General features: G+C 47.1%; 99 protein-coding genes, 1 other RNA gene and 1 other annotated feature (1 of these 101 only partly in view). Of the genes, 90 read left to right on the top strand and 10 right to left on the bottom strand.

Annotated features, from left to right (window positions below; all coding sequences use genetic code 11):
• Window positions 1-598: 598 nt before the first annotated feature.
• Both ACFTRD_RS20020 and leuS read left to right on the top strand, forming a co-directional pair.
• The gene (locus ACFTRD_RS20020) at window positions 599-1,555 is read left to right on the top strand and encodes a phosphotransferase family protein (RefSeq protein ID WP_379382967.1); all 957 of its coding nucleotides are present in this window, start codon (window positions 599-601) and stop codon (window positions 1,553-1,555) included.
• A gap of 95 nt (window positions 1,556-1,650) precedes the next feature.
• Window positions 1,651-1,918 (top strand) — a binding site (T-box leader).
• 71 nt (window positions 1,919-1,989) lie between these two features.
• On the top strand, window positions 1,990-4,434 hold the full coding sequence (gene leuS / locus ACFTRD_RS20015) for a leucine--tRNA ligase (protein ID WP_379382965.1): 2,445 nt from the start codon (window positions 1,990-1,992) through the stop codon (window positions 4,432-4,434).
• On the opposite strand, the gene comER is transcribed toward leuS, so the two are convergent.
• Window positions 4,415-5,260: a late competence protein ComER gene (gene comER, locus ACFTRD_RS20010; RefSeq protein ID WP_379382963.1), complete on the bottom strand. Its 846-nt coding sequence runs from the start codon at window positions 5,258-5,260 to the stop codon at window positions 4,415-4,417. The two genes, leuS and comER, sit on opposite strands and share 20 nt — an antisense overlap.
• Window positions 5,261-5,443: 183 nt before the next feature.
• Here comER and ACFTRD_RS20005 point away from each other — a divergent pair, with 183 nt between their 5' ends.
• The 8 genes from ACFTRD_RS20005 to ACFTRD_RS19970 all read left to right on the top strand — a co-directional run bounded on the left by ACFTRD_RS20005 (window position 5,444) and on the right by ACFTRD_RS19970 (window position 16,424).
• The gene (locus ACFTRD_RS20005) at window positions 5,444-6,037 is read left to right on the top strand and encodes a ComEA family DNA-binding protein (RefSeq protein WP_379382961.1); all 594 of its coding nucleotides are present in this window, start codon (window positions 5,444-5,446) and stop codon (window positions 6,035-6,037) included.
• A gap of 125 nt (window positions 6,038-6,162) precedes the next feature.
• A complete protein-coding gene (locus ACFTRD_RS20000; RefSeq protein ID WP_379382959.1) occupies window positions 6,163-6,684 on the top strand; it encodes a deoxycytidylate deaminase in 522 nt (173 codons plus the stop codon).
• Between the two features lie 106 nt (window positions 6,685-6,790).
• A complete protein-coding gene (locus tag ACFTRD_RS19995) occupies window positions 6,791-9,664 on the top strand; it encodes a ComEC/Rec2 family competence protein (RefSeq protein WP_379382957.1) in 2,874 nt (957 codons plus the stop codon).
• A gap of 697 nt (window positions 9,665-10,361) precedes the next feature.
• Window positions 10,362-10,943, top strand: coding sequence for a TetR/AcrR family transcriptional regulator (locus ACFTRD_RS19990; protein ID WP_379382955.1), 582 nt, complete (start codon window positions 10,362-10,364; stop codon window positions 10,941-10,943).
• A 163-nt stretch (window positions 10,944-11,106) separates the two neighbouring features.
• The gene (locus ACFTRD_RS19985) at window positions 11,107-11,976 is read left to right on the top strand and encodes an NAD(P)-dependent oxidoreductase (protein ID WP_379382953.1); all 870 of its coding nucleotides are present in this window, start codon (window positions 11,107-11,109) and stop codon (window positions 11,974-11,976) included.
• A gap of 68 nt (window positions 11,977-12,044) precedes the next feature.
• Window positions 12,045-13,097, top strand: coding sequence for an LLM class flavin-dependent oxidoreductase (locus tag ACFTRD_RS19980; RefSeq protein WP_379382951.1), 1,053 nt, complete (start codon window positions 12,045-12,047; stop codon window positions 13,095-13,097).
• 53 nt (window positions 13,098-13,150) lie between these two features.
• Window positions 13,151-14,092, top strand: coding sequence for an alpha/beta hydrolase (locus ACFTRD_RS19975; RefSeq protein ID WP_379382949.1), 942 nt, complete (start codon window positions 13,151-13,153; stop codon window positions 14,090-14,092).
• A 319-nt stretch (window positions 14,093-14,411) separates the two neighbouring features.
• The gene (locus tag ACFTRD_RS19970; RefSeq protein ID WP_379382947.1) at window positions 14,412-16,424 is read left to right on the top strand and encodes a stalk domain-containing protein; all 2,013 of its coding nucleotides are present in this window, start codon (window positions 14,412-14,414) and stop codon (window positions 16,422-16,424) included.
• A 130-nt stretch (window positions 16,425-16,554) separates the two neighbouring features.
• Here ACFTRD_RS19970 and ACFTRD_RS19965 read toward each other — a convergent pair whose 3' ends face one another.
• Entirely contained in the window at window positions 16,555-16,857 is a 303-nt protein-coding gene (locus ACFTRD_RS19965) for a hypothetical protein (RefSeq protein ID WP_053781298.1), read from the bottom strand.
• Window positions 16,858-17,209: 352 nt separating this feature from the next.
• Between ACFTRD_RS19965 and ACFTRD_RS19960 the strand changes: the two genes are divergently transcribed.
• From ACFTRD_RS19960 to holA, 3 genes are all read left to right on the top strand, one after another.
• Complete coding sequence (locus ACFTRD_RS19960) at window positions 17,210-17,758, top strand: RNA polymerase sigma factor (RefSeq protein ID WP_379382944.1); 549 nt, start codon at window positions 17,210-17,212, stop codon at window positions 17,756-17,758.
• Window positions 17,755-19,011 carry an anti-sigma factor family protein gene (locus ACFTRD_RS19955; RefSeq protein ID WP_379382942.1) on the top strand — a complete coding sequence of 419 codons (1,257 nt, stop codon included), beginning with the start codon at window positions 17,755-17,757 and terminating at the stop codon, window positions 19,009-19,011. Before ACFTRD_RS19960 ends, ACFTRD_RS19955 begins: the two co-directional genes overlap by 4 nt.
• Before the next feature lie 258 nt (window positions 19,012-19,269).
• A complete protein-coding gene (gene holA / locus ACFTRD_RS19950; RefSeq protein ID WP_192269091.1) occupies window positions 19,270-20,286 on the top strand; it encodes a DNA polymerase III subunit delta in 1,017 nt (338 codons plus the stop codon).
• A gap of 158 nt (window positions 20,287-20,444) precedes the next feature.
• On the opposite strand, the gene rpsT is transcribed toward holA, so the two are convergent.
• Window positions 20,445-20,717: a 30S ribosomal protein S20 gene (gene rpsT / locus ACFTRD_RS19945; RefSeq protein ID WP_024628504.1), complete on the bottom strand. Its 273-nt coding sequence runs from the start codon at window positions 20,715-20,717 to the stop codon at window positions 20,445-20,447.
• Between the two features lie 175 nt (window positions 20,718-20,892).
• Between rpsT and gpr the strand changes: the two genes are divergently transcribed.
• The 18 genes from gpr (at window position 20,893) to ACFTRD_RS19855 (ending at window position 38,847) form a co-directional block, all read left to right on the top strand.
• Window positions 20,893-21,894, top strand: a complete 1,002-nt coding sequence (gpr, locus tag ACFTRD_RS19940) for a GPR endopeptidase (RefSeq protein WP_379382939.1) — start codon at window positions 20,893-20,895, stop codon at window positions 21,892-21,894.
• A gap of 169 nt (window positions 21,895-22,063) precedes the next feature.
• Entirely contained in the window at window positions 22,064-23,359 is a 1,296-nt protein-coding gene (locus ACFTRD_RS19935) for a stage II sporulation protein P (protein ID WP_379382938.1), read from the top strand.
• Between the two features lie 45 nt (window positions 23,360-23,404).
• Window positions 23,405-23,764, top strand: a complete 360-nt coding sequence (locus ACFTRD_RS19930) for a hypothetical protein (RefSeq protein WP_192269085.1) — start codon at window positions 23,405-23,407, stop codon at window positions 23,762-23,764.
• Between the two features lie 145 nt (window positions 23,765-23,909).
• Window positions 23,910-25,724: a translation elongation factor 4 gene (gene lepA / locus ACFTRD_RS19925; protein ID WP_192269082.1), complete on the top strand. Its 1,815-nt coding sequence runs from the start codon at window positions 23,910-23,912 to the stop codon at window positions 25,722-25,724.
• 277 nt (window positions 25,725-26,001) lie between these two features.
• Window positions 26,002-27,186 carry a radical SAM family heme chaperone HemW gene (hemW, locus tag ACFTRD_RS19920; RefSeq protein WP_379382935.1) on the top strand — a complete coding sequence of 395 codons (1,185 nt, stop codon included), beginning with the start codon at window positions 26,002-26,004 and terminating at the stop codon, window positions 27,184-27,186.
• A 118-nt stretch (window positions 27,187-27,304) separates the two neighbouring features.
• Window positions 27,305-27,775 (top strand): N-acetyltransferase, encoded by a 471-nt coding sequence (locus tag ACFTRD_RS19915; RefSeq protein ID WP_379382933.1) that lies wholly within the window; start codon window positions 27,305-27,307, stop codon window positions 27,773-27,775.
• A gap of 248 nt (window positions 27,776-28,023) precedes the next feature.
• A complete protein-coding gene (hrcA, locus tag ACFTRD_RS19910) occupies window positions 28,024-29,055 on the top strand; it encodes a heat-inducible transcriptional repressor HrcA (protein ID WP_062328691.1) in 1,032 nt (343 codons plus the stop codon).
• Window positions 29,056-29,101: 46 nt separating this feature from the next.
• Window positions 29,102-29,677, top strand: coding sequence for a nucleotide exchange factor GrpE (gene grpE / locus ACFTRD_RS19905; protein ID WP_379382931.1), 576 nt, complete (start codon window positions 29,102-29,104; stop codon window positions 29,675-29,677).
• A 154-nt stretch (window positions 29,678-29,831) separates the two neighbouring features.
• On the top strand, window positions 29,832-31,676 hold the full coding sequence (gene dnaK / locus ACFTRD_RS19900) for a molecular chaperone DnaK (RefSeq protein WP_079349668.1): 1,845 nt from the start codon (window positions 29,832-29,834) through the stop codon (window positions 31,674-31,676).
• Window positions 31,677-31,805: 129 nt separating this feature from the next.
• The gene (dnaJ, locus tag ACFTRD_RS19895; RefSeq protein WP_379382928.1) at window positions 31,806-32,930 is read left to right on the top strand and encodes a molecular chaperone DnaJ; all 1,125 of its coding nucleotides are present in this window, start codon (window positions 31,806-31,808) and stop codon (window positions 32,928-32,930) included.
• A 148-nt stretch (window positions 32,931-33,078) separates the two neighbouring features.
• Window positions 33,079-33,447 carry a hypothetical protein gene (locus ACFTRD_RS19890; protein ID WP_379382926.1) on the top strand — a complete coding sequence of 123 codons (369 nt, stop codon included), beginning with the start codon at window positions 33,079-33,081 and terminating at the stop codon, window positions 33,445-33,447.
• Window positions 33,448-33,672: 225 nt separating this feature from the next.
• Window positions 33,673-33,852, top strand: coding sequence for a YfhD family protein (locus tag ACFTRD_RS19885; RefSeq protein WP_017687220.1), 180 nt, complete (start codon window positions 33,673-33,675; stop codon window positions 33,850-33,852).
• Window positions 33,845-34,237 (top strand): hypothetical protein, encoded by a 393-nt coding sequence (locus ACFTRD_RS19880; protein ID WP_379382924.1) that lies wholly within the window; start codon window positions 33,845-33,847, stop codon window positions 34,235-34,237. The genes ACFTRD_RS19885 and ACFTRD_RS19880 overlap by 8 nt, the downstream gene beginning before the upstream one ends.
• Before the next feature lie 165 nt (window positions 34,238-34,402).
• A complete protein-coding gene (prmA, locus tag ACFTRD_RS19875) occupies window positions 34,403-35,368 on the top strand; it encodes a 50S ribosomal protein L11 methyltransferase (protein ID WP_379382922.1) in 966 nt (321 codons plus the stop codon).
• Between the two features lie 3 nt (window positions 35,369-35,371).
• Window positions 35,372-36,049: a site-2 protease family protein gene (locus ACFTRD_RS19870; protein WP_192269064.1), complete on the top strand. Its 678-nt coding sequence runs from the start codon at window positions 35,372-35,374 to the stop codon at window positions 36,047-36,049.
• 138 nt (window positions 36,050-36,187) lie between these two features.
• Window positions 36,188-36,952, top strand: a complete 765-nt coding sequence (locus tag ACFTRD_RS19865; RefSeq protein ID WP_192269062.1) for a 16S rRNA (uracil(1498)-N(3))-methyltransferase — start codon at window positions 36,188-36,190, stop codon at window positions 36,950-36,952.
• 2 nt (window positions 36,953-36,954) lie between these two features.
• Entirely contained in the window at window positions 36,955-38,301 is a 1,347-nt protein-coding gene (mtaB, locus tag ACFTRD_RS19860) for a tRNA (N(6)-L-threonylcarbamoyladenosine(37)-C(2))-methylthiotransferase MtaB (protein ID WP_379382919.1), read from the top strand.
• Between the two features lie 111 nt (window positions 38,302-38,412).
• Window positions 38,413-38,847: an NUDIX hydrolase gene (locus ACFTRD_RS19855; protein ID WP_379382917.1), complete on the top strand. Its 435-nt coding sequence runs from the start codon at window positions 38,413-38,415 to the stop codon at window positions 38,845-38,847.
• 71 nt (window positions 38,848-38,918) lie between these two features.
• On the opposite strand, the gene ACFTRD_RS19850 is transcribed toward ACFTRD_RS19855, so the two are convergent.
• Window positions 38,919-39,920 carry a Na/Pi cotransporter family protein gene (locus ACFTRD_RS19850; RefSeq protein WP_379383138.1) on the bottom strand — a complete coding sequence of 334 codons (1,002 nt, stop codon included), beginning with the start codon at window positions 39,918-39,920 and terminating at the stop codon, window positions 38,919-38,921.
• Between the two features lie 506 nt (window positions 39,921-40,426).
• Here ACFTRD_RS19850 and ACFTRD_RS19845 point away from each other — a divergent pair.
• From ACFTRD_RS19845 to rnpB, 30 genes are all read left to right on the top strand, one after another.
• On the top strand, window positions 40,427-41,803 hold the full coding sequence (locus tag ACFTRD_RS19845) for a class I SAM-dependent rRNA methyltransferase (protein ID WP_379382915.1): 1,377 nt from the start codon (window positions 40,427-40,429) through the stop codon (window positions 41,801-41,803).
• A 202-nt stretch (window positions 41,804-42,005) separates the two neighbouring features.
• Window positions 42,006-45,512: a helicase-exonuclease AddAB subunit AddB gene (addB, locus tag ACFTRD_RS19840; protein WP_379382913.1), complete on the top strand. Its 3,507-nt coding sequence runs from the start codon at window positions 42,006-42,008 to the stop codon at window positions 45,510-45,512.
• Complete coding sequence (gene addA / locus ACFTRD_RS19835; protein ID WP_379382911.1) at window positions 45,509-49,924, top strand: helicase-exonuclease AddAB subunit AddA; 4,416 nt, start codon at window positions 45,509-45,511, stop codon at window positions 49,922-49,924. Before addB ends, addA begins: the two co-directional genes overlap by 4 nt.
• A 70-nt stretch (window positions 49,925-49,994) precedes the next feature.
• A complete protein-coding gene (locus tag ACFTRD_RS19830) occupies window positions 49,995-51,179 on the top strand; it encodes an exonuclease SbcCD subunit D (RefSeq protein ID WP_379382909.1) in 1,185 nt (394 codons plus the stop codon).
• On the top strand, window positions 51,176-54,595 hold the full coding sequence (locus tag ACFTRD_RS19825) for an AAA family ATPase (protein ID WP_379382907.1): 3,420 nt from the start codon (window positions 51,176-51,178) through the stop codon (window positions 54,593-54,595). Before ACFTRD_RS19830 ends, ACFTRD_RS19825 begins: the two co-directional genes overlap by 4 nt.
• 484 nt (window positions 54,596-55,079) lie before the next feature.
• A complete protein-coding gene (locus tag ACFTRD_RS19820) occupies window positions 55,080-55,403 on the top strand; it encodes a hypothetical protein (protein WP_192272756.1) in 324 nt (107 codons plus the stop codon).
• A 212-nt stretch (window positions 55,404-55,615) separates the two neighbouring features.
• Window positions 55,616-55,975, top strand: coding sequence for a histidine triad nucleotide-binding protein (locus ACFTRD_RS19815; RefSeq protein ID WP_192269047.1), 360 nt, complete (start codon window positions 55,616-55,618; stop codon window positions 55,973-55,975).
• Window positions 55,976-56,164: 189 nt separating this feature from the next.
• Window positions 56,165-56,338, top strand: coding sequence for a 30S ribosomal protein S21 (gene rpsU / locus ACFTRD_RS19810; RefSeq protein WP_005547957.1), 174 nt, complete (start codon window positions 56,165-56,167; stop codon window positions 56,336-56,338).
• A gap of 15 nt (window positions 56,339-56,353) precedes the next feature.
• Window positions 56,354-56,797 (top strand): GatB/YqeY domain-containing protein, encoded by a 444-nt coding sequence (locus tag ACFTRD_RS19805; protein ID WP_062326501.1) that lies wholly within the window; start codon window positions 56,354-56,356, stop codon window positions 56,795-56,797.
• Window positions 56,798-57,157: 360 nt separating this feature from the next.
• Window positions 57,158-58,471 (top strand): NfeD family protein, encoded by a 1,314-nt coding sequence (locus ACFTRD_RS19800; RefSeq protein WP_379383136.1) that lies wholly within the window; start codon window positions 57,158-57,160, stop codon window positions 58,469-58,471.
• 166 nt (window positions 58,472-58,637) lie between these two features.
• Window positions 58,638-59,648, top strand: coding sequence for a flotillin-like protein FloA (gene floA, locus ACFTRD_RS19795; protein WP_192269045.1), 1,011 nt, complete (start codon window positions 58,638-58,640; stop codon window positions 59,646-59,648).
• A gap of 13 nt (window positions 59,649-59,661) precedes the next feature.
• Window positions 59,662-60,270, top strand: coding sequence for a hypothetical protein (locus ACFTRD_RS19790; RefSeq protein ID WP_379382904.1), 609 nt, complete (start codon window positions 59,662-59,664; stop codon window positions 60,268-60,270).
• A 171-nt stretch (window positions 60,271-60,441) separates the two neighbouring features.
• A complete protein-coding gene (yqfC, locus tag ACFTRD_RS19785; protein ID WP_379382902.1) occupies window positions 60,442-60,735 on the top strand; it encodes a sporulation protein YqfC in 294 nt (97 codons plus the stop codon).
• On the top strand, window positions 60,732-61,925 hold the full coding sequence (yqfD, locus tag ACFTRD_RS19780) for a sporulation protein YqfD (protein WP_379382900.1): 1,194 nt from the start codon (window positions 60,732-60,734) through the stop codon (window positions 61,923-61,925). The genes yqfC and yqfD overlap by 4 nt, the downstream gene beginning before the upstream one ends.
• A gap of 6 nt (window positions 61,926-61,931) precedes the next feature.
• The gene (locus ACFTRD_RS19775; protein ID WP_379382898.1) at window positions 61,932-62,903 is read left to right on the top strand and encodes a PhoH family protein; all 972 of its coding nucleotides are present in this window, start codon (window positions 61,932-61,934) and stop codon (window positions 62,901-62,903) included.
• Window positions 62,904-62,918: 15 nt separating this feature from the next.
• On the top strand, window positions 62,919-65,168 hold the full coding sequence (locus ACFTRD_RS19770; RefSeq protein ID WP_192269035.1) for an HD family phosphohydrolase: 2,250 nt from the start codon (window positions 62,919-62,921) through the stop codon (window positions 65,166-65,168).
• 33 nt (window positions 65,169-65,201) lie between these two features.
• The gene (gene ybeY / locus ACFTRD_RS19765) at window positions 65,202-65,699 is read left to right on the top strand and encodes an rRNA maturation RNase YbeY (protein WP_379382895.1); all 498 of its coding nucleotides are present in this window, start codon (window positions 65,202-65,204) and stop codon (window positions 65,697-65,699) included.
• Window positions 65,699-66,070: a diacylglycerol kinase family protein gene (locus ACFTRD_RS19760; protein WP_379382893.1), complete on the top strand. Its 372-nt coding sequence runs from the start codon at window positions 65,699-65,701 to the stop codon at window positions 66,068-66,070. The genes ybeY and ACFTRD_RS19760 overlap by 1 nt, the downstream gene beginning before the upstream one ends.
• Window positions 66,071-66,308: 238 nt before the next feature.
• Entirely contained in the window at window positions 66,309-66,722 is a 414-nt protein-coding gene (locus ACFTRD_RS19755; RefSeq protein ID WP_192269030.1) for a cytidine deaminase, read from the top strand.
• A gap of 41 nt (window positions 66,723-66,763) precedes the next feature.
• Complete coding sequence (gene era / locus ACFTRD_RS19750; protein ID WP_062326484.1) at window positions 66,764-67,663, top strand: GTPase Era; 900 nt, start codon at window positions 66,764-66,766, stop codon at window positions 67,661-67,663.
• A 101-nt stretch (window positions 67,664-67,764) separates the two neighbouring features.
• A complete protein-coding gene (locus tag ACFTRD_RS19745) occupies window positions 67,765-67,905 on the top strand; it encodes a YqzL family protein (protein WP_379382890.1) in 141 nt (46 codons plus the stop codon).
• Window positions 67,906-67,938: 33 nt separating this feature from the next.
• Entirely contained in the window at window positions 67,939-68,691 is a 753-nt protein-coding gene (recO, locus tag ACFTRD_RS19740) for a DNA repair protein RecO (protein ID WP_024628464.1), read from the top strand.
• A 408-nt stretch (window positions 68,692-69,099) separates the two neighbouring features.
• Window positions 69,100-69,987 carry a glycine--tRNA ligase subunit alpha gene (gene glyQ, locus ACFTRD_RS19735; RefSeq protein ID WP_024628463.1) on the top strand — a complete coding sequence of 296 codons (888 nt, stop codon included), beginning with the start codon at window positions 69,100-69,102 and terminating at the stop codon, window positions 69,985-69,987.
• Window positions 69,980-72,055: a glycine--tRNA ligase subunit beta gene (gene glyS, locus ACFTRD_RS19730; RefSeq protein ID WP_379382887.1), complete on the top strand. Its 2,076-nt coding sequence runs from the start codon at window positions 69,980-69,982 to the stop codon at window positions 72,053-72,055. Before glyQ ends, glyS begins: the two co-directional genes overlap by 8 nt.
• A 231-nt stretch (window positions 72,056-72,286) precedes the next feature.
• Window positions 72,287-72,754 carry a YaiI/YqxD family protein gene (locus ACFTRD_RS19725; RefSeq protein ID WP_379382885.1) on the top strand — a complete coding sequence of 156 codons (468 nt, stop codon included), beginning with the start codon at window positions 72,287-72,289 and terminating at the stop codon, window positions 72,752-72,754.
• 46 nt (window positions 72,755-72,800) lie between these two features.
• Complete coding sequence (gene dnaG / locus ACFTRD_RS19720) at window positions 72,801-74,621, top strand: DNA primase (protein ID WP_379382883.1); 1,821 nt, start codon at window positions 72,801-72,803, stop codon at window positions 74,619-74,621.
• A gap of 43 nt (window positions 74,622-74,664) precedes the next feature.
• The gene (rpoD, locus tag ACFTRD_RS19715; protein WP_024628459.1) at window positions 74,665-75,804 is read left to right on the top strand and encodes an RNA polymerase sigma factor RpoD; all 1,140 of its coding nucleotides are present in this window, start codon (window positions 74,665-74,667) and stop codon (window positions 75,802-75,804) included.
• A gap of 184 nt (window positions 75,805-75,988) precedes the next feature.
• Window positions 75,989-76,747, top strand: a complete 759-nt coding sequence (locus tag ACFTRD_RS19710; protein ID WP_379382880.1) for a tRNA (adenine(22)-N(1))-methyltransferase — start codon at window positions 75,989-75,991, stop codon at window positions 76,745-76,747.
• Window positions 76,723-77,838, top strand: a complete 1,116-nt coding sequence (locus tag ACFTRD_RS19705) for a Nif3-like dinuclear metal center hexameric protein (RefSeq protein WP_379382878.1) — start codon at window positions 76,723-76,725, stop codon at window positions 77,836-77,838. The genes ACFTRD_RS19710 and ACFTRD_RS19705 overlap by 25 nt, the downstream gene beginning before the upstream one ends.
• Before the next feature lie 85 nt (window positions 77,839-77,923).
• An RNA gene (gene rnpB / locus ACFTRD_RS19700) (RNase P RNA component class A) lies at window positions 77,924-78,334 on the top strand.
• A gap of 238 nt (window positions 78,335-78,572) precedes the next feature.
• Here the strand turns inward: rnpB and ACFTRD_RS19695 are convergent.
• Complete coding sequence (locus ACFTRD_RS19695; protein ID WP_379382876.1) at window positions 78,573-79,802, bottom strand: aminotransferase-like domain-containing protein; 1,230 nt, start codon at window positions 79,800-79,802, stop codon at window positions 78,573-78,575.
• Window positions 79,803-79,910: 108 nt separating this feature from the next.
• On the opposite strand from ACFTRD_RS19695, the gene pdxR reads away from it, so the two are divergent.
• Window positions 79,911-81,431, top strand: a complete 1,521-nt coding sequence (gene pdxR, locus ACFTRD_RS19690; protein WP_379382874.1) for a MocR-like pyridoxine biosynthesis transcription factor PdxR — start codon at window positions 79,911-79,913, stop codon at window positions 81,429-81,431.
• Between the two features lie 84 nt (window positions 81,432-81,515).
• Window positions 81,516-81,773 (top strand): hypothetical protein, encoded by a 258-nt coding sequence (locus ACFTRD_RS19685; protein ID WP_082704289.1) that lies wholly within the window; start codon window positions 81,516-81,518, stop codon window positions 81,771-81,773.
• 98 nt (window positions 81,774-81,871) lie between these two features.
• Here the strand turns inward: ACFTRD_RS19685 and ACFTRD_RS19680 are convergent, their stop codons facing one another.
• The gene (locus ACFTRD_RS19680) at window positions 81,872-83,746 is read right to left on the bottom strand and encodes a S8 family peptidase (protein ID WP_379382872.1); all 1,875 of its coding nucleotides are present in this window, start codon (window positions 83,744-83,746) and stop codon (window positions 81,872-81,874) included.
• A gap of 289 nt (window positions 83,747-84,035) precedes the next feature.
• On the opposite strand from ACFTRD_RS19680, the gene ACFTRD_RS19675 reads away from it, so the two are divergent.
• The 6 genes from ACFTRD_RS19675 (at window position 84,036) to thiI (ending at window position 88,937) form a co-directional block, all read left to right on the top strand.
• Entirely contained in the window at window positions 84,036-84,542 is a 507-nt protein-coding gene (locus ACFTRD_RS19675) for a YpuI family protein (RefSeq protein ID WP_062326464.1), read from the top strand.
• Window positions 84,543-84,708: 166 nt separating this feature from the next.
• The gene (locus tag ACFTRD_RS19670) at window positions 84,709-84,927 is read left to right on the top strand and encodes a DUF1540 domain-containing protein (RefSeq protein ID WP_082704288.1); all 219 of its coding nucleotides are present in this window, start codon (window positions 84,709-84,711) and stop codon (window positions 84,925-84,927) included.
• A 34-nt stretch (window positions 84,928-84,961) separates the two neighbouring features.
• A complete protein-coding gene (locus ACFTRD_RS19665) occupies window positions 84,962-85,378 on the top strand; it encodes a hypothetical protein (protein WP_379382869.1) in 417 nt (138 codons plus the stop codon).
• Window positions 85,379-85,618: 240 nt separating this feature from the next.
• Entirely contained in the window at window positions 85,619-86,374 is a 756-nt protein-coding gene (locus ACFTRD_RS19660; protein ID WP_379382867.1) for a lytic transglycosylase domain-containing protein, read from the top strand.
• Window positions 86,375-86,537: 163 nt separating this feature from the next.
• Window positions 86,538-87,686 carry a cysteine desulfurase family protein gene (locus tag ACFTRD_RS19655; protein WP_379382865.1) on the top strand — a complete coding sequence of 383 codons (1,149 nt, stop codon included), beginning with the start codon at window positions 86,538-86,540 and terminating at the stop codon, window positions 87,684-87,686.
• 6 nt (window positions 87,687-87,692) lie between these two features.
• The gene (thiI, locus tag ACFTRD_RS19650; protein ID WP_379382863.1) at window positions 87,693-88,937 is read left to right on the top strand and encodes a tRNA uracil 4-sulfurtransferase ThiI; all 1,245 of its coding nucleotides are present in this window, start codon (window positions 87,693-87,695) and stop codon (window positions 88,935-88,937) included.
• A gap of 128 nt (window positions 88,938-89,065) precedes the next feature.
• On the opposite strand, the gene ACFTRD_RS19645 is transcribed toward thiI, so the two are convergent.
• Complete coding sequence (locus ACFTRD_RS19645; RefSeq protein WP_379382861.1) at window positions 89,066-89,767, bottom strand: TerC family protein; 702 nt, start codon at window positions 89,765-89,767, stop codon at window positions 89,066-89,068.
• A 105-nt stretch (window positions 89,768-89,872) separates the two neighbouring features.
• Here ACFTRD_RS19645 and ACFTRD_RS19640 point away from each other — a divergent pair, with 105 nt between their 5' ends.
• From ACFTRD_RS19640 to ACFTRD_RS19615, 6 genes are all read left to right on the top strand, one after another.
• The gene (locus ACFTRD_RS19640) at window positions 89,873-90,532 is read left to right on the top strand and encodes a TerC family protein (RefSeq protein WP_379382860.1); all 660 of its coding nucleotides are present in this window, start codon (window positions 89,873-89,875) and stop codon (window positions 90,530-90,532) included.
• A gap of 299 nt (window positions 90,533-90,831) precedes the next feature.
• Window positions 90,832-91,326 (top strand): hypothetical protein, encoded by a 495-nt coding sequence (locus ACFTRD_RS19635; protein WP_379382859.1) that lies wholly within the window; start codon window positions 90,832-90,834, stop codon window positions 91,324-91,326.
• Window positions 91,327-91,503: 177 nt separating this feature from the next.
• Entirely contained in the window at window positions 91,504-93,345 is a 1,842-nt protein-coding gene (typA, locus tag ACFTRD_RS19630; protein WP_379382857.1) for a translational GTPase TypA, read from the top strand.
• Between the two features lie 307 nt (window positions 93,346-93,652).
• A complete protein-coding gene (locus ACFTRD_RS19625; RefSeq protein WP_062326448.1) occupies window positions 93,653-93,949 on the top strand; it encodes a YlaH-like family protein in 297 nt (98 codons plus the stop codon).
• Between the two features lie 91 nt (window positions 93,950-94,040).
• Window positions 94,041-95,102 carry an LCP family protein gene (locus ACFTRD_RS19620; RefSeq protein ID WP_192268994.1) on the top strand — a complete coding sequence of 354 codons (1,062 nt, stop codon included), beginning with the start codon at window positions 94,041-94,043 and terminating at the stop codon, window positions 95,100-95,102.
• 101 nt (window positions 95,103-95,203) lie between these two features.
• Window positions 95,204-95,656 carry a pyridoxamine 5'-phosphate oxidase family protein gene (locus tag ACFTRD_RS19615; protein WP_379382854.1) on the top strand — a complete coding sequence of 151 codons (453 nt, stop codon included), beginning with the start codon at window positions 95,204-95,206 and terminating at the stop codon, window positions 95,654-95,656.
• 7 nt (window positions 95,657-95,663) lie between these two features.
• Here the strand turns inward: ACFTRD_RS19615 and ACFTRD_RS19610 are convergent, their stop codons facing one another.
• Window positions 95,664-96,347, bottom strand: coding sequence for a YhcN/YlaJ family sporulation lipoprotein (locus ACFTRD_RS19610; RefSeq protein WP_379382852.1), 684 nt, complete (start codon window positions 96,345-96,347; stop codon window positions 95,664-95,666).
• Window positions 96,348-96,585: 238 nt separating this feature from the next.
• Between ACFTRD_RS19610 and ACFTRD_RS19605 the strand changes: the two genes are divergently transcribed.
• Window positions 96,586-97,920 carry a PhoH family protein gene (locus ACFTRD_RS19605; RefSeq protein ID WP_192268990.1) on the top strand — a complete coding sequence of 445 codons (1,335 nt, stop codon included), beginning with the start codon at window positions 96,586-96,588 and terminating at the stop codon, window positions 97,918-97,920.
• A 222-nt stretch (window positions 97,921-98,142) separates the two neighbouring features.
• The gene (locus ACFTRD_RS19600) at window positions 98,143-99,423 is read left to right on the top strand and encodes an extracellular solute-binding protein (RefSeq protein WP_379382850.1); all 1,281 of its coding nucleotides are present in this window, start codon (window positions 98,143-98,145) and stop codon (window positions 99,421-99,423) included.
• Here ACFTRD_RS19600 and ACFTRD_RS19595 read toward each other — a convergent pair.
• Window positions 99,415-100,494, bottom strand: coding sequence for a coiled-coil domain-containing protein (locus ACFTRD_RS19595; protein WP_379382848.1), 1,080 nt, complete (start codon window positions 100,492-100,494; stop codon window positions 99,415-99,417). The genes ACFTRD_RS19600 and ACFTRD_RS19595 overlap by 9 nt on opposite strands.
• A gap of 176 nt (window positions 100,495-100,670) precedes the next feature.
• A complete protein-coding gene (locus ACFTRD_RS19590) occupies window positions 100,671-100,907 on the bottom strand; it encodes a DUF2626 domain-containing protein (RefSeq protein ID WP_053781237.1) in 237 nt (78 codons plus the stop codon).
• 313 nt (window positions 100,908-101,220) lie between these two features.
• Here ACFTRD_RS19590 and ACFTRD_RS19585 point away from each other — a divergent pair, with 313 nt between their 5' ends.
• The 13 genes from ACFTRD_RS19585 to ACFTRD_RS19525 all read left to right on the top strand — a co-directional run.
• Complete coding sequence (locus tag ACFTRD_RS19585; RefSeq protein WP_379382846.1) at window positions 101,221-101,871, top strand: RsfA family transcriptional regulator; 651 nt, start codon at window positions 101,221-101,223, stop codon at window positions 101,869-101,871.
• A gap of 141 nt (window positions 101,872-102,012) precedes the next feature.
• Window positions 102,013-102,984: a ketopantoate reductase family protein gene (locus ACFTRD_RS19580; RefSeq protein ID WP_379382844.1), complete on the top strand. Its 972-nt coding sequence runs from the start codon at window positions 102,013-102,015 to the stop codon at window positions 102,982-102,984.
• Window positions 102,984-103,358 carry a DUF3397 domain-containing protein gene (locus ACFTRD_RS19575; protein ID WP_379382842.1) on the top strand — a complete coding sequence of 125 codons (375 nt, stop codon included), beginning with the start codon at window positions 102,984-102,986 and terminating at the stop codon, window positions 103,356-103,358. The genes ACFTRD_RS19580 and ACFTRD_RS19575 overlap by 1 nt, the downstream gene beginning before the upstream one ends.
• A 151-nt stretch (window positions 103,359-103,509) precedes the next feature.
• On the top strand, window positions 103,510-105,207 hold the full coding sequence (locus ACFTRD_RS19570) for a peptide ABC transporter substrate-binding protein (protein ID WP_379382840.1): 1,698 nt from the start codon (window positions 103,510-103,512) through the stop codon (window positions 105,205-105,207).
• Between the two features lie 190 nt (window positions 105,208-105,397).
• Entirely contained in the window at window positions 105,398-106,330 is a 933-nt protein-coding gene (locus ACFTRD_RS19565; RefSeq protein WP_379382838.1) for an ABC transporter permease, read from the top strand.
• A gap of 65 nt (window positions 106,331-106,395) precedes the next feature.
• Window positions 106,396-107,259: an ABC transporter permease gene (locus tag ACFTRD_RS19560; protein WP_379383134.1), complete on the top strand. Its 864-nt coding sequence runs from the start codon at window positions 106,396-106,398 to the stop codon at window positions 107,257-107,259.
• Window positions 107,260-107,276: 17 nt separating this feature from the next.
• The gene (locus ACFTRD_RS19555) at window positions 107,277-109,040 is read left to right on the top strand and encodes an ABC transporter ATP-binding protein (protein ID WP_379382836.1); all 1,764 of its coding nucleotides are present in this window, start codon (window positions 107,277-107,279) and stop codon (window positions 109,038-109,040) included.
• 155 nt (window positions 109,041-109,195) lie between these two features.
• Window positions 109,196-110,827, top strand: a complete 1,632-nt coding sequence (gene bshC, locus ACFTRD_RS19550) for a bacillithiol biosynthesis cysteine-adding enzyme BshC (RefSeq protein WP_379382834.1) — start codon at window positions 109,196-109,198, stop codon at window positions 110,825-110,827.
• Between the two features lie 41 nt (window positions 110,828-110,868).
• Complete coding sequence (locus tag ACFTRD_RS19545) at window positions 110,869-112,134, top strand: adenosylhomocysteinase (RefSeq protein WP_379382832.1); 1,266 nt, start codon at window positions 110,869-110,871, stop codon at window positions 112,132-112,134.
• Between the two features lie 272 nt (window positions 112,135-112,406).
• Window positions 112,407-112,844, top strand: coding sequence for a division/cell wall cluster transcriptional repressor MraZ (mraZ, locus tag ACFTRD_RS19540; protein ID WP_017687291.1), 438 nt, complete (start codon window positions 112,407-112,409; stop codon window positions 112,842-112,844).
• 18 nt (window positions 112,845-112,862) lie between these two features.
• Window positions 112,863-113,813, top strand: a complete 951-nt coding sequence (rsmH, locus tag ACFTRD_RS19535) for a 16S rRNA (cytosine(1402)-N(4))-methyltransferase RsmH (RefSeq protein ID WP_379382830.1) — start codon at window positions 112,863-112,865, stop codon at window positions 113,811-113,813.
• A 23-nt stretch (window positions 113,814-113,836) separates the two neighbouring features.
• Window positions 113,837-114,265: a hypothetical protein gene (locus ACFTRD_RS19530; protein ID WP_379382828.1), complete on the top strand. Its 429-nt coding sequence runs from the start codon at window positions 113,837-113,839 to the stop codon at window positions 114,263-114,265.
• A 50-nt stretch (window positions 114,266-114,315) separates the two neighbouring features.
• On the top strand, window positions 114,316-115,343 hold the beginning of the coding sequence (locus ACFTRD_RS19525; protein WP_379382826.1) for a penicillin-binding transpeptidase domain-containing protein. The gene runs 1,303 nt beyond the window's last position; only the first 1,028 of its 2,331 coding nucleotides appear in the window; it begins with the start codon at window positions 114,316-114,318; its stop codon lies beyond the right edge, outside the window.

The raw sequence follows: 115,343 nt of genomic DNA, 5'->3' as shown, positions 1-115,343 counted from the left end.
GCGTTAACACTGTAAGAAAAATAAAAGTTTTTTGTAACAATGGGTATTGTCAGTCTAGGTAAATGGAAGCCATAATAGTTGAATGGAAAGAGTTCTCTAAAATGTATCCTCAAACCTAGGCCTAAACGGGCAAGCAAACGATCAAGATACCGTCAAAGCAGGTTAGCCCTTCTCCTTGAGGTCCTTCGTATCAGCGCTATCTGTGGTCATGTTCCTAGTTACGAAGGGTTTAACTTTGACGCAGAGGGTGGAGCGCTAACGAATCTGAGACGTCTTATTTAGGGGGTTGAAGCTCCTTCCGAAAGCTAAGGAACCTGAGACACGTTATAACAAAATTAGGGTCCTTTTGTAGCGTTTTTTAAAAGGTTTTTAGAAAATAACGCGTCTGGAGTTCCTTACGATTGAAAAGGAAGGTCTGGTGGCCAAATAGGACATCCTCGGTTCCTTAGAAAAACGTTTGGCCACTTGCTAGGATAAGTTATGGGTACTTCAAGGCTTTTTGGAAGCGGGCAGCCATACTGGGTTTGCCATATTTGAGTTTGAAGATTACGCCCTGGTAAAATTAATCCGAAAATTAAAAGTTCAGGTGAGGTGCAAAATGGAAAGTACATACAAAACGAGGCTGACTGCCGACCAGCTAGACAAGATTGTGAAGCATCACTTTAACACCGTTATCAAAGCTTATAAGGAAATGGTCGACGGCTGGGCAAACCACGCTTACTTTATTACACTGAATGACGGACAGAAGGTAGTACTCAAAATAGCTCCTTCTAATGGCATTAAGCTGATGCGCTGTGAGCAGCATGTCATGGTTGCTGAGGTAGAGGCACTTCGACTCGCGGAAAAGCTTCAGGATGTACCCGTTCCCCGGGTATTGGCCTATGATCCTTCCCTGAGCCTGGTGCCGGCCGAATATTTTATTATGGAATATATGCCTGGAACGCCCTATAACAAAGTCAAGGATCAATACCGTGTGGATGAACAGGAATCTATTGAGCAGCAGCTGGGTGCATACAACCGCCGAATGAATGAGATTAAAGGCGAGAAGTTTGGTTACTTTTCCGTAAAGAAACCGAAGTATGCCACATGGAAAGAAGCTTTTCTAAGCCTGATGGATGACATGCTTGCAGATGGCAAAGAAGCGGGTGTGGAATTGTCGATTCGTTATGAAGAATTGGAGCGTTTGATTCAGGAGAAATCGGATGTGCTGGATGATGTCAAAGAGCCTGTGCTTGTGCATTGGGATTTGTGGGATGGAAATGTATTTGTGGAGGCGGGAAAAATCACGGCCATAATCGACTTCGAACGTTCTCTCTGGGCAGATCCTCTCATGGAGCACTATTTCAGTCATTTTAATAATACACCGGGATTCCTCAAAGGCTATGGAAGAGCAGCTACAACAAATAGCGAACGAAAAAGAAGAAGTTTATATGATCTGTACTTTGATCTGGCGCTGAGAATCGAGTGTCCGTATCGTCAATATGATAACAAGGAACACATTCAGTGGACGATTGATAACCTAGAAGAAGGAATTAAGCGATTCCAGTCGTCATGATGTGTAAACTGATGAATAGCGCCATTTATAGGCAAAAGACAGTGTAATATTGACTTTAATGCTGTTTTTTTATATAATGGTCCCGATATTGTATACATATTTCGATGATAAGGATCAGTAGTGAGTCCTGTACATGACAGAGAGCCGGCGGTTGGTGCAAGTCGGTTGACAGTATTTCACGAACTCGCCTTGGAGAAATGCGGTGATTACACCATCCTGTGACCGACCGGAGCAACACTCGGGTTCAGGAATGGAAATCCGCATCGGTTAACCGCCGTTACAGGTCCAAAGGGAGTGGATGACGAAGAACGTTCGTCCGCTAACTAGGGTGGTACCACGGGAATTCAACCTCTCGTCCCTAGCGCTGCAAACGCTACGGGATGCTGAGGTTTTTTTGTTGCAATAAAAGTGAATAACCAGAGGAGGAACAATAGATGAGTGAGAATCAACAGCCAAAACACGGCTATCAGCCACAAGTCATGGAGAAAAGCTGGCAGCAGTACTGGGATGCGAATAAAACGTTTAAAACGGGTGAGGACCCGGCTAAACCGAAGTTTTATGCATTGGATATGTTTCCATATCCATCCGGTTCCGGTCTGCACGTAGGTCACCCGGAAGGGTACACGGCAACGGATATCGTTTCACGCTTCAAACGTATGAGAGGATACAATGTGTTGCATCCGATGGGTTGGGACGCCTTTGGTTTGCCTGCCGAGCAGCACGCCCTGGATACGGGCGAACATCCGCGAGAGATTACATTCCGCAACATTGACAATTTCCGTCGTCAAATCAAATCCCTCGGATTCTCGTATGACTGGGATCGGGAGATCAGCACGACTGACCCAGACTACTACAAATGGACGCAATGGATCTTCATCCAGCTGTACAATAAAGGCCTGGCTTATGTAGATGAAGTACCTGTTAACTGGTGCGAGGCTTTGGGTACAGTCCTGGCGAATGAAGAGGTTATCGACGGCAAGAGTGAGCGCGGTGGACATCCGGTCGTTCGTAAACCGATGCGCCAATGGGTATTGAGAATTACGGAATATGCAGAACGTTTGCTGGAAGACCTGGAAGAGCTGGACTGGTCGGAAAGCATCAAGGATATGCAGCGCAACTGGATCGGCAAATCGACCGGGGCGGAAGTTACTTTTTCCATTGAGGGTCATGAAGAAGTGATCAAAGTGTTTACGACACGTGCAGATACGTTGTTCGGCGCAAGTTATGCTGTATTGGCACCTGAGCATGAGCTGGTGGAAGTCATTACAACGGCAGAACAGCATGAAGCAGTCAAAGCATATCAGGAACAGGCTTCTCGCAAGAGCGATCTGGAACGCACCGATTTGGCTAAAGATAAAACGGGTGTGTTTACAGGAACTTATGCAATCAATCCGGTAAACGGAGCGAAGGTGCCTATCTGGATTGCCGATTATGTACTGGCTGGCTATGGCACAGGGGCGATCATGGCCGTTCCGGGACATGATGCTCGTGACTGGGAATTTGCAAAACAGTTTGGTCTGGACATCATCGAGGTGGTACAGGGTGGCGACGTGACACAAGAAGCGTATTCCGGAGACGGACCGCATGTGAACTCCGATTTCCTGAACGGATTGAACAACGAAGAAGCGATTGCGAAGATGATTGCCTGGTTGGAAGAGAACGGCAAGGGACAAGGCAAAACAACGTACCGTCTGCGCGATTGGTTGTTCAGCCGTCAGCGTTATTGGGGTGAGCCAATCCCGATTCTGCATCTGGAAGATGGGACGATGAAGACAGTGCCGGAGGATCAACTTCCTTTGCTGCTGCCTGATATCGATCAGATCAAACCTTCGGGTACTGGAGAGTCGCCACTGGCAAACGTTACGGAATGGGTTAATACGGTAGATCCGGAAACGGGAATGAAAGCACGCCGTGAGACAAACACGATGCCGCAATGGGCGGGCAGCTGCTGGTATTACCTGCGCTTTATCGATCCGCACAATGACAAGGAACTGATCTCTCAAGAGAAACAGCAGCAGTGGCTGCCAGTTGATCTGTACATTGGGGGAGCAGAGCATGCGGTGCTTCACTTGCTGTACGCTCGTTTCTGGCATAAAGTGCTGTATGATCTGGGTGTGGTGCATACCAAAGAGCCTTTCCACAAACTGGTGAATCAAGGTATGATCCTCGGAACCAATAATGAGAAAATGAGTAAATCCCGTGGTAATGTCATTAACCCGGATGAGATCGTCAATGAATTTGGTGCAGATACATTGCGTTTGTATGAAATGTTCATGGGACCATTGGAAGCGACAAAACCGTGGAACGCTAACGGGGTTGAAGGCATGCACCGCTTCCTGTCACGTGTATGGCGTCTGTTCATCAATGAAGATACAGGTGCGGTCAATGACAAGATTACAGCAGATGGTGGTACGGATGAGTTCAAGCGGACTGCACACAAAACGATTAAAAAGGTTACCGATGATCTGGAACATTTGCGCTTCAACACAGCCATCAGTCAGCTGATGATCTTCATCAACGATGCGTACAAAGCAGATACGCTGCCGCGTGAAGCCATGGAGAATTTTGTACAGCTGTTGTCACCGCTGGCACCACATATGGCGGAGGAACTGTGGAGCCGTCTCGGTCATGAAGGTGGAATCTCTTACGTAGCTTGGCCTGAGTATGACGAGTCCATGACAGTGGATGCAGAAGTCGAAATTGTTGTTCAGGTGAATGGCAAAATTGTAACCCGTGCTACGATCGCGAAGGATCTGGATGCACAGGGCATGCAGGACTTTACGATGGAACTGGCACCTGTGAAACAGGCACTGGAAGGCAAGACCATTCGCAAGGTCATTGCCGTTCCAGGCAAACTCGTTAATATTGTTGCCGGTTAATCTCACCGGCTTTGAATAGTTCATCCAGCTTCAACAAATCTTCATCATATTTGTCATGCGTCGTATGGATCAGGTTGTCAAAAACACCATTCAGACTAACCTTCAGCAGGGCAAGTGCCTGTGCGGTGATGCCGCCAGGTACAGCCACACGAGCTTGAAGCTCTTGCGGGCTGTATCCGCCTTCGGTGAGCAGCTTGCCTGTTCCCAGAAGCATTTCGCCAGCAAGAGCGCAGGCATCAGCTCGTTTGATACCTGTTAGCTTGACGGCACTTTCAATCCATTGCTCCAGAAAGAACGATATGAATGCAGGTCCGCAGCTGGAGAAGTCGGATGTGATTCGGGTACAAGCTTCATCCACTTGAAAGGGTCTACCGATATGACTTAGCAGCCCCTCCAGTACAGCGCGGTCTTGGGTGGTCATTCGTTCACCGTGTATACACAGGGATGCTCCGCTGCCGACCTGGTGCGTAACACTCGGGATAACTTTGGAGACTTTGCAAGGAAGTGAAGATTCCAGATGTCGCAGCTGCACGGGACTGGTGATCGAGACGACCATATGATTGGGATTTACGACAGGCAGGATGTCGTCGATAACATGTTTGAATTCAAGTGGCTTCACGCACAGGAAGATGATATTGCTTCGGATGACGGTTTCCCGGTTGCTCTGTGATTCATGCAGACCAGGGTAACGGAGGGATAGCTGCCGTACTTTGGAAGGTGTTCGATTGCTTGCGCTGATCTGCCGAGGCTCGAGTGCACCGGATTGAATCAAGGCATAGATCAGCAGGCTGCCCATGCTGCCGGTTCCGATAAATCCAACCTTCATTGTTCAGGCCTCCTTTCATGCTTTACGGTAATGGCGCAATTCTTTCCCTCTAGTGTATGCGTCAGGACCTGTGTGACATGACATGAAAAATGTACTGCTTGGTCTATAAGGCAAGTCCAACGGTTCGGAAGCACCGCCCGTGTTCAGAATAGATTATTTTGAATTAGGGAGAGGTGTGGAAGGATGAGATGGAATAAGGGGCTGACCATTGCTGCTGCGGTGGTTGGAAGCATACTGATATTATGGTCGGGCAAAAGTGAACAGCCACCTTCTGGCTGGGAACCTATACAGCTCGCCGCCGAGAAGCCGACGATAGAGCAGCAAACCGCTGCTGTACAGTCGGCTACTTCGGTTCAGAAACAAACGAACAGCACAGCCGATACAAACCAGCAACAGTCACCAGCAGCTGCGACTTCCGTAGAGCAAAATCAGGTTGATGCTGCAATGGGGAAAGAGGCTGATCAGGCCGTTGCAAGCAACCCAACGAATGCTTCTACTGCGGGGACAGAGGTGATATCGGATGCATCCGCCGCTCCGCATGACAATAATCAAGCATTAGTGAGCAGTGAAGCTACAGACAATGGCAAAATTGATGTCAATACTGCACCTGCTGCCAAGCTCATGGAACTTCCCGGAATTGGGGAGAAAAAGGCACAAGCTATTATTGACTATCGTAATTCGCATGGACCTTTTACCAAAGTCAGCGATCTGACCAAAGTGAAAGGAATCGGTATGAAGATGCTGGAGAAAATGGCTCCTTATGTGCAGATCAGATAATAATAAATATGATGATAGAAGTTGAACTTGAAAATGACATAACCGCAATCGGAAGGTTTTCTGTACGCAGGGAGTCTAGATGTTCATTTTTAATTCAGCTTGTATCGGACGGGAGGGAAACGGACATGAGTACTGCAGACGTACGCAAAGACTGGGATACGTATTTTATGGACATCGCCTATATGGTCTCAACCCGTTCCCGCTGTTCACGCCGTCATGTTGGCGCCGTGCTAGTCCAGGGGAAAAAGCTGCTTGGAACAGCTTACAACGGTGCACCCATGGGAGTTCCGGATTGCTCTGAAGCAGGATGCATGATCTCCGAAGAGTATGAACTCGTGGTAACCGACGGTCAGGAGGAAATGGTCAAAAAGCAGCGCTGCATTCGAACCATTCATGCAGAGCAAAATCTCCTTTTGTTCACGGACCGGATTGACCGCGAAGGCTCTTCTGTATATGTAACGGATGAACCTTGCTGGACTTGCTCCAATATGCTTGCAAATAGCGGCATTACAGAAATTGTCTTTCATCGCCCATATCCCAAGGATACAGGCAAGGTCACCAATATGATGAAGCAAAAAGGCATCACGTTCCGCAGACTGGAAAGTTATCAGCCTCCCCGTGAGACGATGATGACGGTAAGTGACTAGAACACTCAACATAATATTAAAATTCGCGGGGAAGAACCTCCGGTTGCTGTCACAGCTGCCGGGGGTTTTTCTGCGTTCTTACGGATGACTCGAAGGAGGAGAGAGAATGAAAGGCAGACCTTTGCTGGTATTTACAGTCTGCTGGTTATGCGGTAGCGGGATAGCATGTGCGTTATCTGGTTGGTCCCTGATCGTGGGAATGATCGGCGCGCTCGTCTGTCTGCAGTTGTTGCTGCGAATGATTGATATACGAGGTTGGTCCACCTTGTTGCTGATTGGGGCACTCCTTGGCGGCGTCATGCACTGGGAATGGAATGATGCAAGGAATCGGAGCAGTCTGCCCGAGATTATACATACAACTGTGGAGGACTTGGACGGTTTAGCAGCTACATTTGAAGGAAAGCTTATGTCGGATGTACGCATAGACGGGGACCGGGCAGACTTTGAGATGCAGATCATGTTCATGCACCCATCATCCGATACACTGCCCTCATCAGTTTCAGAAGGGCGATCTACGTCTGAGTTGAAAGAACGTTTGATGGTCCAGGTCCGCTTGGTTGAGGAAGAGGAACAGCAAGTAGCGGCAGGCTGGAAACGAGGAGATTCAGTGAAGCTGACCGGTTCGCTTTCCCTTCCCGGCGAAGCCCGAAACTTTGGTGGTTTTGATTATCGAAATTACTTAAGAACTCTTCACATCCACTGGTTGTTTAAAGTGAAGGGTGCCAGCTCGGTAACAACCATCTCACCCGAAGGCTGGGAGAAATTCAATATACTGCGGTGGAATGACATCATCAGGCATAAGCTTGGTACGGCGGTTGATCAGATATTTCCTGAGCCACATGGGGGCTATATGAAAGGTCTGATTATCGGCATGGCAAGTGATATCGATCCGGATACCTACGGTCAATTTTCGCAGCTGGGCTTAACTCATATATTGGCGATTTCAGGTACACATGTCGCGGTGTATGTGGCATCACTGCTGCTCCTTTTATCCTGGCTCAGGTTAACCCGGGAAACATCGCTCACCATTGTGTTGCTGTTAATCCCTGCATATGTACTGTTGTCCGGCGGTTCGCCATCGGTCATTCGTGCCGGCATCATGTCCATGATTGGTTTGTACATGGCGCGGCGCGGCCTAGCCAGGGACGGATTGCAGATGATCAGTGCAGCGGCATTGTTAATGATGTGGTGGAATCCCTACTTTTTGCTAAGTGTCAGCTTCCAGCTATCTTTTCTTGTAACAGCCGGACTGATGATTTACATGCCATTGATTAATCGGTTATTTAGCAGTTGGCCCAAAGCGCTTGCAGCAACAGCCTCCGTAACGGTGACGGCACAACTCATTTCTTTTCCGGTAACGATTCTGTATTTCAACCAGTTCTCGCTGCTTTCTTTTGTCGCAAACTTCCTGCTTGTATCCTTAATCAGCGCTATTGTTCTGCCGCTTGGGACGATTGCCCTGATTGTATCGTTTCTCTGGTTACCTTTGGCTAAACCCTTGGCGTGGATTGCCATTCTGCTAAATAAACTGACTTTTGCAAGTGTGGAGTGGATGAACAGTTTGCCTGGTTTTGTGCTGATCTGGGCTACACCTTCGTTGCTGTGGATTGCAGCATATTATACTGTGCTGTATGCCCTGTTATATCTGCTTCATCGGGGAAAAGGTGCGAAGCGAGAAACAAGGTTTGTTGAGGAGGATACAGCTCCGCTGGATCGTCGATATGTTGGGGGAGTGCCCAGAGGGGCTCTAGGGTTGTCTTCACGATCTACTTTATCATCATCACATGACAGAAGAACAGGTAGGCTTGAAGCTAGTCCTGGTTCGATGACGACATTAAGTGCAAGCATTGCCTGGCCGGAATATACCAGTGCTTTTGCAGTGCGCGGGGCAGGGTTTTACTCCGGTGAACGGATGGGTTCGTTCCACAAATGGATGTGTGCGCTGCTGGCTCTAAGTTTTGTGGCTGGTTTATGGTGGGCATACCAGACACCGCAGCCTGCGGGGACGGGAATGGTGCAATTTCTGGATATCGGACAAGGAGACAGTACATTAATTACCACACCGGGAGGTAAACATATTTTGGTCGATGGTGGAGGTACGGTTCGATTCGGGAAGCCTGACCAATCATGGAGAACACGGCGTGATCCATATGAAGTAGGGGCCAAGGTCGTGGTTCCCTTATTAAAAAAGCGGGGCATTCATCGGCTGGATGCCATGATTGTCACCCATGCCGACCAGGATCATGCGGGAGGGTTACAGGCAGTACTCGAACAGATTCCGGTGGAACGATTCATGTTCAATGGGACAACCAGCGGAACAGACAATTTTGAGAAATTGCTGGACACCGCTATAGAAAAGGAGATTCCCTTATATGCGATCCGACAAGGAATGTCCTATGCACCGGATGGAGAGACCAATCTGCATTTTGTATATCCTGATCTGGAGAAGGAGGTGGAGACAGGAGAACGGTTGCCGGTGTCTGAGCATCAGAACCATGATTCGGTTGTCTTTTTGCTGGACATGGCAGGAGCCTCTTTAATGTTCACAGGGGATATGGACGCAGCGGCTGAGCAGAATCTGCTGTATATGATTCAGGACGGATCGCTTGCAGCATCATTTGGACAGCATGATGCAAACAACGTATTAGCAGCAGATATTTCCATTCAGGAGATGTTATCACCTCATTCGCAGGAGAATCATGAGGATATGATGCCAGTCTCCATTGATGTATTGAAAGTTGCGCATCATGGCAGCAAAACCTCGTCAACAGAAGCATGGTTACGGTATTGGAATGCCAGAACCGCCGTAATATCCGCTGGGGCAAACAATACATATGGACATCCCAATCCTGGGGTGCTTGAACGTCTTGTAGATTCGGGTACAGACATCTATCGAACAGATCAAATGGGTGAGATCCAGATGAGAATTAAAGATGGGAAGATTGATATTCGGTACAAATTGTTGAGTAATGAAACTTGAGTTTCTACTGTACACCATTTAAAACATTACGATGACAAATGAATTATTGTTGTAAAGTCATTGAAACGGTTGAAGCAGAAGAAACCATTCGCGAATATCTGAACGGGCAGCATAGTTTCAATGTTCTTGTATTTACAAACTCAACATGTATTTAGTAAATTTACACAAATGCAATGACGAGAAGAGAAAATAAGGTTTACTTTAACAGAGAGCTCTCGTATCTGAAAAAGAGTATAGGGGATCTTATTGAACCAAATCTCTGAGCATCACATCGGAACTTGAACCAGTTCGGGAGATGTTGTGACAGAAGCTCCTGTTACAGAGCTAGAGTATAAATATGTGTTGGTATACCGTACTCGATGAGGCTAATCTGAAGACAGATTAGCGAACTGGGGGGGTACCACAACGAGATCTCGTCCCCAAGAATTCGTGCTTGGAGGTGGGATTTTTTTATTTTTTCGGAGAAGCAGAAAGCTAATTATTATGGAGAGGAGATATGAATTCAATGATGGGGGTTTATGGAAATTTTTTTTATACACCTTTAATCCCAAATTGAATGTTGGAAGAAAGGTTTGTATATTCAAGGGATTATTCATGATGGATCAGTTTATTTAAACTTTCCAGAAGCGGAAGTAAGATCTGTTCACTTTTATTCTGGACTGATCAGTTCAGATATGTTATATTTCCATGACGGGAGGTGTTACTAATCGCCAGAACAAAAGAGTTTAACAAAGATCAAGTGCTGCACCAAGCGATGCTGTTATTTTGGGAAAAAGGATACGAGGCCGCCAGTATACCGGATTTACTGGAAGTGATGGGCATTAGCCGATCCAGTCTTTACGATACTTTTTCTGACAAGCAAACCTTGTACACGGCTGCCCTGGAGCATTATAAAGAGGGGAGCGTCTATAAACAGGCTATTCTTGAACGGGCATCCACCGTTAGAGATGGAATTTTTCAATTTTTTGAGCATCATATTGCTTCAGCATACGATACCAGTCTGCCGGGCGGGTGTTTTGTAACGAATGCCGCTACTACAGAGTCGCCAGATGAAAAAATAAATGAGTTGATAAAGACTAGTTTCTTGGATTTAGAACTAGCTTTTTGTGAGCTCTTGGAAAAGGGTCAACAATCGGGCGAAATTGATAAAACGACTGATATCAAAACATTGTCTTATTTATTGCTGAATTTACATCAAAGCATTAATATTATGGCAAAAACAGGTCAAGATCCAGAACGCGCGAAAGAAATGATAAGTTTTGTGATTGCAGGCGTATAATTTTTTTTTGGCCATATTGGAACAATCGTTCCGTTATCGTGATTCATCATAAGTATGGAGGTAATATTTTGAAAGGAACTGTAGGCATATTATTTTTTTTTGCTCATACTGGAACGAACATTCCGATATGAGGTAATCCATCCTAAATAAGGAGATGAGACCCATGAAGGTATCGTTTATCGGGCTTGGGAATATGGGCTTACCCATGGCACAAAACCTGTTGAAAGCAGGTTATGAATTAACCATTTTTAATCGAACTCCTGAAAAAGTCGAATCATCATTTAAACAAGGAGCGCGATATGTCGAAACACCGCTAGAGGCAGCAAAAGAAAGCAATCTTGTAATAACAATGCTTTCTGACGATGCCGCTTTGGAGGAGGTTGTTGAGGGGCCGAATGGTGTCCTGAATGGATTATCGGAAAATGGAATTCACGTATCTGCCAGTACGATTAGCGTAGATCTGGCTCGGAAGTTATCCGCCGCGCATGCGAAGAGAAAGCAACACTTTGTATCCGCCACGGTGCTGGGACGTCCGGATGCCGCTAAAGCAGCTACATTACGCATCATTTTGGCAGGTTCGGAACAAGCAAGACAACGGGTACTTCCAGTTTTATCAGCATTGGGTCAAGAGATATTCGAGATTGGAGATCACGGCGAAGAAGGAAACGTTGTAAAAATAGGGGTTAACTTTTTAATTGCTTCGATGCTGGAAGCTTTGTCGGAAGCACAGCTAATGGTAGAAAAGCACGGTATCGAGCCAGCCCGATTTATGGATGTCGTGAATGCTCTTTTTCAATCTCCGATATATAAGAACTATGGAGCGATCATGACCGAACAGCGTTTTGAACCGGCTGGTTTTAAAATGAAGCTTGGAATGAAGGACGTTGCACTAGCTATAAAGGCAGCTCAGTCCGTTCAAGCTCCTCTGCCTTTGGGAGAACTAATCCATCATCATTTGTATGAAGGGGTGGCCCGTGGTTATGGTGAGCTGGATTGGACTGCTTTAATTCGTTGTCTGAAGCACTCTTATTGAAAATAGGGTTGAATCACATCTGCTGGGTGAATTTCAGGAGAAAAACAAAAAAAAGGATGAGATGAATTATGGAAATAGGCGTTACTTCGTTTGTAGAAACAAAGCCTGATACGGGGACCGGAATTGTGATGAGCCACGCACAGAGATTACGCGAAGTTGTCGAAGAAATCGTTCTTGCCGATCGGGTTGGATTAGATGTCTTCGGTATAGGTGAGCATCATCGGGAAGATTATGCAGCTTCTTCACCCGCTGTGGTATTATCCGCTGCTGCCCCCCTTACTAGACGGATTCGATTGACGAGTGCTGTGACAGTCCTTTCATCGGCTGATCCTGTGCGAGTGTTTCAGGATTTTGCCACGCTTGACGGCATCTCCAATGGACGGGCCGAGATTATAGCGGGCCGGGGTTCCTTTGTTGAATCCTTTCCGTTGTTTGGATATGACTTACATGACTATGAGGAATTATTCAATGAAAACATCGAACTGCTTCTGAAAATACGGGAATCCGAGAAAGTAACATGGAGAGGAGGCCATCGGTCAGCAATACATAATCTGGGTGTATATCCGCGGCCCATTCAGTCCCCTTTACCCATATGGATTGGCAGCGGGGGTAACCAAGAGTCAGCCGTACGTGCAGGACTTCTCGGCCTGCCGATGGTCCTCGCTATTATCGGTGGAAACCCCACGAATTTTGCTTCACTTGTACAACTGTATAAACAGGCAGCAGCCCACGCTGGGCATGATGTATCGCGGCTTCAGGTGGGTTCACATTCAATCGGGTTCGTCGCAGAAGATACAGAACGTGCGGCGGATCTCTTCTTTCCGTCAACCCAGTACGGCATGAATAAGCTCGGCAAAGAGCGGGGATGGGGGCACTACGATCGTTCAAGTTATGATGCCGCCCGACGCTTTGATGGTGCGTTGTATGTTGGTGATCCGGAAACAGTCGCTCAAAAAATCATCCATCTGCGCAAGCATGTAGGGATTACACGATTCATGATGTATGTCCCACTAAGCACAATGCCTCATGAATTGGTTATGCGGGCTATAGAGCTGCTCGGTACAGAGGTGGCTCCACGGGTGCGAGAGGAAATTGCCAAGTGGGAAGAAGAAATGAAATAAGATTGATCTATGGGGAAAACGTGAACGAACAAATTTTATTTGGAGGGGTTTTCATGCGTACTGAAGCACGTATACGACCAGAATTAAGAGAAGTATATTCTCAATTTCCAGGGTTTCAGTTGGAGGAGAATTTAGAGTGGAGTAGAGGCTTGGTGTCGGCTGCTCCCTTGAAGAGATCAGAGGACGTAAACACAACCAGTCGGAAAATTCCGGGGGTTGGAGGCGAGATACTGGTGAAAATTTATGAGCCTGCCGGGCGGACGGGTGACTTGCTTCCAGCTATGCTATGGATTCACGGAGGCGGGTATGTGTTGGGACATCCTGATATGGATGACGAGTTGTGCGAACGCTTCGTTCAGGCAGCTGAATGCATTGTGGTATCGGTCGATTATAGACTTGCTCCCGAACATCCTTATCCGGCTGCGATTGAAGATTGTTATGCAGGCTTGGTATGGATGACGACGGAGGCGGCGGAATTGCTTGGCATTGATGTGAATCGGGTTGCCATTGCCGGTGCTAGCGGTGGCGGTGGGCTGACAGCAGCACTTGCGCTGATGGCACGTGATAAAGGAGGTCCGTCTATTATCTTCCAAATGCCGTTGTACCCGATGCTTGACAACCGTAACATCATGCCTTCAAGCCATGAGATTACAGAAGAGGGCGCAGTCTGGAACAGAAAGGACAACTTGGCAGCTTGGAACATGTACCTGGGCGAGGAGAACGATGTTAGCGCGGAATCTCCCTATGCGGTACCGTCGAGAGCGGACAACTTGGCAGGATTGCCGCCTACCTATACCTGTGTAGGTCAACTCGATCTATTCCGTGACGAAACGATCGAGTATGTAACACGACTTGCACAAGCGGCTGTGGATGTCGAATTTCACCTGTATCCCGGTTGCTTTCACCTTTTCGAAATATTCGTCCCAGAAACGGAAGTGAGTCAGCGCGCCATTCATGGCTATATGGATGCAATGGCCCGAGCACTTCATCCCTAAAAAGCCATTGTTGATATCTATCATGCATTATTCATCGTATCAGGACCTTTTATCTAACGGAAAAAATTAGTTCAAAAAGCATGGGGCAGTCTGCAGGTCGGCAGGCTGCTTCTTTTATTTGTCGAGCTGATGGGCAGGAGTTTAATAAAGTTTTCCGTTAAGGAAACCAAGATCGTGTGGTGTTGACGTACTGGAAGCACAGCCAATAAAAAACCTTGAATTGCAGGATAATGGGTATATTTACCGAATAGTAGTTAGGCACAGGTTAAACTAGTACAACAGTGGCACTAGGGCACAGAAAGAGAAGGGGAACAGACACATGGATAGTTTACAGACTACAGAAAAAAAGACTAATGCAACAAAAGGGTATCAGGTTAAATGGTTTAGGCTGGCACTTGGTATATGGATTGGAATGATGATCGCCAGTATATTTGTTGGTTCATCCTCTGTGAATGCAGCGTCATCTTCAAGCAGTTCAATCGTCTCTGTCATCGACAGGAACAACTATGTATTGGACAATGGTACCATCTGGTCCAAAGGGAGCACCAGTGGTATCTGGACGCAAAGTCGAAACCTGATCGGTATCTCCAACGCCGACACCCACTCGATCTTCGGCTGGAATGCGAACGGGGAGGTCATTCAATGGGATAGGGATAATGCAGATAAACCAGAGTTTAACCAATACAATGGAATAGTGAAGGTATATGGACATGGATTGGTTCTTCTTCAAGATGGAACACTTCATACTAAAGGGGAACCAATTAAAGGCTTGGAATCCATCATTGATGTTGGACCATATGTGGGAAGTCGGGAATATTTTTATAGCGCATTATCCTCGTCTGGAGATGTGTATTACGCCGACTATCGAAACAAAGTGCGTAAAGCAGGCAATGTACCTAATGGTAAAGCTATCGCACTAAACAGCGCTTATGCGGCAGTATTGAAGAATGATGGCTCTGTAGTGATTGTAAGCGTGTTGTACGAGGATGAACAGGTAACTATTGCTAGTGATGTCCAATCCATGATCTGGTGGGGAAGTACACATAAGCTGCTCACGGTGAAGAACGATGGGACCGTATGGAGTTATGATCGAACCGCCAAATACAAGTCAGAACAATTGCCAGGATTAACTAATGTGACTAGGCTTGTACATTCGTATGATCTGGATGAATTATATGCCCAGTTACAAGACGGGTCTTGGGTCATTTATGACAATGGGAAAATAACCCCTCTCGTAGCTCCTTCTTTAAATAAAGTAACATTGACTGCATCTTCCAAAGAAGCAGTTATTGGAAATGAGATTACACTTACTGTTCAGGAGAACTATAGCAACGGGTTCAAAACCAAGCGCACACCTTTGCCAGAAGAAATTATAATAGAGCAACCTCAAGTTGCACAAATTCAAGGAGGCAAACTAAAGGTTAGCGGTATGGGGACAACCCAAATAACTTTAAAGATAGGTGATCTGACTTCGAGTCTTCAACTGAACGTTGAATCACAGCAAAAGTTGACAGGCGCTACATTGTTGGACGGAATTGTATATCTACCAGTGCAGTCCGTTTTTAAGACACTGGGAGCTAAAGTTGATGTTAAAGGTTCATCTTTTGAGATTCAATTCGGAGATGAAAAAATTACTTTGCAAAAAGGAAGTGCAATTGCACGCTTTAACAACAAGGATCTCAAGATGAAAGGTAAAGTGCAAACCTTTGGTGGACAAACGGTATTTCCTGCGAATCTGTTAAGTCAAACGGCGGGTATTCAAGTTCAATGGGATTCAGAGTTAAAACAGGCAAAAGTGTTGGTTGGAAAGTCATCCATTCATGTTGAATCGAAGGATACATTCGCTTTAATCAAGAAAAAAGAACTGGGCAGCCTTAGTCGATTGATTGGTAAGTCCTATTGGATCAATGATTATACGGATCTTGGACGACGTTTCAGCAAAGTGACCATAACAGACATTAAGATTGAGAAGTCTGACTCTGGAGATAAGAGCTACTCTGTTGTATTCCGTAATGCCAAAGGAAAAACGGTTGTGGCTTATGCAGGAGGTACTGCATCTACCGTGACGGGGATGCTGTCAGATACCAATCAATTCTTCCCGAATGATCCTTATCAGAAATATAAATGGTCCCAATCCACGTGGAATAAAATTATCGCTGGGGAAGTAGACTTGGGGATGACTACAACACAGGCTCGTTTGGCCTGGGGAGATCCAAATAGCATTACGCACGAAACGAGTTCAAAAGGCAAGATCGAAGTTTGGGTGTATGCTAGCTCCGCAGGAATAAGAGCTTTAGGTTTTGTCGATGGCAAACTGATGGTGAGGTACTGAGGTTGTACACTCATTAGTCATTTCATTTGATAGCAGACGACAGCCCAAAAAAAGCCCGCTTTCCGTTACTCTCCACCAGAGAGCATATCGGAAATCGGGCCATTTTTAAAATATTGGAATAATAAAAGAATTATTCAACGCCGTCTTTGAAATGTTTACTCCAATGTTTGTCGCCTTTATGCAACAGATCCTCTACGGTTTTCTCAAGCGTAAGCAGGAGCTGTGCTCTTACGTCCAAGACGGTTTCCCTGTACAAGCGTTCTTCCGACCCGACGATTTTATCGCCGTATAATGCTTGTGCAGCGGTATATTTTCGATGTTCCTCAACCAGCGTATCAATAGACTGCAGTGCATGTTCCACAAAATGGGATATGCTTTGATATTCTTTAGGCATTTGTTCTTTTAACGCTTGAATTTTTGCAAGAGCTGGCATGCTCATCACCTCGTGTTATGAATGTAAATTTACAATAAACTATTTTCATGAAAATTACATTAAAATGAGCTTAAATTTGAACAAAACTTGAATTTTTAAATTTTCAATGCCATAAATGTTGTTAGCTATAATGTATGCCATTGTAATTAAATTGAGTCGTGTAAGTAATGGAATGACTTTTGAGGTTGGCTTGGTGACTCGTTATGCAATTTCTGTTATTCTAAGAGAAGATTTCAGCGGCCCCAATACATAAGCCGTTATTTTGTTATGGCAATATAAAAAAAATACTTAACTTTGCAACAATTTTATTGATGGTCACGTCTGTAAGGTTGCAGGGAGAGGGGGATCCTTTGTGGTAGAGCCGGAACTCATCAGAGCCGCTCAATCGGGCGATCGCGACGCTCTAATTACCCTATTGCGGGACATTGAACAGCATGTTTATCGAACCGCATATTACATTCTAAATAATGAACAGGACGCTTTGGATGCTGCTCAGGAAGCGTTGATCCGAATTTACACCAAGATTAATTCATATGAGGAAAAGGCCCAGTTTAAGACGTGGGTCCAGCGCATCGTCACGAATATCTGTATTGATAAATTCAGAAGAACCAAGCCCGCCGTCTCCATTGACGAGCATGAGATGGTTTTTCAGGACAATCAGGATGTTGAATTCGAAGTCATGTCCACGTATGTGGCAAAGGATATTCAGGATGCGATCAACAAGCTGCCTGAGCATCATCGTACCGTTATTGTTCTACGATATTTGCAGGACTTATCCTATAACGAAATTGCGGATTGCCTTGATCTTCCGTTGAATACGGTTAAATCTTATTTATTTAGAGCCAGACAGCAATTACAAAATCTACTACAGGAGTATCAGAAAGGTGGTGTGACAGGATGAAATGCGAAGAGGTGGTGGAATGGATGCACCGGTATCTGGATCATGATCTGGGCGAGGCGGAAACCGAGCAGATGCTACAGCATGTGGCGAAGTGTCCGGAGTGCGCCGAAAATTTTAGTTTGCTCAGAGCTCTCTCCAGAGAACTGGAAGATTTGCCGCAGGTAACCCCGAGATTCAGTCTGGTTGATGCCATTATGCCGCAACTGGATGCAATCGACGAAGCGAAGAGGGAACAAAGCAGTACATTACAGGAAATGAGTCCTGTCCCTGCTGCATTTGAGAATTTACAGCGATCAAGTGAGCGAAAACCGAAGCAAAAATGGCTCAATTCCATGGCAGGCCGAATGTCCGTGGGTGCTGCCGCCGCAGCTGTTGTTCTGGGCGTTGCAATCTTCGGATATCAGCCAGAGAAGATAGAAAATGCCGAAATGATGATGAGCACAGGAAGTAGCCAAGAAAGCGGGAACACGGATCAAAATCCGCTGAGCAGAGAGATCAACAATGAAGGATCTTCTTCCCCAGAGAGCGATGACAGTATGGGGGCTGACCGTTCAGATAACCAGCCGTCGATTGAAGATGAGCAAGCCCAGGATGCTGCTCCTGAAGCAGATGGCTCGGAACAGGTGAAAGAGCCTGAAATCAAGGAAGACATCACTCCTAAGCAGCCAGCTGTTGGTTCAGAATCGAACAAGAGCAGTGAAACAAAAGATACCCCTTCAAGTTCCAAGTCCGGGGATAGCTCAAAGAATGCAAATCAGCAGGAAAACCAGGATTCTACAGCTGGGACCGTACCTCCGGCAGTTTCTGAGGACCGTAAAACAACAGAGCCGGAACCAAGTGATTCGGAAGTATTCACTTCTCAGGATATGCCTGATCTGAAGGTAGAAGATCCGACAGAGAGTGCAACGACGACACCGGATTCGGAGACGGGAATGGATGCGTCTGGCGGGAATAAAGGATTTGCCGCCACAGATCAGGGTGCAGCGACCACCACGGCGCCAAAAGAATGGAAATCACCGGATGGAACCTACCTGGTCATGCTGATCGGTGACCAAATCAGCATGTACTCCAAATCTGCCGCTGACTCGGATGTACTCAATCTGGTTGAACAGCGCAATATGGAGGGCACACTGAAATCTGCCAGCTGGTCCAATGACAGTACCGTATTCAGTTATGAGACAGATCAAAATGGGACAACTATAAAGAAATCGTTTAATGTGTCTACTGCTTCTAACGGAACTTCTGGCAAATAGGCTGTATATCAGATGTTTACCCTTTAGATTTGCCGAACACTCCAGGTATGACAAGAATATAATGGAATTAACCAAAACGTCCTATCTCAGTTGGAACAACTGACGTCGTATGACCGCGCACCAACCTTTTCTAGAATCGTTGGTGTCCGCGTTTATATAGATGTAGGACAGGGGCCTTATATCCGTTAATCGGATGTAAGGTCCCTTTGTTGTCTATCACGTTTTCTGGTAGGATAAGAGGGATAAGGAGGCACCGTGATGGATGTAAAGAGTGCGACAAAGGCAATACGTAACGGAGAAACGGCTCCGATATATGTGCTGTACGGAACGGAGAAGTACCAGATACAGCAATTTACGGATATGCTAAAACAACAGGTGATTGAAGAAGAGCACCGTGAATTTGCGATCATTCCGTATGATCTGTCTGAAACAGCTGTGGAGGTGGTTATTGAAGAAGCGGAGACGGTTCCTTTTCTTGTCCCGCGTAAACTTATTATCGTTCGTGATGCCAATCTGTTCACAGCTGGCAAGGATTCCAAGATTGATCACCAGATTGACCGACTGCTTACATATATGGACAATCCGGCAGATTATAGTATTATTGTTTTTCTGGCTCAAGGGGATAAGCTGGATGAGCGTAAAAAACTTGTGAAGGCAGCCAAGAAACAAGCTGTTGTCCTGGCATTCGCTCCGTTAAGTGGTGAGGAGCTGATTCATTGGATTTTGAAGCTGGCCAAGCAGCGGGATGTATCATTTGAGGCTGGAGCAGCGGATACGCTTGTAAGTTATGCAGGGACAGGTCTGCAGACATTATCTGCGGAAGTGGACAAATTATGTTTGTTCGCGGGCAACGGGGGTACAATCAAACGCGCGGATATTGAGTCATTGGTGGCGCGAAGCACCGAGCAGAATGTGTTTGCACTGGTGGAGGAGCTGGCTAACTTGCGCCTGGAGAAGGCTTTGGGTCTCTTTTATGAGTTGCTCAAACAGCGTGAAGAACCTATCAAAATTGCAGCGTTGATCGCCCGTCAGTTTCGGATCATGATCCAAGTGAAAGAGTTGGGGCAGCAGAGCTATTCCCAACAGCAAATTGCCAGCCAGCTTGGTCTGCATCCCTATGCTGTCAAAATTGCTGGTGAACAGGCCCGGAAATTTCAGGCTGAACGGTTGAGGCTGATTCTGAGCCATCTCAGTGAGCTGGATTATCAGATGAAGACGGGCGCAGTGGATAAAGTGCTGGGACTTGAGCTGTTCTTGTTAAGGCTTGGGGCATAAAAGGCAAACGATACAACAAAGCGGCCTCTCATTCGTTGACGGTGAGATCTTCGAATGAGGAGCCGCTTTATTTGATTGCTTATAGAATCAGATACTAAAAAATCCTGAAAGCTCGTGCTGTTCAGGATTTTTCCATTAGATCGTATAAGTAACGCTTCTTACGCTTGTGCGGAAAGAGCGTTCAGTTTTTTCGCCAAGCGAGACTTTTTGCGGGCTGCAGCATTTTTATGAACCAGACCTTTAGTTACAGCCTTGTCCAGCTTTTTGGAAGCAGCTTGAATCGCAGCTTTTGCAGTATCAACTTCGTTACTTACCAGAGCAGCATCAGCAGCTTTAACAGCTGTACGGAGTGCAGATTTCTGGGAAGCGTTGAGTGCGCGGCGCTTGTCGCTCGTTTTTACGCGTTTAACAGCGGATTTGATGTTTGGCATTACATTCACCTCCTGTAAGGCATTTGCATGAATACAAACGTTTCACAACTTAAAATATTCTAGCACGCTAGCATGCAAATTGCAACCAATTTTCCTATGAAGTTCGACAGTGCTGCATAAAGCACATCATTTTCCCACACAATATGCTCAAATGCGGTAAGGGAGGCAGGGACAGATGACACTGGATTTGCAAAACTATACAATTCGTACAGACTTGGCAATTGACTCCAAGGAAATGGCTCAGGGTAAACAGAAACAGACGATTCCCGGGCTACGGGAAGATGTGGATCAGAAAGACGGGATCACTATTACTCGTATTGATGTGCTGAACGATGCTGCCGCCACAGCCATTGGGCGTGTGAAGGGGCACTACGTCACATTGGAGGTCCCCTCGCTTCGTAACGGGGATACCGAACTTCAGGAGCGGGTTGCGGCAGAATTCACGCGGGAAATGGAAGGTTTTTTGGCCAAGGCGGGCATTAACAAGACGTCCAAGATACTGATTGTGGGACTGGGCAACCTGAAGGTAACGCCAGACTCCCTTGGTCCTTTGGTGGTAGAAAATCTGATGGTTACCCGTCAGTATTTTGAATTGGTACCGGATCAGGTTGCCCCCGGTTATCGGGAAGTCAGTGCGATTGCTCCTGGTGTGCTGGGTACAACGGGCATTGAGTCCAGTGACATTGTGCAAGCCATTGTGGACCGAACCAAGCCGGATGCAATCATTGCCATTGATGCCTTGGCTTCACGTTCCCTGGAGCGTGTCAACACAACGATTCAGGTCGCGGACATCGGTATCCATCCTGGCTCAGGCATCGGTAACAAGCGACGCGGATTGACACGGGAGATATTGGGTGTACCCTGCATTGCGATTGGGGTGCCTACCGTATGTTATGCATCGACTATCGTGAATAACGTTATCGAAATGATGCGTACCCATTTTCGGCAGGAGACGGATCAGACGAAACAGATTATGGGCATGCTGGACGACATCAGTGAGAATGACCGCCTCAGTTTGGTAAAGGAGGTTTTAGAGCCACTGGGACATGATTTGATCGTTACCCCCAAGGAAATCGATGAATTTGTCGAGGATATTGCCAACATTATTGCAACAGGACTGAACGCTGCGCTCCATGATGCGGTTAATGCTGAGAATGTAGCGGCCTACACCCATTGATTTATTTTTGATATTGAAATTTAAATGTCTGAAACTCTTAAGAAGAAGGTTCGAATCTATCGGACTTTCTTTTTTTTGGGGTGCAATCTTCTTTTTCCTGTTCTATCAAATCTGGCAGGCTCATAGAGTTGAAGTATAAGCGTTGTCCAGCAGGGAAGGAGACAGAGGCATGAACAAAATATTGGCCTGGAATATTGGTAAATGGAAAAAAAGATGTCTGCACGTGCTGGCCATGGGCCGTACGTTGTTGTTGCTTATGATCATATCTGCCTTGTTTTTTGTAATACTCGGTCTAGGGGGAATGGCAGAAAAACGTTTGAATAATTCACCGGTTTCCTCCATGAAAGGATTTGCGGGCGCTGTTTCAAGCCGTTTTTTTGTGGACATGCTTGGCATGGAAATGCCGCACCTCACCCAAAAGGAACAGACCTCTGCGTTTTCCGGTGAGAACCTGACTTCCTTTGTATTCCAGTTGCTGACGAATGTGAATCCGCAGGACCCGAAGAGCCTGATTGCTAGAGAAATGCCGGGTATGGGTTCGAATCAGCCCGTATTGTTGCGACCTGGTTCGGGAAATGAAAAAGGGGAAGCGCCAGAAGACTACCAGCCGGGTCCTGGACTCACGGATACTGCATCAGCAGGTGGGGGGAAGTCGGGCGGCGAACAGCATGTTCCTCCAGGTCAAGACCATACCGAGCCATCTGATCCGCAGGGGTCTGGTGATGGCGAAGTGAAGGAAGATCCGCCACCGAAAAGTGGCGGGAAAGATGATCCAAGCACACCGACGACAGGAAAAAAGGCAGTGCTTGTCTACCATTCTCATCCGCGTGAAGGGTATAATCCGCTTCTTGGCACGAAGAGTGACAACCCGTCCTCTGGTAAATCTACAGGAAACGTTTTTCAAGTAGGTACCTACTTGTCTGACAGTCTCGAAAAGCTGGGGATCGGAGTGGAACATGCCAAAGAAGATTATCCTACGAAAGTTAAGGATTACAACTGGAACTATTCTTATAAATATTCCCGTCAGACCGTAAAAGCTGCGCTGGCTCAAAATGAAGATCTTACGTATCTGATTGATATTCACCGTGACTCACAACGTCATAATAAAACCACAACAACTATTAATAAGTTGGGCTACGCCAAAGTATATTTTATCATTGGACATGAAAATCCAAACTGGCAGCAGAATGAAGCCTTTGCGGCCAAAATTCATAAGAAACTGGAAGCGAAGTATCCAGGGGTGTCTCGGGGCGTCTGGGGTAAGGATGGCGGCGGGGCAAACAATGGCGAATATAACCAGACGCTCTCACCCAATAGCATTCTGATCGAAATTGGTGGCATCGACAATACAGCTGCTGAATTGGAACGAACCTCAAAAGTGCTTGCCGACATGATTGCGCAAGTGTATTGGGAGGAACAGAAAGTGGACAAAGCGAGCGCAGTTAAAACGTCAAAAGGTGGCTAATTCATTTTAATATGTAAGAACTAGAAATAGAGACAGGAGGCGAAGATGGTGTCCAGATTCGGTAAAAGATTATTTTCCATCTGCGTATTAATGTTGCTGGGTGTTCTGTTCGGAATGCAACTGGCTGGCAGCAACTTTCATATGGGTAATGATTCGGGAGGCAGCCCGGCAGTTGTAAAAACAGCTGTGTCACCGACAGCCGAGTCTGTTCCAGTCAAGCCTGTACAACAGGAGGTTAAGGAAGCGCCAGTTGTACCTGTTCTCTCTCCGAGTCAGGTACTTGGTGCAGAACAGAACAAGGCCCCTGTCGATGTGCTTGCCGACAAAACGGCAGGGCTTCTTCAGAATCTATCCCATAACGGAATGAAGTGGGTCGTTTCCTTATTTAGCGGTGTAGCTGAATAAAACGCCATGGAATACAGGCAAACTAAACCCTTGGAGTTTGCTACTGTAACGGTTATGATAAAGTTGGGGCAACGCGGGATTGATGCTCCTTGCATCAACTGTTATAATGAAGTGATTGACACTAGGCTGTTTCTGGGGGTAAGGAATGACTGACATTCGGGCAAGACAACGTAAAATTCGTAACTTTTCAATTATTGCACATATAGATCACGGCAAATCAACACTTGCGGACCGGATCTTGGAGTACACAGGTGCGCTTACTACACGGGAAATGCAAGAACAAGTATTGGACCAAATGGAACTTGAACGTGAGCGTGGTATAACGATCAAGTTGCAGGCGGTAGCGCTGACTTACAAAGCCGATGACGGCGAAGAGTATCTTTTGAATCTGATTGATACACCTGGACACGTAGACTTCACGTATGAAGTGTCCCGCAGCCTTGCAGCATGTGAAGGTGCTTTGCTGGTTGTGGATGCGGCCCAGGGGATTGAAGCCCAGACGCTGGCTAACGTGTACCTGGCATTAGATAATGATCTCGAAATTTTACCGGTCATTAACAAGATCGACCTTCCGAGCGCTGATCCTGATCGGGTGAAGCAGGAAGTGGAAGATGTCATTGGATTGGACACAAGCAATGCGGTACTGGCTTCAGCCAAAGCGGGCATCGGGATCAAAGAGATTCTGGAGCAAGTGGTACAAAGTGTGCCTGCACCACAGGGGGATCCTGACCAGCCATTAAAAGCGCTGATTTTTGACTCGCACTATGACCCATACAAAGGTGTCATCGTATATATCCGTGTCATTGATGGTAAAATCAAGTCCGGTTCCAAAATCAAAATGATGGCAACGGGAAAATCATTTGAAGTTATCGAAGTGGGCGCGTTTAAACCACGCATGACTATTGTGGACGAGCTGAACGTGGGTGATGTTGGTTTTGTCGTTGCAGGTATCCGGCATGTCGGTGATACCCAGGTCGGTGATACGGTAACAGACGCCAAAAATCCAACATTGGAACCTTTACCGGGTTACCGTAAAATCAATCCAATGGTTTACTGCGGTCTCTATCCGATCGAAACATCGGATTATGTGGACCTGCGTGAAGCGTTGGAGAAATTACAGTTGAACGATGCGTCGCTCAGCTTTGAGCCGGAGACTTCCAGTGCACTCGGTTTTGGATTCCGATGCGGATTCCTTGGACTGCTTCACATGGATGTTATCCAGGAGCGGATTGAACGTGAGTTCAACATTCCGTTGATCACGACCGCACCAAGTGTAATCTACCACGTGACACTGACTAACGGTGAAGTCATGCAAATTGATAACCCGTCCAACTATCCTGAAGTAGGAAGAATTGATTTTGTTGAGGAACCGTATGTGAAGGCTTCGATTATTGTACCGAATGATTATGTGGGTACGATTATGGAGCTTTGCCAGAATAAACGCGGTGAATATGTGAATATGGAATATCTGGACACAACTCGGGTTACCATTACGTATGAGATCCCGTTGTCCGAGATTGTATATGATTTCTTCGACCAGTTGAAATCAAGCACCAAAGGATATGCATCGTTTGACTATGAGCTGTCCGGTTATCGTCAGTCCAATTTGGCGAAAATGGACATCTTGCTCAATGGTGAGCAAGTCGATGCCTTGTCCTTTATCGTTCACCGTGACCGTGCGTATAACCGCGGGCGCATTATCTGTGAGAAGCTGCGCGAGCTGATTCCACGGCAAATGTTCGAGGTGCCGATCCAGGCATCTGTAGGTACCAAGGTTGTAGCTCGTGAAACGGTAAAAGCGATGCGTAAAAACGTACTTGCCAAGTGTTATGGCGGTGACATCTCGCGGAAACGGAAACTGCTTGAGAAGCAGAAGGAAGGTAAGAAGCGGATGAAGCAGGTCGGTAACGTAGAGGTACCGCAGGAAGCGTTTATGGCGGTGCTGAAAATTGATGATTAAACAACCTATTTTGAGGTACAACACTGAATGTGTGTATTCAAATTAGATTCAAAAGACGTTTGCTTGCAAACGTCACGTGAATCCTTTTGGTACATCAATAATTTGTGTATGAAAGGATAAAGGATATTTGGTTTTTGGGTACATCACGGAGTGTGTGTATCAAAATTGAATTGTAAGACGTTTGCTTGCAAACGGGGTACAGCACAGAATAAAAAATAAACCAAGCTGAAAGGGAAGCCGGATGGCTTTCCTTTTTTCAAATAGAGGGGGACTTGCCATGACATTGGCAGCACACAGCCGGAAAACAGTTGCACCCCAAGCGGTGTATCTTCACATTCCCTTTTGCACAAATAAATGTTTTTATTGCGATTTTAACTCCTATGTATTGAAGGACCAGCCTGTTATGCAATATCTTGAAGCGCTGGAACGGGAGATGGAACATACGGTCCAGGCGAATCCGCCGGGAGAAATAAAAACCATATTTGTGGGCGGCGGCACGCCGACTGCACTGAAGCCGGACGAAATGGCCGTATTCCTGAAATCAGTTAAGACCTATTTTCCGAACTGGGCAGACGATATCGAATTTTCGATGGAAGCAAACCCTGGGACGACTGATGCAGAGAAGCTTGCAGTCATGAAGGAAGGCGGAGTTAACCGCGTCAGTTTTGGGGTACAGGCTTTTCAAAATGATCTGCTAACAGGCATTGGCCGCATTCATAATACAGATGATGTATACCGCAGTCTGGAGAATGCCCGAGCTGCCGGATTGCATAACTTGTCTATTGACCTAATGTTTGGTTTGCCAAACCAGACGGTTGAGATGCTGAACGAGAGTATCGACAAAGCGCTGGAACTGGACCTCCCTCACTATTCTATCTATAGTCTGAAGGTGGAAGAGAATACCCTTTTCCATACGTTGTATCAGAAAAATCAACTTCCCCTTCCTCATGAAGATGACGAGCTGCAAATGTATCTTCTATTAATGAAGCGCATGAAAGAAGCGGGCTACGGACAATACGAGATCAGTAACTTTGCCAAACCTGGCTTTGAGAGTCGTCACAATATTACGTACTGGCGGAATGAGGACTATTATGGTCTGGGTGCAGGTGCGCATGGATATGTGGGCCGTGAACGTCATATGAATATTAAAGGTATAAACCCTTATGTTGAAGCTTCCAGGGCAGGGCTCCCGCGTCTCGATCATTTTGAGATCAGCCGTGCTGAGGCGATGGAAGATTACCTGATGGTTGGACTGAGAATGCTGGAAGGCGCTTCATCGTCGCGGTTCAGCAAACAGTTCGGGGAGTCCATGGAGGAAGTGTTTGCGAAGCCTTTAAGCAAAATGTTGAATGCAGGACTGCTTGAGAAGACGCCAGACGGCTTCCGGCTTAGTGAGCAGGGCATCCTGTTCGGAAATGACGTTTTTGCCGAGTTTATCGGGTCGATATCGCTGAATTCGTAGCTTGAAATTATATACGCTCTGTTGTATATTTATTCATATTGATTTTACAGAGCGTGTGATTTATACAACTACGAAGTTGGCTTTCCTCTGGAAAGCTTCTTATTAGGAGGAGAGCTGGATGTCGGCCATATGCAGAAAAGCCGTACCGGAAGATGTTGAACCATTATTTGAAATGATTAAGGGCTATGCAGAGCGTGGAATCATGCTTCCGCGTTCAAGGGAAGTACTGCATCGGCAGCTGGAGCACTTTGTTGTAGCTGAAGTGAATGGTGAAGTTGTAGGATGTGGATCCCTTTGCCGTCTGGGGAATGATTTGGTGGAAGTCAGGTCCCTCGGCATCTCGGAAGGTCACAAAGGCATGGGCATTGGCTCACTGCTGCTGGAGCGGCTGGTAGAAGAAGCGGAGAAACAACAGATTCCCAAGGTCATGGCGTTGACATATGAGGTCTCTTTTTTCTTGAAAAATGGCTTCGCTGTTGTGGAAAAGGAGATTTTCCCGGAAAAAGTATGGACCGACTGTGTTTATTGCAGTAAACAGGATTGCTGTGATGAGATTGCCGTATTGAAAGAGTTGAACGTTTCCGCCTAATAAATAATGAACCGCATGGATCGAGCAGTACACTCAATCAGATGCGGTTCTTTTTAATTCATTAGATGTGCAGCAAAGTTGTTAGGACTTGCATATATTGGTCTATACTATAAATAGATGAGCGTACTCATCAAACTCACTTGACAACGATCACGTCAGTTTGGTATTTTTGTATTACCGCTTAGCACTCATCTAACCGGAGTGCTAACGACATGGGACAGTACAGTCAGAAGGAGGGAATACTCACCATGTTAACTGAGCGTCAACGAATGATTCTGAACGCTATAGTGGATGACTATATCCGTTCAGCTGAGCCCGTAGGGTCCCGAAGCATTTCCAAAAGGGGAGATGTTGGATACAGTCCGGCTACGATCCGTAATGAAATGGCAGATCTTGAAGACATGGGTTTTCTGGAACAGCCACATACATCGGCTGGTCGCATTCCTTCGCATAAAGGCTATCGATATTATGTCGATCATCTGGTTCCTTGGAATCAAGTGGAACCGCAAGAACTGGATGACTTAAAGTCTTTCTTCGCGGAAAAGCTGAACGTGATGGAACAAGTTATTCAGCATGCCTCAGTTATTTTGTCACATATGACGAATTATACTTCGATCCTGCTTGGACCGGAAGTCTTTCATACGTCACTTCGTCATTTTCAACTGCTTCCGCTTAACGAAAGCGAAGCCGTTGCAATCATTGTAACGAATACGGGCCAGGTGGAGAACAAGACCGTTCAGATTCCGCCTGAAATCTCGGTTGCCGAGATGGAGAATGTGGTTCGTTTGTTGAACAGTAAGCTGGTTGGTGTGCCGATTTACAAGTTGAAGTCTCGTCTCTATACAGAGCTTGGACAAGAGATGGAACGGCATATTACACGTTATGAGGAAGTCATGCAGGTGCTGAACAGTGCCTTTGACAATGAACATGACAATCGTCTGTTCCTCAGTGGTGCAACCAATATGTTGACCCAACCTGAATTTAAGGATATTGAAAAAGTAAAAGATATATTGGATCTGTTGGATGAGACACCAACACTCATGAAATTGATGATGCCCGTGCAGGGTGGATCTGGTATTCAGGTGCGAATTGGTACCGAGAATGATCATGAAGCCTTCGCCAATTGCAGCCTGATAACGGCATCCTATTCATTGGATGGAGAAGCTTTGGGCTCCATCGGAATTTTGGGACCTACGCGAATGGATTACGCACGTGTCATTCATATTTTAAATACATTATCCCGTGATTTGACGGCCATGCTAACGCATCGTTTCAAATAAGGGAATGAATCCAAGAGCATTTCATTCTTATAAGGAGGTGAACATCTTGAAAGAGGAGCAATCATTCGCAGCAGAAGAACAGGAGCAGCAATCGACTACAGCAGCGGAACAGGAACCTGTCAACGAAGCCGGAGCTGCAGAAGCACAGGCGGAAGAGATGGCAGATCAGGAGCAAGATGAGATTACGCGTTTGAAGGCAGAAGCAGAGGAACAACAACAGCGTTTTGTCCGTGCGCAAGCTGATTTTGACAATTTCCGTCGTCGTACGCAGAAGGAAAAAGAAGAACTGGCGAAATACGCTTCGATGAAGCTGGTTAACGAACTGGTACCAGTTATTGATAACTTCGAGCGTGCCATGGCTACTGTACCGGAAGGTACTGAAGTTGAATCTTTCTCCAAAGGCATACAAATGATCTTCCGTCAGCTGGAAACGGTGCTGAATAATGAAGGTCTGACTGCAATGGATACGGTAGGACAACCGTTTAATCCTGAATTCCACCAAGCGATCATGCAAGTGGAAAGCGACGAGTATGAAGAAGGTACCGTTGTTGAGGAAGTCCAAAAAGGCTATATGCTGAAGGATAAAGTGCTTCGTCCGGCTATGGTTAAAGTGAGTTCATAATTTCTGTAGCAGAATGCAATGGGTTAACTACATGATTGTACGAGGCCAGCGAAGCTTAATATAAAGGTTTGTACACACATAGAGCACGACTAGTGAAAAAATAAAATAAGGATCAATCTGATCCATTTAAATTGTCGAGGGAGGATATTTTCCAATGAGTAAAGTAATCGGTATTGACTTAGGAACAACAAACTCATGCGTAGCGGTTATGGAAGGCGGCGAGGCTGTCGTAATTCCAAACCCGGAAGGCGCTCGTACCACACCATCCGTAGTAGGTTTCAAAAAAGACGGAGAACGCGTTGTTGGTGAAACTGCCAAACGTCAAGCGATCACAAATCCAGATCGTACGATCATCTCGATCAAGCGTCATATGGGTACATCCCACAAAGAAACAATTGACAGCAAAGACTACTCCCCACAAGAGATCTCTGCAATCATCCTGCAAAAACTGAAATCCGATGCTGAAGCGTATCTGGGTCAAACGGTAACTCAAGCGGTTATCACGGTCCCAGCTTACTTCAATGACAGCCAGCGTCAAGCAACGAAGGATGCAGGTAAAATCGCAGGTCTGGAAGTTCTGCGTATCGTCAACGAGCCAACTGCAGCAGCTTTGGCATACGGTATGGAGAAATCCGAAGACCAAACGATTCTCGTATATGACTTGGGTGGCGGTACATTCGACGTATCCATCCTTGAACTGGGTGACGGCTTCTTCGAAGTTAAAGCGACCAGCGGGGATAACCAACTGGGTGGCGATGACTTCGACCAAGTAATCATTGATTATCTCGTAAGTGAATTCAAAAAAGATCAAGGCATTGACCTGAGCAAAGATAAAGCAGCAGTTCAACGTTTGAAAGATGCAGCGGAAAAAGCGAAAAAAGAACTTTCCGGCGTGTTGACTACAACGATTTCCCTGCCATTCATCACTGTGGCTGATGGCGTTCCTCAACATTTGGAATTGAACCTGAGCCGCGCGAAATTCGAAGAAATCTCTGCAGGTCTGGTTGAGCGTACGCTTGAACCAACTCGCCGTGCACTGAGCGACGCGGGAATGACTGCTAACGATATCGACAAAATTGTATTGGTCGGTGGTTCCACACGTATTCCTGCAGTACAAGAAGCGATCAAAAAGCTGACTGGTAAAGAGCCTCACAAAGGCGTTAACCCGGATGAAGTTGTAGCTTTGGGTGCTGCTGTACAAGCGGGCGTACTGACAGGTGACGTGAAAGACGTTGTATTGCTTGACGTAACTCCATTGTCCCTGGGTATCGAAACAGCGGGTGGCGTATTCACTAAAATGATCGAGCGCAATACAACGATCCCTACAAGCAAATCCCAAGTATTCTCCACTTACGCAGACAACCAACCAAGCGTTGAGATTCACGTCCTGCAAGGTGAGCGCGAGATGGCAGCGGGTAACAAATCGCTTGGACGTTTCATGCTCGGAGATATTCCTCCAGCGCCGCGTGGTGTTCCACAGATCGAAGTTAGCTTCGATATTGATGCCAACGGTATCGTTAACGTTTCTGCAACAGACAAAGGTACAAATAAAACTCAAAAAATCACCATCACTTCTTCCAGCGGTCTGAGCGATGCTGAAGTTGAGCAAATGATGAAAGACGCTGAGCTTCACGCTGAAGAAGATAAAAAACGCAAAGAACTCGTTGAAGCGAAAAACAGCGCAGATCAACTGATCTACTCTGTTGACAAAACGATCAAGGATCTTGGCGAAAAAGCAGACGCTGGTGAAGTTGAAAAAGCCAACGCGGCAAAAGAAAAACTGCAAGGCGTCCTGGCTTCCGACAACCTGGAAGATATCAAAGCCGCTACAGAAGAACTGACAGAGATCGTTCAACAACTGTCTGTTAAACTGTACGAGCAAGCACAAGCTCAAGAGCAAGCAGCTCAAGGTGCTGAAGAGCAACAAGGTTCCGCGAAACGTGACAACGTCGTAGACGCTGATTACGAAGTTGTGGATGAAGATAAAAAACAAAACTAATTCACGATTCTTGGTGAATTAATCATCGGTGACGTTCGGAACGAGGGGAAAGTCATAGCCGGGGCTCCCGTGCTTTGACTTTCCTTTTGTCACGATGTGCGATAAGGTGAATGATATGGGGGTGGAAGAGTGGCTGAAAAACGTGATTATTATGAGGTACTCGGCGTCAGCAAAAATGCCAGCGACGAGGAAATCAAAAAGGCATACCGCAAGCTTGCCCGTCAGTATCACCCTGACGTAAACAAGGCTGCTGACGCGGAAGCCAAGTTTAAGGAAGTTAAAGAAGCTTATGATGTGGTCAGTGACGGCCAGAAGCGGGCACAGTATGACCAATACGGTCATGTTGATCCAAATCAGGGCGGATTCGGCGGCGGTGGCGATTTTGGCGGCGGCGGCTTTGGCGACATCTTCGATATGTTCTTTGGGGGTGGCGGCGGTGGACGACGTGATCCGAATGCTCCGCAACGGGGGAACGATCTGCAATACACCATGACGATCGAGTTCAAGGAAGCGGTATTTGGCAAAGAAACCGACATTACCATTCCGCGCACCGAAGGCTGTGATACTTGTCATGGCTCAGGTGCCAAACCGGGAACCAAGCCCGAAACTTGTTCGGTCTGTCAAGGTAGCGGTCAACAGGAAGTAGTCCAGAATACACCGTTTGGCCGTATGGTCAACCGTCGTGCTTGTTCGAACTGTAACGGATCAGGGCAAATCATAAAAGAAAAATGTACAACGTGCAGCGGCAGCGGTAAAGTGCGCAAACAACGCAAAATTCATGTTCGCATTCCAGCGGGTGTAGATGATGGAGCTCAACTGCGTATGACCGGTGAAGGTGAAGGTGGTTTGCGTGGCGGACCAGCAGGAGATCTGTATATTGTCATCCGTGTGAAATCACATGATTTCTTTGAGCGTGAAGGCGACGATATCTATTGCGAAATTCCGCTCACGTTTGCTCAGGCGGCATTGGGAGATGAAATTGAGATCCCAACGTTGAGCGAGAAAGTGAAGTTGAAAGTACCTGCCGGTACACAAACGGGAACGTACTTCCGTCTTAAAGGCAAGGGTGTACCACGTCTGCGTGGTATGGGGCAAGGCGATCAGCATGTAAAAGTGGTTGTAGTCACGCCAAGCAAGCTGAATGACGAGCAGAAAGATCTGCTTCGTCAAATTGCTGCGCTGGATGGAGAACAAACGCATGAACATGAGCAATCCTTCTTTGACCGGGTGAAACGGGCTTTCCGTGGAGACTGAGTTTTATCATGAATGTAAAAGGACACCACAGCGGTTTTTCCGCTGGGTGTCCTTTTTTGCATAATAAGGGCACGGTTGCGGAAAGATACCAGACATGAGCATTCAGTGGTTACTGATGTGCCGAAAACTAGGGAAGCAGGTGAACCGGATGACCGAAAAAAATATTTTGGCTTATTTCCATAGCCCGGAGCAAGCGGAGGGGGCAGCCAAAAAACTGGAGGCATTACGTGTGGAGGACCTGTCAATCAATCGATTCAGTCGTTATGCAGGTGTAGGACCAAGTGGAGCTTCCTATACGTCGGGTGTTTCCGGCAGTTTTTCTTCCTGGGTGCCTGGTGCACTAGGCACGAATGCCAGTGCAGGAATCATGGCTGCAGCAGATCCATCTGCGAGTGGTATGAGTGACGGCGGACAAGAGGGCCCGACAGGCCGAGATGTATTACTGACCGTTGTCGTAGACGAGGCGGTGCATCATCGCGCCCTATCTATTATCGAACAAGCTGGCGGTATGATTTAGTTTTGAAATCCATATAAGTTTCAACCAAAATATTTACACGATAACGGAGAGGACAGAAAAAAATTGGAGAAGCGAAGCGTTCGCCTTTATCCCTGGATTTTCTCTTTTAAGGGATGGAATCAAAAAAATCTGGGGATAACAGCGATCGGAAGTTTGTTCTGTCATCGGAGTGCCAGTGTAAATACGCTTAGTTGGACTTATACAATTTGAAGGAGGAGCATAACGATGGCAGAACATGAACGTCCAGGCAAGATTTTGACGAAAACAGAAAAGATGAAACGAATGCAGTCCGCCAAAAATGAGGATGTGGAATTCAGCGCCGAAGCTGCAGACCATGAAGATATAGAGGCTCTGCGCCGCAGTGAAGCAGCTGATCGTCGCCAGGGACGGGAGCTTCATGACTGAAGATCGCTCCGCAGTGATCATTGAGGCCGTGTTTACAAGCTGGTCCGAGGCCGAATCTGCACGGAGAGCTCTGGCATTGCTGCACCCGAATCAGCTAAGCATCGAAAGCCTTCAGAATGAAGCAGCTCGCTCGAATCTCGAAACGCCTGATGCCAGTTACAGTTCCCCTACAGCTATTGTCGGAGGATTCAGTGGTGAGTTGAATGTACTTTCGCTCATTAGCGATAAGATTGAAATCCTGTCTGGTGGCCAAGTATATGATGATGTGGAAGATGGCTCTGCAGGCAGGCCGAGACAAGAAATTTTGTTGACTGTTTCTGTATCCAGTGACTCTCTCCCGCAAGCTGCAGAGATGATTACTCAGAATGGTGGACGTTTTTGCTGAACAACTATTTAAAGGGTTTAAATCGATTGAAGACAGGATATTCAAGCAGTTAGACTGCGGGTATCCTGTTTTTGTTGTTTCTTTTACTGGCGCGGTTTTGTACACCTGCTTGCTTGTGTAGTACAATAGTTGGGATGTTTGAAAAATGAGGAGGAAAAATGAAGTATGTTATGGCATGAACTAACAATACATACCACAGAAGAAGCTGTGGAGATGATTTCGAATTTTTTACATGAAGCGGGTGCTGGAGGGGTCTCAATTGAAGAGTCCGGTACTTTAAATAAAAAACGGGATACGACGTATGGCGAGTTGTACGAATTTCCTTTGAATGATATTCCTGAAGGCTTTGCAGTGATCAAAGGATACTTTTCCGAAGGTACGGACATGGAGGCCCTGCAATCTGAGGTTAGTCCTCGGATTGAGCAGCTTTCAGAATTCGATATTGATGCGGGAGAAATACGTTTTGAGATGCGAACAGTGAATGAAAATGACTGGGCGAATGCCTGGAAACAATATTTCAAGCCGGTGCGTGTCTCGGAACGTCTGACCATCAAACCGACATGGGAAGAGTATACGCCGCAAGGTCCGGATGAGAAAATTATTGAGCTCGATCCAGGCATGGCGTTTGGTACGGGAACACATCCAACCACTTCGCTTTGCCTCCGTACACTGGAATCGGTCATTCAGGGTGGCGAAGAGATTATTGACGTAGGCACAGGATCAGGTATTCTGGCTATCGGCGCTATTCAGCTTGGTGCCAAGCATGTGCTGGCGCTGGACCTTGATCCGGTTGCAGTAGCCAGTGCCAAGGAGAACGTGGAATTGAATGGATTGAACCAGCAAATTACAGTTAAAGAAAGCGATTTGCTCTCTGTTCTGGGCAGTCAGGACCCTGCGCTGGGCGTGAAGCTTCCGGTGAAAGTCATCGTTGCGAACATTTTGGCCGAGGTTATTATGCTGTTTGTGGATGATGTCTATCATGCGCTTGAGTCTGGAGGCGTTTATATTACCTCTGGCATTTGGAAAAATAAAGAGCAGGTGGTGCATGATGCGCTGGTTGCATCCGGCTTTGAAATCAGTTCGGTACACCGCGATGAGGACTGGATCGCGTTTGTAGCCAGAAAGAGGTAATCGATGAATTTGGAATCATTTTTTCGTTACCCGCTGGATCAGCTTCCATTTTTCCTGCTGACCATCCTGATTGCTTTTACCGTGCATGAATTCTCTCATGCGTATTTTGCCAACAAATTTGGTGATCCGACGGCCAAGCTCTTAGGTAGGGTCACACTGAATCCGGTCGTACACTTTGACTTGTTCGGTGTACTGCTGCTCGTTATTGCCGGTTTCGGCTGGGCCCGCCCGGTTCCGGTCAATCGGGCCAATTTTGACAAACCAAGACTGATGGGTGTCATTGTATCCGTAGCTGGGCCTGTGAGCAATTTGCTGCTGGCCATCATCGGTACTATTATCTATGCTTCGTTGGTTGGTTCGGGAGCGCTGGGTGGCATTGAAAATGAGCGTTTGCTTACAGCAATTACCATGTTTTTCTCCATATTTAACCTAACGAACTTTTTCCTGTTTCTCTTTAACCTGATTCCGTTGCCTCCATTGGACGGATATCGAATTCTGGAGGATATTCTGCCGCCTTCAATCAGCCGGAAGCTGCAAGGGGTAGAGCAATGGTCCATATTTATTTTCCTTTTGATCCTTGTCATTCCTCCATTGCAAAATGCGACGATTCAACCTTTATATCAATTTGCCCAGAATATGTATGTGGATCTGGCAAGGTTAATCATCGGTTTATATCGTTAGAAACGTATAGTGTATGGGACTGAAATACTGGTCAGAAGGACATAAAAGTTGTATGATCATCTGTGGCGATTGGATTCACGCCTGCCGTCAGGCGGGGTGAATTTCAATCATAACAGGATAGAATGGGTGGACAGACTTATGCAGCGTTATTTTGTATCTGCAGAACAGTTTAATGAACATTCCGTGGTCATCACGGGTGATGATGCGCGCCATATTGGCAAGGTGATGCGTGGTAAACCTGGAGATAAACTGATTGTCAGTGACGGAAACTCCAAAGAAGCTTTGGTAGAGATTGAAAGCATCGAAGCTCAGCAAGTAACAGCGACTATTGTGGAGCCGCTTGAGATGGACCATGAAGCACGTATTCGTGTTACAGTGGCCCAAAGTTTGCCGAAAGGCGACAAGATGGAGACGGTTATCCAGAGATGTACCGAAATTGGGGCTGTCTCATTTGTTCCCTTCCTTTCGGAACGTACGATTGTGCAATATGACGCCAAGAAAGAGGGCAAACGGTTGGATCGGTGGCGGAAAATCGCCAAGGAAGCCGCTGAGCAGAGTCATCGGAATCGCATCCCATCCGTCGAGCAGCCACTTTCCTGGAAAGGGCTGCTATCTTCTTTTGAGGCCTACAATTTGGTATGTTATTGTTATGAAAAAGAAAACGGCAAGCAATTAAGAGATGCATTGAAGCCGTTTGTGGAGCAGCTTGCACCTGATGCAAGGGCCGAAGTGTTGATCGTTGTTGGACCTGAAGGTGGATTCTCCGAAAAGGAGACGCTTGAAGCCGATCAGGCGGGCGCGGTTTCCGTAGGATTGGGCAAACGCATCCTGCGGGCAGAGACAGCTGGAATGGCGGCGCTCACTTGTGTGTTATATGAATCCGGAGAAATGGGGGGGATGTAATTATGCCATCCGTGGCGTTTTACACCTTGGGCTGCAAAGTTAACTTTTATGATACAGAGGCGATTTGGCAATTGTTCAAAAACGAAGGATATGATCAGGTAGACTTCGACGAACAGACAGCGGATGTATACTTGATTAATACTTGTACAGTGACCAATACCGGCGACAAAAAGAGCCGTCAAATTATCCGTCGTGCCATTCGGCGCAACCCGGATGCGATTGTAGCCGTAACCGGCTGCTACGCGCAGACTTCTCCGGCAGAGATTCTGGACATCCCTGGTGTGGATCTGGTCATCGGTACACAGGATCGGGACAAAATTTTGCCATATGTCAAGGAAATTCAGGAATCCCGTCAGCCTGTTAACGCGGTGCGCAATATTATGAAGACACGGGTATTTGAAGAGATGGATGTACCTGATTTTGCTGATCGTACACGCGCATTCCTGAAAATTCAGGATGGCTGCAATAACTTCTGCACATTCTGTATTATTCCGTGGTCGCGTGGGCTCTCCCGTAGTCGGGAAGCGAACAGCATCATTCAACAGGCTGTTCAGCTCGTACATGCCGGATATAAGGAGATTGTCCTTACTGGTATTCATACTGGTGGATACGGGGATGACATGGAGAATTACGATCTGACGGATCTGCTGTGGGACTTGGACAAAGTGGAGGGTCTGGAGCGTATACGTATCAGCTCGATTGAAGCGAGCCAGATTGATGACCGGATGCTGGATGTAATCAAACGTTCAGATAAGCTCGTTCGCCACTTCCATATTCCGCTGCAAGCGGGCGATGACACGGTGCTGAAGCGTATGCGCCGCAAATATACGACCGAAGAGTTTTACAATAAAATGCTTCGCATTCGGGAAGCGATGCCGGATGTAGCGATTACAACCGACGTTATTGTAGGGTTCCCGGGTGAGACGGATGAGATGTTCCGTAACGGCTACGAGCTGATGAAGAAAATCGGTTTTTCCGAGATGCACGTATTCCCATATTCCAAGCGGACCGGAACACCGGCAGCGCGTATGGAAGATCAGGTGGACGAGGATGTCAAAAATGCCCGCGTACATGAACTGATTGATCTGTCGGAGCAAATGCAGCTGGCATACGCTAAGCAGTTTGTGGGACAGGTACTGGATGTCATACCTGAAGGCGAGGCCAAGGGCCGCGAGGGTAGTGGCAAACTGCACGGATACAGTGACAACTACATTCAACTGGTCTTCGATGGATCCCTGGATATGGTCGGTAAAGTGTGCCGCGTCAAAGTGACCGAGGCAGGCGTGAATGAGAGCCAGGCAACGCTGGTTCGAGTGTTGGAAGAAAATCTGAAGTCCGCAGCGATGTAATCGAGCGTTGGTAACAAGGATTTCATTTCCTTGGGGAACGTATACCCGGGAGATGAGGTCCTTCTTTTTCCGAAAAAGATGAAGACTATTCCGTTATTGGGGGAGAGCAAGATGAACAAAAAAGAAATTTCGGCAGGCGGCGTTGTGTACCGTACTGGGGAAGACGGGAAGCTTCAAATTCAATTAATTGTAGATCGTTATGGCAAAACGACTCTTGCCAAGGGCAAGATGGAAGATGGAGAAACCATCGAACAAACGGCTCTGCGCGAGATTCTGGAAGAGACGGGTATGGTGGGCCGGATTGTAGAGCCGGTTGATATTATCGCCTATACGTATCAGCATGCAGAGTTTGGTCCAGTGGACAAGGAAGTTCATTATTATCTCGTTGAAGCGGAAAGCGGCGATCTCCAGCCTCAGATTGAAGAAATCAAAGGTGTGGATTGGTATGCTCCGGAAGAAGCATGGTCCAGACAGCAGCAAAGCGGGTACGATAATAACGATGATATACTACGTGAGGCGCTGAATAAGTTGGGCATTAACGTATAATACAATAAAAGACTGACTAATTTTGTAGGTGTGGCACGTTGGGCTACAGTTTGTCGAGCGGGTTCAAAACATCAAGCCATGGGTGACTTCGCCACTGGGGTGGAGACCGGTGGTTTTTTGTGCCAGATGGGCAAGTAACAGAATGGCAGGGCAAGCAGGGAACTGGTGACGTTAAAAAGGGTCTGGGCATGCGCAATCTGTGCCCCGTTATCCGCTGACAGCCAGGCCGAAGCTGCATGCAGCTGGCCGATCAGCGGCATAAACAGCAGCGCCCCCGCGATGTTTAATACGACATGGGAGGCTGCGACAAATTTGCCTGCAGATGCTCCGCCAGCGGCAGCAATCACGGCAGTGATGCAGGTCCCCACGTTGGACCCTATAACAATGGCGATACCGATCTCCACAGGTAATACCCCTGTGGCTGCAAGCGTAATCGCCATGCTGATGACGGCTGCACTGCTATGGATGAGTGCCGTCAGACACGCGCCTGCCAGGAAGCCCCACCACAAACTGTCGGCTGAGCGGTCCAGGAACCACTGAAATACGCCCATGCTTCGCAGCGGTACGGCTATGGACTGCATTACTTGTATGCCTGTCATGACGAGAGCAAATCCGGCAGCTGCGAGGAAACTGTATTGCATGTTGAACAGAGTCCGGCGCATGCGCTCTGGAGCTGCCTGATTGCGTTCACCAAGCACAACAAAGACAGCCCATCCCGTCAGGGACAGGGCAAGCAGAGGCAGGGAAGCACGCCCGATCTGCAGTCCAACCAGTTCCGTTGTCAGGCACGTCCCGATGTTCGTGCCGAGGATAATGCCAAGTGTGCGTCCGTACGTAATCAATCGGGCATTAGCTAGTCCAATGGTTAGCACGGTGACCGCGGTACTGCTTTGCAGCAAGGCTGTTGCACCTGCACTGAAAGCCATGCCTTTCCAGGGAGCTGAAGTGGCCCGGTCCAGCCATCCAGCCAGCAGGGGCCCTGCCATTCGTTGTAAGGCGGTTTCCATCAGCTTCATCCCGCCAAAAAAGATAAGAAGCCCGTATAACAGGGGCAACACAACATCTCTGAACATGAGTTCATCATTCCTTCCGTGCATATCCTTATCTCATCCTATGAGTAAGTAGGGACAACCATGACAGGCTAACTGAATTACTAATTAGGTAAAAGAATCGGAGAAATAATTCGTCGCCGAAGCATCACCCCAATTACCGCACCCCGGATCAAAAGATACGGAGATTCCGCAAACGCAGCGGAGGGGATGGAATTGGAACAGTAGAAGCGAAGCGTTTATTGTAATAGGGGTTGAATTAAAGATTCACACGGAACGGAGAGGGCAGAAAAAACCTGAAGAAGCGAAGCGCTCGCCTTTATCCCCGGATTTTCCCTTAAGAAAGGGAATCAAAAAAATCTGGGGATAACAGCGATCGGAAGGTTGTTCTGTCATCGTAGTGGCAAGTGTGAATTTGAGATTCATCTATAACAATGAAACAGCGATCGAAAGTCCAATCCATACCCGCAGCGGTCTCCTTTGCACCAAGCCTATCTTTTGAACAATAAATTAAAGGAAGTGAATCGATCTTGCCATCCGTTACACTGGAACGCAGTCGCAAAAAGCGGCTTGAACATGCTCATCCATGGATATTTAACAATGAAATCGCCTCCGTTGAAGGAAACCCCGAGCCGGGAGATTTGGTCAACGTATTGAATCATCAAGGTCGCTATTTAGCGACGGGTTACTATAACCCTGCATCTCAAATTACCGTTAGAGTCGTAGCCTATCAGCCTTTGGAATTTGAACAGATGGACACTTCTTTTTTTGCAGCGCGTTTTCGTGATTGCTTGCGCCACCGGGAGCGTTTTATCCGGGATGGAGAGGCGTATCGTCTCGTTTATGGGGAAGCTGATTTTCTGCCAGGTCTGATTGTTGACCGCTTTGGCAGTGTTCTTGTTGTACAGTTGCTCACACTGGGCATGGACCGTTGTCGTGAAGCGATCGTACAAGCTCTCGTGGAAGTGATGCAGCCTGAGGGCATCTATGAACGCAGTGATGTTCCCATTCGTGAACTGGAAGGTTTGGAGCAGACGAAGGGACCTCTATATGGGGACTGCCCGCGTCATGTCACGGTAACTGAGAACGGATTGCTCATTAAGGTCGATATCGTGGAAGGCCAGAAGACTGGCTACTTCTTCGACCAGCGCGAGAATCGTGCAGCGATCGAACCTCTTATGAAGGGTTGGGGCTACAAGAGTGGCATTACGCTCCAACAGACTGAGCAGGATGGTTCGGAGCAATGGCTTCCTGTGAACAAAAGCGGCAAGGTAGTGACGTTTCCTTATTGGGACGGGGCAACGGTGCTGGAATGTTTCTCACACACAGGCAGCTTCACGTTGAACGCCTGTAAATATGGAGCCAAAAAAGTAACATGCCTTGATATCTCAGAGCATGCGATTGAAAGTGCACGAATCAACGTAGAGCTGAACGGTTTCACTGACAGGGTCGAATTTGTCGTTGCGGATGCATTCCAATACTTACGTGAGCAGGTCAAAGGCCTCGATGATCGTAATGCACGTGCGCGTGCCGGAGAACAGAAAGTGGATACTTCCAAAGCGCTTGCAGCCGGTGGTAAAACGTTCGATGTGGTCATCCTTGATCCGCCGGCATTTGCCAAAACGAAATCAGCGGTCAAAGGTGCGTGCCGCGGATATAAAGACATCAACCTGCAAGGGATGAAACTGGTGAACGAGGGAGGGTATCTGGTAACGGCAAGCTGTTCTTACCACATGCGTCCAGACCTCTTCCTGGAAACGATTGCGGACGCAGCCGAGGATGCAGGCAAAGTACTGCGTCTGATTGACTGGAAAGCAGCCGGCAAGGATCACCCTCAAATTTTGGGTGTAGACGAAGGTCATTATCTGAAATTCGCCATTTTTGAAGTGCGCAGTAAAAAGAACTAATCTTGCGATTTCAATTGTGGATCCAACATATCGATATATATTCAGGCAAAGAGCCTACAGTTTGGATAAACTGTGGGCTTTTTGTTGTGCGCTGCTGAGGGTCTATGAAATTACCGGATAGTGGCAAACGTATGTTCCGAACCAAGCCAGATATGTTATACTGGAATTAAAATCTTGTTCGTGATGGTTTGGAGGATTAAACATGTCTGTACGCTTTATTATTGGCCGGGCAGGCAGCGGCAAGAGTGCGCTGATTACCCGGGAAATCACATCCTTGCTTCAAAAGGAACCGCAAGGCGAACCACTTATTCTGCTGGTCCCGGAACAAAGTACGTTTCGAACCGAGCAGTCATTGGTGTCTTCCGGGGCGGTTAAAGGTACCATGCGTGCTGAAGTGCTTGGTTTTCGCCGATTGGCCTATCGGGTAATGCAGGAGGCAGGTGGTTCTGCACGTATTCCGATTGGGGCTGAAGGAAAAAAAATGCTGCTCTATAAAGTGCTTCAGCGTCGCAAAGAAGAATTGAAGCTGTTTGGAGCATCAGGCAGCCAGCTGGGATTTATAGGTGACTTAAATGATTTATACAGTGAGTTTAAACGTTATGAACTTAACCCCACTTCACTGGAAGAAGGATTTTCCGCATGGAATACTTCATCCTCGTCTGCACCGATTCTGGGGGAGAAGCTGCATGACTTACTTTTAATATACGGTGATTATGAAAAGGAACTGACTGGACTATATATTGATGATGAAGATACGTTGACTGATCTGACAAAGCGATTGTCAGAGAGCGCGTTGCTGCAAGATGCACAGATCTGGATCGATGGATTTCAAGGATTTACGCCGCAGGAAATGAGCGTTATTGGAAGATTGATGATGCAAGCATCTTCCGTGACGATTACACTGACGTTGGATCGTGCCTATGACCACGGCGCACTTCCTGAGGAACTGGAACTGTTCCATCCCACAGCGAGTGCATACACGCGCCTCAAAGGCATGGCTGAGGATCTGGGTGTCCTTCATGAGACAACTGTGCTTCAACCGGAAGTTTTGCCAAGATTTGAAGGCAGTCCTGGACTCGCTCACTTGGAAGCTGGCTTCGATCGCCGGATTCGGTGGAAGAGTGAGGGGCGTGATGCGGGTGTCAGACTTTATGCAGCTGAGAACCGTCGGGCTGAGATGGAAGGGGCACTGCGTGAGATGCGTCGTCTGGCGCAAGATGAAGGTGCGCGTTACCGGGATATGGCAGTACTCGTTCGTCAGCTGGATACATACGCCGACATTGCTGAGCCCCTGTTCAGAGACTATGACGTTCCTGTCTTTCTGGATCGGAGAAGAAATGAACTGCATCATCCACTATCTGAATTTATTCGTTCTGCACTGGATATCGTTCGTCGCCGCTGGCGTTACGAGGATGTATTTCGCTGTGTCAAAACGGATCTGCTGCTTCCGCGTGATGGCTCCATCACACGTGAAGATATGGATCAGCTCGAAAATTATATATTGGCTTGCGGGATTCACGGATATCGCTGGACAGATGGTAAGCCATGGAAGTATGTACCCAGCCTCTCCTTGGAAGACAACGGTCAGGAGGGTCCCAGTCGGGGACGGGAACAGATGCTTTCTTTAATGGAGAAATGTCGAGCGGTGATTGTTGATCCACTGGGTGCTTTTGAGAAACGAATGCTTAAGGCAAAGACAGCCAAAGACCGATGCGCGGCGCTTTACAGGTTGCTGGAGGATGCCGAGATTCCCTGGAAGCTGGATCACATGTCTGCAGAAGCCAAGGCACAGGGGGACCCGGAACGTTCAAGAGAGCATCGCCAAATGTGGGGTGCTGTCCTGGATCTACTGGACCAGATGGTCGATATGATGGGGGCCGAACGGCTGGATATGGATCTGTTTGCCGGGTTAATGGAGACCGGATTGACTGAACTGAAATTGGGCCTTGTTCCTCCAGCACTTGATCAGGTATTGGTTGGGTCGATGGATCGTACACGGCTTCAGGATATCAAGTATGTATTTATTCTGGGTGCGGTAGATGGTGAACTGCCCGCTGTCCCTCAGGATGATGGTGTATTAACCGAGCAGGAACGACAGCTGTTGACGGAAAGAGGTTTGGGGCTTGGACCGGGGGCAACAAGACAAATGCTGGATGAGCGCTTTCTGATCTATACGGCCCTGACAGCGGCGAGCAAGCAGTTATGGCTGAGTTATCCTGTCGCAGATGATGAAGGGAAGGCACTTCTTCCTTCAGAAGTTGTTCGGCATATACGCAAGATGTTTGGTTTGCACGAGCAGCCACTACTGGCTCAGCCTCCTGTTGCGGGTTCAGAAGAGTCACACTGTTCTTACATTATTCATTCTGGTCAAAGCCTCTCTTATCTGATTGGACAATTGCGCAGATGGCGTCGTGGAGAAGATATTCCTGAAATGTGGTGGGCGGTATATAACTGGCATGTCTCTCGGGAGACGAGCAGACCTCAGCTGGAGCAGCTGCTTGGATCGATCTTTTATCGCAATCGGGCGCTACCCCTTCGTACCGCTACCAGCCGCAGATTATATGGCACAGAGGTAAGGACCAGTGTCTCGCGAATGGAGCGTTTTGTGGCGTGTCCGTTCTCCCATTTTGCATCCCATGGACTGCGGCTGAAAGAGCGCCAACTATACCGCTTACAGGCTCCGGACATCGGACAACTGTTCCATGCAGCCTTGAGTCAGCTTGCGATACGTTTGCGAGAGGAAAATCGCAGTTGGGGCAGTCTGTCTCCCGAGGAATGCCGAAAGGAAGCGGAGCACACCGTGGAGCAGATCGCACCACAGTTGCAGGGAGAAATCCTGCTTAGCACGAAGCGGTACGGCTACATTTTCCGCAAGTTAAAGGATATTGTTAGTCGGGCATCAGTTATTCTGGGTGAGCAGTCCAGACGCGGAAGTTTTGAACCGATTGGGCTGGAGCTTGATTTTGGACCGGATAAACCCCTGCCACCGCTGCGTTTTGAACTGGAAAATGGCTGCGTGATGGAGATTGTGGGTCGGATTGACCGTGTGGATGTAGCTGAAGGAGAGAACGGTCTGCTGCTGCGAGTCATTGATTACAAATCCAGCCAGACTGATCTCAAACTGCATGAGGTGTATTATGGCCTGTCATTACAGATGCTCACGTACCTGGAGGTGCTGCTTAGCGCTGCCGAGGAGTGGCTTGGAGAATCGGCTATGCCTGGAGGTACATTGTATTTCCATGTGCATAACCCTCTGCTGCAATCCGCGAACGGCATGACATCGGAGCAGGCAGGACAAGAACTGTTGAAACGGTTTAAAATGAAAGGCTTGCTGCTGGCAGACCGTGATGCGATCGCTCAAATGGATAATACCCTGGACAAGGGCTATTCAGCCATTATTCCGGTTGCCCTTAAGGCGGATGGCAGCTTCTACAGCAGTGCAGCTGTAGCTACGCCGGAGCAATGGGATACGTTGCTTGCTTCCGTGCGCAGAAACATACGCGAGATTGGCACCCGGATTACGGATGGGGATGTGGCGATTGAACCTTACCGTATCCAGCAGGAGGTTGCATGCACCTTTTGTCCGTACAAATCAGTCTGTCAATTTGATGAAACGATCGAAGGTAACGAATATAATCTGCTGTCCAAACCGGGCAAACAGCAAATCTGGGACATGCTGTCTCACCACAAGGGAGGGGAAAACTCATGACGAATATGCCAAAACCGGAGGGGAGCTTCTGGAGTGATGACCAGTGGAGTGCCATCTCGCAGAGCGGGGAAGACATCCTGGTTGCCGCTGCAGCCGGATCAGGAAAGACAGCCGTATTGGTTGAACGGATTATTCGCAAGATTGCAGACCCTTCCCAGGGATTCAGCGTAGACCGCCTGCTCGTCGCTACGTTTACCAAAGCGGCTGCTGCCGAAATGAAGCAGCGGATTAGGGAAGCGCTGGAACGTGCGCTTGAAGAACAGCCTGCGGAAGATCATCTGCGCAAACAACTTTCTCTGCTTGGACGGGCGTCTATTACAACGCTGCATTCATTCTGTATGGAAGTAATTCGCCGTTACTATCAGCAAATTCCGTTGAACCCGGCTTTTCGAATTTTGAATGAAAATGAAGCGGAAATTATGCGTCAGGAATTGTTGGAGGAACTGTTTGAAGAGAAGTACGGCGAGGAAGATGAAGGCAGCACATTCCGCGAACTGGTGGATTGGTTCAGTGGGGAACGAAACGATGATGCCATGCATCGACTTGTGCAGCGTTTGTATGATTTCTCACGAAGTCATTCCTGGCCGGATCACTGGCTGGCTGAGATGACAGCTGCTTTTCAAATGGAAAGTGTCGAGGCGCTTGGTCATTCTGCATGGGTTCAGAGTATTTTGCGCGATGCCGCTCTTTCCCTCAGTGGTGCGGCTGGTCTGCTGCGTCAAGGGATTAGCATATCGATGCAGCCAGAAGGCCCGAAACCTTATGCAGATACGTTAAAAGAAGATTTGGCGATGGTGGAAGAGCTTCTGTCAGCTGTTGAGGTGATGCCATGGGAAAGATTGCCTGAGGTGTTTCAGCCAGCAGCTTTTGGCAAGTTGAAGCCTTGTAAAAAGGACCAGACGGACCTGGGGTTACAAGAACAGGCAAAGGAACTGCGTGAGGCTGCGAAAAAAGCCGTGACCGATCTGAAAGGGTCATTGTTTGGAAGAAGTGCGTTTTCTTTCTGGCAGGAGCTGGAGCAGGCGGCACCACTAATGCAGGAACTGTCCAGGCTGGTCAGTGCATTTGGAGAACGATATCGACAGGCCAAGCAGGAGCGCGGTCAGGTCGATTTCAGTGATCTGGAGCATTACTGTCTTCATATTTTGCGTCATGAGGATTCTACACCTGAATTGTCCATGCCTTCAGATGCAGCCATGGAATACCGGGCACGGTTCGATGAAGTGCTGCTGGATGAATATCAGGATACCAATACGGTACAGGAAGATATCGTCAGATTGATCTCCAGAGAAAATCCGGGGAATCGCTTTATGGTCGGTGATGTAAAACAGAGCATTTACCGTTTTCGTCTGGCTGAACCCGGTCTGTTTTTGAACAAGTACCGTCAATATGCATCGAATTCGGTTACGGGTGAAGTTGGAGAGGGCGTTTCTTTGCGGGCAGGACGACGCATTGATCTTGCACGTAACTTCCGTAGTCGTGCAGAAGTAGTCCATTCAGTCAATATGTTATTCAAGCAGCTCATGAACGAAGGGGTCGCCGAGATTGCCTATGATGAACGGGCGCAGCTCGCTTATGGGGCTACTTTCCCGGCAGAGACGCTTGGGGATGAGGCATATACACCTGAACTCATGCTGATTGACCGCCAAGGCGGAGGACCTGATCTGACGGAAAGCACGGACGAGAATGGGGATGCGCTGCCTTCTGCTGAGCTGGAGAGTGCCGAGCTCGAAACCGCCCAGCTGGAAGCTAGGGCCATGGCTCGCCGTATTCGTGAAATGGTCGGAGATACGGATAAACCAGCCCTTAATGTTTATGATAAAGCCCTTCAATCCATGCGACCTGCCCGTTACGGAGACATTGTCATTTTGCTGCGTTCTGCTCTGATGTGGGCTCCCCTCATGATCGAGGAATTCAGACAACAGGGTATTCCTGCTGGAGGAGAGCAGAGCAAAGGGTATTTTCAGGCGACGGAAGTTGAAGTGATGTTGTCCCTGCTGCAAATTGTGGATAATCCAAGGCAGGATATTCCGCTTGCTTCCGTGCTTCGTTCGCCGATTGTAGGACTGGATGAAGAGGAACTGGCTCAGATTCGTCTTGGGGGCAAGAGACAATCTTTCTATGATGCTGTTGTATCGGCCGCAGGAGGCTTACCTGACTCGTTGAACGACTACAGGCAGCATGCCGGGCAGACATCAGACCCCGATTCATCTGCAATCCAGCTGCAATGGCCGGAAGTCTGGTCAGAAATGGAACAAGGGCTGCGGGAGTCGGCAGTATCCGTTGAGGCAGACATTATCGAACGTATGGGTGAACCCGATGTGGGAGCGAATGCAGAAGGTGGAGTCATTGATGCTGCTGTACGTGCAAGTACGGTTGAACGTATAAGCGAGGATGTGGATGGGGAGAACGGTACCGGCACAGAGCTGCAACAAAAGCTAATTCGCTTTATGCGTCAACTGGAACAGTGGCGGCTTGAAGCCAGACAAGGCAGTCTGAGCGAGCTGATTTGGCGCATGTACAGGGAAACAGGTTATTTGGACTGGATAGGCGGCCTTCCTGGAGGCATGCAGCGTCAAAGCAATCTGAAGGCCCTGTATGATCGCGCGCGACAATATGAGGAGGCAACGGCCAATCGTGGCTTGTTTCGCTTCCTGACCTATGTGTCCAGACTACGTGAGAACGGGGGAGATCTCGGGACCGTAGCCGGTGGTTCGGGAGAGCAGGATAACGCAGTACGCATCATGACGATTCACCGGAGTAAGGGCTTGGAATTCCCAATCGTTTTTGTCGGCGGCATATCCAAGATGTTCAATCAGCAGGATCTGAACTCGCCGTTTCTGATGCATAAGGAGCTGGGGTTTGGCCCGAGGTTTGTGGATCGTGAGAATCGGGTTGCCTATCCAACCTTGGCGAATCTGGCGATTCGCCGTCGTGCCCAGTTTGAGCTGCTTGCCGAAGAGATGCGGGTACTTTATGTGGCTCTGACCCGTCCGAAGGAGAAAATGATTTTGGTCGGTACGGTGAAAGATGTGGTTAAAAAGGCAGTGGCCTGGTCTCAGATTAAGGACAGTCCGGAACGGATATTGCCTGATTACCTGCTTGCAGCAGGACGTAGTTATTTGGACTGGATTGGTCCATCCCTGATGAGACACCCAGACGCGGTTTTGCTACGTGAACTTGCAGGAGGAAGTGATTCGTTTGCTGCCTGCCTTGTGGATGATGAATCACGCTGGAATATATCTGTCATCTCTGCTGATCACGTATCCCGAGACCTGTTCGTGGATCAGATGCATGGTGAGGAAGGCGGCATAACCGAAGTACGGAAACAGCGTGTTGCTGCCCTAAAAGCAGTTCAGCCTGTGGACTTGTTACCTTCCTCAGTTGAAAAAGAGATGCTCGAGTATGAACAAGATGCCATCCTGCGAGATAGTCCGATTGAACAGGGGGGCACACCAGGCGCGCAAGAGGGTGTACAGCTAATACACGAAGTCGAACGCGAGGTAGATAGAAGGTTATCCTGGACATATGCTCATCACGCAGCAACCCAGGTGGCTGCGAGTACATCGGTTACCGAGCTGAAAACATGGCTTGCCATGCAGGGTCATTCGTCGGTTCAGGTCATGGAAGAAATGCTAGAGCAATCTGAGGCATCTACGATGTATGAGATGCGGGAAGGATTAACCTCAGACGAGACGTTAACAAATGAGTCGATGAGGAAAGATGTGTTAACTCCAAAAGAGGGCATGTATGAGCAAGGTTCGGAGGAGGCTTCGTCCTTTAAATTGCATTTGCGTCGTCCTCAATTTATGGAGGAGAAACAATTGACCGGGGCCGAGCGGGGAACAGTGTATCATACGTTGATGCAGCATCTTCCTTTGGATGGCTCACCCGTTGATTCGCAAATCGTGGAAGAGACCATTCAACGGTTAGTGGAGCTTCAAATCATGCTTCCACATCAGGCTGACATTATTGAGTCTGAACAACTGGCGGAATTCTTCAATACCGAACCTGGGACAGAATTGCTGCGCGCGGATTGGGTGAAGCGGGAGATTCCATTTATCTATGGACTTCCTGCCCATCATTCTCCTGCCGAGTGGCTCCATGAACTTTCACCAAATGCGGGCATGCAGACGTTAGAAGAAGACGGAAAGATGCAAGCATCCCTTACAAATGAGACCGTGCTGGTTCAGGGGATTATTGACTGCCTGTATGAGGTGAATGGCGAGCTTGTTTTGCTAGATTACAAGACAGATCGCGTGTTGGAGCATCGCGGAGGATTGGACAAGCTGACAGAAAACTATCGTTTTCAGCTAGAGCTGTATGGCCGGGCTATTGAAGATATTCTGGGTCGGAAAGTCGATCGGAAATGGCTGTACTTTTTTGATAATGGACATGCCGTGAAACTATAAAATGACATGTTAAAAAGGCCAGATGAGATTCGTAACATTGATTTAACAGGAGAGAGGGGTTGAACGGACAATGCGTATTTTGCACACAGGGGACTGGCATCTCGGGAAAACGCTGGAGGGACGGAGTCGGCTGCGGGAGCAGGAGGACTTTGTGGATGAGCTTGTCAGACTGGCGGATGAGCAGCAAGCAGATGCCATCCTGATGGCCGGAGATGTCTATGACTCTGTGAATCCGCCTGCATCGGCGGAACAGCTGTTTTACGAAGCAGCTGCGCGTCTGACGGAAAATGGGAGACCACTTGTGGTCATTGCCGGAAATCATGATCAGCCGGAGCGGGTGGCTTCGGTGACCCCACTTGTGAATAGACAGGGAATCACACTTGTAGGCATGCCTACTTCAGAAGTCGTAACCATCCATACAAACCGAACTGGAGAGACTGCGCAGATTGCCGCTTTGCCCTATCCCTCGGAAGCGCGGCTGAATGAACTGTTAACAACGGACGGGGATGAAAATGTGCTTCGTCAGGCATACAGCCGCCGGGTGGGGATGTTGATGCAGCGTCTGGCGGCTTCTTTTCGTCCAGATACAGTGAATTTGGCCATGAGCCATATTTATGTCCTGGGTGGGGTTGAAAGTGATTCGGAGCGTCCGATTCAGGTTGGAGGCGCGTATACGGTTGATCCGTCTGCATTGTCGACAGGTGCACAATATACAGCGCTGGGGCATCTCCATCGTGCACAGGCGGTGAAAGGAGAAGGTGTGATTCGGTATAGTGGTTCTCCGCTGGCCTACAGTTTCTCCGAAGCCGGGCAGAGCAAGTCCGTCACAATGGTGGACCTGGTACCTGGAGGGGGCGCACATGTGGAAGAAGTGCTGTTGACCTCCGGACGTCCACTTGTGCGCTGGAAGGCACGCGGCGGTCTGGCTGAGATCTATCGTTGGCTAGATGAAGGACGCGATCCCCAGGCTTTTATCGATATGGAAGTGTGGCTGGATGACGCCATGTCCCTGAAAGAAATCCAGCAGCTCCGCAAGTCGCATGACGGGATCATCCATATTCGCCCAGTGTATCCCGAGATGGCAGCTGCAGGGCTTCTGGAACAACGATCCGAGCTTCCGGTACATGAGCTCTTCCGCAAATTTTATCAGCGTCAAACAGGTGGAGCATTGCCTGAAGACAGTCTGGTACAACTGTTCCTGGAACTTGTCGATGAGGATGAGCAGGGTGTGCGTGAGGAGGTCGAAGGACAGTGAAGCCGATTCTATTGAAAGTTGCAGGTCTGCAAAGTTATCGGGAGACCCAGGAGATTGATTTTACCGTACTGACGGAAACAGGATTATTCGGCATTTTTGGTCCAACAGGCAGCGGCAAATCATCCTTGCTTGATGCGATTACGCTGGCGATGTACGGAAAAGTGGAACGTGCGGTTAACGGTACCCAGGGGATCATGAATCACGCCGAGGATTCCTTGTCTGTTGCATTTACCTTTGAACTCGTGTCGGCAGAGGGAACAAGACGATTTCGGGTCGAGCGTCGTTTCAAACGAAACAATGAGGTTTCGGTGAGCAATACCATCAGTAAATTCATTGAGACCGTCAACGGAGAGGAACAGGTGCTGGCTGATAAGCTGGCAGACGTGAATCGATGCGTTGAAGATGTCATTGGGTTGAAAATGGATGACTTTACGCGGGCTGTTGTTCTTCCGCAAGGGAAGTTTGCCGAGTTTCTGTCGCTGAAAGGCAGTGAACGACGCCAGATGCTGCAACGTTTGTTCCATCTGGAGAAGTATGGAGATCAGCTGGCCATCAAGCTCAGTCGGCGGGTGAAGGACAATGATATGGTTCATCAGTCACTGGCAGCGGAGCAGCAGGGACTTGGCAATGCCAGCAAAGAGACATTGGCGGAAACGGTGCTTCTTCTACAGGCTGCAATGAAGCAGTCGGAAGTGTCACGCCAAGCGCTTGATGAAGCGATGAAGGAAGCCGAACAGCTCGGCAAGGTCCGTGAGTTAAGCCATGAACGCCAAGCTCGTATGGAGGAACATCGCAAGCTGCAAGCACTGGAGCCGCAGATCAAGGCTGGTGAACAGCGCTTGAAGCAGGCCGGGGCGGCAGACGGTATCCTGCCTTCATTGCAGACAATGCGTGATGCAGCAGCACAGCAGAAGGTGCGTCAGGACGCAGCCGGGATGGCTCGCCAGCAAGCGGTTGAACATGAGAAACTGGCTGTTCTGGAGGCCGAGAAGGCCGAAAATGCCCGTGTACAGATGTCTGAGGAAGAACCCAAGTTGCTGCTTCGGCTGGAACAGTTGGAGCAGGCCAAAGAGTTGCAGCGGGAACGGGACGGGCTCCGAGAGGACGGTATCCGTCTCAAGCAGCTTTTGGACAAAGGACAGGGTGAACAGAATGTCATCGGGCAGCAGCTGGAGAAGGAAAAAGAACTGCAGCAGCGAGGACGCAAGCGCCGGGAAGAATTGCAGGAAAGTCTCAAGCCGAATGAAGTGAAGTCGGAAGAACGCAGGCAGCTGCAGGCTGCACTCGAATTGAAGCACCGTCTGGATACTGCGACCGAGCAAGTGCGCCAGAATAAGGCGGAGATGGAGACCTACAAGCAAGCAGCTGCACAGGGGGCCGACAGGCTGAAGACGGCAGCTGCGGAAGAGAGCCGTCTGAGTGAACTGCGACAGCGTCTGATCGAGCAGGCGGCAGCGGGTCTTGAGGCCTTGCTTGCCTGTGAGCAGGACATTGGTCGCGAACAGAGCCTGCTGGCCAGTGCGGAGGAGCAGCTGCGCGGAACGATGCGTGAGCAGGAGCTGCACCGGCTCTCCTCCGCCTTACGCGCCGAGCTGCGTGACGGCGAGCCATGCCCGGTGTGCGGCTCCGCACACCATCCGCTCCCGGCTGCGCCGCCGGGAGAGGGTCCGCCCGCAGGGGAGGCGGACCTGGAACTGCTGCGCAGCCTGCATGCGGAGCTGCAGGAGCTGCGCTTTGGGCTGCGCCAGCAGCTGCACGAACGTCGCAGCCTGCTGACGCAGCTTGGCGCAGCGGCCGGCGAAGCACCGGCCGCAGCCGAGGCCGCGCCTGCGGCTGCGGAGCCGGAGTCCGCCGGGTCGCCCGCACACGGGCGCTCCCCGGCGGACTGGGCGGAGCGTGCCGCCGCACTGCGCGAAGCCGCGCGGGCGCTGGCCGCTGCCGCAGCGCCGCTGCAAGCGGAAGCCGCCGCGTTGCAGCAGGCGGCTGTGGGCGCGCAGCAGCGCCGCATGGAAGCGGCAGCTGCGCAAGAGGCCGGCCAAGCCGGGCTCGCTCAGGCGGAGCGCAGGCTGGCCGAGAGCGAGGCCGTCGCTGCCGCATTGCACGGCCGCTGGGCCGCGGAACTGCCTGGCATCGCTCTGGAGGAGGCTATGGCCCTCCACCAGGCGATGCAGGAGCGCGACGCGCGCGCAGAAGACATCAAGGAACGGTTGAATAAAAGTGTAACGTTCCTTGAAGAAAAGGAACAGCTGGTACAGTCTCTCCAGCAGAAGCTGGTTGAATTGGACAAACAGCTGATCCAATGGCAGACGGAATGGCAAGGCAACAACAAACAGCTTGCGGAGAAGGAAGAACGTTTACGCCAATGGGTTGGCGAGCAACGGGTCGAGGATTTAATTGCTGCTGCCCAGACACGACTGGATGAACTGCGCAAAGCTGCTGCAGATTCGGCACAGCGCTTCAAGGAAGCCGATGCGTTGAAGCAGGAATCGGCCAAGAAAGACGTCATGGCCCAGCAGGCAGCAGCCTCGGCAGCAGAGCATTTACAACAGGCACAGGAGCGCTGGAGGCAATTGCTGGAGCAATCCCCGTTTGTTACGGAAGATGACGTTGTTGAGGCGGCGATTCCTTCCGAACAAGCTGAGCGACTGGCAGCGGAAATTCAGCAGCATCGGGAACGTGATCGTGAGCTTGCATCCCAACTTCGTGAACTGGAACAAAAATTGGGCGGAGCAATTGTATCCGAGGAACAGTGGTCAGCTTGCACAGAACGGCTGCAACGATCCCGTGCAGAGGATGAAGCGGCCCTCCGAGCAAAGGCACGCGCAGAACGTGATCTGGAGGATGTTCAGCAGCGACATGTTCGCTGGACCGAGTTGGAGAACAAACGGGTGGAGGTTAGTCGTCAAGGGGAGATGCTTAGCAAACTGCAAGCGGCTTTCAGAGGTAACGCATTTGTTGAATATATTGCAGAAGAACAGCTGATGCAGGTGAGTCAGGCTGCTTCACAGCGCCTGCGTTTCCTCACCAAACAACGCTATTCACTTGAGGTGGATTCGGGTGGTGGCTTTGTCATCTGTGATGATGCAAACGGTGGGGTTAAACGACCTGTGTCCACCCTGTCCGGTGGGGAGACCTTCCTGACCTCGTTGTCACTGGCCTTGGCATTATCTGCCCAAATTCAGCTGCGTGGCCAGTATCCGCTGCAATTCTTCTTCCTGGACGAAGGGTTCGGTACACTGGACCCTGAACTGTTGGATACGGTCATTACATCGCTGGAAAAATTGCATGATGACCGCCTTGCTGTCGGCATCATTAGCCACGTTCCGGAGCTGAGAGCACGCTTGCCACGCAAACTTGTAGTCATTCCAGCAGGGGAGGCTGGCGCCGGGTCTCGTGTGGTGCTGGAAACATTATAGGTACGGAAGTGTTCCGTGGTTGAATGAGTTGATAGGAAGAACCCAGCTTTTAACCAGTCCTACAAAATGGATCTGATGGGGGTCTCCACGAATGAATTGAGGAGTATGGGTTTGAATTTTATTTATATATTCCGTTGAAGCAGTGAAGTGAGTTAGATCACAGATACAGGTTCATCCTGTTGTTATACTACAGTTAAGCCGACAAACTTTATGTTAAGTACCCCGGCGGACGTCTGATCAGGAACGCTCCTGGATAGACGTCCGCAATTGCAGGCTTCCACTTGGAAGCTGCAACGGGGTGCTTCTTTTTTATTTTTCAGCGTTTACTCCTCCTTCACAGGTGAATCATGTACACGACTTTACTTAGAAACGGCCATAATCCTGAAACTCTTGTCATTCATATAGTGTCATTTCGCCCAGATCTGAATACCATGAAAGGGTGATGAAGAGCAGACATATCTGGAGGCGATGAAACGTGGAAAAGATGGAAGCGAAGAAACTATGTAAGGAACACATGCATCGCTATGTGTGTGTACAAATGCTTGACGGTACCCATTATGATGGCATTGTGGAAAATGTGGATGATGACATGATTTATTTGGCTGTTCCCGTAGGACATGAAGCTATGGCTAATCACGCGAACTGGGGACCGAATATGATGCCAGTTACTTATCCTGCTCATGCACGCGGCTTTTTTCCGGGCTATGGCTACCCGTACCCTTATTACGGTTACGGTCGCAGACGTTTCAATAGGCTGATACTTCCTCTGTTTGGCCTCGCTGCCTTATCTTTATTGCCTTATTATTAACAAAGTTTCGTGATGGAGTAATGCGTGGATGCAAATATGACCTTTTTCATCTTTGGTGTAAGCTCAGTAGTTCACTAAGATGTGAAAGGTTTTTCTGTCTATTATTGTGATTATAAATAAGATAACTGAACATGTTAGATTGGACGTCCCTTTTCAGTTCCGGTATGATAGAAGGGTATACATAATTTTAAATTCAAAGGAGGGTATGAACAATGGATTGCTTGTTTTGCAAAATTGTAGAGGGCAGCATTCCCTCCAATAAGGTACTGGAGAATGACCATGTCGTTGTCTTTCATGACATCCAGCCCGCTGCACCGACCCATGTACTTGTTATTCCAAAGAAACATATTGCTTCCATGAATGAAGTAACTGCAGAAGATCTGCCGTTAATTGGTGAGATTCATTTGGCTGCGCAGGAAGCGGCCAAACGTCTTGGTGTGGAAGAGACAGGTTACCGACTGATTAATAACTGCGGCAAGGACGGGGAACAAACCGTACATCATCTGCATTATCATTTGCTTGGCGGTACCCGACTTGGCGTGTTGACCAGCTTGTCCGACTCACACAAATAAATGAGCGTTGTTACTTTAGTTCAGGACTTGTCCATAATGCATGAATAAGCATGAATATGGGGTTGAAGTTCACATAAAATAAATGATCATTACGTTAAGGTTGACACCTTTATTACCTTTCGCCTATAATGAAAGGTGATGAACCGTGTTATTGCTCTTGGACGGTCTGGTCGGAGGGAGGGAAAACTGGTGTCTGAAACTAAAGTTCGCAAAAACGAGACTATTGATGCTGCACTTCGTCGGTTTAAACGTTCCATCGCAAAAGATGGCGTATTGGCTGAGGTGAAGAAACGTAAGCATTATGAGAAGCCAAGCGTAAAGCGCAAGAAAAAGTCCGAGGCTGCTCGTAAGAGAAAGTTTTAGGAGGATTTTAACTACATGAATCTTAGCGAACGATTGAACGAAGATATGAAGCAAGCGATGAAGAGTAAGGACAAGTTCAAGCTCTCCAACATTCGGTTGATTCGTTCGACGATCAAGAATCTTGAAATAGATTTGAAAAGAGATTTGGATGATAACGAAGTGCTTGATATTCTGAGTCGTGAAATCAAACAGCGCAAAGATGCCCTCCAAGAATTTGACAAAGCGGGCCGTGAAGACCTCGCGGCAAATGCAAAAGCGGAAATTGAAATACTCAGTCAGTACCTTCCCGCACAGCTTACCGAAGAAGAAATTAAAGTTATTGTACAGCAGACCATCCAGGAAACCGGTGCTTCTTCGAAAGCCGAGATGGGGAAAGTCATGTCTGCCCTTATGCCGAAAGTCAAAGGCAAAGCGGACGGCAAACTGGTAAATCAAGCAGTTCAACAATTTCTGCAATAAAGCAAATCAATGAACACCTCCTGACTTGTCAGGGGGTGTTTTTTCCGTTTCCATTTTACTATTCAGCATGGGTTTAATTGAAAGGGGTCACGGAATGTTCAGTGAGCTAACGCGAATAACATGCGGGATTATTCTTTGTGCGTTCACAAATATTGCTTTTAAATGGTTAATTAACATGAATATGGATTTTGTTTGTTGCAATTGGTCTGGGTTTCAAATATAATTTTAAGATTTTGAAACGAAATGTTGCATTGTACGTAATAAATACCATAAGCTGGACAGTATAACATTAATGGAAAAGGGGGGACTATTGTGAAGGGAAAGCGCCGGAAGAAGCTTACGGGGCCATTGTTGCTCTTGATGCTGCTGACGCTGCTGCTTCCTGTCTGGATTGGGTCACCGTCAGCGCATGCAGCTGAGAAAAGTGGCGCCGTATATATCATTCCGGTGGATAAACCAATCGAGCAGGGGCTTGGCAAGTTTATGGAACGCGGCTTCAAGGAAGCAGAAGAGATGAATGCTGGCCTGATCGTTCTGGATATTAATACGCCGGGTGGGCGTGTCGACACGGCAGAGGAATTAGGTAACCTGATTAAGGAAAGTCCTATTGAAACCGTTGCATTCGTTCGTGGAGATGCTGCATCGGCCGGAAGTTTTCTGGCTTTGAATGCAGATAAGATCGTAATGTCGCCAGGCAGCATGATCGGTGCGGCAGCGATGGTGGACAGCACGGGTAAACATGTGGACGATCCGAAGCTGGTTGCGTTCTGGAAAAGCAAAATGCAGGGAGCGGCTGAGAAAAGTGGCCGTAACGGCAAAATTGCAGCTGGAATGACAGATGTTAACATGGTCGTGGAGATGCCAGAGATTAATAAAACGAAAGAAAAAGGTGAGATTATTGCTCTCTCGGCCGAAGAGGCGCTGAAAGTGGGCTATGCGGACCATATCAGCAGCACGCCGGAAGAAGCTGCAGCCTGGCTCGGATACAGTCAGGATGATGTGTTCACTGTTCAGAGAACTGCTGCAGAGAATATATCTACATTTCTGACCAATCCTGTCGTCATGACGATACTGCTATTCCTCGGAATAGCCGGTGTGATCATTGAGTTGATTGTGCCTGGATTTGGAGTTCCTGGTATTGTTGGTATCGTCTGCTTTGTGCTTTATTTCTCAGGGAATTATATTGCCGGTTTTGCCGGAGCGGAGACATGGGTATTATTCACTGTCGGACTGATCATGATGATTCTGGAGATGTTTATCCCAAGCTTTGGCATTTTGGGGATTTTGGGATCGATTGCACTTGTGGCTGGTGTTGTGCGAGCTGCTTATGATACAAGTGATGCATTTATATCATTAGGTATTGCTTTTGGTGCAGCTCTGGTGGTCATTGCAATCGTCGTTATCCTGTTCAAGGATCGAGGCATATGGAATCGATTCATATTAAGCGACAAACTGTCTGCTGATCGTGGTTACTCTTCTGCAACAGAACGCAAAGAGTTGATCGGCTTGCAAGGAATTAGTCTGACTCCGCTTCGTCCTTCGGGAACAGCGATGTTTAACGGGGAGCGGGTCGATGTGGTGTCTGATGGAGACTTCATTCCGATTGATACGCCGATTATTGTGATTAAAGCGGAAGGTACCCGGATTGTCGTTCAACAGGCTTTGCCGGTATAACCCGCTTTTTGCCGGAGCTTGATTAAAGCTTCGGCAATGTACATAACCACTCTACAGAAGCTGCCTGTGGAGTGGAGCAAATTCATGAACAGCAGCGAAGTTCCACCACATGGTCTGTTAATATGTTTTTTTCACAAATTAAATTGCAAATGGAGGAATTTTGACTATGGAACCAACCTTGATCACGGTTTTGCTCATTGCGGTAGTTGCGATTATCGTATTGAGCGTATTTTTCAGCTTTTTCCCGGTAATGCTCTGGATCTCAGCTCTTGCATCCGGTGTACGTGTGGGAATTATCACATTGGTAGCGATGAGACTAAGACGTGTAACACCTAGCCGGATCGTAAATCCACTGATTAAAGCAACTAAAGCTGGACTTCAGTTGACCATGAATCAATTGGAGAGTCACTTCCTGGCCGGTGGTAACGTAGACCGAGTTGTCAACGCCCTGATTGCTGCACAACGTGCGAACATTCCACTTGAATTTGAACGTGCTGCTGCGATTGACCTTGCAGGTCGTGACGTATTGCAAGCCGTACAGATGAGTGTAAACCCACGTGTTATTGAAACGCCGATTGTTTCTGCGGTAGCCAAAGATGGTATCGAAGTTAAAGTAAGAGCGCGGGTTACAGTTCGTGCCAATATTGACCGTCTCGTCGGTGGTGCGGGTGAAGAGACGATTATTGCCCGTGTCGGCGAAGGTATCGTAAGTACGAACGGTTCCTCGAATTCCCATAAAGACGTCCTGGAAAATCCGGATCTGATCTCCCGCACGGTATTGTCCAAAGGTTTGGATGCAGGTACAGCTTTTGAAATCCTGTCTATTGATATCGCGGACGTGGATGTAGGTAAAAACATTGGTGCCTTCCTGCAAACGGAACAGGCAGAAGCTGATAAACGTATCGCACAAGCAAAAGCGGAAGAGCGTCGTGCGATGGCCGTAGCTCAAGAACAAGAGATGAAAGCACGCGTAGTGGAAATGAGAGCACGTGTGGTTGAGTCTGAATCCCAAGTACCTCTGGCAATGTCTGAAGCACTTCGTAGCGGTAAAATTGGCGTAATGGACTACATGAACCTGAAAAACATTGAAGCGGATACTCAAATGCGCAACACATTAGGAAAACCTGGTGAAAGTACAAACTCCAACGATCAGGGTGATTCCAAAAACGGAAGATAGGCGGTGAGTGCATATGGGCCTATTTGAATGGATTTTTAACAATCTGTATATTGTAGCAGTCGTCGCTTTTGCACTCTTTTCCTTCCTTGGCAAAGTATCCAAGTCGGCTGATCCGAACAAAAAGCGTCCTGATAACGGGATGCCAACATTTGGAGGAAATGGTGAATCGGACCGGGATAATCACTCGCCTAGGGATACCGCACCGCAGCAGTCATCGGGTCCTTCAGATCCCCGCTATGACGAGCAGTATGACGAACGGTACGATGATGACGATCCGTATGATGATCGATATGATCAACCCTATTCGGAGCCGGCGACGACATCTGCCCGTTCCGTTAATGACGATTTTGGAGGACAAGGTTCTCTGGGTGGAATGGAAAACTCCCTTGAAGAACAGATGAAAGTCATGGAGCAACGGCAACGCGAAATTCGCGAGCGACTGGACCGTATTTCTACTGCCAATACACCGGTTGTATCTGATTCCGGTTGGGATGAAGTTTCAACTGGCGAGTTTGAGCAGTTCCAGCTTCGACGAGAAGACATTCGTACGGGTGTGCTGTGGGCAGAAGTTCTTGGTTCTCCTCGCTCTAAACAGCCTTTTGGAACACGAGGCAAACTGTAACTTTATACATTTTTATAAGTGATAAGCCGTCTCTGGTGAGCATGAATCCAGACGACGGCTTTTTTCTGTCTCGGCCTCTTTTTATTTTCGCATCTAACACGGTCCGTAGTTTTCATAATTTCAAGAATCTGCGCATAAGTTGAACTGTAGAGGAAGGGGGAAGACCTTCGAATGACCCGGATCAGCCGCAAGCTGCGCAGATGGACCAGCGAAGTGCTGGATTTGCCGCAGGATGTGCTTTACGATATGCCACGGTTAACCCTGATCGGCACAAAGCAATTGTATATAGAGAATCATCGTGGCGTCATCCATTTCACACCGGATCGCATCGTCCTTGCACTCTCTCAAGGTCAACTGGAGATCAAAGGATTTGACTTGATGATTCGCAATATTTTGCCGGATGAAGTAGCGGTTGAAGGAACGATTCTGGATATTCATATGAATGGAGCGGAGGGGAACGCATGAAGCAGCCCAGTCTGTACAAACTGCGAGGAGCAGTCCGTATCACGGTCACTGGGGGGGATATTGAAGCATTAATCAACATGGTGGCAGAGCAGGGACTGGAAGTGTGGGACCTGCGTGCCCATGACGGACGCATGGCAGAGATGAACATTCTGCTACCGCATTTCTTCAGGCTGCGTCCTTTGGTGAAACGGACAGGCTGCCGGGTGAAGGTGACACATCGGAGCGGATTTCCATTTTTTGCAGCCCGGTTGTTGAAAAGAAAGTTCTTTCTTGGAGGTATGCTGTTTTTTTTAGCAGCTTTGTTTGTTTTGTCATCCATGGTTTGGGATGTGGAAGTCAAAGGAAATGTGACCATTCCGACGGATGAAGTGCTTGCGGCTGCGAAAAAAGAAGGTATCTACCCATTTCAATGGGGGTTCCGTCTTCAAAGCCAGGACAAGCTCTCCAGACAGCTCGCACTCGCTCTGCCGGATGTAACCTGGATTGGAGTGACCAAAGAAGGGACGACTATCACCATTCAGGTCGTGGAGTCGGCACAACCCAAACGTGAACCGCTACTGAACCCGAGACATCTGGTCAGTAAATCGGATGCCGTGATCACGCAAATCTACGCAGAGCAGGGACGCCCTGTCGTCCAGAAGAACATGCGTGTCAAAAAAGGGCAGGTATTAATATCGGGTATTTTGGGGGATGAAGAGAACACAAAGACCATCGTAGCCAAAGGCGAAGTTCGCGGACTGGTATGGCGTGAATATCAGGTGGAAGTGCCACTTGTTCAGAAACATAACACGATGACCGGGGAAAGCAAGGAACGATTTTACATTGTTCTGGGGAAATGGGCGATACAACTTTGGGGATACGGGAGTACGCCTTTCACCTCATTTGACACCGCTAGTGATCATAAACCACTAACCTGGCGATCCTTCGCACTTCCTATGGGATGGCTGACAGAGAAAGATTTGGAAACGACGGAACAAGAGGAGCAGCACACGATTGAATGGGCCAGAACGAAAGGGCTGGAAGGAGCAAGAAACGATATTATTGCCAAAAACGGCAAAGGAACCAAAATTTTAAGTGAAAAAATTTTGCATGAGAAGAAAGAGAATGGTAAAGTTTATATGAAAGTATTATTTGAAGTGGAAGAAAACATTGCGGAAGAACTTCCGTTAGTCCATAGTCAAGGAGAATGAGGCTATTTGTCAGAGCAAACACGCAGCATACGAATCTCCCTCCAAAGTGCGGGAGAGGGTCAATCTCTTTTTGGACCCCAAGATATTTTTCTAAAACTGATTGAATCCGAGATTCCAGCCCAGATTGCTTCCCGTGAAGCAGAGATTGTGATCCATGGCAGCATACAGCATGTTGAATCGCTTGAACAATTATTTGATGTGTTGTTGCAATTGGTACGTAACGGGTATGTGTTAACCGAAAGGGACGTCAAGTATGCCATTGAGCTTGCCAAGGAACTGCGTGCAGACCAGCTTCTGGATCTATTCAAAGGCGAGATTACAACGACATACCGCGGAAAGCCGATCCGGGTTAAAACGATTGGACAGAAACACTATGTAACTACAATTAAAAAACGTGATGTTGTATTTGGTATCGGTCCTGCCGGTACAGGTAAAACCTATCTGGCGGTTGTATTGGCTGTGGCAGCACTCAAGGAAGGCAGCGTCAAACGAATCGTGCTCACAAGGCCTGCCGTTGAAGCAGGAGAGAGTCTGGGCTTCTTGCCTGGTGATCTTCAGGAAAAGGTGGACCCTTACTTGCGTCCCTTGTATGATGCTTTGTACGATGTTATGGGACAAGAGCAGACCGCCAAGGCCCTGGAACGCGGCTTGATTGAAATTGCGCCTCTGGCCTATATGCGGGGACGTACACTGGACGATTCATTCATTATTCTGGATGAAGCCCAAAATACGACACCGGAACAAATGAAAATGTTTCTAACCCGTCTTGGTTTTGGTTCCAAAATGGTCATTACCGGTGACGTGACACAAATTGATTTACCCCGCGGCAAAAAGTCGGGTCTTGTGGAGGCAAATACGATATTGGGTCAAGTGGAAGAGATTGGATTCGTTTACTTTGCCGAACAGGATGTTGTAAGGCACTCCCTCGTCCAGAAAATTATCGTTGCCTATAACCACGCCGCAGAAAATCAAGAATAGAAAGGGATTGTCTCGATGACCTCGAAGGAACTGTCAAAAGGCAAATCTTTTCAGAATAGAGCTACAGGATGGAAGTATAGCGTGTGGGCGCGCTATCTTCTGTTTTTGTTTCTGGTGATCCTCTTCTACGTAGGCCTTGCTTCCAAGCTGCTCCCTGAGCGGTATGATATTCAGGAAGGCACACGGAGCGAAGTGGATATTGCTGCGCCCATGCAAATTCCGAATACGAAAGCTACACTGAAAGCGCAAGAAGAAGCGGCAGAACGTGTACAGCCAATGTTTCAGATCGTGCAAATGCGGAACGAAAATCTGATGACGACTCTGCTTGACCGTATTGATCGACTGAACCAGGATGATCAGATTTCAAGTCAGGACAAGATTGACATCTATCGTGATGAAATACCGCAGCGTCAGAAGGACTTTGTGGCCAATTTTATCAACAACAACCGGAAAGCGGGTACATACTCCGAAACTCTTTTGGAAGAGATCAGAAATGTGGTACAGGAGCAAAGCTATCGTATCCCGGAAGAGACATACATTAAAATCTCACGTCTGACCTCAGATGATATTCAGGAGATGAAAGCCGTTGCCCGGGATATCGTCTCCAGATTAATGACAGACCAGATTAGTGATGCAACAACAGCACGTGCGAAAGTGGCCGAGATGGTGAGTGTAAGCTCACTAAGCAAACGAACACAGCGTGAGGTTGTACAGGAACTCGCTCGTCTTGTGGTGACGTCCAATCGTTTCTATGATGAAGAGGGAACAAAGGAAGCCAAAGTGCAGGCTCGTGAGAATACGCAAACGGTCTTTATCAAGCAAGGGGACACGCTTGTAGCCAAAGGGGAGTTAATTACCCCTGAGATGTACACCCTTCTGGGTGAGAATGATTTGCTGAAAAACGAAGTGAACTACTGGCCACAGCTTGGATTACTTATGTTTTCCTGCCTGTTGTCTGCAGCGATTCTAATGTATATTCAGCAGTTCAGCGGAACGCATTTTAAATATAACAATGCGCAGTTGCTGATGCTTGTTATTATATTTATTATTACCATTGTGGTTATGCATGTTACAGCGATCCTCCAGACCAGTGAGAATTCATACGTAGGCTTTCTTGCACCTGTTGCCGTAGGCGCAATGTTGATTGCATTGCTGCTGGATACATCGCTTGCCTTTGTCTGCTCGATCATTATCGGCATGTTGTCGAGCATTATTTTGAACACACATCAGGGTCAGATTTTTGACTTTGAACTTGGTTTCTTCGCGGTGTTGGTATCGTTTGTTGCGATCTTCGCCACCCATCGGGCGAGTCAGCGCTCTACCATCCTGAAAGGTGCGATTATGGTCTGCCTGTTCGGGTCGATTGCGGTCTTCACGCTCGCTTTAATTGATTCGGGTGACTGGAACCGGACAACAACGCTGTATGGTATTGGATTTGCGTTTGCCGGAGGTGTGCTGACTGCCATATTGGTTATTGGACTGATGCCGTTTTTTGAAACCTCATTCGGGATCTTGTCTGCGCTGAAACTGGTGGAACTGTCTAATCCGAATCATCCGCTACTGCGCAAGTTGCTAACGGAGACACCGGGCACGTATCACCACAGTGTCATGGTAGGTAACCTGTCAGAAGCCGCAGCAGAGGCGATCGGTGCCAACGGGCTGTTATGTCGGGTAGGTTCCTATTACCATGATATTGGCAAGACCAAAAGACCCATTTATTTTATTGAAAATCAGAACAATATGGAGAATCCGCATGATTCGATTGATCCCAAGCTGAGCAAGTCCATTATCGTAGCTCACGCACGGGATGGTGTGGAAATGCAGAAGGATTACAAGTTGCCGAGACCTATCCGGGACATTGCCGAGCAGCATCATGGAACAACCTTCCTGCATTATTTCTATCACAAAGCGCTTCGTCAGGCGGAGGAAGCTGGAGTGGAACCCGATTTCACGGAAGAGGACTTCCGTTATCCGGGTCCCAAGGCTCAGTCCAAAGAGTCGGCGATTGTTGGCATCGCTGACAGCGTGGAAGCTGCGGTCCGTTCCTTGCGGAAGCCTACTGTGGAACAAGTGGAATCCATGATTGAAAAAATAATTAAAGGTCGGCTGGACGATCACCAGTTTAACGATTGTGATCTGACGATGCGTGAACTGGATATCGTCGCCAAGACCCTTAAAGAAACCGTCATGGGCATATTCCACTCCAGGATCGAATATCCGGAAGAAATGAAGAAACCGAAACCAACCTCGCCAGAGGCGGGTTGATTCGCTAATATGAGCAGACAGGAGTATGAAAGAATGAGTCTTAACCTAGCGTGGAATAATGAACAACAGAATAAAGAAATTACTGAACCGATGATTGCAATGCTGGAGCAACTGCTGAACCTTGCCGGAGAAGCGGAAGGCGTTGAAGACGGGGAAGTAGCTCTGACTTTTGTGGATGATGAACAGATCCATGAGTTGAACCGTGACTATCGCGGCATTGATCGTCCAACCGATGTGTTGTCTTTTGCGATGAATGAGACGGTGGATGAGGAGCTTGATATTATCTACGAGCTGGATGAGGACGAAGAAATGGAAGAAATGCCGGATGTTTTGGGAGATATTATTATCTCTGTTCCCCGGACGATTCTACAGAGTGAAGAATATGGACATTCATTTGAACGTGAGCTCGGGTTCCTGTTTGTTCATGGTTTCTTGCACCTGCTCGGATATGATCATCAGGACGAAGCCAGCGAAGCCGAAATGATGGGCAAACAGGAAGCGGTATTGGCCCAAGCCGGGTTGACACGATAATGAAAAGGCGCTCCTGGGGGATGGTATTCCGCAATGCTGCGGAAGGAATCGTATACGGGCTGCGGACTCAGCGGAATGTAAGAGTTCATACAGGAGTCGCCATTTTGATGTGTGCAGCCGGCTTTTTTTTCGGGATTTCGAGAACAGACTGGATGTTTGTACTGACAGCTGTCTTTCTTGTTCTTGTGACGGAGCTGATGAATACAGCAGTTGAAGCTGCTGTGGATCTCGCGCATCCGCATATACATCCGCTGGCAAAAGCGGCGAAGGACACCGCGGCCGGTGCAGTTTTACTGGCTGCGGTGTTCGCCGTCATCATTGGGTGTATCGTTTTTATCAAGCCAGTGATGAGATGGCTGGGTTTGTTCTGATTTTGTTTTTAAAATTACACACAATTGTATAGTTACTTGATGCAAACACGATAACGGAGAGGTCAGAAGAAACCTGAAGAAACGAAGTGTGCGCCTTTATCACCGGATTTTCACTTTGAAAAAGTGAATCATAAAAATCTGGGGATAACAGCGCTCGGAAGGTTGTTCTGGCAGCGGAGTGTCCAGTGTAAAATGCACTAGTTAACTTTATATTACACCCCAAAGGGAGAGATTAATTATGGATGATGGTTTGTTGATGCAGGAAGCAATTAAGGCACGTACGAAGGCGTATACGCCTTACTCACATTTTGGTGTAGGCGCAGCTTTGCTTGACAGTGAAGGACATGTGCATCATGGTTGTAATATTGAGAATGCTGCTTATACGCCAGGCAACTGTGCTGAGCGTACAGCCATGTTCAGTGCGATTGCTGGAGGACAGCAGCCGCGCAGTTTCAAGGCCATTGCGATTGTAGGAGATACGGACGGCCCGATTGCTCCGTGCGGCGTATGTCGTCAAGTGATGTACGAACTGTGTGATCCGGATATGAAGGTCATTCTGGGAAACATGAAAGGTGATCTGCAGGAAACTACCGTTGCCGAGCTATTGCCATGGGCTTTTGGACCGTCAGATCTGAACTCTGCCAAAAAGTAAAAACCAATACATTCCAGGCCTAGGCGCCTGAGGAGGAACATATGAAAAAACAAGCATTCAAATCCGGCTTTGTAGCCATTATTGGACGTCCCAATGTAGGTAAATCCACACTGATGAACCAAGTCATTGGACAAAAAATTGCGATCATGTCGGACAAACCACAGACGACACGAAATAAAATTCATGGTGTATATACTTCGGAACAACAACAAATCGTTTTCCTGGATACACCTGGGATTCACAAACGTCAATCCAAGCTCGGCGATTACATGAACCAGACCGCTTTGAATACCCTCGGAGAAGTGGAAGCTGCTTTGTTCCTGATTGATGCTTCGGAAGGCATGGGTGGTGGTGATCGTTATATTGCTGAACAATTGAAAAATGTGCGGACGCCTGTCATTCTTGTCATGAACAAAATTGATAAAATTGAGCCGGAAGCCTTGCTTCCTTTGATTGAGGAATATCGCAAGCTGCACGATTTCGCTGAAATCGTTCCTGTTTCGGCCATGCTAGGCAGCAATGTTAGCACTTTGCTGGAGCAACTGGGCAAATATTTGCCGGAAGGTCCACAGTACTACCCGGACGACCAGGTAACTGACCATCCGGAGCAGTTCGTTTGCGCCGAGTTGATTCGGGAGAAAATCTTGCAAATGACGCGCGAAGAAGTGCCACACTCCATTGCGGTAACGATTGAGGATATGAAAGTACAGGATAACGGCGTCGTTTATATTTCAGCCGTCATTTTTGTGGAGCGTGATTCGCAAAAAGGAATCATTATCGGAAAACAGGGTGCCTTGCTCAAGGAAGTGGGGAAGCGGGCACGTCAGGATATTCAAAACCTGTTGGGTTCCAAAATTTTCATGGACTTGTGGGTCAAAGTGAAAAAAGATTGGAGAAATCAGGAGCGTGTACTGCGGGATCTCGGCTTTGGCCGCGAATAATACATTCATTATCCAGTAATTGCAACACATAGTTTACCTTGCAAGACTCCATCCTATCTGGTAGAAGCAGACGTCATTTCTGAAGAGAGGATGAAATTCCGATGCGAGATTTTTCGTGGAAGGTTTTTGTAATGACGGGGGATTTGGAGTCCTATCTGTTATATGCCCAGGCATGTGGCTCGTTGGCACAGGAGTCGGATACGGCAAGGGAAGTGATCGAAGATGAAGAAGCCGAAGGATAATTGGCTGATTCGGGAATGGTTAGGTGACGAGGCATGCTATACAGGGTGGAAGGGATTGTCATCCGCAGCATGGATTACGGCGAGGGAAACAAAATCATTACGCTTTGCACCGAAAGCGGCGGGAAAGTAGGGGTACTCGTTCGTGGTGCAAAAAAGCCCAAAAGCCGACATGCTGCACTGGTGCAGCCATTTACGTACGGTCAATATGTATATTTTCGCAACACCGGTCTAGGGACACTAAATGCCGGTGAGATCATCGAGTCTTACCATGAGCTGCGCGAAGATCTGGTTAAGGCTTCCTATGCATCTTATGCTTGTGAACTGCTGGATCGGGTGTTGCAGGATGAAGAGACGGGGACATTCTGGTTCAAACAGTTAAAAGCCTGTCTCCAAGCGTTAAAGGAAGAGAAGGACCCGGTGGTCATCACAAGCCTGTATGAAATGAAAATATTACAGGCAGCCGGTTATGGACCTCAGCTTGATGATTGCATCTCTTGTGGTCAGGAGCGACCGGATGAACAATTATTTGTGAGTCCAAGGCTTGGAGGCGTTCTGTGCCGTGCTTGCAAACACTTCGATCCTCCGGCGATGTCCGTGAGCCCAAAGGCATTGAAGCTGTTGCGTTTGTTTGCGCAGTTGGATCTGCAAAGACTTGGTAATATATCAGTGAGTGAAGGCACCCGAGATGAGATCAAAAAGATTATGCGGGCCTTTATGGATCATCAGCTTGGATTGAATCTGAAATCCCGTTCTTTTCTTGATCAAATGGAAAAGTACGGGATTTGAGTCGTCATGTTGTGAAATAAGTAATATATCTTGACTTCGTACTTATTTTTATATAATATGAACTATAATTTCTCTTTTGGAGACATGCATTGAACGAGAAAGTAGGAGACTTGATTTATTACATTCAAGAGAACAGGTCGGTTGACTTGCTAAATCTTGTATGAGCGAGCCGGGGATGGTGGGAGCCGGGTTGAATCGGTCTGTGAAATGGCACTCGGGAGCATGATTGGACACGGAAAAGTGGGCTTGAATGAACAGGATTTCCTGTTTGTATCTTAGCCAAGTAGGGTGGAACCGCGGGAATAGCTCTCGTCCCTATGTCTGTATAACAGGCGTAGGACGGGGGCTTTTTATTGTCTGTACCGTTCTGGGCTTGTTCATCACAAACCATCGAAAAGGAGCATGATTATGAATTTTCAGCAGATGATTCTCACGCTGCAACAATTCTGGGCCGAGCACAACTGTATTATTGTCCAACCATATGATACGGAAAAAGGGGCAGGTACAATGAACCCAATGACCTTTTTGCGTTCGCTTGGACCCGAGCCTTGGAAAGTAGCTTATGTAGAACCGTCCCGCCGTCCTTCGGATGGTCGTTACGGAGAAAATCCAAACCGTCTCTATCAGCATCATCAATTCCAGGTTATTATCAAGCCTTCTCCGGACAATATTCAGGAGATTTATCTGGAAAGTCTGAAACAGTTGGGCATTGATCCGCTCAAACACGATATTCGGTTTGTTGAAGACAACTGGGAGAACCCATCCCTCGGCTGTGCTGGTCTTGGCTGGGAAGTATGGCTGGACGGTATGGAAATCACCCAATTTACGTATTTCCAACAAGTCGGCGGAATCGAGACGAATCCGGTAGCGGTTGAAATTACGTATGGTATGGAGCGTCTTGCTTCATACATTCAGGAAAAAGAGAATGTGTTCGAGCTGGAATGGGTCGACGGTATTACATACGGTGATGTGTTCCGTCAGCCTGAATTCGAACATTCCAAATATACGTTTGAAGTATCTGATGTCAAAATGCTGTTTACTCTCTTCAACATGCACGAAGAAGAAGCGAATAAAGCGATGGCTCAGAACCTGGTTTTCCCGGCCTATGACTATGTGTTGAAATGTTCACATACGTTCAACCTGTTAGATGCGCGCGGAGCAATCAGTGTAACAGAGCGTACCGGTTACATTACCCGTGTCCGTAATTTGGCTCGTCAAGTTGCTGCGACATATGTGGAAGAGCGTGAGAAGCTCGGCTTCCCGCTGATCAAGAAAGGGGGAGCTGAGCATGTCTAAGGATCTGTTATTTGAAATTGGTCTGGAAGAAGTGCCTGCACGCTTCATGCGAGCAGCAATTGAACAGCTGCAGGATCGTGTCGTGAAATGGCTGGATGGATCACGTATTGCTTATGGTGAAGTGAACGCCTATGCCACACCGCGCCGACTGGCTGTTTTGATTAAGGATGTTGCCGAGAAACAGGAGGACGTGGAGGAGGAAGTAAAGGGACCTTCCCGTAAAATTGCACTGGATGACAGTGGTAACTGGAGTAAAGCTGCACTCGGATTTGCCCGTAGTCAGGGGGTTGAACCGGATCAGTTCACATTCAAGGAACTGAGCGGTGTGGAATATATCTATGCGACCAAGAGCAGCAAAGGTGTAGAAACATCCTCTGTAATCGGTCAAGGTTTGTTGGCTATACTGCATGCCATGACGTTCCCAAAATTCATGCGCTGGGCTTCGTATGATTTCAAATTTGTACGTCCGATTCGCTGGATTGTCGCTCTGCTGGGCAGCGATGTTATTGAGTTGGAAGTTGCAGGAGTAAAGTCTGGTAATGTAACACGTGGACATCGTTTCCTCGGGAAAGAGGCAGTCATTTCAGATCCTGCTTCGTATGTGGAAGTGCTTCGTTCCGAGAACGTCATTGCGGATATCAAAGAACGTGAGCAGATGATTGTAGCCCAGATCCAGGCACTGGCTGCCGAGAAGAAATGGGATATTGCGATTAAGGAAGATCTGCTGGAAGAAGTCTTGTTCCTGGTGGAGACACCAACGGTGCTGTTCGGAACATTCGAGTCTTCATTTTTGAATATTCCACAAGAGGTATTGATTACTTCAATGCGTGAGCATCAACGTTATTTCCCTGTGCTTGATAATGATGGGCAATTGTTGCCATACTTCGTTACGGTTCGTAACGGCGGCAGTGATTCACTGGATGTCATTGCGAAGGGGAACGAAAAGGTACTTCGTGCACGTCTGTCTGATGCCAAGTTCTTCTACGAGGAAGACCAAAAGCTGGAGATTAAGGACGCATTATCGAAGCTGGAGAGTATTGTCTTCCAGGAAGAGCTCGGTACGGTTGGAGATAAGGTTCGCCGCATTCGCAAAATTGCGGATGGCTTGGCTGCCAAGCTGCACGTATCTGCTGATGTAGCTGAAGCGGTGAGTCGTTCTGCGGATATCTGCAAATTCGACCTTGTTACACTTATGGTGGGCGAATTCCCTGAACTGCAAGGAGTAATGGGTGAGGATTATGCACGAAAAGCTGGTGAGAAAGAAGACGTGGCCAAAGCGGTATTTGAGCACTATCAACCACGCTTCGCCGGCGATCAGTCTCCGGCTTCGCTCGTTGGTGCCATTGTAAGTGCTGCGGATAAAATGGATACAATTGTGGGATGCTTCTCCATCAATATCATTCCTACAGGATCTCAGGACCCTTATGCGCTGCGCCGTCAGGCAGCAGGTATCGTACAAATTTTGCTGGATCACAATCTTCCACTTACCTTGTCCGACGTGTTTGGGGTTGCACTTCAAGTGCATGCCCAGATGAACCTGTTGAAACGTGCGGATGAAGAGGTTCGTAAAGATTTGCAGGACTTCTTTGGTCTCCGCGTGAAGAAACTGTTGTCCGAAACTGTCCGTTATGATGTGGTGGATGCAGTGATTTCTTCCGGATTTGATGATATTAGCGCTGTCGTTCCAAAAGGTGAGGCACTAATGGCAGCTGTCCAAACTGGAGATGCCTTCAAAACAACCGTAGAATCCTTCAACCGTGTAGGTAATCTGGCTGCCAAAGCATCCAATGCGTCGGTACATTCGGAACTTTTCACAGAAGAAGGAGAACGTCAGCTGCATGAGGCATGGAGCCAAACCAATGAGGAGTACCGTCAGGTACTATCTAAGCATGCTGCTGCTGAAGCACTCGCGATTGCATCGTCTTGGAAGGAAGCGATCACCATATTCTTTGATTCGGTTATGGTTATGGCTGAAGACGAGGCTGTCCGTGCAAATCGCTTAGCACTGCTTGCAGCCATTGACCGTGATCTGAAAGCATTTGCTGATTTCTCCAAACTCGTTTGGTAATGGAGTTCATTTTTGCTCCAGAAGGACAGATGATCTGCGGCAATGCATAAATTCAGTATTAAAGAAGGATATATGAGGGTATAAATATACGGAACGGATTGTGAGAAATTTATATTTACAGCCGTTCCGTATTTTAGCCTTTGATTTCCATAGACTCGTCAGAAGGATTTTGGCTTGCTGGGGTCGTATATTACAATATGCAGCTATTTTATGAAACCGGGTGGTCTGGGTTTGAGTGAGTTGAATGTACGCCACATTGTTGTGGATGGTGATGCTTGCCCGGTCAAGGCCGAGATCGCAGAAACAGCTCTTCGATTCAACGTTCCTGTATTGATGGTTTCTTCATTTGACCATTTTCTTCAGGGTGGAGAAGGAGTGTGCACTGTTCAGGTTGATCGAAGTGATCAAAGTGCCGATCTGTACATTGCCAATCACATTAAGCCATACGATGTGGTCATTACACAGGATTATGGACTGGCGGCGCTCGCACTTGGCAAACGTTGTTATGTTTTATCATTTCGTGGTCGTGAGTTTAATGATCGTGACATTGATTTCATGCTGGATTCCCGTCATACTGCGGCCAAAGCACGAAAAAGAGGGCATTATGGAAAAGGCCCAAAGCCTTTCACAGAGCAGGATCGGGAAATGTTTCAACATAAACTGACAAAACTTTTGAAAGATTTGCAGGAGAATGTGTAAGTTTATCGAATAATATTTACGTGTTAAGAGATGAAGGTGGCCCAAGATGAGTACCGGACAAGGCGGTATACCCGAAACTATTATTGAATCGGTGTTACAGCAGCATGATATCGTCGATACGGTGAGCCGATTTGTGCATCTGACCAAGCAGGGGAAGTACATGAAAGGCCTCTGTCCTTTTCATTCGGAGAAGACGCCTTCGTTCACAGTTACACCTGAGAAACAAATTTTCTATTGCTACGGTTGCGGCACGGGTGGAAATGCCATCAAATTCAGGATGGAAATCGAAGGGTTATCCTTTCCCGAGGCTGTCAAGACGATGGCAGAAGAAAGCCACATTTCAATGGGTGACTGGCAAGGGCGTGAATCGGCTCATGTTAATCCTGAGACTGAACGTTTATTGGAAGCATATGAGCTTACCGCGAAGCTGTATCATTTCTTATTGAAAAATACAGAGCATGGTAAAGCGGCTATGGAATATTTACGCTCACGCGGGTTTAGCGACAAGCTTATTGACCAGTTCCAGATTGGCTACGCGCCGAATCGCTGGGATACCTTGGTGCAATTTTTGGAAAAGCGCGAATTTCCGCTTGAGGAGATGGAGAAAGGTGGTTTACTGTCACCGAGAAACGAAGGTCAGGGGTATGTTGACCGTTTCCGAGACAGGGTCATGTTTCCGATTAATGGCAGGAGTGGTAAGCCGATTGCATTTGCAGGTCGCATTTTGGGAGACGGGCAACCAAAGTACCTAAATTCACCGGAAACCCGGTTATTTAACAAAAGCCGTGTTCTCTACAATCTGCATCATGCCAAAAATGCGATTCGCAAACAAAGGCAGGCCATATTGTTCGAAGGATATGGCGATGTTATCTCCGCCTGGGATCAGGATATACAAAATGGTGTAGCGGCAATGGGGACTGCGCTCACTGAGAATCAGGCACTGATGCTTAAAGGCATGTGTGATGAAGTCATTGTATGTTATGACGGTGATCGAGCAGGACAGGCTGCGGCACTTAAAAACTTCCCTATTCTAGAGGAAGCGGGATTGCAGGTCAAAATTGCTCTGATACCGGATGGGCTCGACCCGGATGATTTTATCCGCAAGCACGGTGGCGAGCGGTTCCGAAACCAGATTGTGGACGGCGCCGTAACGACTACAAAATTTAAGCTTATAAACCTAAAAAAAAACCATATACTGCTAGAAGGTGGCGGACAAATCGCTTACTCCAAGGAAGCGGTGAAACTTATTGCTCCATTGTCTTCTCCTACGGAGCGGGAAGTATATCTTCGGGAACTGGCTGCGGAAGTCGATGTATCATTTGAAACACTGAAGCAGGAGTGTAACGAAGAACGGGAGGCTATGAAAAATAACCTTCAGTATGGGGATAATAACCCGAAAAGGTGGAATAATGGTAGGCAACAAAATAGGCAGGTACCTACGCCCAATCTGTTGCCGGCTTATCACGTTGCTGAACGCAAACTGCTTGCCTGGATGCTTCAGGATGAGGAGGCTGCCCAGTACGTGAATGAGCATCTTGGTGAAGCTTTTAACTTAGATGATCATGCAGCTATAGCTGCTTATCTATATGCCTATTATGCGCAAGGCAAACCGTCGGATACAAGCCGTTTTATGTCTTCACTGCATGACGACCGACTGGAAAAGACGGTTAGTTCAATCTCGATGATGGATGGTCCAGGTGAATGGAATGTTCAAATACTCGATGATTGCATCAGGGAAGTGCTGAAATATCCGCGTAAGAAAGAGTACGATTTGAAAAAAGAAGAAATGATTGCTGCAGAGCGGGCAGGTGATTCTGTACGCGCGGCACAAATTGCAATTGAAATGATTGCCCTAGAGAGACAGTGAACGTCTGAATGTTGGATGTTTCTAGGGAGGAGGGAGTCGAGTTATGGCGAATGATCAGCATACTGAACTAGAAACAGAATTGACGCTGGATCAGGTTAAGGATCAATTGATTGAATCAGGTAAGAAAAGAGCTTCGTTGAACTACAAGGAAATTATAGAAAAGCTCTCCCCATTTGAGCAAGATGCAGAACAGATGGATGAGTTCTATGAGCAACTGAGCGACCTGGGTATTGATGTCGTGAACGAAAATGATGAAGAGGTAACCCTTCGCCCTAGTGAAGATTCCGAGAACAACACCAGAGAGGGAGACGATGAATTCCACTTTGATGACGATCTGAGCCTTCCACCAGGAATCAAAATCAATGACCCAGTTCGGATGTATCTCAAAGAGATCGGTCGAGTACCTTTGCTGTCTGCGGATGACGAAGTAGAACTGGCGAAACGGATTGAAAATGGGGATGAAGAAGCGAAACGTCGTTTGGCTGAGGCTAACCTTCGTCTCGTGGTCAGTATCGCCAAGCGTTATGTTGGACGCGGCATGTTGTTCCTGGATCTGATTCAGGAAGGTAACATGGGTCTGATCAAAGCGGTTGAGAAGTTTGACCACAAAAAGGGTTACAAATTCAGTACGTATGCGACTTGGTGGATTCGCCAAGCGATCACCCGTGCGATTGCGGACCAGGCGCGTACCATTCGTATCCCTGTGCATATGGTGGAGACGATTAATAAGCTGATCCGGGTATCCCGTCAGCTTTTGCAGGAACTTGGGCGTGAACCGACACCGGAAGAGATCGCTGCCGAGATGGACCTGAGTGTGGAGAAAGTTCGTGAGATTACGAAGATTGCTCAGGAACCGGTTTCCCTTGAAACACCGATTGGTGAGGAAGATGATTCCCATCTGGGTGATTTCATCGAGGATCAGGAGGCACTGGCCCCAGCGGATGCTGCTGCTTATGAGCTGCTGAAAGAACAGCTCGAAGATGTCCTGGATACCTTGACTGAGCGTGAAGAGAACGTGCTTCGTCTGCGTTTTGGTCTGGACGATGGACGTACAAGAACGCTGGAAGAAGTGGGCAAGGTATTTGGTGTTACGCGTGAGCGTATTCGTCAAATTGAAGCCAAGGCTCTTCGTAAATTGCGTCACCCTAGCCGCAGTAAACGGCTTAAAGATTTCCTCGAATAACATCACTATGGGAGACTTTCCGCAAGACGCTTAAGCGGCGGCGGGGTCTCCTTTATTTTTAAATGGAGTATCTAAATTTCTTAGTTTTGGTAATTCATCCTTGAAATGTTTTATTGGATTTCATTTTATCGCTTTTTGTTGTTCAATGCAAATCAATAAATTAAATGAATGGTGTAGGTGCTTCATGAAACTTTCGAATCGATTACAACGAATACATGATCAAATTCCCGAAGGCAGCCGCTTGGCTGACATCGGTTCAGACCATGCTTTACTTCCGGTAGCAGCCGTACGCAGTGGGAAAGCGGAAGGTGCAGTAGCCGGAGAAGTTAACCCGGGTCCTTACGAAGCTGCACGCAAGCAAGTTAGCGATGCAGGCCTGAAGGAGCGAATTACAGTACGACGTGGTGATGGCTTGGATGTCATCTCTGCAGGCGAAGTGGATGTTATCACGATTGCTGGTATGGGAGGGGCGCTAATTGCCTCCATTCTGGATCGTGGTCTTTCCAAACTTGATGAGGTCAAACTGCTTATTTTGCAACCTAATGTGGGTGAGGATATCCTCAGACGGTGGCTGCTCGCGCATCAATGGGTTGTAGTTGCAGAGCAGCTGCTTGAAGAAGATGGCAAAGTATACGAGATTATTACAGCAATGCCGCAAGCCCTCAGTCCTATCGCCAACGAGGAAGTGTATCGAGCACGTCCGCTTGAAGGCGGAGTGGAATTGACATCCGATTTGCTGCTGCGCATGGGGCCTTATTTAACAGACCGTCCAACAGATGTGTTTTTTGCCAAATGGGAGAGCGAAATCGTCAAGCTGGAAAGTGTTGTGCAGTCGATCTCCAAATCCGATCAGGAATCTTCACGGGACAAGGCAGCTGAGGTGGAGCATTTAATTGTGAACTTGAAGGAGGTACTCTCATGTTTGCCAAAGGTCAAACGGTAATTCAATGGATGGAGCAGCTTGCTCCCAAACATCTGGCCGTGCCGGATGATCGGATTGGTCTTCAACTTGGCAGTTTGCAAAAGGAAATTACGCACGTTCTTATCGCGCTTGATGTTACAAACGAAGTTGTGGACGAGGCCATTCGGATAGGAGCGAATCTGATTATTGCACACCATGCTATTATTTTCCGCCCGGTCAAATCATTGAATACCGACACACCCATGGGGAAACTGTACGAGAAACTGATTAAGCATGATATTGCGGTGTACATTAGCCATACCAATCTGGATGTGGCCGAAGGCGGAATGAATGATTGGATGGCCGAGGCCATTGGAATTGAGAGCAAGGAATCACTTGAGGATGTACATACAGATCATTTGTTCAAACTGGCTGTATTTGTACCCTGCACACACCATGAGCAGGTCCTTCAGGCGATTCTTGAAGCAGGTGCTGGCAGTATTGGTCAATACAACAAGTGCAGCTTCAATACGGAAGGCATAGGTACTTTTGTACCGGGAGAGGGGACACAGCCTTTCATCGGAACAGAGGGACAGATGGAGCGTGTAGAGGAAATGCGAATCGAGACCATTGTACCGCAAAGTATGCGCAGCAAAGTTATTCAAGCCATGCTTAAGGCTCATCCTTATGAGGAAGTGGCCTATGACCTCTATGCAATCGATTTAAAAGGCCGTACGTTGGGTCTGGGGCGCTTAGGACCACTTAAGCAACCAAAGACACTCGGTGAGCTGGTGGAGGTCGTGAAGGCCAAACTGGATGTGCCATACGTTCGTGTAGTAGGCGATCTCAACCGGCAGATCAAAAAAGCAGCAGTACTTGGCGGTTCAGGTAGCCGTTATACCCTTCCCGCACGCTTCAAAGGTGCTGATGTCATCGTGACCGGGGATATTGATTATCATACGGCTCACGATGCACTGATGGCAGGCATGTGTATCATTGATGCCGGTCATAATGCTGAGAAAATCATGAAACCCAAAACTGCGGACTGGCTGCGTTCCCGTTTGGAAGAAAAACGTTATGACACACAAGTAACTGCATCTGAGGTAAACACGGAAGTGTTTCAGTTTATCTAGAAAAACATGTAAATTCGTTGCTGCCTGTAAATAATTAAGCTTGTTTGTAAACTCAAATGCCTGTATACTATGTAATGTTGTTCGGAAAGCTTGACAGACAATCGCTGGTGGCCTTTGTTGCCACGAGAGGAAAGTCCGGGCTCCACAGGGCAGGATGCTGGATAACGTCCAGTCAGCGCGAGTTGAAGGATAGTGCCACAGAAATGGACCGCCGATGGCCGGATTTTTCCGGCACAGGCAAGGATGGAACCGAGGTGTAAGAGACCCCGAGGAACGCTGGTGACTTCGTTCCTGGTAAACCCCATCTGGAGCAAGACCTAATGGGACACAGTCGACTCTTCGGAGAAGGCAGCCTTAGCCCGAGGTGTGTCTAGGTTGGTCGCTTGAGCTGTGCAGCAATGTATGGCCTAGATAGATGATTGTCGCTTGTGGTGGGAGGGTAGTTCCCGTCTGAACCACGAAGAGCACAGAACCCGGCTTACGGTAAGCTTTCCTAACTACAACACAACAGCAATACAGTGTGGTCTACTATCAGTCGAGGAGAACCAGAGTGATTGAATCTGATCCTGGCTGATCAGAAAGACGCCATCGCATCATCAACTACAAAAGATACCTGTTCAATCAGGTTATATAAATAAGGCGGCAGATTCCGAGTTTTCTCGGTCTGCCGCCTTATTTTTGTTCTACAGTGTGACTGAGGAATGGTTTCTAATGATACAGTTGATGACAGTTCGTTACAGTGTTACTACACTGTCCGACTGTAGTGATGCATGCCACCGTTGAATGGCGCGATCCATACGCTCTACAGCCTCAGGCAACAGGTCTGGATCGGTATGGGTAAAGTTGATCCGCATACGGTTCAGCTCCGGTGAACCTGCATAGAAGGAATCACCTGGTACAATGCACACTTTTTCCTGAATTCCATAGGTAAACAGGTTGCTTGCCAGCATACCCTCAGGCAGCTGCAGCCAAAGGAACATTCCGCCTTGCGGTGAGTTCCAGGAGATACCTTCCCATGATTTTGCTTCCATGAGCGCGGTCAATTTTTTCATCCGTTGTTCATAATCCTGTGAGATATTGCGAATATGCCCGTCCAGGTCAAATGATTCCAGCAGTGCATGAAGTGCTCTTTGGTCGATGCTGCTGGAATGCAGATCTGCACCCTGTTTGGCACGGGCAGCAATTTTGACTACATCGGGTGCGGCCAAAATCCAGCCAGTGCGAAGGCCGGGGGCTACGGTTTTGGAGAACGTGCTGGTGTAAATGACATTGGATGGACCCTCATAGGATTCTGCATCCAGTTGTGCCAGTGCGGGAGCGTCCAGCTGTTCCGGATTAAAGCGAATTTCCCCATAAGGATCGTCTTCCAGAATCAATACTCCATATTTACGACACAGGTCCACAGCTTGCTGACGTCTGGCACGACTCCATACTTTGCCCGATGGGTTGGAGAACGTAGGGTTGATGTAAACGAGTTTCGGATGACGCTGCTGAAGCTGTTCTTCCAGCGATTCAGGCAACATGCCTTCATCATCACAGGCGACTCCATGCGCCTCCGCCTGATAGGAATGGATCACTTGAAGGGCAGCCAGGTAGGTTGGGGATTCAACCAATACGCTGTCGCCCGGATCAAGCAAAATTCTGCACACCAGGTCAATGGATTGCTGAGATCCGGTGGTCAGAAGCATATGATCAGGTGAAGCGGGAATGCCCTTGGATTCAAGACGTTCGGCAATCTTGGCACGTAACGGTCGATAACCTTCCGTCTCTGCATATTGAAGAGCCGCTGCGCCGCCCATAAATACCTTATCATATGCTTCACGAATGGCCTCAAGAGGGAACGATGTCTGGGCGGGTAAACCTCCGGCAAGCGAAATCATTCCAGGTGCCTGTGCAGCCTGAAGCATGTCGCGAACGACAGAGGAAGGGGTGTTTAGTGCCATTTTGGACCAAGGGATATTCATATTATTCTCATCTCCTGTTATTCACTGTTATACTGATGTTATTAACTATAATAGACGAAATGCATTATAACAGTAAAATGCGGATCATAACAGTTGGGAGGCACATGTATGCATATTGAACTGAAGCGGGGGAGCAGCACCAAATTATATATCCAGATTGCCCTAACCCTTGCGGACCGGATAAGATCTGGGCTAATTGAGCCTGGAACCCGTCTTCCCTCTGTTCGAAAAATGACTGCGGATCTGGGCGTCAGCCTGGTGACCGTGTCCAAAGCATATGCCGAACTGGAAGCCATTCAACTGATCACCTGTTCTCAAGGAAAAGGATGCTATGTACGCGGGGTACAGGAGCTGGAGACAACAGAAGACATGGAGAGAACTCACCGGACGCATCCGAGGACTGAATCAAGCACACCCTGGAACTGGCAGATGGCCCTTGTCGATTATTTGCCCCGTGCACAGCTCTGGCGACATTTTGACGCGTCTCCTCAAGTACAATATGAGCTGCATATGTCGGCCATTCAGCCTGAATTGTTGCCAACACAGGAGATTATCGACAGTGCTTACCGCCTCTCTTTGGATCACCCACAACGGATGGCGGCTTACGGCTCTTTTCAGGGAGACCGTGAACTTCGGCAGACGTTTGCAGGGCATTTTGCAGAAAGAGGGCTTAGAGTACCACCTGAGCGGATGCTGATTACAAGCGGGACCCAACAAGGAATTGATCTTGTCGCCCGGACCTTCGTCGGGCCTGGTGACGTGGTGTACATGGAGGCACCAAGCTACACCGGTGCTATCGATGTGTTTACAAGCAGGGGAGCGAAGATAATTACGGTACCCATGGATGATGAAGGGATGCGTATTGATCTGTTAACCCGGTTATGTGATACATACCCTCCCAAATTGATATACACCATTCCCACATTCCACAATCCTACAGGCATTACGATGACTGCACAGCGCCGTGCGCAACTGCTGAATCTTGCTCAGAGTTATCACTGTCTCATCCTGGAGGATGATCCGTTCGCTGATCTGTACTTCCATGATTCGCCGCCCGCATCGATTAAATCCATGGATGGAACAGGACATGTGGTATATATCAAAAGTTTTAGCAAGGTGCTGTCTCCTGGTTGCCGTGTGGCCTGTGCAGTTGCAGATGGAAGTGTGCTCACCCGGCTTGTTGCTGCCAAATCCACTGCGGACCTGGGGAGCCCGCTGCTCACGCAGAAGGCATTGCAATCGTATATTCAACATCATTACAGTTCGTATACAGCTCGTCTGAGGGAAGAGTTATATTCCCGTCTTTGTGCCGCCTCTGAGGTCTTGGAGGAATATGCCCCACTGGGGATGTACTGGACTTTGCCTGATGGAGGATTGAACTTATGGCTTCAATTGCCTGATGGTTTGGATATGCGAGAGCTGCACCGCCAGGCCCTTGCTGCAGGTGTTTCATTTTTGCCGGGTTCCGCCTGTTATGTAGGGGAAACGGATACGGCGAGTCTGCGGATTTGCTTTACGGTAACGAATCAGGAGCTATTATGTGAGGGGCTGCGTGTATTGTGCAGGGTCATTGAGAATGTTACACCCCAAAAAGGCGGGGCAACGGCGGACAGGCTACCGCTTATTTAATTTTTCAGAAATGGACATACATCCAATCCACAATGGTCCATGTGCAATAGGTTATAGTATCACTTGAAAGGGAGTTGGTTTGAAATGAACCATTTCTGTCCGCCGCTTTGCCCGATAGTTTGTGACCCGATCCAGGTTGTTGAAGATTACTACATTCCACAAATCGTACCTGTAATCCACCCCATCGAAGTCATCAAAAAACATCACTGTGTGCCAATTCATCATCATATGTATCCTGTCGTAGTCAAAGAAGAAGATCCTTGTTATATTTCAAGCCACAACGCCAAGAAAAAATCCGTGAAAAAATCAGGCAAGTCCCGCACAACTTCTCGCAAACGCTAGTGGCAGCGGATGCCCCGGGGGAATAGGTAAATATACCAAAGAGCAGCATACGCCCCGGGGCGCAGCTGCTTTTGTTTTTATATGGAGAGCTACAGTCATTATTTGGTGTACTTTTTCATCGCATTGTCCATTTGCTGTCTCACATGCTGTGGCCAAAACTGAAGTGGTGCGCTATTCCCTGATGCCGCCTCCAAAGCTTTAAATACGTCGATCTGCCCATATCCATAATATTTGTCATGGCCGGGATCGCCAAGGTCAATAACGCTTTGACGCATCAAATCCATAACCTCCGTGTTGGTCAGATCCGGATTTAATGAGCGGATCAAACCCGCAAGTGCAGCTACATGGGGGCTTGCCATTGACGTTCCGGACAAGGCCGCATACTGGTTTTTCGGATACGTACTTGCAATACTGGAACCTGGTGCCGTAACGTCTACGTAATCCCCATAGTTGGAGTAGGAAGCTTTGTTCATATCCGGATCCGTAGCAGATACGGCGAACACTTCCGGATAAGCTGCAGGGTATCCCGGTCGCTCTGTATTATCGTTACCGGTCGCTGCAATTAAAACGATATCCCGGTCAAACGCGTATTTGATCGCATCATGAAGAAATTGGGCGTCGGCGTAATTGCCCAGACTCATATTAATGACTTTGGCTCCATGATCGGCTGCCCAGATGATGCCTTCTGCAACAGCATAGGTTGTCCCTGAACCTGAATTGTCCAGTACCTTAACAGGAAGTACCTTGTTGTACCAGCTCATGCCCGCCACACCTTCATTGTTATTCACAACAGCGCCGATAATCCCTGCGACGTGTGTACCGTGGCCTACATCATCAAGCGGTTTGCTTGCGGGATCGACGACATTGTAACCGTTCAGCAGTTTGCCCTTCAGATCGGGATGGGTCAGATCGACACCGGTGTCCACCACGGCAACGATAACATCCTTGTTGCCCTTTGTAATATTCCAACCACGGTTGGTCTCAATTGCGGGCAGATTCCACTGATAGTCAGAGAATAAAATATCATTGGGCACGGTTACATCTGTTTGTTCAGATACGGTTTCATTGGTTAAATACATGTAGTGGGGTTCCATATATAACGGATTCCATTTACGTTCAAAATAAGCATGCAATTGCTCATAATTCATGGTTTCAGACCGGAAAACATACGTATATCCCAGCTTGCGTACTGATTGAGTACGCAGATCAGATTTAATGATGCGCAAGTCCCGCTCACCCGGGTCCTGCCGGAAACGGATGACAATCTCATTTTCGTAAAAGTGACTGGCATTAGCGTTATCATGACCTGTTTTCACTGTGATTTCTTTGAGGGTATCCGGGTGCACCGACTCAATTTTGAATTTACCTTCACGTGGATAGGGAATCATGCGCAGATTTTTGCGTTGATGCTGCTCTACGGCGTTCAGCACATTCTGGCTAAATAGTGCAATGACCGCTCGTTTCCCATCCTTGGAGGGCTGTCCCATCACAAAATACTTTTCTTTACCCAGAGGGAAAGAAGAGGATTCGAAACTTTGACGTTTGCTGACGGCTTTCTTCGCAAGGGTAAGAGAATGTTCAAGTTTTTGCTGTTCCAGCTTGCTTCCTTTTGCTGATTTTTTTTCAAAGTGCCGTCGGTTTGCTCCATCGGTACTCATCACATCGATGGAGCAAATATGATCATGTGTTTGTTGTAATTCGTTGATGTAGCGTTTGATTTGCGAATCAGTCATATTGGAGGTTTTCTCAAGCATGATGCTGAGATGCTGTTTGGCATCCATACGTGTCAGCAAATCGGTTGCTTTTACATCCTGGACTTTGAGGCGTTGCTTGCTTGCTTGCTCTTTGTGTGGAGAATCAGGCATGGCACTTGGGGTTGGAACAGGGCGATTGGACGTTGGAAGCAGCAGCGTCAGGGCAAGTGCGCCCGCCCCAGCGGCGATGGCCCAGTTAACCCATTTCGGTCTGGACATAAGGGATGGAACCTCCTCAATTATTTTGACAATCATTCGTAACCGTGTTCTGACTTCATCATTGTCACTGGTTATATCTATCGTTAGGAAAAGGGCATTTTTTTATGCAACTGAACATAAGGTTGAATCCGTCTGCAAGCATGTTCAGTAGCAGAAAGGGAAAGCCTGATTAAGGGATACCGCTCGTCATCTTTTTATGGTAGGATAGTACCTGAGAATTCAAGGCTAGGGGAGAACATCCCTATGGCCGATCTATATGTAAGGACTTATTTAAGGGGGAGCTACCTTTATGTCAGCAGCCAATGTACAGAAAACATGTGAGTCAACTAGGGAAAAGTTAAAACCGGCTATCGATCGGATCGAACAATTTTTGAATGAAAATGCCTTGCCTGAACTGGATCAGAATCAGACAGAGGAATCAACAACCTTCTACAAAGGATTTCTTTCGGATCTTCGTCATTTGCTTGTTTTTTCTGAAGTTTCTTACGAAAAACTTGGCGTTGTGCTGCGTCGTGCCAATTTTGATGTTGATTTTGCCGAAAAGGCTCTCTATAACACGTATCACCAATGCGTAAACAGCTTTTTCTATCCCAAAAATGAATGTTATTCTGAAGACGGTAGATATGCTTACACGGGTCAGGATGCAATCCGCTTCCGTGATAAGCCAATCCGTGCAGTACGGGATGTTATTCTTGAGGTGTCAAAAACCTATGAAGAACTGCGTGATGATCTGGCCTTTTATGAAAGTGACTACCTAACGCAGCGTCGGATGCAAAATCAACGCAATCACGCTTAATTAACGTTTTCAACTTATATGCAAATTGGACAAAACCGCCCTTGTGGCGGTTTTTTTACTTTATTTTTAATCCTGAATTACTCAAAAGGATGTCATCATCTGGTATTTCCGCAGGGAATAGTCGATTTGAACAGCGGGGACAATAGGTGTCGAGGTGATAAAAAAAATGAGCCATGAGAAGCCAATTGTAAAATGCAGTGTTTCGAATTGTCACTTTTGGGGAGAAAACAATTTCTGCCAGGCCGATGCCATCATGATTGACATTGACCAACATGCCACTCGCCGTTTACATGAGGAATTTGCCGGAGAGACCTTTGATTCCGATCATCATGACCATGCCCGTACTTCTTCTGCGACATGTTGCCACACATTCAGACCCAAATGAGCAGTCATTCCCATTCATATGGAGGTGCTTTGCATTGAATAATGACCGTAAAGAGGATCACCCGTTGCAACGTCAAAAAAAGACTTCCTCCGAAGAAAAACAGCGTAAGCGTGTAGATTATCCAAGACGAAGTCACAGGGAAGAGTATGGTGCTGAGGTAGCCCCACCAACAGGTTCCATTCGCACAGAATCGACAGAAAGAACAGATCATACACCAGTGAAGCATGAGGATGATGGTGTAATGAAATCTACGGGTAGAATCTCGGGATATATGGGGCTGGCATTTGGCATAGCGTCCTTATTCATGTGGTCCATTGTCCTTGGTCCTGCTGCGGCGGTGCTTGGTTATTATGCCTATGTGAATGGCCGGAAAACAGCAGGTGCATGGTCTATCGGACTTGGTGCCGTGGCAACACTCAGTTACTTTTTCATGATTCCCTTTGCACGTTAATAAAGTAAGACTAAACTAAAGCATTGCACGAACCGGATATTCTGAACAGAGAATAATGGCCTGATCTAAGCCTTCTACTTTCCCCGTAGTTAACGGGTGATTGAAGAAGGTTTTTTTCGTACATATGCAAGAAGTATGCAAATAAGAATTATTTTTTTGAAAACAATGGAACCTTCATGTAAAACGATGTAGAATAAAGTCATAATATACGTTTACAATATACGGGAGTGGGTATAACTCATGCAGATTGATCCGCGCGGGTCGCGGCAGTTGCTGGAACTGCAATTGTCCAATAGTCTTAACGAAACGAATGCATCAGATGCAACTTCTGGTTCAACAGTGGATTTTGCCAGTGTCATGGATGGGCTTCTCGGTACGAATTCAAATTCTTTGAATAATACCGTAGGGGAAACTGTAGACTCTGCTGCGCTCTCCAAACGTTCCAGTGACGGTCTGTTATGGTTGCAACTTGGTAGCATGTATAACCCGGATGCAAGTTCTGTTTCAACTTCAAATCGCGATGTAGGCTCTTTATCTTCCCTCTTAAATAAACCATTAGTGGATTCCGGAGCATCTGTACCTACGGATTTTGAATCATTGATTGCTTCAGCGAGTGCGAAATACGGTGTGCCTGAATCTTTGATTAAAGCTGTCATTGATACAGAATCCGGTTTCGATCCGAATGTGGTATCATCCGCAGGTGCCAAAGGGTTGATGCAGCTCATGGATGGGACGGCAGCAGGTTTGGGGGTAAGCAACGCTTATGATCCTGCTCAAAATATAGATGGCGGAACCAAATATCTTTCTCTTCAGCTCCAGCGTTTTGGTGGCGAGGTGAAGATGGCACTTGCTGCATATAATGCCGGGCCAGGACGGGTTTCGAGCCTCGGTGTATCCAGTGACGCTGAACTGATGAGTGTACTCAACCGTCTGCCTTCCGAAACACAGGCTTATATCTCCAAGGTGGAGAAGGCACAGTCGAAATATAGGGTATAAACGATAGGTATGGAAATACAAACGTAATGCAGGAAGAGATCAAACGCGGGAACAGCAGAGCTCCTATGAGCTCCGTTCCTGTTTGGTCTTTTTGTGTTGAACGGAGATCATGATACAATGCTCACAGTAGATTCCACAACGAAGACTAGGAGGGGAACCTCGTTTGAAATATTTTGATTATGCAGCAACGACGCCTCCTTATCCAGATGTCGTTCGTACAATGGCCGAGATTATGGAGGCACAATATGGGAACCCTTCATCGATTCATGGTTATGGTGAGCGTGCCAACCAATTATTGCGCCGAGCACGATCCGGTTGTGCTGCAGCTATTGGGGTGAAACCAGAAGAAATCGTATTTACCTCAGGCGCAACCGAAAGCAATAACCTTGCCATTAAAGGGGCGGCATTACGCTATCAGTCTCGGGGCAAACACATGATTACTACTGCAACGGAACATGCTTCGGTGTATGAGAGTTTTAAGCAATTGCAGCAATGGGGATGGGATGTCACCTGGTTGTCCGTGGATTCCGACGGCCTGGTGAGCGCCCAACAGGTTATGGATGCGATCAGACCCGACACGGTGATTGTAAGTCTAATGCATGTGAACAATGAAACCGGAGCGATCCATCCTATTGCGGACATTGGTGAACGTCTCAAGAAGGAAGTACCAAGAGTACTTTTTCACGTGGATGGTGTACAGGGGTTTGGAAAGATTGAGGCTAAACCTGCGATGTGGGGCGCGGATCTGTATAGTTTGTCTGCTCATAAGATTCGTGGTCCCAAAGGGGCAGGTCTCCTTTATGTACGAAGCGGGGTGGAGCTTACACCTTTGCTGTCAGGCGGCTCGCAGGAGCAGGGACTGAGAGCGGGTACCGAAAATGTACCTTTGCTTGTGGGTATGGCGAAGGCGATGCGTCTCGCAGCGGAACGTCAGGCTGACTTTGCGCGGCGTACAACGATTTTGCGAGATCGTATTATGGAGATCATAGATGCGATTCCCGGATTTGTGTTAAATAGTCGCAAAGAGGGTGCACCGCACATTGTTCATTTTTCCTATCCCGGAATGAAGGCAGAAGTGGCGCTGCATACCCTGGAGCAACTTGGAGTGACCGCTTCTACACAATCTGCCTGCTCTTCGCGATCAGCTGAACCCAGCAGGGTATTGCTTGCCATGGGCAGGGATAATGCTTGTGCTGCTGGCGGACTGCGTATTAGTCTTGGAGATGAACATACAGAAGAAGATGTGGCTCTTTTGGAGCAAGCGTTACATCAGATGGTGGCGCAGCTGCGCCCGATGGAAAGGCGGATGTGATTTTAGATGAAATATGATATGCTGCTTCTCCGTTTCGGAGAGTTTATGTTAAAAGGGAAAAATCGCGCCCGGTTCGAAAAAACAATCATCACCCAGGTACGTTCTCTCCTTAAACCTTATCCAGGCGCAAGTCTGCGGAAGGAATTTGGACGGTTGTATGTGGATCTGGGCGGCGAATCTCATACGGAACTGATTGCTGTACTTAAACGAGTGTTTGGAGTGATGTCGATCAGTCCGGTTAAAGTTACGCCATCGAGGCCGGATGATATCGTGGAGACGGCTGTTGCTTTTATGGATGAGAGAGAGTCTGAATTCAAAGAAGGTACCACATTCAAGGTTAATGCACGTCGTGTGTGGAAAGAGTTTCCTAATTCTTCGCATGAAATGAATCATCTGGTGGGTTCTCCGATTCTTCGGAAATTCCAGCAGTTAAGTGTAGATGTGCGTCAACCAGACATAGAACTGCGTGTGGAAATCAGGGATCAAGGCACGTATATTTTCAGTGAAGTCATTCCAGCTGTAGGTGGATTTCCTTTGGGGACGAATGGCAAAGCGATGCTCTTATTATCAGGTGGCATTGACAGCCCGGTAGCTGCATGGTCTTCGATGCGTAGAGGACTTGAAGTGGAATGTGTACATTTCTACAGTTACCCATTCACAAGCCAGCGTGCCAAAGAAAAGGTCATTGATTTGGCGCGTGCGCTTGCTGATCATGCGGGCACAATCAAGCTGCATCTGGTTCCATTTACGGAAATTCAAACGGCATTTACCCAACTGGGACAGGATAACCTGATCATTACATTGATGCGGCGCTCGATGTTGCGGATCGCTACCAAGCTGGCTGAACGTGAGCGTGCACTTGCACTGATTACGGGAGATAGCCTGGGTCAGGTAGCAAGCCAAACGCTGCCGAGCATGAATGTCATTGGACGTGCGACGGATCTGCCGCTACTGCGACCGCTTGTCATGATGGACAAACAGGAAATTATAACGTTATCCAAACAGATCGGAACGTATGATATATCGATTCTGCCATATGAGGATTGCTGCACTCTATTTGTACCGAAATCCCCAACAACGAATCCGAATCTGCGCATTGTGGATAAAATCGAAGCGACCATGAGCCAGCTGCCTGAATGGGTGGATCAGGCGGTGGAGCAAACAGAAACGATTACCTTGCATGCAGGTGAAACCGCTATGCTGACTAATCAGCAGGATCAGGATAACGAAATGAAGGAAGAATGGTTCTGATCATTCATCTTCAGGACCGAATGACATAATAACGACTATGTTACCCCATATACAAAAGGACTGGCCGAATTCCTATCGGTCAGTCCTTTTGTATATGTCCTATGGTTAAAGTGGCAGACTTTTAATTTTTATGAATAGGAGTGTTGACGCTCCCCGCCTGGCTTATTGCTATTTACGCGTTTGCGATATCCGGCAAACACAACACCAACCGTAACCAGAACAATAAATAAGATCCGCAATGCCGGATGTTCGGTAAAGAAAGGCATGAGACGGTGCTCCTCTGTAATCATGTTGGAAGCCGTATAACCCAGTACGATGGCTCCAAGGTAAATGATCCAAGGGAAACGGTTGATTAATTTTATAAACAACGTGCTGCCCCAAACGATAATTGGCACACTGATCAGGAGTCCAAGTATGACAAGTACCAAATGCTGCTGTGCAGCACCAGCAACGGCGATAACATTATCTAAACCCATGGCAGCATCTGCGATCACAATTGTTCGCACGGCTATCCAGAGAGAACTGCCTGCCTTGATGTCCGAATGATCCTCTCCTTGATCTGCCAATAGCTTGTAGGCGATCCAGATTAGAAGTAATCCCCCTACAAGAAGCAACCATGGCACTTTCAGCAGCCATAACACAATTACGGTGGCCACAATACGTATCAATAGAGCGCCGCCTGTTCCGTAGAGAATTGCCCTTTTCTGTACAGAGGGGTGCAAATTTCGAGCTGCGAGACCAATCACGATGGCATTATCGCCAGCCAGAATTAGATCAATAAATACAACGTTCAACAACGCCAGCCAAAAAGCGGGGCTAAACAGCTCCATACGATGTCACTCCTTCTATTTATCCAAACCTTAGAAAGCTTGTTCAACGTTTAAGAATAGCATGGACAACTTTGACATACAAGTTAGAGTGGGGGGATGAGAAGCATGGATACGCTATGGCTGTTGACCGAAATCTTAATGATCAATCTGGTTCTAAGTGGAGATAATGCGGTTGTCATCGCACTGGCAAGCAAGGATTTACCAGCACCACAGCGCAAGAAAGCGGTGTGGTGGGGGGCATTTGGCGCGGTTGTCTTGCGTTGTGTATTAACCTTTGCAGCCGTTTTGTTGTTGGGTATTCCTTTTATCCAGGCGGCAGGCGGGCTGCTGCTGCTCTGGATTGCCGTTAAGCTTCTGCTTCAAAATGAAGATGAAGTACATATTCGGGAAGCTTCTACGACCTGGAAAGCCATTCAAACGATTTTGATTGCTGACTTTGTCATGAGTCTGGATAACGTTCTCGCAATTGCTGCTCTGGCGGATGGGGATCTCGCATTGACGGTGATTGGTATTGCCATAAGTATTCCGATTGTGGTGTGGGGTAGCGGGTTAATTGTCGGTTTGTTGAAACGATTCCCGATTCTGGTGTTCGCAGGTTCAGGTATTCTGGCCTTCACAGCAGGTGAAATGGTCATGAATGATCCGAAGTTGGGGCAGTGGCTTGGCGGCATGCCTGCTGAGGCGCACACCTTGTTACCTGCCGCTATGGCCTGTCTTGTGATCGCGGTTGGGGGAGCGCACAAGTTTGTTCGTCGAAATATGTAGGTTAGATGTAAACAGGTGAAATGTAAGTTTTGCTGGCAACTGCCCCTTCAAGGGCAGTTTTTTGCTGTATTCATATGTTGTCTGCGGTTGCGAAGAACAGAGCTACCTTGGAGAAGTAATAGTAAAGGCATTTTAGGGTAATAAAGGATATGGAGAGAGGCGAAGTGCGACATAAAGTGTAGTTTTTTGCATACACATCGGCTACACTAGAAGCAGGCTGGAGACAGTCAGTCATCATCGAATGCTTGAGCAGTTTAGCTTTCGGGGTACATAGCCAAATGTATAAGAGGTGATTGTAGATGAAGATGAGAAACGAAAAAGCAATTGGGATTTTCATTGTAGTGGCGGGTTTAATTATTTTACTTGGCAAACTTGGTGTGTTTGGCTTCATTGGACGGCACTTCTGGCCTTTGCTCATATTGTTGCCTGGTATTGCTCTTCATGCATTATACTATGCAAGGCTTACGCCATCATGGTCACTCGTTCCAGCAGGCACGTTAACGGTCTATGGCCTGTTATTCGGAATCACGAATACATGGGGCGGTGGATTGATGAGTAATCTATGGCCTGCATTTTTGCTGGGAATTGCAATTGGTTTGCTTGAATATGCACTGATCGATCACCGAAGACCTGACTGGGTACTTCCGGTTGCAGCGGGCGTGGGAATCCTTTCAATCATTTTATTCGGATTTACACTGCTTCACACGGGTATTATCTACGTACTGGCAGTACTTTTGATTGTAGGCGGAATGTGGTTGTTGTTTGGCCGAGGACGTCAAGGGAGAGGCTGGTAACATTCCCAATGGTCTTTCAAGCGAAATATCTTGATTTTTACCTATGATCAACTATAATATAAGGGATATAGACATGCGTCGGGATATCACCGACGCTTATTTTGGGTGAGTAACCTGCGAAATTGCGGGAAGTTTAGTAGATAAGAATTGAAATTGGAAAGGATATGGATACAAACCATGCATTCAAGAGAACACATTCGCAATATTGCGATTATTGCCCACGTCGACCACGGGAAAACAACACTCGTCGACAAGTTGCTCCAGCAATCCGGTACTTTCCGTGATCACGAAACGGTACAGGAGCGCGCAATGGACTCCAACGATTTGGAGCGTGAACGCGGTATTACGATTCTGGCCAAAAACACAGCTATTACCTATAAAGATTACCTGATCAATATCGTGGATACACCAGGACACGCCGACTTTGGTGGTGAAGTGGAACGTATCATGAAAATGGTTGACGGTGTATTGCTCGTTGTTGATGCTTACGAGGGCTGCATGCCGCAAACGAAATTCGTATTGCGTAAAGCATTGGAGCACAACCTGACACCAATCGTTGTCGTAAACAAAATTGACCGTCCAGCGGCTCGTCCGTCTGAGGTTATTGATGAAGTACTGGACCTGTTCATCGAACTGGGTGCCAACGATCAACAACTCGAATTCCCAGTTGTGTATGCTTCCGCATTGAACGGAACATCCAGCATGGAAGATGACCCTGCGAAACAAGATGACAACATGATGGCTATCTACAATACCATCGTCAGCCACATCCCACACCCTACTGAGAATGTTGAAGAACCACTTCAATTCCTCGTTACTTTGATGGACTACAATGAATACCTTGGCCGTATTGCGATCGGTCGTGTAAACCGCGGTGTAATCCGTCAAGGACAATCCGTTACGGTTATTATGCGAGATGGCAAAAGCAAAACAGCACGCATCGAAAAACTGTTTGGTTTCCAAGGTCTCAAACGTGTTGAGACAGAAGAAGCGGGAGCGGGCGATATCGTTGCCATTGCAGGGATCAAGGACATCAACATTGGTGAAACCATCGCTGATCCTAACCACCCTGAAGCTTTGCCAGTTCTGAAAATTGATGAGCCAACACTACAAATGACGTTCCTCGTGAACAACAGTCCTTTTGCAGGTCGTGAAGGTAAATGGGTAACTTCCCGTAAACTGCGCGAACGTTTGTTTAAAGAGCTGGAAACAGACGTATCCCTTCGTGTAGAAGAAACAGACAGCCCGGATGCATTTATCGTTTCCGGACGTGGTGAGCTTCACTTGGGTATCCTCATTGAGAATATGCGTCGTGAAGGATATGAACTGCAAGTATCGAAACCGGAAGTTATCGTTAAAGAAGTTGACGGTAAGAAAATGGAACCTGTTGAGCGCTTGTTGATTGATATCCCTGAAGAAAGCATGGGTTCCGTAATGGAGAGCCTGGGCGCACGTAAAGCAGAGATGGTTAACATGATCAACACAGGTAGCGGTCAAGTACGTCTGGAGTTCCTGATTCCTGCACGTGGTCTGATTGGATACAGCACCAACTTCCTGACATTGACTCGTGGTTATGGCGTAATGAACCATGCATTTGACAGCTACGCTCCAGTAGTATCCGGTCAAGTGGGTGGACGTCACCAAGGTGTACTGATCTCAACTGAAACTGGTACATCTACGTTCTATGGAATGATGGGCGTTGAGGATCGTGGTACGCTCTTCCTGGAACCTGGAACAGAAATTTACGAAGGTATGATCGTTGGTGAGCATACACGAGACAATGATATCGTTGTCAACATCTGCAAAGAAAAACAACTGACTAACGTTCGTTCTTCAGGTAAAGATGATACGGTTAAAATTAAAACTCCGATTATCTTCTCGTTGGAACAGGCGCTTGAATATCTGAATGAAGATGAATATTGTGAGATTACACCGAAATCTATTCGTCTTCGTAAGAAGATCCTGAACAAATCCGAGCGTGAACGTGCAGAGAAACAACGTAAAATGGCTGCAAAATAACGCCTAACTGCAACTAAAATAAATGATATAAGTTAATGTTTTGAGGGTACACGGAGAGTAACGAAAGGTTTGTACAGCAAAAGTAGTGAAGGGATCGGAATCGATTCTGAAGAAGCGAAGCGCTCGCCTTTGTCTCCAAATTTTAACCTTTGAAGATTCGTTCAAGAAAATTTGGAGACAACAGCGATCGAAAGAACGATCCGAAACCGAAACGGTCACCTCGCATGTACTTCTCTTGAGTCATCGAAAGGGTTGCATCAACCAGTTAACTTATATCTAGCATGAACACGAAAGGAGTTGGCTGTGCATGCAAGCATGGTTCGCATCAAACCCGATCGTAGCCTACATCGTCATCTTTGTATTGATTACTTACGTATATAACAAGGTGTTTCGGGTACGTCAGAAATTGCCGCTTGGTAAGGAAATCGTTCTCTATGTATTGATGGCGATGGGCACATTCATGCTTCTTATTTTTCAGATCGACAAACTGCCCATCATTCAATGTTTGTTGGTGGCTGTCGGTTTGATGCTGTTAGTGCGAGTGCGCTATTTCATTGAAGGTCGTCAAAAGAAAAAGGCAGAAGCTGCCGCTCGAAACTCATAAACTCTGTCCTTGTATAGACCATCCGTTTTCCTTAGGGAAAGCGGATGTCTTATATATAGGCCAAAACAGATGTGATAAAGGTGTTGAAGATATGAACTCAAATTCGAATGGACTGCCTCCACGGAGACAGGCACCGGCTTCATCCGGTGCTTCTGGATCGAAGAATGGAAAGGGTAAGCAACCAAAGAAGAAGAAACGGATGCGTACCTTTGGCAGACTGGTTTTAAGTTTATTGGCTATTGCTATTTTGGTAGGCGGGGGATATATCTATTGGGTATATAATCAGGTAGCTGATACAGGCATCGACAAGCCGGTACCGCCTGGTATGTCAGCCAAAACCAAGCCCATTACGATGTTGTTGCTAGGTACAGATAACCGTCCTGAAACAGGCACGTATCTCTCCGATGTGGTCATGGTAGCTGCACTGAATCCGGAAACCAAGTCGGCAACTATAGTATCATTACCTCGGGATACACGTATTCAGCTGGATGGGTACAAGGCGAATAAATTGAACTCTTATTATCCCAAATTTAAAGCGCAAGAAAAAACCTCTGGCAAGAATGCAGAAGATCAAATGAAAGAAATGATGGGCAAATATCTGGATGTGGATATCAACTATACCACCGTTCTGAATTTCCAGGCATTTCGTGATGCTGTCAATGCCGTAGGTGGCGTGGATGTGACCGTGGACAAAAACATGTGTTACAAAGATACAGCCGATGGCACGGATATTAATCTGGTGACCGGAGCGCAGCACCTGGATGGCAAAGAAGCACTCGATTTCGTTCGTTACCGTAAATCGAACTGTAATCCGAAAACAGCCGAGTCCAATGACTTTGACCGCAACAAACGTCAGAACCAAGTGCTGAATTCCATGCTGGATCAGTTGAAATCACTTGGCGGCGTAACGAAGATTAGCAAAGTAATTGGCGCGGTTGATAAAAATATGACGACAGACGTTGAATCGGAGCAGATGAAAAACTTTATTGCTACTTACTGGAATATTTCCAAATCGGATGTACATTACACACCAGTAACCGGAGAGTGGAGAAGTCCATATGTATATATCAACGAAACGGAATTGGCTAACGCCAAGCAGGCGTTGCAGGATACCCTCTCAGGTAAAGTAACAACTTCTCCATCAGCCGAGTAATATCCATTTTCTTTTGGGATTGGAAGCAAGATTGGTGGTATGTTATAATAACATCAATAACGCATCAAGAATTGCATAAAGAAGATTAGGGGGCTGGTTGGATGTCCGAAGCCGTCACACAATTGACTGAATCTCTTCTACAGCAATTCAAGAACGAAACATTTGTGCTCCTGAGCACCGTGGACATTGAATCTGGAGGTCCGACATCAACGGCTATCTCCTGGATCTATGCGGAGAATGCTTCCACCCTTCGTGTGGCGATTGATCATCGTTCACGTCTCGTGAACAATATGATTGAGAATCCGGCCATTACCGTCACTATATTTGGAGAAGAAATGGTGTATGCTGTAAACGGACGTGCTTCGGTACGACAAAATCCGTTACAGGATGTTCCCTTTAACATGTGCTGCTTCGACATTTCCATTGAAGCGGTAAGGAATGCCCTTTTTTATGGAGCCCAACTGTCCTCTGTGCCGCAATATGTCAAAATATATGATCAGCGTGCTGCTGAGAAATTAGATGAGCAGGTGTTTTCTGCCATGAAAAAAGCCTAGTGAGAGATCACTGGGCTTTTTGTTGTCTTTTGTCAGATGAATGCAGCTGCTGCATTTGTTGCTTATGTTCATCTGGATTTTGACGGACTTTGACATCTTTCGGCAGTTGAGGGATGATTCGTCCCACCATGTCGGCGAGCTCTGAAGCAAAGCCGGATATCGGGTGTCCTTGACGAATATGTTCACCAACTTCCTTAATACGTTCGGTAACATCGGCATCTGCGGTTACAATGGAATCCAAACCTTCCGGATCTTTGCGAAGGGCTTCGGCTACAGCATATTTGATCGTACCGACTTGTGCACGTTCCAGTTCACCATCCACATCAATGCCAACGACGGCTGTATTGCCAAGGATAACACAGTTGGCATCTTTGACACCTTCCACTTGCTTGGCAAGTGTTTTGAGGTGGGTGACCCTTTTTTCGTTTGGCATCCGCCCAGCCTTGGTGTTGTCCATGACGTTTTTCTCATGAACCTCACCTGTATTTTCGGTCAGGTGGTCCACAGCAGAAGGGTGCATCCGATCTTCCTGTGTATTGAGCATGTGAGATCCTTTCCGTTGATCTTGCTGAGTTGCTACATTTCCTCCGTATCCTTTCGCATGTGTCCCCTGATTCGGCGAAGCGTTACGAGTTGTGTTGCAGCCTGTAAGTATAAAGATCATAAGCAGCGTGCACACCCATATTTTCATAAATGTTCATCCTTTCTTGGAGTTTTTCAGAATGGTTGACAATTATTTTGTCCTAGTCGAATACATTTATGTATGGGAGCATGATTGTCCATGCCGCTGCTGAAGATCACACGATCAAAAACGAACTCGGGAAAGAAAAAAGGACTGCCCATGCATGGTGAAACAATTGTATAATCTGGCATTCCTGAGTTCACGTTCTAGCCCATGCCTTTAACGACGCCGCTTTGGAGGGGATTGAATGAAAAAGATTTTTGTATTGGATACCAACGTGCTTCTGCATGACCCCAATGCCATATTTGCCTTTGAAGAACATGAGGTAATCATTCCCGCGGTTGTACTGGAGGAGATCGACTCCAAAAAAAGGAATGCCGATGAAATTGGCCGGAATGCCCGTAATGTATCGAGACTTCTTGATGGATTGCGTGAATTAGGACATTTGCACAGTGGTGTACCTCTGGCTAATGGAGGCAATCTGAAAGTGGAACTGAATCATCGCAGCTTTGTGAAAGTTCAGGAAATGTTTGGTGAGGTATCGAATGATAATCGAATTTTGGCCGTGGCCTTAAATTATCAAATTGAGGAAAATGAAAAAGAGATAGTTGAACGTCAGGTTGTACTGGTCAGCAAGGATGTACTTGTTCGTATCAAAGCGGATGTACTTGGGCTGTTTACGCAGGATTACTTATCAGATCGGACCGCAGGACTGAGTGAGTTGTACCCGGGCTATACGGCCCTGAAAGTCCACCCTTCGGTTATTGATGAGTTTTACACATATCGTTTTCTGCCAATCAAACCATTACAGTTGTCTTATTCGCTTTACCCGAATGAATTTGTAATTCTCAAGGATGAAATGGGAACCAATAAATCGGCTTTGCTCAAAGTAAATACAGAGGGAACGAAACTGGAGCCGCTTTTCCTGAGCAATGATAATGTGTGGGGCATTGGCGCACGTAACGCGCAACAGCGAATGGCCCTGGAGCTGCTGCTGAATGATGATATTCCCCTTGTTACGATTACAGGAAAGGCGGGAACAGGGAAAACCTTGCTGGCGCTTGCTGCAGGTTTGCTTAAGGTGGAGGATGATCACAAGTACAAAAAATTATTGATCGCCCGTCCTGTCGTTCCGATGGGAAAAGATATTGGTTATCTTCCTGGGGAGAAGGAAGAAAAACTTCGACCGTGGATGCAACCGATTTATGATAATCTGGAATTTTTGTTTGATACCAAAAAAGCAGGCGACATTGATAAAATTTTGATGGGGCTTGGCAGTATTCAGGTTGAAGCCTTGACCTATATTCGTGGACGGTCCATTCCAGGACAGTTCATCATTATCGATGAAGCCCAAAACCTGTCTCGTCATGAAGTGAAGACCATTGTATCAAGGGTCGGTGAGGGCAGTAAAATTATTCTGATGGGGGACCCTGAGCAAATTGACCATCCTTACCTGGATTCAGCAAGTAATGGTCTGACGTATATTGTGGAGCGATTCAAGCAGGAGGGAATCAGCGGACACATTATGCTGGAAAAAGGAGAACGCTCCAAATTGGCTCAGCTTGCAGCGGATTTATTGTAAGGTTGAGGAGAGTTTATTTCCCGGAAAATGTTTCTAATGAACCGGCTCTTAGAGCCGGTTTTTTTGCTGAAAAATTAAAAATCAGTTATTACACAGAACTCGATATGCTCGAAGTATGCAAAATATCGGAAAACTGTTTTTTGGCAGGATAGGACAAGAGCACTACTTATTTGTTACAATGAGTGTTGCAGGAAAAAATTAGGGAGCAAGGAGGAGAAGTTAATGAAGCGTAGGCATCAGGTTATTTTGTTCGCAGTACTGCTGCTTTCGTTAACGATTCTGTCTCCCAGTTTTGACTTTAGAGGTTCACAGCTGAATCAGGAACGAGACCAGGAGAAAGATGCATTTCCCAACACTTCATCGCGCAGCGAGGACCAACATGCCCCACTAGAGATTGTAGTCTCCATGCCAAAGACAGACTTCCAGTCGTTTGAAAGATTGGCTAATGAAGTAGCAGCTTCTCAACAGGTGGAAATCAGTCTTCGTAATTTGGAGCCAGATACATATAAACGAGTGCTTGATAATCAATTTTCGGTAGGGGAGAGCGGGGATATCATTCTTCTGGATAGTTCGGAGGTTCAGTATCATGCCAAAAAAGGACATCTGTATCCGTTAAATGGTACAACGCTCTCCAAGTCTTTGGGAGGAACCGTGGTCGGCTTGAGAGAAATGACAGAGTGGAATGGTTACCAATGGGGTATACCGTTTGACTTTGACGCCTACGTACTCGCGGCTCGATCTTCATTCCTGGACGAAGCCGACTTGGCAGGTTTACCCGAAAATAAGGACCAGTGGATCAAACTTGTACAACAGGCAGCGCAAGATGGAACGGATTTGATAAGAATAAACTTAAATGATCTTCATGCGGTAAGTGCATGGCTGAATCAGTTTGACCCAGGTATGGCCCCCGACAGAATTAAGAAAGCGCAAACTTCTTCGCAAACGGAGGCGTACCAACAGATCATACAGTTACTGGACCAGATCCAGTCGCATATTACGGTCGAATCAACAAATCCGACGATCTCTGCTTCTGGTGAGCAAACGGGGGCCCCTATGGTAGTCACGTTGCTGTCTCGTTTGTTGAGTGGAAATCAAGGCGTGGCAGGCGAAAAGGCTTCAACAGACAGGATAGCCCTCGATGCGTTAGAACCGCTAAGATCAAGAAGTCTTGTTATCGCAGCTGGCTCACTTGAGGCGGAAGAGGCCAGCCGCTGGATTGAAGGTATGACTTCCTCTTCCGTGCAATCGGAGTGGTACCAACAGGCTAAGTATTTACCCGCAAAGCAACAGGAACTAGATCTTGAGTCACAGAAACTAATAACGAAATATGATACGACTGATGTGAAATCCTGGTTTCCAGCTGAATCTTCACAGGCTGTAATAACCGAAAGCCTTATACTGACTTCTGCTTTTCAAAAGAAGATCCAACAACTTCTCGCGGGAGAGATTACGGCTAATCAATACGTAAAAAGCATTATTGCCTTGCAAAGCTCGTCAAAATGAAATGGCGAGCTTTACTTCAAGTATGCCTTCGCTTGTGGATACCTCTGTGGCTTTGACAAAAGATAGAATTTTCTGTGGGTAAAATCCGAGATCGAATTCTCGTTCCAGCATACGGCGTGTAGTATCAGGTAGTTCCAACTGATTAAATACAAGTTTATCTACATGAAAACGAATGGAGTTTTGCGGTTCATTCTCTACCGTATAATGTCCTTCAATACTTAATTGCAGCTGATCACGCTGTCCAGAGGCCGTAATTCGATCCTTTTCAAACTCAAAGGCGAAGTCTTCAAAGATGGGATTCTGGGACCGCAAAAACGTGTTCAGTTCATCTTGCTCAATTCGAATCGTGTATGTCTTTCCAGTAGTTGATATTCCTCCGTTCTGCTCCTGAATGAACTGTGGCAGGTTCTGCATGGCCGCTGCCAATGCTTTGAAGTAGTGCTTGACCTCATATATGCCGATATTCTCCCAATAGCTGGTCAGTTCATCCATCAATTTTTGCATGACCGCAGCATCTCCGCTGGCGGCTACTTTTCCGTCTACCTCTTTCTGCAATGCAAGTACACGTTCCCGTTGATGCTGAAGATTGATTTTTAGTTCAGACAATTCTGCACGGGTCTGACTAATCTGTGAGGACGTTTGTTGCAAGCTCCGGTATCGGTCCTGGTACTTGTCCAGTACAGCCTGGTCCCTTCCCATGATGATCTGATAGTAGTCGAATAGAATAAACAGGTCTTTGAAAGATCTTGCTCCAAGTACAGTCATCAAGAGACTGTCTCGCTCTCCAGTATAGTAGGACCTTACAACAGCACCTGCCCGATCTTGCTGAATATGTATCTGTTCTTCCTGTTCCTGAAGCTGTAAGGACAACGCTTGGCGCTGTTCATCCAGCTGTTTTTGTCTTTCTCCAATTCGCTCGATTTCATGATCGATTTCGACGATGGATAGACTTTTTTGCAATAGCTCATGAGTATCTTGAGGTGAAGACTCTCCATAGGCATATGTCGATGGCAGTTGGATAAATAATATAATACATACGATGAAGGCAGGAATGCCGTATCGGTGTTTCACCAATCATTCTCCTCTCGGTTAATATCTCAGGTACAGGCTATCTCTTTCAGACAATATATGAAACAAATACGTGAAATATCCTTAGTGGTTACATAACATAAAAGAACAATCATTTAATCTGAAATAACAAAAAAGCAATCCGACTGTAGCCGGATCGCTTTGATGCTGCTGGCGGATTAGAGCGGCAAATCCATTTGGAATACGGTCCAGTAGCTGAACCCTGTGAATGTCACGATCATATAACCCCAGAAGAGCAATATGTACGTTCGTTCGGTAAATTTCAAATATCCCAAAATGACAAAAAACGCAGTCTGCAGGAAAAAAAGCAAAGCCATTTCGACCAGGTCTCCCGCAAAAGCCATCAGGCCAATCGCAAGCGTGAAGAACCCGAGTACCCGAAACATGCGCGCCACGGTAAGTCCTCCTCTCCTATGTACGATCATAGATTGTCTACACAACATTATACCGGGAAAGGAAAAAGGTGTAAACAAAATTGGATATGAAAGCGAATTCTTTTTTTGTTGAAATGAATTAAAGTATGGCCTGTTTTGCATATGTCACGTATGAGTAGACTCAAATGTGGAAATACATTTTAGTATGAAATCAATTCTATGAACTCTATGAGAGGCATAAGAATGAATGAAGCAGCTTTTATACCTAATTCACAGGCCGGAAATCGGTCATGGGGACGGTTATTTTAGGATGTTGTTAGGAGGGTATTATAGCATGACTGCAGTGAGACAGGATGCTTGGAGTACAGAGGACGATTTGATTTTGGCAGAGGTTACTTTGCGTCATATTCGGGAAGGGAGCACACAACTGGCTGCTTTTGAAGAGGTAGGCGAAAAAATAGGCAGAACTTCAGCCGCTTGCGGTTTTCGCTGGAACAGTTGTGTTCGTAAGAAGTATGAGTCTGCTATTAGCAATGCCAAGGCTCAACGTCAAAAACGGAGCTATCTTCGCAAGCAGCCAGCTTTGCTTGGACCACAGGTGGCAGCATTGTCCACACTGGATACAGAAGATAATCTGTACAAGGCAGATGGAATCTCTGAAGACTCTCTTTCCATTGATGCCGTAATTCGTTTCTTGCGTCAATGGAAGGGTACAGCCCAGGAGAATAGTCGCCAGCTTAAGATGCTTGAGAAGGAGCTGCGGGAAAAAGAGGATGAACTTCATGAACTCCGCTGCGAGAATGATCGGCTGTCCAAGGAAGTAAATGAAGTGCAGACAGACTATCGTGTGGTGAACGACGATTATAAAGCGCTGATTCAGATTATGGATCGCGCTCGCAGACTTGCATTTTTGACAGAAGAGGAAGAAGAACTCAAAACAAGATTCAAAATGGATGCCAACGGAAACCTGGAACGAATTGAATAACAACAAAATGTGTTTGATTCTCTGTTTAGATCAGGCCCGTCACACCTTCGTTATATAACGGCAGGGATGACGGGTTTTTTGTTTGCTGTTTTTGTTCTATTATATATGAAAGAACTTTTTGAGCAGAGGTAGGGATGCTGCATGATCATTGACGTTGTAGGAGCAGGGTCGCTGGGTCTTTTATATGGAGGGAAACTTCTTGCTGCTGGTTACGAGGTTCGATTCTGGACCAGAACGGCTGAACAGGCAGAGAAACTGAATAGAGAAGGCTTTAAAGTGATCGAGGGGGGAAGAATCAAACAAATTCCTCCTAGCCTGATTCAAGCCGATGAGATTAAAGCCTTATCCCGAAGACAAGCACAACCTGAACAGTTACCTGGGGAATGGCTGCTTTTAATGGTGAAGCAGACGGCGGTACATGATGTCATTCGTGAAATAAAGGCCTTGAAGACCAAGACCCTGAATATAGCATGTTTTCAAAACGGTATGGGGCATTTGGAGGACTTACAATGGAGTATGCCGCATTGCAATATATGGAGTGTCATAACCACTGAAGGTGCAAAACGTGAGCAAGATAGGGTCATCAGGGCAGGCAGGGGAGAGACTTGGTTGGGCAAGAGTGCAAATGTATGTCCTGCATCCCAAACTCCGGCGGATCAGAATGAGTTAATTCATTTAACGGGACTTTTGCAGCAGGCAGGATTTGACTGTACAGTGTCGAATGAAATCGATAAGCTGATATACAGAAAACTTTTAATTAACGCTGTCATTAACCCTCTTACTGCCCTGTGGCGTATACCCAACGGTGAGTTAATCACGAGGAAGGAACGGATCGTGTTGATGCGTCAGCTATATGACGAGGCAATGATGACATATGAAGCAAGCGGAATCGTTTTGGACGTGGATGTATGGGAGCAAATCCTGTCTGTCTGTCATTCTACTGCCTCAAATACTTCCTCCATGTTATCGGATGTTTTGAATGGAAGACAGACAGAGGTCCGATCCATTAACGGGCAAATTGTAAGCATGGCGCGTCGGTGTGGCTTGACTGCTCCGATGCATGAATTACTGCTTCATCTGATTGAAGGCATGCAACCGGAAGGAGTGAGTTGATGGGATTTTTTATTGTGCTGAGCATACTGCCGTTTTTTCCGTTTTTACTTGTTTACTGGATAATGTACGGGTGGAAGAAAGATAAGCGAGCAGCGTTACGATCTGCAATGGATGTGACAACCGTATTTCTTATTTTCTCCGTTTCGGCGTTATTCAACTTAACATTTGATTCGAATTTCGGATTTTATTTAACGCTTTTACTCATACTAATAGCCCTTGGATTTATCGGAGGGGCTCAAAATCGCCTAAAAGGAAAGGTCGATGGGGGTAGAATGTTCCGGGCCGTTTGGCGCATGGCTTTTGTAATGATGAGTTTTGGGTACATTTTGTTTACTATATTTGGATTATTTAGATACTTCATGAAACAGATGTAAGGATACATAACGCAAGAGGACTAAAAAATGTGTCGATTTTGTCGAATACTGAAAAAAACATTACTTTCTGAAAAAGTAATGTAGATTTTTTTGACCGGTGGTTGTATAATCTATAAACATAAACCATATCAATTTAGGGGGAAAGTGTTAGATGAAAAGGAAAAGTCTATTAGTCCTTTTGACGCTAATTTTGGCGTTCGGTACCGTACTTGCAGCGTGCGGATCGAAAAACGAAGGCACAGGTAACACCGATACTGGTTCTGCAGGCGAGAGCAATGGTCTTGCGAAAGATCAAGTGCTGAAAATTAACCTGACAGCTGAACCTCCTACGTTGGACCCGGCTCAAGCTAAAGACAGCCAAACCAACACTGTTCTGAAATTCTTGTATGAAGGTCTTGTTCGTATCGACGCTGATGGTAAAGAAGCTCCGGGCGTTGCAAAAGACTGGGTAATTTCGCCGGATGGTCTGAAATACACGTTCAACCTGGACCCTGAAGCAAAATGGAGCAACGGTGATGCAATCACTGCCGAAGACTTTGTACGTTCTTGGGAACGCGCTTTGAAACCGGAAACAGCTTCTCCATATGCTTACCAATTGTACTACATCAAAGGTGCTGAGGGTTACAACCTGAGCAAAGACGAAAAATATAAAGGTACTAAAATCACAGATTTCTCTCAAGTAGGTGTTAAAGCTACTGACGAGCACACGCTGGAAGTAACGTTGGAAAACCCAACACCTTACTTCTTGGGTCTGACAGCATTCTACACGTACTACCCAGTACACAAGTCTGCTGATACCAATGACAAATTCTTCACTGATTACAAAAACATGATCGTTAACGGACCATTCACAATGGATCAGTACGCTAAAGGTCAAAAAATCGTTGTTAAGAAAAACGAAAGCTTCCATGCAGCTTCAGACATCAAATTGTCTGAAATCAACATGTCTTTGACAAGCAGCAGTGCTTCCGAACTGCAAGCTTATAAGTCTGGACAACTGGATTACACTGGTGCACCTAACGGTGAAATTCCAACAGACCAAATTCCTTCTGTAAAAGCGGAATTGCCTGACGAGTTTAAAGCTACTGGTATTGCAAGTACGTACTACTATCAGTTCAACGTTAATGAAGCTCCATTCAACAACGCTAAAATTCGTAAAGCATTTGCAATGTCTATCGAGCGTCAGTTGATCGTTGATAAAGTAACACAAGGTGGACAAATTCCTGCATTCGGCTTTGTACCTCCAGGTATCCGCGGTGAAAAAGGCGAGTTCCGTGATGAGCACAAAGACGACTACTTCACTGAAAATGTGGACGAAGCTAAAAAATTGCTTGCTGAAGGTATGAAAGAAGAAGGCTACACAACGTTGCCTGCAGTAACTTTGATCTACAACACTAGTGACAATCATGCGAAAATCGCTCTTGCCGTTGCTGACATGTGGAAGAAGAACCTTGGTGTTGACGTGAAAACGGAAAACCAAGAGTGGGGCGTATTCCTTGAGAACCGTCAAAACCAAAACTTCCAAATCGCTCGTGCGGGCTGGTCTGCTGACTATAACGATCCGTACAACTTCTTGGAAATGTGGACTACTGGAAACACAAACAATGATTCCAAATTCAGCAACGAACAGTATGACAAAGATGTTAAAGAAACTGTAAAATCTGCTGATCCAGCAACACGTATGGCTGCATTTGCTGATGCTGAGAAAATTTTGGTTCAAGATGAAATGGGCGTATTGCCGATCTACTACTACACTAACGTATCTTTGACTAAGCCTTATCTGAAAGGCGTACAACTTGATTTCAGTGGAGCTATTGACTTCACTCGTGCATATCTGGAAGAGAAATAAGTTGTTCTGAAGTCTAATATGATTGCTTCGGGATATATATGTGGAATTCCATATATATCCCGATTTTTTTGTATGTACACCGATTTTCCTTATAATTCTTGAAATTTCCGATAAATGGATTGGACTTTATTTCTGTCTAAATCTACAATCGATTTGTATACAAAATATTGTTTGTGGAGGTGTGCAAGGGTTGGTTAAGTACGTTTTGAAAAAACTGCTATTTGTGCTGCTATCGCTTTTCATACTCGCATCAGCAACCTTCTTCCTGATGAAGGCCATTCCGGGTGACCCTTTTACATCCGAGAAAAAAGTATCACCCGAAATTCGGGCACTTTTGGAAGTGAAGTATGGTTTAGACAAACCGATGTATGAACAATACCTGAAGTATATGGGCGGAATCATCAAAGGTGATTTCGGGGTTTCGATGAAATACCTGAATCAGGATGTATCTGACATGATCACTCAAACGTTTACAGCATCATTGAAGCTGGGAATCTTTGCGATCATTATCTCAATTATTGTGGGTGTTCTGCTGGGACTTCTTGCAGCGGTTTATCACCGTAAACTGATTGATGATGTAACGATGATTTTAGCTGTTATAGGTATTGCAGTTCCGAGCTTTTTGCTCGCTTCGTTGCTACAATACGTCTTCGCCTTTAAACTCGGCTGGTTTAACGTTATGGGGTTCGATGGCCCACTCGACTATGTGCTGCCAGTTGCAGCCCTGTCAGCATCTCCAATTGCCTTTATCGCGCGTTTGACGCGTTCAAGCATGTTGGAAGTGTTGCATGCAGACTACATCAAGACAGCCAAAGCCAAAGGCTTGAAATGGCCTGCTATCATGTTTAAACACGTTTTACGGAACGGGATTCTGCCAGTTGTTACTTATGTTGGTCCGATGACGGCGAATATTATTACAGGTTCCGTTGTTATTGAGCAGATCTTTAATATTGGCGGAATTGGTAAAGTATTCGTAGAGAGTATTACGAATCGTGATTATACGATGATTATGGGGATTACAATTTTCTATGGTATTCTCTTGATGCTTGCACGTTTCCTGACAGATATTGCTTACGTTTTGATCGATCCTAGAATTAAGCTAGAAAGCCGGAAGGGGGCATAACGTTGTCTGGCACGAATAACAACAATAAAGAAACAGCGAACACAGGCCTGGATAGTCAGGCAACGTTGAAATCGCAAGAGAGTGTATCGCTATTCAAAGACGCTATGTACAGACTTGCAACCAACAAGGCCGCTATGATTAGTTTGACTGTTCTAGTCCTTGTTGTCATTTTCTCAATGATTGGTCCAACTTCGTTATTCTCAAGCTATAATTATTATTCCAATGATCTATTGAATGCTAATGCTTCACCGAGTGCTGAACACTGGTTTGGGACAGATGAATTGGGTCGTGATGTATGGGTAAGAACCTGGGTAGGTGCACGTGTGTCTCTTACTGTAGGTTTAGCCGCTGCTTTAATTGACCTTATCATCGGTGTGATTTATGGGGCAATTATGGGCTTCTATGGTGGACGTGTTGATGGTATCATGAACAAGTTCTCCGAGATCTTGTACTCCCTGCCTTACATGCTCGTTGTTATTCTGTTGCTTGTTGTATTGGAGCCAAGTTTAACGACCATTATTATCGCCCTTACCATTACAGGCTGGATCAGCATGTCATGGATTGTACGTGGTGAGATTATGCAACTCAAAAACAGAGACTTTATTCTTGCGGCTCGTTCCATGGGCGCAAGCACAGGACGTCAGCTTTTCCGTCATTTGTTGCCAAATGCTGTCGGACCCATTCTCGTTACATTGACGTTGTCGATTCCAAATGCCATCTTTGCAGAAGCGTTTCTGAGCTTCCTGGGCTTGGGTGTTTCGGCACCAAGATCTTCACTTGGGTCAATGATCAATGATGCCTTAACAGGCTGGACGCTGTATCCTTGGCGGATGTGGTTCCCTGCAGGTCTGATGGTTATGACAATGCTCGCATTTAACTTGCTTGGTGACGGCTTGCGCGACGCGCTTGATCCGAAATTACGTAAATAGAAATAGGAGGTGGGATTATGGAGCCGATTTTAACAGTCAAAGACCTAAGTGTGTCGTTCACGACACGTTCTGGTGAATTTGATGCCGTTAAAAATGTGAGTTTTGAACTTGGCAAAGGAGAGACGCTGGGGATCGTAGGTGAATCTGGTAGTGGTAAGAGTGTTACTGCCCAAACCATCATGAAATTGATTCCCTCCCCGCCTTCGAAGGTCAAAAGCGGAGAAATTACTTTTCACGGGCAGGACCTGCTGAATAAGACAGATAAACAAATGGAAGCCATCCGTGGTAAAGATATCGGCATGATCTTCCAGGATCCAATGACTTCTTTGAATCCTACCATCAAAATTGGTAAACAAATTACCGAAGTACTGCGCAAGCATCAGAATATGTCCAAAAAAGAAGCTCAAAAAAGTGCATTGGAAATGCTTGAACTTGTAGGCATCAAAAATGCGGAAGCGCGTATGAATCATTATCCGCACCAATTTTCCGGTGGTATGCGTCAGCGTGCTATGATTGCGATTGCCCTGGCATGCCGTCCATCCCTTCTGATTGCGGATGAACCAACAACTGCACTCGACGTAACGATCCAGGCACAAATCTTGGATGTGATGAAGGACATGCAGCAAAAGCTGGGAACTTCGATCATGCTTATCACGCATGACCTTGGAGTAGTCGCAGGAATGTGTGACCGTGTTGTCGTTATGAAGGAAGGCGAAGTTGTTGAAACAGGAACAACTGCCGAAATCTTCAGTAACCCTCAGCATCCTTACACGATTAAATTGCTGAATGCTCTTCCTCGTCTGGACGAGCCTAAGAAAGAAAAGCCTACTCCAGTTGGTATTATCAAAGGTGCCAACAAGCCGCTGGTTCAAGTGAAGAACCTGAAACAATACTTCAATTTGGGTAAAGGCAACATTCTCAAAGCGGTTAATGATGTTAGCTTTGATATTTTTGAAGGCGAAACACTTGGAGTTGTAGGGGAGTCTGGCTGTGGTAAATCCACAACTGGCCGTACGATTCTTCGCCTTTATGAGCCAACAGGCGGAAACGTTAACTTTAACGGAACAGATATCTATAAGCTGTCCCCACGCAAAATGAAAGAAATGCGTAAAGATATGCAAATGATTTTCCAGGATCCTTATGCGTCCTTGAATCCGCGTTTCAACGTTATGGATATTATCGGTGAATCCCTCGATATTCATGGTCTGGCGTCAAGCCGGACAGAGCGGAAGAGACGTGTTGAAGAACTGCTTGATCTTGTAGGTCTGAATCCTAGCCATGCACTCCGGTATCCACATGAATTCTCAGGTGGTCAAAGACAACGGATCGGGATTGCCCGTGCATTGGCTGTAGACCCTAAATTCATCATCTGTGATGAGCCATTGTCTGCACTGGACGTGTCCATTCAGGCTCAGGTCGTTAATTTGCTGGAAGAACTTCAGCAGCGTCTCGGCTTGACATACCTGTTCATTGCGCATGACTTGTCCATGGTTAAGCATATCAGTGACCGTGTAGCTGTAATGTACATGGGTAAAGTGGTGGAGTTGGCAGAAAGTGAAGAACTATATGCTAATCCGATTCACCCTTACACCAAAACATTGCTGTCTGCGATCCCTGTACCTGACCCGGAAGTAGAAGCGAGCAAACGTCGCATTTTGCTGCCGGAAGAACAAGCAATTAAAAATGGATCTGGTGGGCCTGCAAATGATCCGTACAACCTGCAGAATGCTCAATTGATTGAGGTTTCCAAAGGTCACTGGGTTGCAGAACCTTACGTATAAAAAGTATAAATTTTCATTTGGACTTATCCATAAATATCAAACCGCCGACTTTGTTCGGTGGTTTTTTATTTTTTGATGCACTTTCTTTTGACGAAGAGGGCACTCATTCGGTACAATCAAGAAAGGCTCTTTGAAGCAGATAGGAGGCAGACCTCATGAAAGGTATGACCGAGGCACTCCGCAGCGGAACGCGACTTGCAGAAGACTATGTCTGTTCAAGGGATGCTGCGCGTGGCCTTTACGAATATGATATACGCTGGGAATCGGGGCTGCATACACGTGCCGAGTGGCTGGACCAATCGGAAAACACACGTATACCCCGTCAAAGCCTGGCAGAATATCTACGTATATATAATAAGCGGGTGAACGATCATAGTGCAGTACATGAGTCCATCACTCGTCTCGCGGAACAAGGTGCGTTGGTTGTTACGGGAGGACAGCAAAGCGGTCTGCTTACAGGTCCGTTGTTTGTGATTTACAAAGCGGCAAGTGTAGTTGCAGCCGCAAGGGAAGCAGAGAAAAGATTACAGCGGCCGGTAGTTCCCGTATTCTGGATTGCAGGGGAAGACCATGACTGGGATGAAGTCAATCACACGTACTTGCCTGACGCCAGCGGAGATATGGCGAAGATCAAATTACAAGGGCGATTCGCAGGAAGGGATTCTGTGAGTTATGTTCATGTGGAAATGGATCAGTGGATGACGGTGTTGAATCAGGTGGAGCAGCTGTTACCGGATACAATGCACAAACCAGGTTTAATGAAGCTGATTACCGAGATACATGAATCCAGCTCGAACCTAAGTGATGCATTTGCCCGATTAATTTCAGCCTTGTTTGGCAGTACTGGACTTGTTCTGATGGATGCTGCAGATCCAGACTTGCGCAGACTGGAACAGCCTGTGTTTGAACGTCTGGTTCGTGAGAATGAGATTTTACGGAGTGCATATGCAGATGGTGCTGCCAAGTTGGAACAGGCAGGCTATGCCATGCCTGCTGAAGTCACGGAAGATGGAGCCAATCTATTCTACATCCATGAAGGCGCACGGTTGCTTCTGATGTTGAAAGATGGCTTGTTCAGCGATCGTAAAGGTCTGGTTTCGTTTACAGAAGAGCGGTTGCTTCAGGAACTCACTGAACATCCCGAGCAGTTTAGCAACAATGTGTTAACACGCCCATTGATGCAAGACTCCATATTGCCTGTAGCGGCTGTTATTTTGGGTCAGGGTGAGATTGCCTATTGGGGATTGACGCGTGAAGCGTTCCGGCAGTTCGGATTGCAGATGCCTATTTTGCTGCCGCGCTTGTCCTTTACCATTTTGGAAGATGTTCATCGCAAACATATGGAGCAGTACGGTCTTTCTTTTCAGGACGTTCAATATCATATGGAAGATAGGAAGAAGCAATGGCTGGCACAGCAGGAGACCTTCCGGGTGGATGAACAGTTTGGGAGAGTTCAACAAGCGTTCTCCGATCTATATCAACCATTGCTTGACCAGATTGCAGAGATTCATCCTGGTCTGGACCGAATTGGAGAAACCAATGTAGGCAAAATTAGCGAACAGATACAGTACCTACAACAGCAGACCCATAAGGCGATCAAAGAAAAACACAATGTGAGCCTAAGGCACTGGAACGGAATTCAGAATTCACTTTTCCCCATGAACAAACCGCAGGAACGAGTACATAATGCGCTCTTTTACCTGAATCGTTATGGAACAGAGTGGATTGGGCAGCTGATTGAAAGTCAGTGCGAATTCCGTGGACAACACCAAATGATCACACTGTAGTGACCTTTATAATAGTAGGAATATATTGAGGGGGAGAAGGAATGAAAACACCTGCTTTGCAAAACAGTATTGTGAAGGATATGGGACTTGCTTCGGAAGGTCATTTAAAAATTGATTGGGTAGAAGCGCATATGCCGGTATTGAACCGCATTCGTCGCCAATTTGAAGAAGACCTGCCGTTTAAAGGCTTGAAAGTAGCAATTTGTCTCCACCTTGAGGCTAAAACGGCTTATCTGGCAAAAGTCATTCAGGCTGGTGGTGCAGAAGTTACCATTACGCATAGTAACCCATTGTCAACACAGGACGATGTCTGTGCAGCTCTGGTTGAAGATGGAGTTACGGTGTACGCCAAACATAATCCGGATCCTGTTGAATTCAAGGAATTGCAGCTTCGTGCACTGGAGGTAAAACCTGACCTGATTATTGATGATGGTGGAGATTTCGCCACAATTATTGCATCGGAGCGTCCGGATCTTGCTGCCACCATTCGTGGTGGAGCAGAGGAAACGACAACGGGCATCATTCGTCTGAAAGCTTTGGCGAAAGAAGGCCAACTGCGATTCCCGATGGTTGCAGTCAATGACGCTTATTGCAAATACCTGTTTGATAATCGTTACGGTACAGGTCAATCTGCATTTGACGGGATCATCCGTACAACGAATCTGGTCGTTGCAGGCAAGAATGTGGTTGTAGCGGGTTACGGTTGGTGTGGTAAAGGCGTAGCGATGCGAGCCAAAGGATTGGGAGCGAATGTAATCGTAACGGAAATTGATCCTATCAAGGCTGTAGAAGCGCATATGGACGGATTCCGTGTCATGACCATGGTGGAAGCAGCCAAGCTGGGTGATTTTTTCATCGCGGTTACGGGCAATAAAGATGTGATTACTGGAGAGCATTACGATGTAATGAAAGATGGAGCGATCCTGAGCAATGCTGGGCACTTTGATGTGGAAGTGAACAAACCTGAGCTTGCCAAACGTTCGGATTCAATCCGCACAGTACGCCGCAACATTGAAGAATATCGTTTCAAAGATGGTCGTAAAATGTATTTGCTGGCTGAAGGACGTCTTGTAAACCTGGGTGCAGCAGATGGACATCCTGCCGAGATTATGGATACGACGTTTGCTTTGCAGGCGCTGGGTCTGCGTTATGTAAGCGAGAACTATGAGAGCTTGGGTAAAACCGTTGTTAATGTACCTTATGACATCGACCAGCAGGTCGCAAGTTACAAATTGGAAAGCTTGAACATTGCCATCGACTCCCTGTCAGTGGAGCAAGAAAAATATCTGGATAGCTGGAAATTCTAAGAGGCATCCATTAATTACAAGCTGATAAAGTGATTCAAAGGGTTTACAATGGTTAATTGATGAATGGCTCATATGCGGTGTACGTGCGATTGTTCGTAAACGGGAAACGTCTTTGATCCTGACTGACAGGATCAAAGACGTTTTTTTGCGATTACGAAATTAAAAAAGTAAAGCAAGCAAGAAGGGTTTTGATTTTTTTGTGCGAATCTATTATGCTTAGGTGGTGGAAAGTGGGGCAAAGTGGGAGAAACGGGTGAGGAGTGAGTGGGCCAATGTTTATGGGGGAGTTCCAACATAGCATTGATGATAAGGGTCGGGTTATTATTCCGGCTAAATTCCGCGAATCTCTGGGGCCTTCTTTCGTTGTCACACGGGGTTTGGACCAGTGTCTTTTCGTGTACCCCATGGAGGAGTGGGGGGTCATGGAACAGAAGCTCAAAGCACTGCCATTAATGAAATCTGATGCACGTGCTTTTACCCGGTTTTTTTTCTCGGGTGCTACCGAATGTGAATTGGACAAACAGGGCAGGGTAAATTTGCCGGGCAATCTTAGAGAGTATGCCAAGCTGGACAAAGATTGCGTTGTCCTTGGTGTGTCGAACCGGGTGGAGATTTGGAGCAAAGGCATATGGGAGAGTTATTTCAATCAATCCGAAGAAGCATTCAACGACATTGCCGAAAAGCTGGTCGATTTTAATTTTGATCTATAAAGTCAGGAGGGGTGCAGGTTGTTTCACCACATAACCGTACTCAAAGAAGAGGCAACAGAGGGTTTAAACATCAAGCAGGACGGTATATACGTGGACTGCACTTTAGGCGGCGCGGGACATAGTTCCGTGATTGCTTCCAAGCTCGGTCCGGAGGGACGTCTGATCGCACTTGATCAGGATGATTGGGCTTTGGATAACGCACGTGAAAAATTAGCTCCGTACAGAGAGCGAATTACATTGGTCAAAACCAATTTTCGTGATCTGGAGCAGGTTCTTAAGGAACTGGATGTACCGATGAAAGATGGCGTACCACAGGTTGATGGGATTTTGTACGATTTGGGGGTATCCTCTCCACAATTTGACGAAGGGGAACGTGGATTCAGCTACAATCACGATGCTCCTCTGGATATGCGTATGGATCAGGATGCATCCCTCACTGCCAAGGAGATCGTTAACGAATGGCCGGAAGAGGAGATTGCACGCGTATTGTATCGTTATGGTGAAGAGAAATTCTCTAGAAGAATTGCTCGTGTCATTGTAGAGAAACGTAAGCAATCGACGATTGAGACGACTGGTGAACTGGTAGAATTGATTAAAGAAGGCATTCCTGCGGCAGCGCGTCGTACCGGAGGGCATCCTGCGAAGCGCAGCTTCCAGGCGTTGCGAATTGCAGTAAATGATGAGCTTGGTGCGTTCGAGGAAGGATTACATCAGGCGGTTCGGTGTCTGGCGCCAGGTGGACGTGTCTCTGTTATTACCTTTCACTCACTTGAAGACCGGATTTGCAAACAGATCTTTAGCAGTTATCTGGAGAAATGTACATGCCCTCCCGATTTTCCGTTGTGTGTATGCGGTGGTAAGGGTGTCTTGCGTTTAGTGAACAGAAAGCCGCTAAGTCCGACGGAAACGGAACTGGCCGAGAACTCCCGTGCTCGTTCAGCGAAGCTGCGCGTAGCCGAGAAATTGTAAAAACAGAGTGGAGGAGCCTTTGTATGGCATATACACGTGGTAATCTGGCAGTGAAAGAAAAAGCGTCCCAAGAGCGTGTGACCCAGCAGCGGTACAAGGAAACCACCAAAGTGGTGACCCGTCGTACCGGTCTTCCGGCACGCGAGAAATTTTTGTATCTGATTACTCTGATTGCTGTCATTGTTGTCGGCGGTGTAATGATGTCGCGCTATGCTCACATCTATGAGCTTAACAAGCAGGCACAGACGACGTTGTCCGACGTGAGAGAAGCAGAGAAAACCATTGCAAATCTGCAAGTGGAAAAAGAAAAACTGAACAATTTGGTCATCGAGAATGCTCGCAAACTTGGTTATGTTGAGTCTTCCGGCAAGGATGTCATTTTTGTACCTCGCTCAACGAGTACATCGAACTCGGCAGGTACTGAATCATCCTCGGATCCAGCCAATAAGTAGAACATTTTGTATCCATCCATACAAAATGCTGAAGCAAAAGAGGTGTACCGATGGTAAAAAGAATAAAGATGCGCACGTTGCTTATAGGGGGATGTATTACCCTCTTTTTTCTTGTATTAATAATCCGCATATTTTTTATTCAGGTTGTTAATAGCGGTTTTTGGCAGGAAGAAGCCGCTGGTTTGGTAGAGCGCGAACAAACTATCAAGGCTAGTCGTGGTTCAATCACAGACCGGAATGGTAACATTCTGGCGACAGATTCTCCTGCATACACCGTGTCTGTGAATCCGGAGCTGATTAATCAACTCGGGATTGAAGATGTGGTTATTGACAAATTGTCTGGTTTGCTGGGTAAAAACGAGAGCGAAATGCGTGCTCTTGTAACAGCCAAGGATAAGGATGGAGAGTTCTACAAGCAACGTGAAGTACGCAGTGAAGGGTATAAAATTAGCCCTGATTTGGCTGCTAAAGTAGAAGAATTTCGCGAAGAACTGAAAGATAACTACAAGGGTCAAAACGCGATTGTCATGACACAGGAATCGAAGAGATATTATCCTGAAGAAACGCTAGCCTCGCATCTCCTGGGGTATATGAGCCGTGATGGGAAGGCTGTCAACGGTCTGGAATTATCCTACGATGAACAGCTTACAGGTACAGATGGTTATCTGAACTATCAGAAGGATGCCAAAGGTATTAAGCTTCCCGATTCACAGGATAGCTATCTTCCTCCGCAAAACGGGAATAATCTGAAGCTAACAATCGATGATACCATTCAGTTCTACATCGAAGATGCAATGAAAGAAGCAGTAGCTCAGTACAATCCGCTGAGCATGACTGTCATTGCTGCAGATCCCAATACGATGGAAATTCTCGGTATGGCCAACTGGCCAACCTTTAACCCTAACACCTATGGGAAAACGCCAGATCAGAAAAATTTTATTAACCATGCTATACAATCGATCTATGAGCCAGGGTCTACGTTTAAAATTGTTACCTTGGCAGGTGCGGTTGAAGAGAAGCTGTTTGATCCTAACGCCACGTTTGAATCCAAGCGGATCTATATCGGTGGTTACCCAAT

Origin of the sequence: Paenibacillus sp. NPDC056933 (assembly GCF_042674385.1) — a bacterium.
Taxonomy (GTDB): Bacteria; Bacillota; Bacilli; order Paenibacillales; family Paenibacillaceae; genus Paenibacillus.
This window is presented reverse-complemented; position numbering and strand designations above follow the sequence as displayed.

Coding starts and splice junctions, on each gene's coding strand:
- ACFTRD_RS20020 (WP_379382967.1), top strand. CDS start 599: ATGGAAAGTACATACAAAACGAGGCTGACTGCCGACCAGCTAGACAAG.
- leuS (WP_379382965.1), top strand. CDS start 1,990: ATGAGTGAGAATCAACAGCCAAAACACGGCTATCAGCCACAAGTCATG.
- comER (WP_379382963.1), bottom strand. CDS start 5,260: ATGAAGGTTGGATTTATCGGAACCGGCAGCATGGGCAGCCTGCTGATC.
- ACFTRD_RS20005 (WP_379382961.1), top strand. CDS start 5,444: ATGAGATGGAATAAGGGGCTGACCATTGCTGCTGCGGTGGTTGGAAGC.
- ACFTRD_RS20000 (WP_379382959.1), top strand. CDS start 6,163: ATGAGTACTGCAGACGTACGCAAAGACTGGGATACGTATTTTATGGAC.
- ACFTRD_RS19995 (WP_379382957.1), top strand. CDS start 6,791: ATGAAAGGCAGACCTTTGCTGGTATTTACAGTCTGCTGGTTATGCGGT.
- ACFTRD_RS19985 (WP_379382953.1), top strand. CDS start 11,107: ATGAAGGTATCGTTTATCGGGCTTGGGAATATGGGCTTACCCATGGCA.
- ACFTRD_RS19980 (WP_379382951.1), top strand. CDS start 12,045: ATGGAAATAGGCGTTACTTCGTTTGTAGAAACAAAGCCTGATACGGGG.
- ACFTRD_RS19975 (WP_379382949.1), top strand. CDS start 13,151: ATGCGTACTGAAGCACGTATACGACCAGAATTAAGAGAAGTATATTCT.
- ACFTRD_RS19970 (WP_379382947.1), top strand. CDS start 14,412: ATGGATAGTTTACAGACTACAGAAAAAAAGACTAATGCAACAAAAGGG.
- ACFTRD_RS19965 (WP_053781298.1), bottom strand. CDS start 16,857: ATGCCAGCTCTTGCAAAAATTCAAGCGTTAAAAGAACAAATGCCTAAA.
- ACFTRD_RS19955 (WP_379382942.1), top strand. CDS start 17,755: ATGAAATGCGAAGAGGTGGTGGAATGGATGCACCGGTATCTGGATCAT.
- holA (WP_192269091.1), top strand. CDS start 19,270: ATGGATGTAAAGAGTGCGACAAAGGCAATACGTAACGGAGAAACGGCT.
- rpsT (WP_024628504.1), bottom strand. CDS start 20,717: ATGCCAAACATCAAATCCGCTGTTAAACGCGTAAAAACGAGCGACAAG.
- gpr (WP_379382939.1), top strand. CDS start 20,893: ATGACACTGGATTTGCAAAACTATACAATTCGTACAGACTTGGCAATT.
- ACFTRD_RS19935 (WP_379382938.1), top strand. CDS start 22,064: ATGAACAAAATATTGGCCTGGAATATTGGTAAATGGAAAAAAAGATGT.
- ACFTRD_RS19930 (WP_192269085.1), top strand. CDS start 23,405: ATGGTGTCCAGATTCGGTAAAAGATTATTTTCCATCTGCGTATTAATG.
- lepA (WP_192269082.1), top strand. CDS start 23,910: ATGACTGACATTCGGGCAAGACAACGTAAAATTCGTAACTTTTCAATT.
- hemW (WP_379382935.1), top strand. CDS start 26,002: ATGACATTGGCAGCACACAGCCGGAAAACAGTTGCACCCCAAGCGGTG.
- ACFTRD_RS19915 (WP_379382933.1), top strand. CDS start 27,305: ATGTCGGCCATATGCAGAAAAGCCGTACCGGAAGATGTTGAACCATTA.
- hrcA (WP_062328691.1), top strand. CDS start 28,024: ATGTTAACTGAGCGTCAACGAATGATTCTGAACGCTATAGTGGATGAC.
- dnaK (WP_079349668.1), top strand. CDS start 29,832: ATGAGTAAAGTAATCGGTATTGACTTAGGAACAACAAACTCATGCGTA.
- ACFTRD_RS19890 (WP_379382926.1), top strand. CDS start 33,079: ATGACCGAAAAAAATATTTTGGCTTATTTCCATAGCCCGGAGCAAGCG.
- ACFTRD_RS19885 (WP_017687220.1), top strand. CDS start 33,673: ATGGCAGAACATGAACGTCCAGGCAAGATTTTGACGAAAACAGAAAAG.
- ACFTRD_RS19880 (WP_379382924.1), top strand. CDS start 33,845: ATGACTGAAGATCGCTCCGCAGTGATCATTGAGGCCGTGTTTACAAGC.
- prmA (WP_379382922.1), top strand. CDS start 34,403: ATGTTATGGCATGAACTAACAATACATACCACAGAAGAAGCTGTGGAG.
- ACFTRD_RS19870 (WP_192269064.1), top strand. CDS start 35,372: ATGAATTTGGAATCATTTTTTCGTTACCCGCTGGATCAGCTTCCATTT.
- ACFTRD_RS19865 (WP_192269062.1), top strand. CDS start 36,188: ATGCAGCGTTATTTTGTATCTGCAGAACAGTTTAATGAACATTCCGTG.
- mtaB (WP_379382919.1), top strand. CDS start 36,955: ATGCCATCCGTGGCGTTTTACACCTTGGGCTGCAAAGTTAACTTTTAT.
- ACFTRD_RS19855 (WP_379382917.1), top strand. CDS start 38,413: ATGAACAAAAAAGAAATTTCGGCAGGCGGCGTTGTGTACCGTACTGGG.
- ACFTRD_RS19850 (WP_379383138.1), bottom strand. CDS start 39,920: ATGTTCAGAGATGTTGTGTTGCCCCTGTTATACGGGCTTCTTATCTTT.
- addB (WP_379382913.1), top strand. CDS start 42,006: ATGTCTGTACGCTTTATTATTGGCCGGGCAGGCAGCGGCAAGAGTGCG.
- addA (WP_379382911.1), top strand. CDS start 45,509: ATGACGAATATGCCAAAACCGGAGGGGAGCTTCTGGAGTGATGACCAG.
- ACFTRD_RS19830 (WP_379382909.1), top strand. CDS start 49,995: ATGCGTATTTTGCACACAGGGGACTGGCATCTCGGGAAAACGCTGGAG.
- ACFTRD_RS19820 (WP_192272756.1), top strand. CDS start 55,080: ATGGAAGCGAAGAAACTATGTAAGGAACACATGCATCGCTATGTGTGT.
- ACFTRD_RS19815 (WP_192269047.1), top strand. CDS start 55,616: ATGGATTGCTTGTTTTGCAAAATTGTAGAGGGCAGCATTCCCTCCAAT.
- ACFTRD_RS19805 (WP_062326501.1), top strand. CDS start 56,354: ATGAATCTTAGCGAACGATTGAACGAAGATATGAAGCAAGCGATGAAG.
- ACFTRD_RS19800 (WP_379383136.1), top strand. CDS start 57,158: ATGCTGCTGACGCTGCTGCTTCCTGTCTGGATTGGGTCACCGTCAGCG.
- floA (WP_192269045.1), top strand. CDS start 58,638: ATGGAACCAACCTTGATCACGGTTTTGCTCATTGCGGTAGTTGCGATT.
- ACFTRD_RS19790 (WP_379382904.1), top strand. CDS start 59,662: ATGGGCCTATTTGAATGGATTTTTAACAATCTGTATATTGTAGCAGTC.
- yqfC (WP_379382902.1), top strand. CDS start 60,442: ATGACCCGGATCAGCCGCAAGCTGCGCAGATGGACCAGCGAAGTGCTG.
- yqfD (WP_379382900.1), top strand. CDS start 60,732: ATGAAGCAGCCCAGTCTGTACAAACTGCGAGGAGCAGTCCGTATCACG.
- ACFTRD_RS19770 (WP_192269035.1), top strand. CDS start 62,919: ATGACCTCGAAGGAACTGTCAAAAGGCAAATCTTTTCAGAATAGAGCT.
- ybeY (WP_379382895.1), top strand. CDS start 65,202: ATGAGTCTTAACCTAGCGTGGAATAATGAACAACAGAATAAAGAAATT.
- ACFTRD_RS19760 (WP_379382893.1), top strand. CDS start 65,699: ATGAAAAGGCGCTCCTGGGGGATGGTATTCCGCAATGCTGCGGAAGGA.
- ACFTRD_RS19755 (WP_192269030.1), top strand. CDS start 66,309: ATGGATGATGGTTTGTTGATGCAGGAAGCAATTAAGGCACGTACGAAG.
- era (WP_062326484.1), top strand. CDS start 66,764: ATGAAAAAACAAGCATTCAAATCCGGCTTTGTAGCCATTATTGGACGT.
- ACFTRD_RS19745 (WP_379382890.1), top strand. CDS start 67,765: ATGCGAGATTTTTCGTGGAAGGTTTTTGTAATGACGGGGGATTTGGAG.
- recO (WP_024628464.1), top strand. CDS start 67,939: ATGCTATACAGGGTGGAAGGGATTGTCATCCGCAGCATGGATTACGGC.
- glyQ (WP_024628463.1), top strand. CDS start 69,100: ATGAATTTTCAGCAGATGATTCTCACGCTGCAACAATTCTGGGCCGAG.
- glyS (WP_379382887.1), top strand. CDS start 69,980: ATGTCTAAGGATCTGTTATTTGAAATTGGTCTGGAAGAAGTGCCTGCA.
- dnaG (WP_379382883.1), top strand. CDS start 72,801: ATGAGTACCGGACAAGGCGGTATACCCGAAACTATTATTGAATCGGTG.
- rpoD (WP_024628459.1), top strand. CDS start 74,665: ATGGCGAATGATCAGCATACTGAACTAGAAACAGAATTGACGCTGGAT.
- ACFTRD_RS19710 (WP_379382880.1), top strand. CDS start 75,989: ATGAAACTTTCGAATCGATTACAACGAATACATGATCAAATTCCCGAA.
- ACFTRD_RS19705 (WP_379382878.1), top strand. CDS start 76,723: ATGTTTGCCAAAGGTCAAACGGTAATTCAATGGATGGAGCAGCTTGCT.
- ACFTRD_RS19695 (WP_379382876.1), bottom strand. CDS start 79,802: ATGAATATCCCTTGGTCCAAAATGGCACTAAACACCCCTTCCTCTGTC.
- pdxR (WP_379382874.1), top strand. CDS start 79,911: ATGCATATTGAACTGAAGCGGGGGAGCAGCACCAAATTATATATCCAG.
- ACFTRD_RS19685 (WP_082704289.1), top strand. CDS start 81,516: ATGAACCATTTCTGTCCGCCGCTTTGCCCGATAGTTTGTGACCCGATC.
- ACFTRD_RS19680 (WP_379382872.1), bottom strand. CDS start 83,746: ATGTCCAGACCGAAATGGGTTAACTGGGCCATCGCCGCTGGGGCGGGC.
- ACFTRD_RS19675 (WP_062326464.1), top strand. CDS start 84,036: ATGTCAGCAGCCAATGTACAGAAAACATGTGAGTCAACTAGGGAAAAG.
- ACFTRD_RS19670 (WP_082704288.1), top strand. CDS start 84,709: ATGAGCCATGAGAAGCCAATTGTAAAATGCAGTGTTTCGAATTGTCAC.
- ACFTRD_RS19660 (WP_379382867.1), top strand. CDS start 85,619: ATGCAGATTGATCCGCGCGGGTCGCGGCAGTTGCTGGAACTGCAATTG.
- thiI (WP_379382863.1), top strand. CDS start 87,693: ATGAAATATGATATGCTGCTTCTCCGTTTCGGAGAGTTTATGTTAAAA.
- ACFTRD_RS19645 (WP_379382861.1), bottom strand. CDS start 89,767: ATGGAGCTGTTTAGCCCCGCTTTTTGGCTGGCGTTGTTGAACGTTGTA.
- ACFTRD_RS19640 (WP_379382860.1), top strand. CDS start 89,873: ATGGATACGCTATGGCTGTTGACCGAAATCTTAATGATCAATCTGGTT.
- ACFTRD_RS19635 (WP_379382859.1), top strand. CDS start 90,832: ATGAAGATGAGAAACGAAAAAGCAATTGGGATTTTCATTGTAGTGGCG.
- typA (WP_379382857.1), top strand. CDS start 91,504: ATGCATTCAAGAGAACACATTCGCAATATTGCGATTATTGCCCACGTC.
- ACFTRD_RS19625 (WP_062326448.1), top strand. CDS start 93,653: ATGCAAGCATGGTTCGCATCAAACCCGATCGTAGCCTACATCGTCATC.
- ACFTRD_RS19620 (WP_192268994.1), top strand. CDS start 94,041: ATGAACTCAAATTCGAATGGACTGCCTCCACGGAGACAGGCACCGGCT.
- ACFTRD_RS19615 (WP_379382854.1), top strand. CDS start 95,204: ATGTCCGAAGCCGTCACACAATTGACTGAATCTCTTCTACAGCAATTC.
- ACFTRD_RS19610 (WP_379382852.1), bottom strand. CDS start 96,347: ATGAAAATATGGGTGTGCACGCTGCTTATGATCTTTATACTTACAGGC.
- ACFTRD_RS19605 (WP_192268990.1), top strand. CDS start 96,586: ATGAAAAAGATTTTTGTATTGGATACCAACGTGCTTCTGCATGACCCC.
- ACFTRD_RS19600 (WP_379382850.1), top strand. CDS start 98,143: ATGAAGCGTAGGCATCAGGTTATTTTGTTCGCAGTACTGCTGCTTTCG.
- ACFTRD_RS19585 (WP_379382846.1), top strand. CDS start 101,221: ATGACTGCAGTGAGACAGGATGCTTGGAGTACAGAGGACGATTTGATT.
- ACFTRD_RS19580 (WP_379382844.1), top strand. CDS start 102,013: ATGATCATTGACGTTGTAGGAGCAGGGTCGCTGGGTCTTTTATATGGA.
- ACFTRD_RS19575 (WP_379382842.1), top strand. CDS start 102,984: ATGGGATTTTTTATTGTGCTGAGCATACTGCCGTTTTTTCCGTTTTTA.
- ACFTRD_RS19570 (WP_379382840.1), top strand. CDS start 103,510: ATGAAAAGGAAAAGTCTATTAGTCCTTTTGACGCTAATTTTGGCGTTC.
- ACFTRD_RS19555 (WP_379382836.1), top strand. CDS start 107,277: ATGGAGCCGATTTTAACAGTCAAAGACCTAAGTGTGTCGTTCACGACA.
- bshC (WP_379382834.1), top strand. CDS start 109,196: ATGAAAGGTATGACCGAGGCACTCCGCAGCGGAACGCGACTTGCAGAA.
- ACFTRD_RS19545 (WP_379382832.1), top strand. CDS start 110,869: ATGAAAACACCTGCTTTGCAAAACAGTATTGTGAAGGATATGGGACTT.
- mraZ (WP_017687291.1), top strand. CDS start 112,407: ATGTTTATGGGGGAGTTCCAACATAGCATTGATGATAAGGGTCGGGTT.
- ACFTRD_RS19530 (WP_379382828.1), top strand. CDS start 113,837: ATGGCATATACACGTGGTAATCTGGCAGTGAAAGAAAAAGCGTCCCAA.